This is a genomic window from Mesorhizobium sp. CO1-1-8 (assembly GCF_020164875.1).
Classification (GTDB): Bacteria; Pseudomonadota; Alphaproteobacteria; order Rhizobiales; family Rhizobiaceae; genus Mesorhizobium.
The window spans coordinates 389,836-504,148 of the sequence record NZ_JAIUGZ010000001.1 but is presented as its reverse complement, the minus strand read 5'-3'; the positions used below and the strand labels follow the sequence as shown (position 1 = coordinate 504,148).

The following is a 114,313-nucleotide window of genomic DNA, read 5'->3' as shown; positions in this document are numbered from 1 at the left end:
TGCCGGTCATCACGCCACCCGCTCCGTGGCCTCCGCAAGATGCACCGGCCGGCCGGCGGCCGCGAGCAACTCACGGGCAAGCGTTGGCGTCGTGGCTCTGCCGGTCGCCACCAGCCATTCGGCGACGACGCCGGCGCTGCGCTGGAAGCCGAGCGCGCAGCACACCAGCACGGTGCCGTCGCGGCGCGCACTCTCCAGCGCGCCGGCTGCCTGCTGCCGTATCGCCGCCGGCGGCGGCAACAGGTCGATCATCGGAAAGCTGATCCAGCGGCAATCGGCTGCCGCCGGTTTTTCAAGTTCGGCGGCGAGGTCGATGACCGTGCCGAAGCTGTTGGCCTCGCGTGCCGTGGGAAAGCATCCGAGAAAGACGCCGTCGGCAATCGCCACCTGGGGAGCAAGCTTGCGCGTCCACGCCCATAGGTTTGCCCGGGCGCCGAGGCGGTAAGGCAGGAGCAGGATACGGCTTGCCAGCGTGATGCCGCCATCGGCGGATTTCTGGAACACTTTTTCGCCTGCTCCTGCATAGGCGAGGGCGACGATGGCCAGCGCCAGCGCCGGCCAAAGCAGGAAGAGCGCGACAGCGCAAACGAATGCACCGAGCGCAGCACCCGCCAACGCGAGCACGGCGCCCAGCGCGTAGAACCGCGCCAGCCGCCGCGCTTTCGCATCATTGGTCAGCCGGAAGCCTGAAAACGGCAACGCGCCGCTGCGCGGAAACAGCCACAGCGCAAAGAACCCGAGCAGCGCGCCGGTCGGGATGTCGATGAAATGATGCTGCCAGGTCGTCAGCACCGAGGCGCCGATGAGGAAGCACCAGCCATGCCAGAGCGGCAGGAGCAACCCGCCGAGGCGGTGGCGCCAATGATCCCAGATGATCACCAAAAGGGCGATGTGCAGCGAGGGCGCCTGGTTGAACGGCTTGTCGAAACCGCCGAGCACGGCAAACAGGAAGCCTGGCAGGCCGGTCGTTGCCGGTCGTACGAATGTCGCGGTCAGCGGGAACAGGATGAAGCAGATAACGGCGACGATCTGCGCGGTGAGATAGCGTGCGGCCAGACGGTCGACCCCTTGCCTGTCGTTGTTGAGCAGCAGCGACAGGCCGTAGAACAGGTTGATCGACCAATAGGGCACGATGGTCCAGGCGACGAACGGAATGCTGTGTTCGAAGGAGAACACGATGCTGCCGACATCGTCGCGCTGCGACGCCAGCCAGTTGGCGAAGCCGTAGCTGAGATAGAAGAACGGCGCCAGGAATGCCAGCCAGAGGGCTGCCCTGACGACCACCCGTCCATAAGGCTCAGTGCGTGGGGTCGATGCAGGCGGTGAGACCATGCTGTTCAGCGGCGCCGCGCGACCGAGACGGTGAAGATGCCCCATTGGTCTATGCACTGGTCGAGCTTGTCGAAACCGGCGGCTTCGACGAGCTGGTCCATCTCGCCCTGCGTGCGCCGGCGCATCACCCAGGCTTCGCCGCCGCGATGCGAGGTCAGGCTGCGGGCGATCATTTCGAGCTGCGGGTGCCAGGGCTGGTTGGTGTAAAGCAGCAGGCTGCCCGGCTGCATGGCGCTGGCCAGTCCACCGAGCGAGCGGGCGATCATCGCATTGTCCGAGAACAGCTCGTAGAGGCCGGAAACGATGGCAAGGTCTGGTGCCGGATCGATCGAAGCGAGCATGTCGGCATCGAAGGCGTCTGCACGCTGGAACGAGACATCAGCCGGCAATTGCCGCTCAGCGATCAGCTTGCGGCCAAGCTGCACGTTGAGGTCGGAATAATCCTGCAGGCGCACGCTCGCCGGCTGGTCGGAGCTCTTCACGATGGCATCGAGAACATAGCGGCCGTGCCCGGCGGCGATGTCGAGAATGTGCGCCGGCCGCCCAGCGGCCTTGAGCGTCGCCAGGCAGGAGCCGATAAATTCTTCGAGATGCAGCTTGCGCTGGCGGATGCCGCGCCAGCCGATGGCCTCCAGGAAGACGCGGTCGACGACGCGGCCAACAGGTGTCAGACCCCGCGCGTCATTCTCGTAGACGTAATCCAGCGTCGAGCCGGAATCGAAGCCGGTGGCGATGCCGGTCTTCATCCCTCGCGAGACCCAGGCGCCCATGCGAATGGAGGCGCGGCTGAATGCCCAATAGAGGCCTTTGGGCGACAACAGAGCGAGCGGCGAGGCAAGCCTGTCGGCCTCGTCGCGGGTGTAGCCGGCAATGTCCGCCTGCTTCAGGTCGACAGGTACGTCTGGTGCTGCAAACTGCTTCGCCAGGAACCGCCGGATCAGGTCGAGGGCCTGCGCCCGATCGCGCTCGCCCAGCGTGTCGTGGAAGAAACCCGGTAACACATGGCGTTCCTTGGCGCGGCTGCCGAGATTGACGAAGAACGCATGCTGCGGGCCGTGGCGCACCACCCAGTCGCTGCCCGAGAGCAGAAGCTGCGTCGGCACGGTGATGGCGCGGGCATCAGTGACGATGCGGGCGGCATGCTGGTAGAGTTCGACCAGGATGTTGGAGGCGATCGGCCGCGTGATCAGCGGATCGCTCTCGAAGGAGGCGATGCGCACGGGGTCATGGGTCAGGAATTTCGCCTTGACGTAGGAGTTGACGAAGAAGCGGCCCTTGAGCTTCTGCCAGAGTGCGATGCCTTCCCTAGCGAAGGGCACGTAGAGTTTTACCGAGAAGGCCGGTGAGGCCAGCACCATGGCGCGCAACTTCGGCGCATAGTCATGCACCCAGGCGGCGGCCAGCACGGCGCCGAAGGACTGTGCGATCAGCGCGATATCCTGCGTGGCGAAGCCATCCCTGGCGGCAATCTCGCGCATGAAGCAGTCGATGTCGCGCACCAGCGCCGAGAAGGAAGGGGCATAGCCGCGCTCGCCGGACGAGCGGCCATTGCCACGCGCATCCCAGGCATAGAAGGCGTGGTCCGGCATCTGCAATTCATCGACGAGATGGGCCATGCGGCCGCCATGCTCGTGACCGCGATGGAAGAGCACCACCGCGCCCTTGGCACCGGTGGAAGCCGCCGGCCAGAAGCGATAGAAGATTTCCGTCCCGTCATGGCTGCGGAAGACCCGCTCCTGCGCTTGCCGCGCAAGGCTTTCCGTGGCCGCGGCGGCGGTCGGTTCGTGCATCATGGTCTTTCCCTCTGGCGGCCCCACTGGCGGCATGGCGAGCCTCGATGCTCAGCTGGCGCTGCCAATAACGCCGGCGCGTATCCGGTTTATGGCGGTCAGCAGCGAAAGCGTTGCCATGGCCGGAAACACACATGGCGCTATCGATGCCGGCCACAGCCCGGCGGCGCACAGCACGGCGACGACGCCGAGCGCCAGCGCCCTGTCGCTCTTGCCGAACGGCCCGGCATAGTTGCGTCCGACCTTGGCGGCGATGCCGAGCACGCCGGCAAACTCGGTCAGCACAGCCGATATCGCGAAGGCGACGACGCCCCATGCGCCAAATTCCGGAAAGACGGCAAAAGGGAGAATTAGCGCGAGGTCCGAAACGACGTCGCACAACTCGTTCAGATACATGCCGAGCGTCGAGGCCTGCCCGTGTTCGTGTGCCAGCATGCCGTCCACGGCATTCAACGCCATGCGCACGAACATCACCGCGGGGATGAGCAACAGCAGCCAGCGCCATTCGTGCCAGATCGCAATGGCCGCGCCGGCGGTTATCGACATCACGGCCGCCAGGATGGTCATGCTGTTTGCGGTGACCCCGATTGCCGCCAGCCGATTGACCAGCGGCCGCAGTCGACCCTGGAAGGCCGGCTTGAGAGCGTAAAGCGTCGGCATTTGCGTTGATCCCCCGATCCTGTTCAGCGGCTGTACATCAATATGCCGGACGCGGCCAGCGTAGAGGGCGCGCGGTCATCATGCGTTCGCAAATCGCTAACCATGATTGGTCCGGCAAAGCCGTCATGCAAATTTGCTGGCTTCTTGTGCAACGCGGCATCTTGAATAGTAAGCACGCTTATTATATATCCCGCTCATGGTTTCCGATGGCATCGACAGATTGGGCTTCTTGATCCACGACGTGCAGCGCCTGATGCGCAAGCGCTTCGAGGCGAGGGCCAGTGGCTTGGGACTTTCTTCGGCGCAATGGCGGCTTCTGGTCCGCGTTGCCAAGGAAGACGGTGTCGCGCAGGCGCGGCTGGCCGAACTTCTCGAAATCGAGCCGATCAGCGTTTCGCGCCTGGTCGACCGCATGGAGGAGGGAGGCTGGATCGAGCGTCGTTCCGACGCCGCCGATCGTCGCGTGCGCATGATCTTCCTGACGCCCAAGGCAAGCGATGCCTACGCCGTGATCAAGAGCATTGCCGGGGAAGTCTATGAGGAATCGCTGGTCGGCGTGAAGCCGGAAGCCCGTCGCGTCCTCGTCGAAGGGCTCGAGGCGATGGTCCGCAACCTGACCGACGACGAGACGCCGTCCGTTGAAAAAGTGAAGAATGCAGAGGGCGCAGCAGCATGAACGCGGTAGCCAAGATAGACGAGAAAGTGACCGAACTGGACATGGAAGCGCCGGCGCAGCCGGCCCCGGCGGTGGTTGCTCCCCCGGTGCAGCCGGCCCCGGCGCCCGTGAAGAAAAAGCGCCGGCTGGGCCGCTTCCTTCTGATGGTCGCTCTGCCTGCGGCATTGGCTGTCGGCGGCGGCTATGTCTGGGTCACCGGCGGCCGCTATCAGGAGACCGAGAATGCCAATCTGCAGCAGGCCAAGGTGTCGATCGCTTCCGACACGGCCGGCCGCATCGTTAGGGTCGACATCTTCGATAACCAGCTGGTCAAGCAGGGTGACGAGCTGTTTGCCATCGACCCCGAGCCATACCGGATCGCGCTGGCGCAGGCCGACGCCGCGGTGGCGGGAGCGCGTCTCAATGTCGAGCAGTTGCGCGCCGCCTATGGCCAGTCGATGGCTCAGCAAAAATCCGATGCCAGCCAGGTCGCCTTCGCCCAGTCGCAGTTCGACCGCGCCGCCGACCTTGCCCAGAAGGGCATCAACGCCAAATCGTCGCTCGACGAAGCCAAGAACGATCTCGACAAGGCCAAGCAGCAACTCGCCGTTGCCGAGCAAGGCATCATCAGCGCCAAGGCGGCCCTTGGCGGCAATCCCGATATCGAGACCGACAAGCACCCGACCGTGATGGCCGCGCTCGCCGCGCGCGACAAGGCGGCCTACGACTTGGCGCAGACCACGGTCAAGGCGCCGGCGGACGGCATCGTCAGCCAGGCCTCGTCGTTTAAGGTCGGTCAGTATGTCGGTTCCGGCACGCCGCTGTTTTCGCTGGTCGAGACCGGCGACACCTGGATCGATGCCAATTTCAAGGAAACGCAGCTCACCCACATGAAGCCCGGCCAGAAGGCCGAGATCGTGGTCGACACCTATCCAGGGCGTACCTTCGAGGCGACGGTCAAGGCGATCGGCGCCGGCACGGGAGCCGAGTTCTCGCTGCTGCCGGCCCAGAATGCCACCGGCAACTGGGTCAAGGTCACACAGCGCATTCCGGTTCGTCTCGAACTGACCGATGCGGACGCCAAGATGGCGTTGCGCACCGGCATGAGCGCCACCGTTACCGTCGACACCGGCGTGGCGCGTGGCCTGCCTTCGATCTTCGGTCACGCCACGGCTGGCGAGGCCGCGCAGTAACGTCAACAGAATGCCGCAGGACCAGCGGCGGAGGTGAATAGCAGGATTGGTCTGATGGGAGGAGCTGGAGGATCAGCGTTTGGGCGCGCCGCGTAGCGGCCTGGCCATAATCTGAAATCTCCGAGGCAGACCCGTCGGTCCTCATGTTTCCGGGCGGCAGGCATCCGCTCATCAGAGACTTTCAGTCGATGTAACCCCCACATCGACAATCGCGTCCCACCGCGACGAGGGTCTCTCAACGGAAGGCGTTGCCGCCCGGAAACCCCTTGTACACGTTTTTGTTACCTGCTGGAAGTTCCACGCCATGAGCACGCCCGAACCCTTCAAAGAAGTGCCGCATCGCGGCCTAATCACGGTCGCGCTCATGCTGGCGACGATCATGCAGGCGCTCGACACGACGATCGCCAATGTCGCGCTGCCGACCATGACCGGCGATCTCGGCGCCTCACCCGACAACATCAACTGGGTGCTGACCTCCTACATCGTCGCCGCCGCCATCATGACGCCCGTCACCGGCTGGCTGGCCGACCGCTTCGGCCGCAAGGAACTGTTCCTTGGGGCGGTTGTCGGTTTCACCGTGTTCTCGATGCTGTGCGGTATCGCCTGGAGCCTGGAGAGCATAGTGTTCTTCCGGCTGATGCAAGGCGTGTTCGGCGCCGCCATCGTGCCACTGTCGCAAACCTTCCTGCTCGACATCAACCCCAGGGAACGCCACGGCCAGGCAATGGCCATCTGGGGTGCCGGCATCATGCTGGGGCCCATCCTGGGTCCGACGCTCGGCGGCTGGCTGACCGAGAATTTCAACTGGCGCTGGGTGTTCTTCATCAACCTGCCGGTCGGCATCATCGCCTTCCTCGGCATGGCCGCCTATCTGCCGGCGGTTGCCCGGCGGGTGCGCAGCTTCGATTTCTTCGGCTTCGCCATGTTATCGCTCGGTGTCGGCGCGCTGCAGTTGCTGCTCGACCGCGGCGGCGAAGTCGACTGGTTTTCTTCGGTCGAAATCTGGATCGAGCTTGCTCTTTCGATCACCGGATTCTGGGTGTTCATCATCCACACACTGACGGCGGAACGTCCTTTCATCGACCCCAAGATCTTCCTCGACCGCAATTTCGTGACCGGGCTGGCATTCATCTTCGTCATGGGCGTGCTGATCCTGGCCTCGATGTCGCTGCTGCCGCCGATGCTGTCGACCATCTTCGGCTATCCGACCGTCACCATCGGTGTCGTGTTGGGGCCGCGCGGTGTCGGCACCATGATTTCGATGCTTGTCGTGGGGCGGCTCATGAGCAGGATCGACGCCAGGATTCTTGTCGTCATCGGCTTTCTGCTCACGGCGCAATCGCTCTACACCATGTCCAGCTTCACGCCGCAGATGGACAATTGGCTGATCCTCAGCTCCGGCGTCATCCAGGGCCTGGGGATGGGAATGGTGTTCGTGCCGCTGTCGACCGTCGCCTTCGCCACGCTTGACGTGCGCTTCCGCACCGATGCCACGGCCCTGTTCAGCCTGGTGCGCAATCTTGGCTCGTCCATCGGCGTGTCGGTCGTGACGGTTCTGATGGTGCGCAACACGCAGGTCAACCACGCCGAGCTTTCGGCCTTCATCAACCCGTTCAATCCGAATCTGTGGGCGGTCTCTCCAGCCGCCGCGAGCGGCGATCCGACGGCGCTTTCGCAGGTCGATCGCATGGTCAATCTCCAGGCGATGATGATCTCCTACGTCAATGACTTCAAATTACTCATGGTGATGACGCTGCTTGCCATTCCGTTTGTTTTCCTGCTGCGCAAGCCGAAGCAGGCGCCTGCCGGCGGCGCGCCAGCCGCGCATATGGACTAGCTTTTATTGTCTTCGCGATGGCGCACGCAACCGCGAAGACGCCTATTTCCCGAGCACGAGGCTCCAGTAACGGAGCTTGCTGTCGCCGCCGTCGCGCACATAGGCAAGGCCGAAGCGTGTGAAGCGCGGGTCGAGCATATTGCGGCGATGGCCTGGTGAATGCACCCAGATGTCGAACAGCTTCTGCTGGTCGAAGCGGCCTTCGGCGATGTTCTCCGCGGCGGCGCCGGCAATGCGGTTGTCCTTGACGCGCGAGGCGAAATCCTTGCCCCAGCCGGTGGTGTGGCTCATGCGGCGGCGCTGCGCCATGTAGCCTGCCTGCTGCAGGGCGGCCTGTTCGAGCTGCCGGTCGGGGACCAGCGGCGCCAGCCCGGCCGAGGCGCGGATGCTGGCTAGCGTGCCGGTGGCGGAGGAGGAGACCCCGGCGCCTTCGCCGGTCGGCAGAGAAACGGTGCTGCAGGCGGCGAGGCCCGCCAGGGCCGCGAGGCCGGTCAGCACCATGCGCCTGTTCAGGTTCGGGATCGGGTGGTTTTGGATTTTCGCAATGGTCATGCCCCCTGAGATAACGGCGATCATGGCTTTTGCCGGGCAGGGCGACGAAAATTCTGGTCTAACCGACGTTCTAGGCGGCTGTATCGAGATTTACGTCCGAAGCCGGCGAGCGGCCGGTCCGGTCGTCTTCGGTCCGTTCCCACCACGAGCCCAGCGCATCGATCAGCGGTACAAGCTTGCGACCAGGCGCGGTAAGGTCGTAGTCAACCCGCAGCGGATAACCCGGACGCACCGTGCGCCGCACGATGCCGGCTTCCTCCAGCTTGCGCAGTTCCAGCGTCAGGATGCGATGCGACACCGTCGGGTTGTCGCGTCTCAGGTCGCTGAACCGTTTGGTACCGTCCTTCAGATAATAGAGCAGCAGTGTGGGCCAGCGACCGCTGAGCACGCGCATGGTCTCTTCGATCGGGCAGCGTGAGACGAGGTCTTTCATGGGCGGGTCCTGGTTACAGAATTGTGCGTAATTTACATGGGGCGACCAGCGTTTAGGGTCAAGTTTCGCTGCGCGGCGTGATCCCCTCAATCACGGAAGAAAACAAATGGAACCTATCCTGCTTTATGGCTTCCCGGCGGGAAGCTCGATGGGGCTCGTCGCTGCCTTCGAACGCGTCGGGCAACCCTATCGCCTGTGCCGCGTCGACATGCTCACCGAGATGAAAAATGATGCCTATGCCAGCATCAACGACCGTCAGGAAACGCCGGTGCTGATCACCGACGAAGGCCGGGTGCTCACCGAGACAATGGCCATCGCCGCATGGCTCGAAGCCCGTGACACGCAGCGCCGCATCAGCTTCGAACCGCGCACGCCGCAAGCCGACCGCATGCACCAGCTGATGGCCTTCGTGAACACCGGTTTCACCGCGGCCTTCAGCCCGCTCTGGGTGGCATTGGAAATGGCGGCGGATGAACCGGCGCTGAAGGCGACCTTGCGGAAGTTCGGCCGCAAGGCCGTTGCGGAACGTCATGATCGGCTCGAGGCGATGATCGCCGATACGGATTTCCTGGTCGGCGACGGGCTGACTCTGGCCGATACCACGCTGATCGGCGTGGCACGCTGGGCGGAATTTCACCAGGCGATCGACGGCGCTGCCTATCCCAAACTGGCCGGATTGCGCCTTCGCATCGAAGCCGATCCGGCCGTGCGATATGCCCTGGCTGTCGAGGATGGCGAACAGCCCGCCGGTTCTGGCGCCTGCCTTGGCCACGTCCCCCTGACCGAGGTGATCGATCGCTTCGCGGCACCGGCGCAATCGTAGCGATACTTCTATTTCAACCAGGATGTGCCTTTGTGAGAGGCACTGATCTGCCGGAGTGCGGTCGCCGCACTCCGGCATTGTTAAACGCGACCGCCATTTTTTTCTCAACGCTACCGCTTGCGCCGCTTGACGTCAGTCGTTTCTCATTTCACCAGAGTGATCATCCGATCGGCATACATTGTGCGATTACCAAGCGCCGCCGCGCAGTCCGACTTGACGGACGAGTTTCCGGTCATCTGTATCGTATTGCCGACAAGCCTGAGACAGTCGCCTTGGGCGCTCATATCAGAGTTGCCGGCATAGGAAATGGGCGCGTCCGGCGCGTAGATGAAACCGCTGAGCACGGAATTTGCGCCGCCATTCAATGTCAGGGCAGACGTGTTGCCGTGACCCTGGAAAATGGTGATGCCAGCATAAGGGCCGCTGGTGGGCGGGGACAGGTTCACCTTCTCATTGGCATTTATGTACATCTGAGCGCTTTCCATGAGGAATATGGTCACGCCCTGGCCAGCCAGGCTGCCGTTCCCCCCTGGCTTTATGGTGGTGCCGCGCATGATGTAGACGCCCGGATTAAGCGTGATGTCCCCCGACAATGTCTTGTCGCAATAAGTGCCGGGCGACAGCGTGTAGGTTTTGCCGTTCGGGACAGGCAAACACAATGTGTAAGGCGGAGGAATGACGTCGGCCAATGGATCAAAGGACGCGTACCTATGTTCGTGCGGCGTTCCGCAGGCGAGACTAGCGCTGGGTGGCAACAGCCCGCTGGTGCCGCCGACGGTTGAGACACAGCCGGCTGAAACCAGTGCGGAGCCACCCCTGTTGACGGAATCGGACGCGTCCGAGTTCGCTGCGATCACGCAATTGTCCATCGAGACGTTGGTCGAGCCCTGCAGGTTCACGGCGGCGGACGCATGCGGATCGAGCGCCAGCACGCAGGCCTGCGCGCCAGGTTTTATCTTGACCGAGGCCGAGCGATAGGCCTGCCAGGGGGCCGAGGCGCTGATGAAGCTTGGGCGGCTTATGCTGGACGACAGCGAGATAAAGTAGGCGCTTGGGCTGCCGCTTGCCGTTGCCGCGAAAGCGGAGACGCTGCCCAGATATTCCTGCTGGTCGGCCACGCTCATATTGGCGGCGAAGAATTGCAGCCCTAGCTGCTGGACATCGCCGGCCGCCATACCGGAAGAGAACTTCGTGCCGATGGCTAGCCCCGCCGCGTCCAGCGAGTTCTGTAGTTGCGATGCGTCATGACTCGTGCCGATCAGATCAACGGCGCCGGCCAAACCAATCATTATCGGCAGCATCGCGATGGCGGTGGTTATGGCAAAGTTGCCGCGCTCCGAAGACCAGAAGCCTTTCAATGCGAACATAGTCCCCCGCCGAACTTCGTAAAGCTCAGGTGATACGCCAAGGATCACTACGAGTAATTTAAGTAAATGCTAAAATACGTAAATGCTAAAATGCGGCACAATGTTTGGCCAAAACGAAGACTGCCAAGGCACGGCTATATGAGAGGCCATACGGAGAGTTGAGCGCAGCGAGGAGCTGGTCCCCAGGCCATTGACGCAGCGACAATCCCCGCCAACTCTGCTATCATGCCTTTCGTTCTTGAAGTGGCAGCTCTGGCGGCCATCCTGGCGGTGACCGCCCCGACACACGGGAGGAAGGTTATGGCCGGCTTTCATGTCATGGCGGACGCACGTGGGATGCATGTGCAGCCAACGGTGCGCCGCATCACCACGTCGGACCTTTGGGATGCGCTGCGCCTCGGCTTCGAGGATTTCTGGGCAAAACCATCGCACTATGTGTTCCTGTGCCTGATCTATCCCATCGTCGGCCTGATCCTGACGCAGTGGACGTCCGGCGCCAATGCCATCCAGCTCATCTATCCCCTGATGTCGGGTTTCGCGCTGGTCGGGCCATTTGCAGCGCTCGGCCTTTACGAGATCAGCCGCAGGCGCGAGCTCGGCATGAACACCTCCTGGCGGCACGCGTTTGACGTGCGGCACTCGTCCGCGGTTCCGTCGATCGCCGTCATCGGCATCATGCTGGTGGCGCTGTTCCTGTTGTGGCTCTACACCGCGCAATCGATCTACACTGGCCTGTTCGGCGACCAGCCGCCGGCCTCGATCGGTGGCTTCATCCGCGACGTGCTGACCACCAGCAAGGGCTGGACGCTGATCCTTGCCGGCAATGCCGCGGGCTTTGTCTTCGCCGTAATCGTGCTGGCCACCACCGTGGTTGCCTTCCCACTGCTGCTCGACCGTGATGTCGGCGCCGTTTCGGCCATCGAGACCTCGGCACGGGCGGTGATGGCCAACCCGCTGCAGATGGCGCTGTGGGGCTTGCTGGTCGCCGTGCTTCTGGTGATCGGCTCGATCCCGCTGTTTGCCGGGCTCGCCGTGGTCATGCCGGTGCTCGGCCATGCCACCTGGCATCTCTACCGCAAGGTGGTCGAGCCGGAGCGGGCGCAGCAGATCCGGCGGCCGATGTAAGGTCTGCGCTCTCAGCGCTGCGCGTCGGTCGCCATCTTCAGCGCCAGTGCCGCCAGCACCGTGCCCATCATCCAGCGCTGGATAACCAGCCACAGTGGCCGCCCGGCCAGAAAGGTGGCGATCGAACCGGCGGTCACCGCGATGACGGCATTGACGCTGAGGCTGATCGTGATCTGTGTGGCGCCCAGCACCAGAAGCTGCGACAGGACATGGCCCTTGCCGGGGCTGATGAACTGCGGCAACAGCGACAGGTAGAGCACGGCCACCTTCGGATTGAGCAGATTGGTCATCAGGCCCATGGCGAAAAGCTTGCGCGGCCGGTCCCTCGGCAATTCGCGCACTTCGAACGGCGAGCGTCCGCCCGGCTTCACCGCCTGCCAGGCCAGCCACAGGAGATAGAGCACGCCGGCAAAGCGCAGCGCGTCATAGGCGTAGGGCACGGCGAGCAGCAGCGCGGTGATGCCGAATGCCGCCGCCAGCACATAGAAGACAAAGCCGAGTGCCACGCCGCCAAGCGAGATGAGCCCCGCCTTCGGCCCCTGCGACAGGGAACGCGAGATCAAATAGATCATGTTGGGGCCAGGCGTCAGCACCATGCCGAGGCAGACCAGCGCGAAGGCGAGATGATTGGCTGTTTCGGGCATCTGTTCTTCCCCAGCGCGCCGCGAATGGATGCACGATCCGGCAGGCGGCCAACATGTGCCTGTCCCTGCAGGCGCGCACAAGTGCATGGCGGCGCCAGCCGTTGTTCCAGCTAGCCGCCGATGTCTACGGATCAGCCGACGATGCGCAGGTTCGACAATTCGTTGCCGATTTCCTTGAAATCGTTCGACAAGCTGGCGCCGGTGGCGTTCCAGAACAGTTTTGCCGGCTTGCTCGCGTCCGTCGGATCCTTGCGGAAGCGCGAGTTCGACGAGCAGGATTTCAGCGCCTCGATCGCCTGCTGATCGGCGGTTTTGGTCGTGGACAGGTCGAGCGCCACCGTCATCACCATGATGTTGGCTGCCTTGGCGTTGTTGCAAAGCGTCGCCATCTGCTCGTTGAGCGCGTTGGTGTAATTGCCGTTCGAATAATCGAATTGGCCAATGGTGCTCGATGTGCCCATGAACAGGCGGCCCACCGACGTGCCGTTGTAGCCGGGTTTGAGATAGCCGTAGGACGCATAGGTCGACTTCGAATCGGCGGGGTCGGAATAGCCGAGCGAGGAAGGCGTGTAGTAGGTGTTGGCGCCGTCGGTCAGCACGATGACGACCTTGTCGTTGCCTCTCTCGGTTTCCGGGCGGCCTTGCGTGAACGGCTCGCCGCTCGAAACCACCCGCCAGCCCCAGGCCATGCCTTCTGGAACATTGGTGCCGCCATCGGGCTTCATCAGGTCGATCGCGGCCTTGATCGCGGTAAGCCCAGTCGCAACGCTGACATCGGTCAGCGGCGTGATCGGGTTGGTGGAGCAGCTGTAGTTCGGCCCGTTGCCGGCGGCCAGCGCCGGCGCATTGATCGGTCGCGGCTGGAAATATTTGGCCATGTTGCGCAGCCGGGATTGGCCGGTGCTGCTCGTCGGGTCGTCATTCCACCAGCTGTTGATAGCGCCATAGGCCGTCGGCGCGGCCTCATCCGGATCCTGAGTGATCTTCCAATGGTTGCCGGGTTCGTCGGGGGCGAACATCGGCACGAACATCGTCGCCGGATCGCCAACCCCTATGCCGGTGTTCGCAGAGCCGCCGGAAGGCGCCGCGTCGTTGATATTGTAGGGATAGGGCCTGGCCTCGACGCAACCCTGCCAACTGGCGAACGGGCCATACGAATCGATGTAGTCGTATTCGTCGTGGTCGCGTTTGCAGGTGTTGTTCGAGTTGTATTCGTCGCACACCACGCGCTTGCTGTTGACGACACGCTCATGGTTGGTGACGACCTTCATGTCGCGGTAGAGCGAAAACCGGGTCAGCATCTGGCCTTCATCGGTACCCCATCCGGTGCCGCGCTTGTACCAGATGCCGTTGGTCTGCTGGGCGTATTTGTCGGCTGCGCTCAGCGTCGACCAGTCGAAATTCTCGTTCGATACCGGCGACAGTCCTTCGGTGTCCATCCAGGACGCGTTACCGTTGCCGGGTCCGACATTGACCGAGGCGGCAAACGGCACGAGGCCGAACTGCACCGGCCTGTCGACCTGCTTGATCATCGCCGCCTGCTGGGCCAGCGTGTCGACCAGCTGTTTGGCCGCGGTCTTGAGAAGGTCGATGCGCGTTTGCCCCGAGCCCGTTCCGGTCTTGGTCATCGACCCGGAATTGTCGAGCACCAGGGCGACTTCAAGAGTATTCTTCAGCCGCACTTCCGAGGTGACGTTGAAGCTGATCCTCTGGTTGGCGTCGGTTTCGGATTTGCCGACGAGCTGGCCGAAGACCGGATAGAAATAGGGCTTGTAGTCAAGCCGCGCGCTCATCTTGAGCAAGCCGCCCCCTGTGGTATTGCTTGGCAGGGTGACGGTGAGCGTCGTGCTGGCGGGGTTGATCTTGTTGAGGTTGGCATTGAAGAAGTCGAGCGCATAGGCCCTCAACTGGTCGTCGGTAGCACCCTCCGTCAGCCGGCGCGCCGTGGCGAAGTTCGCGGCATCGAGCGCATTCGAAACCGCCTGTTTTTCGCGGCTCATCTCGGTGAAGTCGACGGCCATCGCCAGGGCGCCCATGAGCGGAACCATCGCGACGACAGTCATAAGTGCATAGTTGCCGCGTTGGTCGCGGCAGAACTGACGCCAAAGTCCATGCATGTCTTGCAGCGGCCCCCGCCGGCGGATTCTCGATCGATGCCAGCTTTCCACAAAACGCTGAAGGCCGCGTTTGGGAAATCGCTCCATTGCCGGGGCAGCGCTTCACCAACTGCTAACCAATCGTGCCTGGCGAAAGCTGATGACAGGCCGGGGCGGTTCGGCTAATCCGAACCGGCTGCGGCGAACCGTCGGTCGCAGCGATCGCAACGATCATGATTGAAGGAAACGGCATGGCGGATTCGCCTGAAATCATCGGCTCGCTCGAGGACGTGTCGAAGGCCTATTTGGCAATCCTGTGCGACGTCTGGGGCGTGGTGCACAATGGCGAAACGCACTTCCCGGCGGCGGCCTCGGCATTGGCAAGGGCTCGAGAGGCGAAAATCCCCGTCGTCCTGATCACCAATTCGCCGCGCAGAAGTGCCGATGTCGTGGCGCAGATGAACGCAATCGGTGTTCCACCGTCAGCCTATGACCGGGTGGTTACCTCAGGCGACGTGACCCGGGATCTGATCGCCGAAGGGCCGCGCCAGATTTTCCATATCGGCGCCGACCGCGACTTCACCCTCTATGAAGGTCTCGACGTCGAGCTTGTCGAGGAGTTCGAGGCGTCCGGCGTCGTCTGCACCGGCCTGTTCGACGACGAGGTCGAGAAGCCCGAGGATTACACGGAGCTCCTGCGGCGGCTGCGCGCCCGGAACCTGCCTTTCATCTGCGCAAATCCCGACGTCGTGGTCGAGCGTGGCGAACGCATCATCTGGTGTGCCGGCGCGCTGGCGCGTGACTATGCCCAGCTCGGCGGCCGCACATTGATCGCTGGAAAACCTTACGCGCCGATCTACGATCTCGCGATGAAGGAGGTTGCCGAGATTCTTGGCCGGCCGGTCGAGCGCGGCCAGGTGCTGGCCATCGGCGACGGCATGATGACCGATGTGAAGGGCGCCGCCGACAATGGCTTCGATGTTCTCTATGTCTCCGGCGGTATCCATGCCCGCGACTATGGCGATGCCCTGCAACCGGATCCGGCAAGATTGGCGGCGTTCCTGGAAAAGCATGGCTATGGTCCGGTGGCCGTCATTCCCAGGCTTCGGTAGGTGACGATGGCAGCCTTCCAGCGCATCCTGGCAACCGCGCCGCTTCCCGCCGACCTGCGCGGCGGCGTGGTGGCGATCGGCAATTTCGATGGCGTCCATCGCGGCCATCAGGCCGTGCTTGAGCGCGCCTCGGCCGAGGCCGGACGGCGCGGCGCACCCGCCCTTGTGCTGACATTCGAACCGCATCCGCGCAAGATCTTCAGGCCTGATATCCCGTTGTTCGTGCTGACGCCGCCGCCGATGAAGGCGCGGCTCCTGTCGCTGCTGGGCTTTGCCGCGCTGGTCGAGCAGCCGTTCACGCGCGATTTCGCCTCGCTGTCGGCGGAAGCGTTCGTGACGGATGTGCTGGAGAGGAATCTTGGCATTACCCATGCCGTGACCGGGTTCGATTTCCATTTCGGCAAGGATCGTCAAGGCGGTCCGGCCTACCTGATGGCGGCGGGCGAGCGTCACGGCTTCGGCGTCACGCTCGTCGACGCCTTCCGGGACGAGGGCGCCGAGGTGGTGTCGTCCAGCCGCATCCGCGGATTGCTGGGCGAGGGCGAAGTGGCTGAAGCCGCCGGTCTGCTCGGCTACCGCTTCACCGTCGAAAGCGAGGTGGTCGGTGGACAGAAGCTCGGCCGCACCCTTGGCTTTCCAACCGCGAATATGAGGCTTTCAGCTGAAGCCGCACTCAAGGAGGGCATCTATGCCGTCCGCTTCCGCCGCGCCGACGGCACGCTTCACGACGGCGTCGCCAGCTTCGGCCGTCGCCCGACCGTCGATGACAATGGCGCGCCGCTGCTGGAAACCTTTGTTTTCGACTTCTCCGGTGACCTCTATGGCGAGGTCTGTCAGGTTTCCTTCTTCGGTTTCCTGCGCCCGGAGGTGAAGTTCGATGGGCTGGACGCGCTGGTCGCGCAGATGAAGCGCGATGAGGCCGAGGCACGCGCGCTGCTTGCCGGCGTCAAGCCGCTCTCAGACCTCGACGCGGCCATGGCTTTCTGAGCCCAGGCGTGATCCCGGCTACTTTTTCAGCGCCAGGCCGACGGCGACGAAGGTCCAGCCCTGGAAGATCAGATCGATCGCAAGGAACAGACCGAGCACCCACAGGCTGTTGACCGGCCAGCCCATGGCGATGATCAGGCCGGCAAGCGCGCTGATGACACCGGCAGCGACGATCCAGCCCCAGCCCCGTTCCGGCCGATGGCTGTAGCCGACCCAGGCCCTGAGCACCCCTGACGCGACCAGCGCGATCGCCAGCAGGAACGTCAGCACCGCCGAGGCAAGCAACGGATTGCCGAAGGCGAAGAAGCCGGCAACGGCGTACAGCAGTCCGCTGAGCAGCCAGTAGAAGAAGCGGCTCCAAGTCTTGACGCCGAACGCATGCACGATCTCGATGATGCCCGCCATCAGCATCAGCCATCCCACGACGTAGACGGAAGCCACTGTGGCGACGAACAGATTGGCAAAGGCAATGCCGCCGAAGATGAGCAGCAGCACACCGAGCGCGACAAACCATCCCCATTTTGTCCGTGTCTGTTCGATCGCGATTTTCAAGGCGTCGCCATGCAGGGTCATTGTCGCGGTCTCCATCGAGGGCTGCGGAATACTGCGGATGGAAGGTAATCCGGGCGCGGGCCAACGTCCAGTCGATGACCGGCAGCCGGATTGCGGCAAAGCGCGAGCGTATGTCTCGGGTTTAAATCAAATTTTACCAAACGACCGTCAAAGCTGTCATCGGTAATCATATGCGTTGTGTTAGTGGAGTGGCCATGAGTCCGGTCGGTAGAATCTCTCTGGTGTTGGCCGCCGCGATGCTGGGTGGGGCGGGTGCCGCCAATGCGGGCGAGGGCAATTGGCTGTCCGGCGACTGGTATCTGACCGTTGGCGCCACCGGCATGGTGGCGCCGAATTTCGAGGGCGGCAAGAAGTACCTGCTCAGCGCCTCGCCGATCATTTCGTTGGGCAAGGCTGGACCGGCGGCCCGCTTTGTCTCGCGCAACGACAACATTTCGCTGGCGCTGGTCGATGATGGCGGTGTCCGCGCCGGCCTGACCGGCAAGTTCCTGTTTTCCCGTGACGATGACAACGCCGATGAGCTGAAGGGCCTCGATCCGGTGCGCTGGGGCGGCGAAGTCGGCGGCTTCTTCGAATTTTATCCAACGGACTGGCTGCGCGCCCGCGCCGAGCTGCGCCACGGCATTCGCGCTCACAACGGCTTTGTCGCCGACATTGCCGCCGACGCCTTCTACGATGTGACGCCAACCGTCAGGATTTCGGGAGGACCGCGTGTTTCCTTCGCCTCGGGCAACTATTTCGACGCCTATTATGGCGTCAACGCGCAGGAAGCCGTGGCCTCGGGCTTGAGCGAATACCATCCCGGTGGCGGGCTGAAATCGACCGGCATCGGCGGCGCCATAACCTGGAAGGTGACCGAGCCGATGACCGCCAGCCTGTTTGGCGAATATTCGCGCCTGATGGGACCGGCGGCCGATTCCAGCCTGGTCAAGGAGCGTGGCGACCGCAACCAGTTCACGGTCGGCGTCTCGACCACCTACCGCTTCGATTTCACGATGTAGGTGAATCGAACGAGAGACGCTTTATTCCTGCGTCTATCTCCGCTAAAAGCCCACCAATGATGAGCTTTTCGCGCCTTCGCGTGCTGACGATACGAATTACCGGCCCGGTGTTCCGGGCGGCCTGAGGGTCGCCGGAGCCGCCGGGAATTCTGCGCGCGGCCTCTCGCGCTTTTTCCAGATCATCAGGCATGTCGCCCAAAAGTGGCCCCGGTTTTGGGAAAACGACATGCGCAAAAGTATAGTTCAACGCCCGAGCTCTTTGCCGCCGGGCAATGCACATGGCAGACCAATGACCGATACAACTGAAACGATCGACTATTCCAAGACGCTTTACCTGCCGCAGACGGATTTCCCGATGCGCGCCGGTTTGCCCGAGAAAGAGCCGCTGCTGGTCAAGCGCTGGCAGGACATGGATCTCTACCGAAAGCTGCGCGAGAGTGCTGCCGGCCGCACGAAATATGTGCTGCATGACGGCCCGCCCTACGCCAACGGCAACATCCATATCGGCCATGCACTGAACAAGATCCTCAAGGACGTCATCACCCGCTCCTTCCAGATGCGCGGTTACGACTCGAACTATGTGCCCGGCTGGGACTGTCACGGCCTGCCGATCGAATGGAAGATCGAGGAGCAGTACCGCGCCAAGGGCAAGAACAAGGACGAGGTGCCGGTCAACGAATTCCGCAAGGAATGCCGTGAGTTCGCCGCGGGTTGGATCACGGTGCAGGGCGCCGAGTTCCAGCGCCTCGGCGTCATCGGCGACTTCAAGAATCCCTATACGACGATGGCTTTCCATGCCGAGTCGCGCATCGCCGGCGAGTTGTTGAAGTTCGCCATGTCGGGTCAGCTCTATCGCGGCTCCAAGCCGGTGATGTGGAGCGTGGTCGAGCGCACGGCGCTGGCCGAGGCCGAGATCGAGTACCACGACTATGAGAGCGACACGATCTGGGTGAAGTTTCCGGTCGCCAGCCTGGTGCGTCCCATCGACGATGGCGAGACCAAGCTGACGGAGGGCGCGCTCGATCTGCTCCAGGCTCACGTCGTCATCTGGACGACGACGCCGTGGACGATCCCCGGCAACCGCGCTGTCAACTATTCGCCGCGTATCAACTATGGGCTCTATGAGGTCACGGCAGCCGAGAACGCATTCGGCCCCCAGCCGGGTGAAAAACTGATCTTTGCCGACGCACTGGCCGAAGATGCCTCGGCCAAGGCCAAGGTCACCTTGAATCGTCTTCGCAGCGTTTCGGCGCAAGAGCTTGGAAGCCTTACGCTTTCACATCCGTTCAAGGGCCTGGGCGGCGGCTACGAATTTGCCGTTCCGATGCTCGCCGGCGACCATGTCACCGACGATGCCGGCACCGGCTTCGTCCACACCGCGCCCGGTCACGGCCGCGAGGACTTTGACGCCTGGATGGACGCGGCGGTGGATCTGCGCGCACGCGGCATCGATCCCGCCATCCCGTTCACCGTCGACGATGGCGGCTTCTTCACCAAGGATGCGCCGGGTTTCGGCCCCGACCGCGAGGGTAGGCCGGCGCGCGTCATCGACGACAACGGCAAGAAGGGCAACGCCAACCAGGCCGTCATCGACGAGCTGATCAAGCGCGACGCACTGTTCGCGCGTGGCCGGCTGAAGCACAGCTATCCTCACTCCTGGCGCTCCAAAAAACCGATCATCTTCCGCAACACGCCGCAATGGTTCGTCTATATGGACAAGGATCTCGGCGATGGCTCGACGTTGCGCAGCCGGGCGCTCAAGGCCATCGACGAAACCCGTTTCGTGCCCGCCGCCGGCCAGAACCGCATCCGCGCCATGATCGAGGAGCGCCCGGACTGGGTGCTGTCGCGTCAGCGCGCCTGGGGCGTGCCGATCGCCGTCTTCGCCGATGCCGACGGTAATGTGCTGAAGGACGAAGCGGTCAACCAGCGGATCATGGACGCCTTCGAGCAGGAGGGCGCCGACGCCTGGTTCGCCGCTGGCGCCAAGGAGCGTTTCCTCGGCAATCACGATGGCTCGAAATGGAAGCAGGTGATGGACATCCTCGACGTCTGGTTCGATTCGGGCTCGACGCATGTCTTCACGCTGGAGGATCGCCCTGACCTGAAATGGCCGGCCGACGTCTATCTCGAAGGCTCCGACCAGCATCGCGGCTGGTTCCATTCCTCGCTGCTGGAAAGCTGCGGCACCAGGGGCAGGGCACCCTACGATACTGTCGTCACCCATGGTTTCACCATGGATGAGGATGGCCGCAAGATGTCGAAGTCGCTCGGCAACACCGTGGTGCCGCAGGACGTCATCAAGCAGTCGGGCGCCGACATCCTGCGTCTGTGGGTGGTAACGACGGACTACTGGGAGGACCAGCGGCTCGGCAAGAACGTGCTGCAGACCAACATCGACGCCTACCGCAAGCTGCGCAACACCATCCGCTGGATGCTGGGCACGCTCGCCCATGACGATGGCGAAGAGGTGCCGCTGGAGAAGATGCCGGAGCTGGAGCGGCTGATGCTGCACCGGCTCTCCGAACTCGATGAGGTCGTGCGCTCGGGCTACGACGCCTTTGAATTCAAGCGCATCACCCGCATGCTGCTCGATTTCATGGTGGTCGAGCTGTCGGCGTTCTATTTCGACATCCGCAAGGACGCGCTCTATTGCGACGCGCCGTCGAGCCTGAAGCGCAAGGCTTCGGTGCAAGTGGTGCGCCATCTCTTCGATTGCCTGGTGAAATGGCTGGCGCCGATGCTGCCCTTCACCATGGAGGAAGCCTGGCTCGATCGTCATTCCGAGGCCGTCTCGGTGCATCTCGACCAGTTCCCGCAAATCCCGGCGGACTGGAAGAACGAGGCGCTGGCGGAAAAGTGGCGCCAGGTGCGGCAGGTGCGGCGCGTCGTCACCGGCGCGCTGGAGATCGCGCGTGCCCAGAAGGTGATCGGGTCGTCGCTGGAAGCGGTGCCGGTCGTCACAATCAACGACGCAGCGCTGGAAGCGGCGATTTCAGATGTCGATATGGCCGAGATGGCGATCACCAGCGATCTGGTCATCGCTCATGGGCAACCACCTGCGGGTGCTTTCACACTTGACGACGTCAGGGGTGTCGCCGTGGTGGTCGAGAAGGCTTGGGATCGCGGCCTGGTGAAATGCGCACGCTCCTGGCGTTACACCGCCGATGTCGGTCAGGATCCGGAATTCCCGGACGTTTCGGCTAGGGATGCGGCGGTGCTGCATGAATTGAAGGCGCTTGGCCGGCTTTGACGGCCGGATCGGTGCACAAATGCCGCGCCGGGCGGGCGAAACCGCCCGCGCGTTGCCCTTAACGAGTGGTTGAGGTAAACACGCGAAACTCCGGAAGACAAATTGTCGCCGGATTTCCGTCGCAAGTGCTTGGACGATGGGGACCGGCCATAAGGCCGGCGGCAATCGAGAGGCTGTCTAGAGTGGGACTTTTTGGCATGACCGAGAGATATAATGCGCGCCTGGCGCTGCTGGCGCCGCTTGTCGCGTCGGGCCTCGCTTTGTCCGGCTGCATGGGCTCTCCGACCTACGGCACCGACAAGACCGCCGGCGAACAGCTGGCCGGCGACATTTCGGGCGCCTTTTCATTCGCGCCGAAGCGCAAGGAACAGATCGACTACAAGCCGCGTCCGACGCTTGTGAAGCCTGCGCCAGGCCAGAAGGAAGCGCTGCCGGCCCCGCAGGACAGCATCGAGACGGCGAGCGCCGAATGGCCCGAATCGCCCGAGCAGCGCCGCGCCCGCTTGCGGGCCGACGCCACTGCCCATCAGAACGACCCGGCCTATCAGTCTGAGATCGTCGACGACGTGCAGACGGACCCGGCTTCGGTGAAGAAGGCGATGGCGGAGTCAGGCTCGAGCCACCCGCCGGCATGGACACCGGCCGATTCCGACAAGGGCCGTGCCGCCGAGATCCAGCGCCGCCTCGCCGACAGCAAGCAGGGCGATCCGAACACCCGCAAATATCTGAGCGAGCCTCCAGTGCAGTATCGTGCCGCAGCCGGCACCGCACCGCAGAACGAGCTTGGCGAGGACGAATACAAGAAGGAACGCCGCCTCAAGAAAGAGGCGGAAGGCAAGAAGGGCAGCGGCTGGTTCGATTGGCTGTGAAAACGCCGAATTGCGTCGCCGGGCGTTGCGCCCGGTTCAGCCGCGCCGCTCCCGAAAAAAATCTTTGAGCAGCAGGGCTGCTTCGGTCTCGCCCATGCCCGGATAGATGTCGGGTACGTGGTGGCAGGTAGGCGAGGCGAAAAAACGTACGCCATTGACCACAGCGCCACCCTTGTCGTCGGCGGCGCCGAAATAAAGCCGGCGCAGCCGGGCGAAGGAAATCGCGCCGGCGCACATGGCGCACGGCTCCAGCGTCACATAGAGATCATGCCCGGTCAGCCGCTCGGCCGACAGTTTGCGGCAAGCTTCGCGGATGACCAGCATCTCGGCATGCGCCGTCGGGTCGGCAAGTTCGCGTGTGCGGTTGCCGGCGCTGGCGACAACACCAGCGCCATTGGCGATGACGGCGCCGACCGGCACTTCGCCTCGCAAAGCGGCAGCTTCGGCCTCCTTCAGCGCCAGCGCCATGAAATCGGGCCGCTTCACGCGATTTCCACTCCGATTATCTCCTCGCCACCTGACGGCGATCCTGTTATTGAGCGCAGGACCTCGAAAATCGGGACTCGGTTTTCGAAAATGATCATGCGCCACATCAAAAGTGCTACAGCGTTCGTTGCGCGCCCGAAAGGATGCGCCACGCTGTAGCAGCGCAAACGGATAAAGGCCACATGGACGACAACGACAAGAAATTCCGACCCAGGAACGGTCCGGCCAAGAGTGGGCCGAAAGCCGCGGGACCGCGCAGCCGTGATGGCGCCGCGGGCAAGGGCGGCAAGCCGTCCTTTGGCGCCAAGAAGCCTTACGCACCGCGTGGCGATCGGCCGATGGCTGCCGATGGCGAGCGGCCGAAGCGCGATTTCAAGGGCGGCGACAAGCCTTTCAGCAAAGGCCCGCGACCCGAAGGCAAGCCTTTTGAGAAGCGCGAGGGGCCGCGCAAGCCCTACGCACCGCGCGGCGACCGCCCGGTGGCCGCTGAGGGCGAGCGCAAGCCCTATGAGAAGCGTGAAGGCCCACGCAAGCCCTATGCGCCACGTGGCGACCGGCCAATGGCGGCCGAAGGCGAGCGCAAGCCCTATGAGAAGCGCGAAGGCCCACGCAAGCCCTACGCACCGCGCGGCGACCGCCCGGTGGCCGCTGAAGGCGAACGCAAACCGTATGAGAAGCGCGAAGGGCCGCGCAAACCCTATGCACCGCGGGGCGATCGGCCGGCTGCGGCGGCAGCGGGCGGCGAAAAGCGTTTCGACCGTCCTAAGCGTGATTTCAGTGACCGCGCGCCGCGCGACGCCGGCGATCGACCGAAGCGTGACTTCGCCGACCGCCCCAAGCGTGACTTCAGCGATCGCCCGAAGCGGGATTTCAATGATCGGCCGCAAGGCGCGTCAGGCGGCAGCATCAAGCCACGCCCGCGTCCCGCCGAGGCTGCGGAAGAGGCAGGCGAGCGCATCGCCAAGCGGCTGGCCCGCGCCGGCCTGGCCTCGCGCCGCGATGCCGAGGAGCTGATCGCTGCCGGCCGCGTCAAGGTCAATGGCCGCGCCCTGACTTCACCCGCCTTCAACGTGATGCCTGATGACATCATCCATCTCGACGGCATGGAAATCCCGCCGATCGAGCGCACCCGGCTGTTCCTGTTCCACAAGCCGGCCGGCGTCGTCACCACCAACCGCGATCCCGAGGGCCGCAAGACCGTCTTCGACGTGCTGCCGGCTGAATTGCCACGGCTGATGACCATCGGCCGGCTCGACATCAACACCGAAGGCCTGCTGCTGCTCACCAATGATGGCGGCCTGTCGCGCGTGCTCGAACTGCCGGCCACCGGCTGGCTGCGCCGCTACCGCGTGCGCGTCCACGGCAAGGTCGAGGAAAGCGCGCTTGCGGGCCTGCGTGAGGGCATTGCCGTCGACGGCGTGTTTTACGGTGCCATCGAAGCGACGCTCGACCGCGAGCAAGGCACCAATGCCTGGCTGACGATCGGCCTGCGCGAGGGCAAGAACCGCGAAGTCAGGAACATCCTGGGTTCGCTCGGCCTCGACGTGACGCGGCTGATCCGTATCTCTTATGGGCCGTTCCAGCTCGATGACCTCGCCGAGGGCCATGTGCTGGAGATCAAGGGCAGGGTGTTGCGGGATCAGCTTGGCGAGCGCCTGGTCGAGGAATCCGGCGCCAATTTCGACGCCGAGGTCACCAAACCGTTTTCCAACAAGCCGGTGCGGCGTACCGAAGTTCGCGAGCCCGAGCCCGAACGACCAAAGTTCACCCGTGACGGCGAGCGCCGTCCGATCGGCGAGGGCGGGTTGATCAAAAACCGCAAGCGCCGCGAAGGCAGCCGCGACGAGGCTCTGGGCAAGCTGTCGACAAGTCCCGACAGAAGCGCGGAGAAGAGCTTTGGCGAACGCGGCCCGCGTCCCGAACGCAGCTTTGGCGACAAGCCCCGTGGCAATTTTGGCGACAAACCGCGCGGTGGCTTCGGTGACAAGCCGCGCGGCAGTTTCGGCGGCAAGCCCGGCGGCAAGAAGTCCGAGCGCGAGCAGCGGCCGATCGAGCCGCCCGGCCAGCGCAAGGCCAATGTCTGGATGGCGCCGGGCGCACGGCCGATCGGCAAGGGCAGGGCGGAAGCCGACGCAGCCAAGGCGGCTGACGCCAAGGCGCGCAAGGCATCGTTCAAGCCGACCTATGGCAAACCTGCCGGTGCAAAACCATTCGGCAAGCCGCGCGGCGAGCGTCCGGGTGGGGCGGGCGGCGGTGAGCGTCCGCGCAGTGGTCCCCGAGGCCCCAAAGCGAGATGAGAATCGTCGGCGGTGAGTTTCGTGGGCGTCCGTTGGCGACGCCGCGCTCGAGCGCCATTCGTCCGACGACCGATCGCACCCGCGAGGCGGTCTTCAATGTGCTGGCGCATCGCTTCGCCGAGCAGTTGGACGGCGCACGCGTGCTCGACCTGTTCGCCGGCACCGGTGCGCTGGGGCTCGAAGCGCTATCGCGCGGTGCCTCCTACGGCGTCTTCATCGAGGAATCGGCCGAAGGCCGTGGCCTGATCCGCGACAATGTCGAGGCTTTCGGGCTGACCGGCCGCACCAAGATATTCCGCCGCGACGCCACGGGCCTCGGCGAGGCTGGCACGCTGGCGCCGTTCGGCCTCGTCTTTGCCGACCCTCCCTATGGCAAGGGCCTTGGCGAGCGCGCCCTGCAGTCGGCGAAAGCAGGCGGCTGGCTTCGCCCCGGCGCGCTGTGCGTGGTCGAGGAGGCGGCGGTGGCACCCTTCGAGCCTGGTCCCGGATTTTCGGTGCTGGACGAGCGCAACTATGGCGAGACCGTTATCCGCTTTGTCGAGGCGGTCTGATAACCTGCATCCTTGGCCGGGCATCCATGGGCCGGCCTCTTTGCCGCCGCCTTTGCCGGCAACATGACCAACAATTCACTTTGCTTGTCGCCAGCACCTTGCCTATCGTCCGCCAAGAAAACCGGAGCCATCGATGACATTTCAGGCCGAATGGCTGCGGGGGACGCTGTTGGCGACCTCTTTGGCTTTTGCGATAACCGGTCCGGTGCTGGCCGAGAGCCCGGTCTTGCCCAACACGGTTCCGGCCGAGTTCAAGGTCACGGATTTCCTGCTCGACAACGGCATGGAGGTGGTCGTCATTCCCGACCACCGTGCGCCGATCGTCACCCACATGGTTTGGTACAAGATCGGCAGCGCCGACGAGCCGCCCGGCAAATCGGGCATCGCGCATTTCTTCGAGCATCTGATGTTCAAGGCGACGACCCACCATGCGGCGGGCGAGTTCGACCGCGCCATCTCCGACATCGGCGGCTCCAACAACGCCTTCACCTCCTACGACTACACCGCCTTCCACGAGACGGTGGCGCCGTCGGCACTCGAACTGATGATGAGCTTCGAGGCCGACCGCATGCGCAACCTCATCCTCACCGACGATGTCATCAAGACCGAGCGCGATGTCATCCTCGAGGAGCGCCGCTCGCGCATCGACAACAATCCGCAAGCCGTGCTGGACGAGGAAGTCGACGCCACGCTGTGGCAGAACCAGCCCTATCGCATTCCGGTCATCGGCTGGATGCAGGAGATGCAGCAACTCAACCGCACCGACGCCACCGCCTTCTACGACAAATACTACCGGCCCAACAATGCGGTGCTGATCGTCGCCGGCGATGTCGAGCCGGATACGGTACGGGCATTGGCCGAAAAGACCTATGGCAAGGTGGCGCGCGGCCCCGATCTGCCGCCCCGCATCCGCCCGGTCGAGCCGGAGCAGAACACCAAGCGCACGGTCACGCTCTCCGACGCCCGCGTCAGCGTGCCGAGCTTTTCCACACAATGGGTGGTGCCGTCCTATCATTCGGGCAAGCCGGGCGAGGCGGAAGCGCTCGACCTCTTGGCGGAGATCCTCGGTGGCGGCAATCGCAGCCGGCTCTACCAGGCGCTCGTCGTCCAGCAAGGTATCGCATCCAGCGCCGGTGCCTTTTTCCAGGGCACCATGCTCGACGACACCAACTTCACCGTCTACGGCGCGCCGCGCGGCGATGCCAAGATTTCCGACGTCGAAGCGGCGGTCGATGCCGAGGTGGTGCGCATCGTCAAGGATGGTGTCACGCCATCGGAACTGGAAAAGGCCAAGGATCGCTATGTCAGGTCGATGATCTTTGCCCGCGACAAGCAGGATTCCATGGCCAACATCTACGGCTCGACGCTGACCACCGGCGGCAATGTGCAGGACGTCCAGCAATGGACGGACCGCATCCGCAAGGTCACGGCAGACGAGGTCAAGGCCGTCGCCGCGCGCTATCTGGTGCTCGCCCGGTCGACCACCGGCTATCTCTTGCCGCAGCAACAGGCGGGGAATTGATGATGAAGAGCACGAACGCGGTACGCGCACCCCTTGCCACCCTTGTCCTCTCCGTCCTCTTCCTCATCCTGCCGGCACTCACCGCGCGGGCCATGGACATCCAGTCCGTCACTTCGCCAAAGGGCATCACCGCCTGGCTCGTCGAAGACTATTCCGTGCCGGTCGTCGCCATCCGTTTTGTCTTCGGCGGCGGCTCGACGCAGGATCCGCCGGGCAAGGAGGGCCTGGCCAACCTGATGACCGGCCTGTTCGATGAAGGCGCCGGCCCGCTCGACAGTGAAGACTTCCAGATCAAGCTCGACGATGCCGGCGCCGAGATGAGCTTCGATGAGAGCCGCGACGGCATCTACGGCTCCATGCGCATGCTGGCCGAGCAGCGTGACCAGGCATTCGACCTGTTGCGGCTGGCGGTCAACGAGCCGCGCTTCGACCAGCTGCCGATCGACCGCATCCGCTCCCAGATCCTGTCCGGCATCATCGCCGGCGAGAACGATCCCGACACGGTGGCGCAGAACAAATGGGCGCGCGCCCTCTATGGCGATCATCCCTATTCCCGCTCCGACCAGGGCACCAAGGAAAGCATCGCCGCCATCACGCCCGATGATCTCAAAGCATTGCACAAAGCGGTGTTCGCCCGCGGCGGCCTGCGTGTCGCCGTCGTCGGCGCCATCGACGCGGAGACGCTGAAGAAGAAGCTCGACATGGTGTTCGGCGACCTGCCGCAAAACCAGGCGCTGAGGCCGGTGGCCGATATCGACCCGAAGCTGGCGCAGCACATCGAGGTCGACTACGACCTGCCGCAGACCTCGCTGCAGCTCGCTTTTCCCGGCGTGAAGCGCAAGGCGGCGGATTTCTTTCCCGCCGTGCTGATGAACGAGATCCTCGGCGGCGGCACCTTCACCTCGCGCCTGTTCCAGGAGGTGCGCGAGAAGCGCGGGCTGGCCTACAGCGTCAACTCCTCGCTGATCAACCAGGACCACGCCAGCGCGCTGATCGTCAGCACCGGAACCCGCTCGGACCGTGCGGCCGAGACGCTGGGCATCGTGCGCGACGTGGTCAAGCGACTGGCCGAGGAAGGCCCGACCGAAGCGGAACTGGCGGCGACCAAGAAATACATGATCGGCGCCTACGCCATCAACAATCTGGACTCGTCCAGCGCCATCGCCGCGACATTGGTCGAACTGCAGCTCGACGATCTCGGCATCGACTACATGCAGCGCCGCGCCGGCTACATCAGCGCGGTGACGCTCGACCAGGTCAAGGCGGCGGCGAAAAAGCTGCTGACCGCCGAGCCGACCATCATGGTGATCGGGCCGAAACTGGCCGGAGCCGGCAAGGGATGAGCCCCACCTTCGGCATCGCCTTCGGCGGCGGCGGCGCGCGCGGGCTGGCGCATATCCATGTCATCGAGGCGCTGGACGAGCTGGGCATCAAGCCCGTGGCCATAGCCGGCTCGTCGATCGGCGCCATCATGGGCGCCGGCATGGCATCGGGCATGACCGGCAAGGACATAAACGACTATGCCCGCTCGATCCTCGGCCGCCGCGCCGAGGTGGCGAGCCGCATGTGGCGGGCGCGGCCGGGCACCATCGCCGAAGCCATGCAGAACGGCATCCGCGTCAGCCAGTTCAACGTCGAGCGGATCCTGAAGGCCTTTTTGCCCGAGGCCATTCCCGAAACCTTCGCCGAGCTGAAAATCCCGCTCAAGGTGACGGCGACCGACTATTTCGGCCACGCGCTCGCCGTCTTCGAGGATGGTGACCTGCATTCCGCGCTGGCAGCGTCAGCGGCTATTCCAGCCGTGTTCCGGCCGGTGATGCGCGACGGCAGGCTGCTGATCGACGGCGGCATCTACAACCCCGTGCCGTTTGACCTGATCGAAAACGATGCCGACATCATCATCGGCGTCGACGTGGTCGGCGCGCCTGAAGAGGCTGACCGCAAGCAGCCGACCTCCGTCGACCTGATGTTCGGCGCCACGCAATTGATGATGCAGTCGATCATCGCCAACAAGCTGAAGCAATGCCGCCCCGACATCCTGGTCCGCCCGGCAGTGTCGAGATACCGCGTCCTCGATTTCCTGAAGATCGAGGCGCTGATGAACGAGACGGTGGATATCAAGGACGAGCTGAAGCGGCAGGTGGCGAAGGTGGTGGAGGCGCGGAATAGCGCCGCCATCAGGGGGAGGCGGGGCAAGCAGGTCGGGTGAGGATGCATCTTCCCCATTCGATCTGAAAGGCTCCAACCGATTTACGACTTTGCCACCACCGGCGCATACTCCAGCGCCACAACGCCGTTGCTGAACGGCGTGGCCGAAATCAATTCGAGCGGCAGCGGCTCGCCGGCTGGGAACAGCGGCTTGCCCCGGCCGACGGTGCCTGGATAGCTGAGCAGCCTGACGCGGTCGACCAGGCCATTGCGCAGCAATTCCTGCGCGACGCTCAGGCTGCCATGCACATAGATGTTGCCCCCGCTCCCTTGCTTCAGCGTCTTGACCGCTTCCGGCAGGGATCCCTTCAGCAATTCAGCCGGCTTCCAGTCGAGCGCCTTCAGGCTGCTCGAAGCGACATATTTCGGCAGCGCGTTGAACCGCTGGGCAAAATCTCCGGTTTCCTTGGGCCATGAGCCGGCAAAGATCTCATAGGTCGTGCGCCCCAAAAGCATGGCGCCGCTGTCGGCAAGCTCATCCTCCTTGAATCTGTTCATCTCGTCGTTCCAGGTCACGCTAGGCAGCTTCTCGACCTCGGCGATGCCGTCGACGCTGATGAATTCGGTGACGATAAGTTTTCTCATGGCGCTCTCCTTCTTCGCTCAAAGGACGAACTGCGCAGGCCCATTGCGACACGCTTCATGAAATATATCGCTGCGCTTCGTTGCAGGGTGGAGCTTTCAGCGCGAGCCTGCGAAAGATCGATACCATGGGGAAGTGACACCGGCCTGGACTAAACCCCAAAGTTCGGATTTTGATGCCACATCTGAAGAAGTTATTCCCAACAACGCATTGCAGGAAGATCCATGGGATTCGGGGTTTTCATTCATCGCTCGGATTCGCGATACAACGACCGCCCCGCAGAGCAATACCAGTTTCCTCGCCCGTATCTGCGCCGCGTTGAAGCGTGTGTCGGCAAGTGGATCATTTACTACGAGCCAAGCAAGGTAAACGATACGCGGGGCTATTACGCTGTAGCGAAAGTCCAGCAGATCATTCCCGATCCTGTGACATCAGACATGTACCTCGCTCTGATTGAGCCCGGAACCTACCTCGATTTCGTCAATCCTGTGCCATTTAGCGGATCTGATGGTCTCGTCGAGCGAGGCCTGCTCAACGATGAGGGACGGATTTCCGGCCGTGCCCAATCTGCCGTCCGCGCCCTTAGCTCAAGTGACTTCAACCGCATCATCGATCTGGGCCTGGACACGAATGAGTTGTTGCTGCCGCGCGTTGATCAGGTCGGCATATCTGCCGGCTTTCAGGATGAACAGGCGCCATTCGAATTCGAGCAGAGTCGTGATCGCGTAAGCTATATCGGATCGCGAATCGTGCGGGACCGCATTTTCCGTCGCGTCGTCTTACGCGCCTATGACGAACGCTGCGCGATCACAGGTCTCAAGCTGATAAATGGCGGCGGCCGGGCAGAGGTTTCTGCCGCACATATTCGACCGGTTGAAGCGAACGGGCCGGATGTCATCAACAATGGGATCGCACTGTCCGGTACCGCGCATTGGATGTTCGATCGCGGGTTGATCAGCCTATCGGACGATTTGGAAATCCTGATCTCGAGACAGGTCAATGACTTCGACAGCGTGCATGGCTTCATAAACAAGACGCGCCGCGCGCTTCCGCCCCGCCGACAGCTCGAACACCCGCATCCTCATTTCTTGCAATGGCACCGCGAGCACTGTTTCAAGCAATAAAGCGGTGTCTCGAAGCTGCCCCTGTTTATGGAAAGGCTTTGCTTGCAGGCCTTTGGTGGGGAAGCCCCCTCAGTCCTTAGCCCGCTCCACATATGCCCCATCGGCGGTCATCACCACCACGCGGGTGCCCGGCGCAATGTGCGGCGGCACCAGGGTGCGCACGCCGTTGGACAGCACGGCCGGCTTGTAGGACGACGAGGCCGTTTGTCCCTTGGTCGTGGGCTCGGTTTCCACCACTTCGAAGGTGGCGCGCTGCGGCAGCACAAGGGAAATAGCGATGCCGTTGAACTGCGACACCTGCACGGCCATGCCTTCCAGCAGGTAAGGCGCCATGTCGCCGACCACGGCTTCCGACACCGCGACCTGGTCGTAGCTTTCCGGGTTCATGAAATGAAAGCCTTCGCCGTCGCGATAGAGGAACGTGTGCTCGCGCTCTTCCACATAGGCGCGCTCCACCTGCTCGGTGGTGCGGTAGCGCTCCGAAACCTTCACCCCGTCGCCGATGCGGCGCATGTCGAGCTGCGTTACCGGCGTGCCCTTGCCTGGGTGGATGTTTTCGGCAAAGAGGATCACATAAAGCTTGCCGTCCTTGTCGACGACATTGCCTTTGCGGAGCGAACTGGCGATGACTTTCACCACGGTTTTAAATCCTGCAAGAAGAGTTGACTGGCGTTTGCCGGCTTGTTCGGCGCTGGATGGGGGCCTACCGCATCTTGGCCGCCGCCGCCAGCCCCCTGTGCGAACTGACTTGTCCGCAATCTGGTCCGCAATCCGGTCATGACCGAAGCTTCGCCCTGGTGGACGCCGCATGTCCATGCCGACCGCCGCCCCCGGCTGATGCTGCGCAACGGCATCGCCGCCAGCCTGCGCGACTGGTTCGCCAGCCATGATTTCGTCGAGGTGGAAACGGCGGCCCTGCAGGTCTCGCCCGGCAACGAGGCGCATCTGGCGGCTTTCGCCACCGAAGCGGTCGGGCCGGACGGCGCGCGATCGCCGCTCTATCTCCACACCTCGCCGGAATTCGCCTGCAAGAAGCTGCTTGCCGCCGGTGAAGTCAGGATTTTCAGCTTCGGTCCGGTCTATCGCAACCGCGAGCGCGGCCCCTTGCACCATCCCGAATTCACCATGCTCGAATGGTATCGGGTGGGCGAGGCCTATGAGAGCCTGATGCTGGATTGCGCCGCCTTTCTGGCGCTGACCGCGAGAAGGGCAGGGGCGACGCGCTTTTCCTTTCGGGGCCGCGACTGCGATCCGTTCGCCGAGCCCGAACGGCTGACGGTGGCGGACGCTTTCACCCACTATTCCGGCATCGATCTGCTGGCCACGGTCGCCGCCGACGGCAGCACCGACCGCGATGCGCTGCACGCCGCCTTGACCCATGCTGGCCTGCGCACCGCGCCCGACGACAGCTGGGCCGATCTGTTCAGCCGGGTGATGGTGGAAAAGATCGAGCCATTCCTCGGGCAGGGCCGCGCGACCATCCTGTGCGAATATCCTGTGGCCGAGGCGGCACTGGCCCGGCCGAGTCCGAATGACCCACGCGTGGCGGACCGCTTCGAGCTCTATTGCTGCGGGGTCGAACTCGCCAACGGCTTTGGCGAACTGACCGATGCCGACGAGCAGCGCCGGCGCTTCACCATCGAGATGGACGAGAAACAGCGCATCTATGGCGAGCGCTATCCGCTGGACGAGGATTTTCTTGCCGCCCTCGCCATCATGCCGCCGGCCAGCGGCATCGCACTCGGCTTCGACCGGCTGGTCATGCTGGCCACCGGAGCGCAGAAGATCGAGGACGTGATCTGGACGCCGGTCGCCTGACGCGCGGGAAGATCTGGCCCATTCGATTTCAGCGATGAAGGCTGGACCCTGACCCCGAACCAAGAGACCACATGATCGGTACGGGATTTCAAGGTCAATCGGGAAGATCCAGCAGTGGCAGCACAGGAAACCGTTGAAATCGCCATTATCGGGGCCGGAGTTGTCGGGCTGGCGACGGCACTTCGCCTTGTCGCGGACGGCCGCGAAGTTCTGCTCATCGATCCGAACGAGCCGGGCTCCGGCGCGTCATCAGGCAATGCCGGAACGATCGCCGAATATGCCTGCATGCCGGTCGGCACTCCTGCCGTGATGCGGGCGTTGCCAAAGCTGCTGCTTGATCCCGACAGCCCGTTTTCGCTGCGCTGGCCGGCACTGCTGCAGCTGGCGCCATGGCTGGTCCGGTTCATGCGGCAATCGCTGCCGGCGGCGACCCGGGCCAATGCGCTGGCGCTCGCAGGACTGCTGGCCGACGCCCTCCCGGCCTGGGAAGACATGGTCGGGGAGGCCGGGCTGGAGGACCTGCTGCGCCGCAATGGCTGTCTTTACCTCTATCGCCGCGAGAGCGATTTTGCCGCTGGCGCCGGCGGCCGGGCGATGCGCGCTGGATTTGGCATCCACCAAGAGGTGCTGACTCCAGAAGAGGTGGCGGCACTTGAGCCGGGCCTGCCGGCGACAGCAGCGCATGGCGTTTATTTTCCCGACTCGATCAATGTCACCGATCCGGCAATGGTGATGCGGCGGTTGCTGGACGCGGTGAGCGCCCGTGGCGCATCGGTGAAGCAGGCTGAGATCACCGGGCTGCAGGTCGAGGCTGGCGGTGTCCAGCTCAGCGGTCCCGGCGTTCGCATTAAGGCTGGCACGGTGGTGATCGCCGCCGGTGCACGGTCACGCGCACTGGCCGCGCAGGCCGGCGACAGGATTCCGCTCGAGACCGAGCGAGGCTACCATCTGGAATTCCGGACCGACGCGCCGCTGCTCAACCGGCCTGTCTGTCCCGTCGATCTTGGTTTCTACCTGACGCCGATGACTGGCCGCTTGCGGGTCGCCGGTACCGTCGAACTCGGCGGACTGGTCGCGCCGCCAAATCCGCGCCGGCTGGCGCTGCTTGACCGCGGCGCCAGGCAAATTTTTCCCAGGCTCGGCTCGCCTGCCTCGCAATGGCTCGGCTTCCGGCCGTCCCTGCCGGATTCCAGGCCTGTCATCGGCGCTTCGCGCGGCAGCTCCCGCGTAATCCATGCTTTCGGGCACGGCCATCTCGGCCTGACGCTGGCTCCGATCACCGCGCGGTTGGTCGCCGACTTGATCGGCGGACGCGACGATCCAGCGCGGCTCGCACCTTTCGCGGCGGGCCGTTTCGGCCGTTGATCGACCGATGCCCTCGATCTGGGCTAATGGGCGAAAACCTGCTCCAGCGAGCGAAAGCCCTTGAATTCCAGGGCATTGCCCGAGGGGTCGCGGATGAACAGCGTTGCCTGTTCGCCGGGCTCGCCCTTGAAACGGACCATCGGCCGTTCCAGCCAGTCGATGTCGTCGCGCGCCTCCAGCCGTGTCGCCAGGCGCTGCCAGTCGTCCATCAGTAGCACGGCGCCGAAATGCGGGATCGGCACGACCATGCCGTCGACCTGGCCGTCGCTGGGTGCCTGTGCGGCCTGCGGCCGCAGATGCGCCGACATCTGGTGGCCGTAGAGGTCGAAGTCGACCCAGGTCGCTGACGAGCGGCCGATCGCACAGCCCAGCACCTCGCCATAGAAAACGCGGGTTTCATCGAGATCACGGACCGGGAAGGCGAGATGGAAGGGCGTCATTGAAAATGCTCCGTGCAGGCTGCGAACCGATTTTGCATGCCAGGGTTCGCGATTTGAACCGTCCACCCCGCATCTTGATTGAACCCTATGCCATTGCACAAGCCGGACCGGAACAATAGATGGGGTGGGCGACGGTCGCACACCGGCCGCACCAGCAGGATTTCAGGCATGACCGATATATCAGACGCAGCAAAATTGACCGACCGCGTCGCGGCCCTGGTCGAGGCTGCCAAAAAGGCCGGCGCCGATGCCGCCGACGCGGTGGCCGTGCGCGGCCGCTCGACCGGGGTGTCGGTGCGTCTCGGCAAGGTCGAGGCTACCGAAGCCTCCGAGAGCGAGGATGTGGCGCTTCGCGTTTTCGTCGGCGGCCGCGTGGCAAGTGTCTCCGCGACGGCAGCGTCCGACCCCAAAACACTGGCCGAGCGCGCCGTGGCGATGGCGAAAGTGTCGCCGCAGGATCCTTATCAGGGGCTCGCCGACCCGGCATTGCTCGCCAAACAGACGCGCGATCTCGACTTGTTCGACGCCACAGAAGTGTCGGCCGACCAGTTGAAAGAGGCGGCACTCGCGGCGGAATCGGCCGCCCTTGCCGTCAAGGGCGTCACCAATTCGGCCGGCGCCAGCGCCGGTGCCGGTCTTGGCGGCCTGGTGTTGGCCACCTCGCATGGCTTCCTCGGCCACTATGTCGGCTCACGTTTTTCGCGCTCGGCCAGCGTCATCGCCGGCGAGGGCACCGGCATGGAGCGCGACTATGAATTCTCCTCGCGCCAGCATTTCGCCGATCTCGATGCGCCCGAGGACATCGGCCGCAAGGCCGGCGAACGCGCCGTGCGCCGCATTGGCGCGCGCAAGGCGGCGACCGGGCCGGTCGACGTGGTGTTCGACCCGCGTGTCGCGCGCGGCATCGCCGGCCATCTGGCCGGTGCCATCAACGGTGCCTCGGTGGCGCGCAAGACGTCCTTCCTGCGTGACATGATGGGCAAGCAGGTGGCCGCATCCGCCATCACCGTCACCGACGAGCCGCTCCGGTTGCGTGGCCAGGCCTCGCGGCCGTTCGACGGTGAAGGCGTCGAGGGCGAAAAGCTGTTGATGGTCGAGAAGGGCGTGCTCAACCACTGGTTCCTGTCGACCTCGGCCGCGCGCGAGCTCGGCCTCGTCACCAACGGACGCGGCGCCCGCGGCGGCTCTTCCGTGACGCCGTCCTCCACCAATCTCGCCATCGAGCCTGGCGAGCGGTCGCCGGAAGAGCTGATCAAATCGCTCAAGACCGGCTTCTACGTCACCGAGGTGTTCGGCCAGGGTGTCGACATGGTCACCGGCGAATACAGCCGTGGCGCCTCGGGCTTCTGGATCGAGAATGGCGACCTGGCCTATCCGGTCGCCGAGGTCACCATCGCCTCGAACCTGAAGACCATGTTCCTCAACATGGTGCCGGCCAGCGACCTCGACCGCAATTTCGGCACTGCGGCCCCGACGCTCCTGATCGAAGGCATGACCCTTGCCGGAGCATGACCTGACCATAGCCGGGGCCACCGAAGACTTGCCGCTGCTGCGCGATGCCGCCCGCGAGGCGGGGGTCATCGCCATGCGCTACTTCGGCAACAGCCCGCAAGTCTGGATGAAGGGCGGCACATCGCCGGTGAGCGAGGCCGATCATGCCGCCGACGCCTATCTGCGCGAAACGCTGCTGGCGGCGCGGCCCGACTATGGCTGGCTGTCGGAAGAGACGGTCGACGATCCAATCCGGCTTTCGGCACGCCGCACCTTCGTCGTCGACCCGATCGACGGCACGCGCGGTTTCCTGGAAGGCCAGCGCACCTGGTGCGTCAGCGTCGCCGTCGTCGAGCATGGCCGCACGCTTGCCGGCGTGCTGGAATGCCCGGCGATGGAGGAGACCTACTGGGCGCTGCCCGGCCAGGGCGCCTTCCGCAACGGCAAGCGCATTGCGGTGCGCAAGCTGGCGGACACGGCCGAGATTTCCGGACTGAAGCAGTTGACCGACCTGATGCCGGCCGAATGGCAGGCGCGGCTGAAGCGGGCGCCCTACAGCCCTTCGCTCGCCTATCGGCTGGCCATGATTGCCAATGGCGCGCTGGACGCCACTTTCGTCAAGCCGAACGCGCATGACTGGGACATCGCGGCGGCCGACCTCATCTTGCGCGAGGCCGGCGGCCAGTTGCTCGACCAGCATGGTCGCGCTCCGCTCTATGCCGGCGAGGTGACCCGTCACGGCGCCCTTGCTGCCGGCAGCGGTGAATTGCTGGCCGTGCTCGCCGGTGTCATCGCCGGTCTGGACGCGTGAAAGCGTTTTCCCGGGCGAGATGAATTCATCTCGCCCTAAAGGTTCCAAAGTCGGCGGCTTTGGTCTAGACCTGTCACAAACTCACGATATGTGAAGGACCGACATGGCCGCGGAAGACGGAAAGAAACAGCTTTTGCATCTGGTGTTCGGTGGCGAACTGAAGAAGCTTGGCGGCACCGAATTCCGTGATCTCGAGGGGCTCGACATCGTCGGCATCTATCCCGACTATCAATCCGCGCACACGGCGTGGAAAGCCAAGGCGCAAGCCAGCGTGGACAACGCCCACATGCGTTACTTCGTCGTTCATCTGCATCGGCTGCTGGACCCTGACAACAAGGCTGCCGGTTGACTTCGATGGAGCATGACCTGGCGAAAGGGCCAGCAAGCGATGCCGCGCCCACGGGCAGGGGACGCAGCCGCACGACCAAGGCCTTCTGGCGCAAGATTCGCCAACCGCTGGCGCAGTCGCGATTCGTCAAGAACGCCATCGCCAGCCTGTTCGCCCAGTTCGTCCGCTTCGTGCGCCTCACCAATCGTGTCGTCGAGGGATCGGCACGGTTTTCGGGTGGGGCCTATACCGAGTTCGAGCCTGGCATCATCGCCTTGTGGCACGGCCAGCATCTGCTGACGCCGGCGTACTACCCCAAGCGCAAGCCGCTGGTCGCCATGGTCTCACGCAGCGCCGATGCCGAGCTCAACGCGCTGATGCTGGAGAAATTCGGCATCGAGGCGGTGCGCGGCTCGGGCGGGCGGGAAAATGCCAGGCACCTCGACAAGGGCGGGGCAAAAGCGCTTATCGCCCTGAAAAAGTCGCTCAGTGCCGGCAAGAACGTCGCCATGATCGCAGACATTCCGCACGGTACGCCGCGAGACGCAGGGCTTGGCATCGTTCTCCTGGCGCGACTCTCGGGCCGTCCGCTTGTGCCCGTCGCCATCACCACCAGCCGCCGCAAGGTGCTGGAGAAGAGCTGGGACAAGACCACCATCAACCTGCCGTTCGGCCGCTCGTCGATCGTCATCGGCCAGCCGATCTTCGTGGCTGCCGGCGCCGATGACGCCGAAATGGAGCGCAAGCGCCAGGAAGTGACGACCGCGCTCAATGCCGCGACCGCCGAGGCCTACCGTCTCGTGGATGCTCCTCGATGAGCGGCCGCTGGGCACGGACCATGCTGTCGGCATACCGGTTCGCGGGTGCGGCAGCCTATCCGCTGGTCGGACCCTACGTTGCCTGGCGCACCTCGCGCGGCAAGGAGGACCGCTACCGCCGCCGCGAGCGCTATGGCGTCGCCGGCCGCGCGCGTCCCGACGGGCCGGTGATCTGGATCCATGCCGCGAGCGTCGGTGAGACCATAGCCGTCGTGCCGCTGGTCGAAAGCATTCTCGACTATGGCGTCAACATCGTGCTGACGACCGGCACGGTCACCTCGGCGCAGGTCGCCGACGAGCGGCTCGGTGATCGGATCATCCATCAATACGTGCCGCTCGATCTCAAGCCGGCGGTCAGCCGGTTCCTCGATCACTGGCGGCCGGATCTGGCGATCATCGCCGAATCCGAGATCTGGCCGATGACCATCCTCGAGCTTGGCGCGCGCCGCGTGCCGCAGGTGCTGGTCAATGGCAGGCTGTCCGACCGCTCGTTCAAGTCGTGGAAGAAACGGGCCAACATCGCCGAGGCGTTGTTCGAGAACCTGGCTCACGTCGTGGCGCAGTCGGATGTCGATGGCGAGAGGTTTCTTGCGCTCGGCGCCCGGCCGGTCACCGTGTCGGGCAATCTCAAGGTCGATACCTCGCCGCCGCCCGTCGACGAACGGACGCTGGCGACGCTGCGGCGGCAGATAGGCACGCGCCCGACCTGGGCGGCGATCTCGACCCATGACGGCGAGGAAGTGGTCGCGGCGGAAGTTCACGCGACACTGCACAGGCGCCACCATGGTCTTCTGACCATCGTCGTTCCGCGTCATCCCGATCGCGGCGAGGCGCTTGCGGCGCAGATTTCCGGCATGGGCCTGAAGGTCGCGCGGCGCAGCAAGGGCGACAGGATCGCTGCCGACACGGACATATTGCTCGGCGACACGATCGGCGAGATGGGGCTCTATCTCAGGCTGACAGAAATCGCCTTCGTCGGCCGCTCGCTGACCTCCGAGGGTGGCCAGAACCCGCTGGAGCCGGCCATGCTCGACACGGCGGTTCTCGCTGGGCGCAATGTGCAGAATTTTCGCGAGGCCTACCAGCGTCTCCTGGACAGCGGCGGCGCCAAGCTGGTGCGCGATCGCGACATGCTGGCCGGCGCGGTCAATTTCCTCCTGACCAATGAAGTGGCGCGCCACGAGATGATGGCGGCGGGCGTAGCTACCGTCGACGAGATGCGCGGCGCGCTGGCGCGCACGCTGAAATCACTTGAGCCCTACATCCAGCCGCTGGTCGTCAAGTCGCGCCTGAAGGGCGCGAACGGACGCTAGCGTGGCCTCCGAAGCACCACCATTCTGGTGGGAAGAGCCGGACTGGCGGGTCCTGGCGCTATCACCGCTGTCGGCCATCTATGCCGCCGCCGCCGGCCGCGGCATGCGGCGGGCCAGGCGTGAGAAGATCGAGGCACCCGTTCTGTGCATCGGCAATTTCACGGTTGGCGGTACCGGCAAGACACCGGTGGCCATCGCGCTCGCCGAACAGGCCAAGCGCATGCACCTGAAACCTGGCTTCCTGTCGCGAGGCCATGGCGGCTCTTTCGCCGAGCCGCATGTCGTCGATATCGATCACGACAGCGCCCGGCATGTCGGTGACGAACCGCTGCTGCTGGCCGAACACGCGCCGGTGGCGGTGACGCCGAACCGCGCCGCCGGCGCCCGGCTGCTGCTGGAACGGCATGGCTGCGATTTCCTGATCATGGACGATGGCTTCCAGAGCGCCCGCATCCACATCGACTATGCGCTGGTCGTCGTCGATGCGCGCTATGGTATCGGCAACGGCCGCGTCATTCCGGGGGGGCCGCTCAGGGCCAAAATCGTCGACCAGCTGGTCTTCACCAGCGGGCTGTTGAAAATGGGCGAGGGCACCGCCGCCGACAGCGTGGTCCGCCAGGCGGCACGCGCCGGCCGGCCGATCTTCGAGGCCCATACAGAGCCGAGCGGCAAGGCAGGGCTTGCCGGCAAGCGGTTCCTCGCCTTCGCCGGTATCGGCCATCCCGAGAAATTCTTCGACACGGTGCGCGAAGCCGGCGGCGAGCTGGCATTGACGAGGCCGTTTCCGGACCATCATTTCTATGCCGAGGACGAGCTTGCCGAGCTGGCGGTGACCGCGCACGCCGAAGGGCTGGTGCTCATCACCACCGCCAAGGACGCCGCCCGGCTGCGCCACGGCGCCTCACAGGACTTCCTCGACCGGCTCGAGGTGCTGGAGATCGACACGGTCTTCGGACTCGACCACGTTCCCGAGCGCATCATCAACGAGACGCTCGATGCCTGGCGCCAGCGCAAGCTGAAGGGTTAACCGCGCTTACGCAGCTCCGGATGCATCTCGATTTCGCGGCGCAGCGAGGCGGTGGCGCTGATGTAGGGCTCTTGCCTGGCGACGCTCCAGTATTTCAACTCGTCGAGCGGAATGCTTTCGCCTGTCACCGCGCAGCGCACGAACGCGCCGGGACTGGTAACCTGGAAGTCGCCATCCAAATAGCGGATGCGGGCTTCCTTGCCGCCGGGGCCTTCGAAACGGTTCATCATGCGGGGACGCCAGGGTTCATGAGGATTTCATCGCCATAAATTCCCGGCGAGGTCAAGCATGCGACAAGCCTGAGACAATGCTGAACGCTTATTGTGGAGCGGAAAAATGGTGTTGGTGGGCCGCAATGGACATTTCGTCCACTCGTCTTCCCGTCTTGCTCAGGGAAGTGATGACGCCGCAGGCCGTGCCTTCGGGGCAGGCTGATCCAGTCATGACGGCACTGGTCAAGGCGCTGGTCCAACCGGCGGCGCCGTCTCGGCTTGCGCAACAGACAGCGCCAGCGCTGTTGACTTTGCCGGCGGCCCCGATGGCCGTGAAATCGCGCAGATCGCATCGGCTGGCATCGTCGATGCCTATCTTGCCCAGCTTGAGACGGGTGAAGAGGCGGCGTTGGCAACGGGCTTGGCGAGAAAGGCAAAACTCGAAGCCGAAACGCTGCGAGCCTTCTTGCCGCTTTCGGCAACGGCCAATGACAATGCCCCCGCCAGGGTTGCGGGGCTGTCATTGCTGTCGCTTATCCCGCCGCAGGCTCCAATCCCGCGCAACGCTGCCGCCCCGGGTACATTGGCGGGCAGGCACAGGCCGGCCAATCAATCCCATGCTGCGGCGCCGAGCCCTGAGCAGTTGCTGGTGAAAATTGGCTTCGTTCGATAATGGCCGGTTTGCTGGGAACCGTGATCCTTGGGTTCGTTCTGTTGTTGCTTCGCTGAGCGTCGAATCTGCTGGTTCTCGATATATGTCCGGAAGACTTATCGCTCGGCCTCGATAAACGCCTCGATCTTTTCCGGCGCCAGCCCGGCCTCTGCCGCGATGCGGCGGGCGAGGTCGGCCGCGGCGGCACGCGGCCGCCCCATCGGCCGGTCGAGCCAGTAGGACACCGGGTTGAGAGCCGTGCGCTCATCAACGGGCGTGATGCGGCCCGACTTTAATTGATGCCCGGTCAGGGGTGGGCGTGCCAGCGCGATGCCGAGCCCATAGGCGGCGGCGTCGAGCACCAGATTGTAGTCCTCGAAGCGGCGGTCCTGCGGGCGCGGGCGGTAGTCCATGCCTTGCGCGGCAAACCAGGCGCGCCAGGCAGACGCGTCGGAATCGTTGATCAGCGGATATTTGAGCAGCCGGGCAGGGTCGCCGCGGCCGATCTCGCGGGCAAGCTCGGGCGAGGCAACGGGAAAGACATGTTCCTCGAAAAGCTGCACCGAGACCCGGCCCGGAATGCCGCCTCGGCCACAGCGGATGGAGAGATCTATGCCCTCATCGGCAAGATCGGCCTGGCGGATGTCGACATCGAGCACGATGCGCAGCTTGGAGGGATTGTTCTCCAGCGCCGCCATGCGCGGCATCAGCCACAGCCCACTGACCGAGGGGATCGAGGTCAGCCGCACCACGGCCGTGCCACGCGGCTCGACCCAGCGGTCGGAATGGGTCGATATCAGCGCAAAGGCTTCTGCCGTGCGCAGATGCAGCCGGTTCCCCTCGATCGTCAGCGAGACGCCGCGCGCACCACGGTCGAAGACTTTCAATCCCAGCCAGTCCTCGAGCTTGGCGATCTGCCGGCTGACGGCGCCATGGGTGATGTTGAGCTTTTCGGCGGCCGCCGAAAAGCTGCCTGTCCGCGCCGCCGCATCGAAGGCGCGCAGCGTTTCGAGCGGCACCATTGTGTCCGAGCTGTGATCCATAGTCACAGGTGATCCTCGATTTGGTCGTTTGTCAACCAGGATGAAAAGGCGTTTTCTGCCTCTCAGGACCGAAGAATACGAGGGCAGTGAGATGAGCGCGATGACGGGCACGTTGAATTCGACACAGCGGATGGACACCACGGCAGCCATCGCGGTGGCGCTGACGGTGGTTGGTTGGGCCTCCGCCTTTCCGGCCATCCGCGCCGGTCTCGCCGCCTTCGGACCGCTGGAACTCGGCGCGTTGCGCTTTGCCATCGCCGCGGTGCCGGCGGCGATCTTCCTGGCCGTCAAGCGCCCCGCGCTGCCCAGGCTGGACGAAGTGTGGCGCCTGGTCTTTGGCGGCGCCATCTTCGTCGCGCTCTACACCGTCATGCTCAATTTCGGCGAACTGACCGTCTCTGCCGGTGCCGCCGGCTTCATCATCAACGTCAGCCCGATTTTCACCGCCATCATGGCGATGGCGCTGCTCGGAGAACGTTTTTCGGGCATGGCCTGGGCCGGCACGGTGATTTCCTTCGCCGGCATTGGCGTCATCGCCATGGCCGACGGGCATGGCCTCTCATTCAACACCGGTGCTCTTCTGGTGCTTGGTTCGGCCTTGTGCTCGGCCGTCAACACAATCGTCCAGAAGCCGCTGTTTGCCCGCCATCATCCGTTGACCATTTCGGCTTCGAACATGGTGCTCGGCGCACTATGCTTGGCGCCCTTCCTGCCGTCGGCCTTTTCGCGGGCGGCGGTCGCCGATACGGCAGGCCTTGGCGCCGTCATCTTTCTCGGTATCGTGCCCAGCCTCATCGCCTATGCCGCCTGGGCGACCGCGCTGTCGCGTCTGCCGGCGGCACGCGCCTCCAACTTCCTCTATCTGGTCTCGCCGATGTCCGCGCTGATCGGCTTCTTCTGGCTGGGCGAAGTCCCCACGCTGCTCGGCATAATCGGCGGCGCGCTGGCGCTGGGCGGTGTCATCGTGGTGAATTTGAAGAGATGAATTGTTAAGTCGGAGCCCATTCCCCAGTGGGAGTTGCGCCTTGGCCCGCCTTGCTGGTCATCCGGAGACCGGGCTGATCCATATCGCCGGCCGTCCGCTTCCCTCATTCGGAACGATCCCTCGGTCAAAGGCGTTTAGCCGGTGTTTATTCGACGGAGGTCCGAATGCCGGGTGCAACGACGCACCGACGCATGCAACTGGATGATCTATCCATTTTTTATCGCGAGGCAGGGCCGCCAGAAGCACCTGTCTTGCTCTTGCCGCACAGCTATCCCTGTTCTTCGTTCCAATTCCGCCGACTGATGCCGGCGCTCGCCGACCGTTGGCGAACGATTGCATTCGACTGGCCCGGCTTCGGATACAGTGGCACACCCGATCCGGCCGCCTTTGGCTATGATTTCGACGCCTATTGCGACGTGCTTTCCAAGCTTGCCGATGAATTCGGTCTCGAACGCTACGCCTTGTGGCTGCATGATTATGGCTCGCAGATAGGACTCCGGCATGCGATCTCGCACCCGGAGCGGATCAGCGCCCTGATCATCCAGAACGGCGACATCTACGAGGACGTGCTTGGTCCCAAATACGCCGCGATCAAAGCTTGGTGGATCGACAAGACGTCCGACAAGCACCGTCCGCTCGAGGCTGCGGTGAGTGAGGACGGGTTCCGGGCCGAGTTCATCGGGGAAGTGGCTGACGACGTCGCCACGCGCGTGCCGCCCGATCTCTGGAATCTTCACTGGCCACTGATGAACACGCCGGTTCGCCGGCAGATCGCCGTCGGCCTGATGGAGAAGCTGGAAGCCAATCTCACCTGGTTTCCGCGCTACCAGGCTTATTTGCGTGAACACCACCCGCCCACGCTGATCCTTTGGGGGCCAGAGGATGGCTATATGCCCGCGGCGTCGGCACGGGCCTATCATCGCGATCTGCCCGATGCGGAACTGCATCTGATCGAGAGTGCGGGTCATTGGCTGCTCGAGACACATTTCGACGACGCGCTGCCGCTGGTCCGCGATTTCCTGGCTCGTGTTCACGCCTGATCCCAACCGGCGTCCGCTATGTTCAGTTGCTGGCCGCTTGACTGAAGGAGAACCTCATGCCGACCAAACCGACCATCGCGCGCATCTGGCGCGGTCGCACCCGCCGCGACATCGCCGACGCCTATGAGCCATACCTGCGTGCCGAGGGTATTCCGCCCCTCGAGAAGACGGCGCTTGGCGTCCAATTGCTGCGCGAAGACCGAGGTGACGAGACGTGGTTCACAACCATCTCGTATTGGGCCGACATGCAAGCGATGACCGCCTTTACCAAAGGCGAACCGACCAAAGTCCATCATCTGGACCGCGATGCCGAGTTCCTGATCGAACTGCCGGAGCGGATCGACATCCACCGGATACTTGTCGATCGTCAGGGACTGCGCTGAGCGGCGAATCTGGTGGTTCGCAACCTCGCCTTCTTCGCGGTGATGTCGCTGATCTGGGGGCTGACCTGGGCGGCGATCAAGCTCGGTCTTAATGACGTGCCTCCGCTCCTGCTGGCCGCGGCGCGCTATTTGCTGACCACCGCGCTTCTGGCAACAGCGGTGCGTGGAGCCGGCGCGGCATTCGCCCACGGGCGAACGGGGCGGACGGTGGTCTCGGCATTGCTGGTCAACACCGGCACCTACGGACTGCTTTTCTGGGGAATGCAGCACGTGCCCTCGGGATTGTCGGGGCTGGTCAACCTGGCGCTGATCCCGATCCTGCTGTTCGCGATTGCCGCACTCACCGGCGAGGAGCGACCGACCTGGCGCCACGCTTGCGCGCTCGCTATCGGCAGCATCGGGCTGGTTGGGCTATTCTGGACGCGGCTTGGCGCGGGAAGCGGTTCGAGCGGCATCGGACTCGCCGCGATCGTCGTTGCGACCGCCTGTTACTGCGTCGGCAGCGTGGTTTCGCGCCCGCTGGTGGGCGCGGTCAAACCGCTGGCGCTGACAATGGTCCAGGCTGCGATCGGCGGTGTGGCACTGCTTGCGCTGTCGCTTGTGCTGGAGCCGATCTCGGATGAGACACTCGAGGCGCTGCTCACGCCGGCCGCCATCGGCAGTCTGCTGTTCCTGTCGCTGTTTGGCACGATCGTCGCCTATACGCTCTATCTCGTGTTGATGCGTGACTGGGGTACGGTGCGTGCCGGGCTCTACGCCTTCGTTTCGCCGATTGTCGCTTTAGCGGCAGGAGCCTGGCTCTTCGGCGAGGCGGTCGGCTGGGCTGAAATCGCCGGGGCGATCCTCCTGCTGGCGGCGGCTGCGATCGCGCTGCTCAGGCCGCGAGGCGAAAATCGCGGGTGACCACATTGTCGGCCGGCCTGGGACCTGCTGGCCTCGAGCGGGAAGCGATAGGCGAGCAATCCGTGCGCAGCTATCGCCGCCCGAAAAGCCGCTCGATATCCGCCAGCTTGAGTTCGATGTAGGTCGGACGACCGTGGTTGCAGGTGCCCGAACCGGGCGTCGCCTCCATCTGTCGCAGCAGCGCGTTCATCTCCTCGGCCTTGAGCAGGCGGCCGGAGCGCACAGAGCCGTGGCACGCCATGGTCGCGGCTATTCTGTCCAGCCGCTCCTTCAGCGTGTCGACCGTATCGTTGTCGGCGATCTCGTCGGTGAGGTCGCGCACCAATTGCTGGACATTGGTTTCGCCGAGCATCGACGGCGTCTCGCGCACCGCGACGGCGCCGGGGCCGAAGCGCTCGATGCCGAGACCGAAGCGGGCCAGAGTTTCCGAATGCAGCGCAAGCCGCTCGGCATCCTCCTCCGGCAGGTCGATGATCTCGGGCAGAAGCAGCATCTGCGAGGGCACCGGGCGCGAGTGCAGCGCATTCTTCAGCGCCTCGTAGACCAGCCGTTCATGCGCCGCATGCTGGTCGACGATGATGAGCGAATCCCTGGTCTGGGCGACGATGTAGTTCTCATGCACCTGGGCGCGCGCTGCCCCCAGAACCGCGCCGAGCAGGGTCTCGGCCGCTTCATCCTGCCCTGGGCGTGCATCGGCGCTGGCAAGCGGACCGGCATCGAAAGCCGCTTGCTGGTTTTCACGCAAGCCGCGCTGCTCGAAGCCCGCACCCTCGAAACCCGTATCGAGCGGCCGCTGCGACGACCGGGCGGGATCGAAGCCGGACGGACCCGACGCGCGGTAGGCCGCGTCGTAGCTGCGGTGGCCGTTTGCCGGTCCGCCGTGGCCGTAGGATGCGGCCCCTGGCCGGAACGCCGCCATCATGCCGGCGGCCCCCGTGGTGGCGGCGCGGACGCCGGCATCGGTCAGTGCCTGTCGGATCCCCCCGACGATCAGTCCGCGCACAAGGCCGGGATCGCGGAAGCGCACATCGGCCTTGGCTGGATGGACATTGACGTCGACGATGGCCGGGTCGAGCGTCAGGAACAGCACCGTCACCGCATGCCGGTCGCGCGGCAGGACGTCGGCATAGGCACCGCGTATGGCGCCGGCGATCAGTTTGTCGCGCACCGGACGGCCGTTCACATAGGCATATTGCTGCAGCGCGTTGGCGCGGGTGAAGGACGGGATCGACACGTGGCCGGTCAGATGCACGCCTTCGCGCATCGCGTCGAGGGCAATCGAATTGTCGGGAAAGTCGGTGCCCATCACCTGGGCGACACGGCGCAGGCTGCCTTCCGCGCTGCCACCCGCTGCCGGCAATTCCAGCGTCGAGCGGTCCGAGCCGGCCAGCGTGAAGCGCACGGCGGGGAAGGCGATGGCGATGCGCTTGACCACATCGCTGGTGGCCGAGCTTTCGGCGCGCTCGCCCTTCATGAACTTTAATCGGGCCGGCGTTGCGAAGAACAGGTCGCGCACCTCGACCGTGGTGCCGCGATTGGCCGCCGCCGGCCTGACAGGCAGGACGCGGCCACCCTCGATGCCGATCTCGGCCGCGCTGTCACTTGCTGCCGTGCGCGAGCGGATCGAAAGTCGCGACACCGAGCCGATCGACGGCAACGCTTCGCCGCGGAAGCCGAGTGAGCGGATGTCGTTGATATCCTCGGTGAGCTTGGAGGTGCAATGACGTGCGATCGCCAGCGCCATCTCCCGTTCGGGAATGCCGGAGCCGTCATCGGTGACGCGGATCAGGTTCAGCCCGCCGCCGGCTGTGACGATCTCGACGCGCGAAGCACCGGCATCGAGCGCATTCTCGACCAGTTCCTTGACCACGCTCGCCGGACGCTCGATGACTTCGCCGGCGGCGATCTGGTTGATCATCGTTTCGGAAAGCTGGCGGATGGGCATGGGAGCACTATAGGCGGATTCGGGTCGTGCGGGAGGGGCAGAAATTGTGGATCAGTGGAAAACGAACTATGCTTGCGCGGCCAACCAGTCGCGCACCTTGCGGGCGTTGTCGCTGAGTTCCCGGTTCTTCGGCCAGACGACATAGAACGCCTTGCCGGTCTTCAGCACATGATCCGTCACCGGCACCAGCAGGCCAGATGCCAGCAGCCGCTCGGCGAGATGCCGCCAGCCGAGAGCGATGCCTTGGCCTTCCATGACGCCCTGGATCACCAGGCCATAGTCGTTGATGCGCAGGCCGCGCGCGGTATCGCTGAAATTGGCGCCGGCCGACTGGAACCATTCGTCCCAACTGGCCGCCTCGCGATACGGCTCTTCCAGATGGATGAGGCGGTGCGTGGCCAGTTCGGCAGCGGATTTGGGCAGGCCGAACTTTGCCGCGTAGCTGGTGCCGGCGACGGGAAATATCTCCTCGTCCGCCAGCGGCAATGAGTGATAGTCCGGCCAGTCCCGCGGCGCGCCGCCGCGCACGCCGAGCGGAATGCCTTCCGCGATGATGTCGAGGTCGCGGTCGGCGGTCTGGATACGCAGGTCGATGCCCGGCAGTTCGTCGCGGAACTGCTGCAGGCGCGGCATCATCCAGAACGAACCGAAGGCCGTCGACGCGGCCAGCGTCACATGGCCGCCGCTTGCCTGCAGGCGCAGATCCTCAGCCGACTTGCGGATATGCGAAAGGCCGAGCGAAACGTCGGCGTGGAAGCGCTCGCCGGCCTCGGTCAGGATGACCTGGCGGTGGCGGCGCTGGAACAGCTTGGCGCCAAGCTGTTCTTCCAGCCCTCGCACTGCATAGGAGACGGCGGCCTGCGTCATACCGAGCTCTCGCCCGGCGGCGGTGAAGCTCGACAGGCGCCCGGCCGCCTCGAAGACGATCAGGCTGCCGGCCGAGGGCAAGAGGTGGCGCAGGCTTCGCATAAGCTGAGCTTATACAAGAGATCAGGATTTTCCAGCGTCACATCACCATTTTGTCGCGCTAGGCTCCCTCTAGAGTGGAGTGGAGTTGCCATGAACGCACCGGCCCCTGAAGTGACCGAACATGCCAACCGCCGCAGTGGCGGCCGCCTGGGGCGCAAGGCCCTGCGCGGAGCTCCCGTAACCTCGTTCCCGACCCTGGTCCGCCAGATCCCCGTCTACCAGATGGTTCCCGATGAGGCGGTCGAGCTGATCCACGAGGAGTCGCTCTTGATCCTCGAAGAGGTGGGATGCGAGTTCCGCGACGACGAGGCTATCGCACTGTGGAAGGCGGCGGGTGCGGATGTCTCGGAAACTCGTGTGCGGATCGACCGGGCCCTCCTGATGGAACTGGTATCGAAGGTCCCGTCGGAGTTCACGCTCAATGCGAGGAATCCGCAGCGTACGGTGCGGGTGGGCGGCAACAATACCATCTTCGTGCCGATGTATGGCGCGCCTTATGTTCGCGATCTCGACAACAACAGGCGCTACGGCACGCTGGCCGACCTCAACAATTTCCATAAGCTCGCCTACATGGCGCCGGCGCTGCATTCATCGAGTTCGGTCATTTGCGAGCCGATGGAAATCGCGGTGCCGAAGCGTCACCTCCACATCATCCATTCCGCGCTTAAGCATTCCGACAAGCCGTTCATGGGCATCGTCACGTCCAAGGAGCGGGCGGAAGACACGATGGCGATGGCAGGCATCGTGTTCGGCGAGGATTATGTCCGCGACAATCCGGTCCTGGTATCGATCACCAACTGCAATTCGCCGCTGGTGTGGGACGCCACCATGCTGGACGCGATGAAGGTCTATGCGCGAAGCAACCAGCCGCTGATCCTCGCACCCTTCGCACTGTGCGGCGCCTCGACTTCGGCGTCGGCCGTCGGGGCAGTCGCGCAGGTCAATGCGGAAGCGCTGGCGGGCGTCGCCTTCACGCAGCTGCTGCGCCCGGGTTCGCCGCAGATCTACGGACAGTTCATGGTCACCGTGGACATGAAGACCGGCGCTCCGATGGGCGGCACGCCCGAGGCGGCGCAGATGATGTATCTGATGGGAGCGCTGGCGCGCAAATACCGGCTGCCGTGGCGCACGTCCGGCTTCCATGTCGGATCGAAGCTCAACGACGCCCAGGCGGGTTACGAGGCGAACATGCTGATGCATGCCGCCATCCTCGCCGGCGCCAACTACATCTGGCACTCCGCCGGATGGCTCGAGGCCGGCCTGACCTGCGGCTATTCGAAATTCGCCACCGACTGCGAACAGCTCATCGGCTGGTACAAATATGCCGGCGGTCTGCCGTTCGACGATTTCAAGGAAGCCATGGCGGCCATCCGCGAGGTCGGGCCGCAGGGCCATTTCCTCGGCACCCAGCATACGCTGGAACATTTCGAGTCCGCCTTCTTCATGCCCTCGATCATGGACTTCAATTCGTTCGAACAGTGGAAGGCAGAAGGGGCGAAGGACCACGACACGCGCGGCCGCGAGAAGGCGCGCAACATGCTGGCGGATTACGAGGAGCCGAAGCTCGACGAAGGCATCGCCGATGGCCTGATGGATTTCATCGCGCGGCGCGAGGAGAAGCTGCCGGACAGCGTCAGTTGAGACGAAGACCCAAGATCAAAGGGAACCAGACGGGAGGAAAAAATGGCATTCTTCAGAAGCAGTGGCGATCGCGTGCCGAGCGCTATCGAGGCAATGGCGGTCGAAGCACGCGCGGGTCGTGTCGACCGGCGCGAGTTCCTGGCGCTGGCAAGCGCCTTCGGCGCATCGACGGCGCTTGCCTATGGCATGATCGGCCTTGCCGTGCCGGATCGGGCCTTGGCCGAAGAGCCGAAGAAAGGCGGAACGCTGCGCGTCTCGATGTCGGTGAAGGGACAGAAGGATCCGCGCACCTACGACTGGGTGGAACTGGCGAACATTTCGCGCTGCTGGCTGGAGCCGCTTGTCCGCTACACCAGGCAGTTCACCTTCGAGCCGGTCCTTCTCGAAAGCTGGGATATCAATGACGACGCCACCGAATACGTGCTGCATGTGCGCAAGGGCATCACATGGAACAATGGAGATGCCTTCAACGCCGATGACGTCGCTCACAATCTGACGCGCTGGTGCGAGAAGAATGTCGCCGGCAATTCCATGGCCGCCCGGGTCGGCGCGCTGATCGACGCAAAGACCGGCAAGGCCAGGGATGGCGCGATCACCAAGGTCGACGACAACACTGTCAAGCTGAAGCTAAGCGAACCCGACATTTCACTGATCCCGAATTTCACCGACTATCCGGCGCTCGTCGTCCATCGCAGCTTCGATGCCGACGGTGCCGATCCGATCAAGAAACCGATCGGCACGGGCCCGTTCGAACTTGTCTCCTACGATGTCGGCCAGAAGGCGGTCGTCAAGCGTCGTGAGAATGGCAAATGGTGGGGTGGTGAGGCGCCGCTCGACAGCGTCGAGTTCATCGACTACGGCACCGATTTCAACGCCACCGTGAACGCGTTCGAATCCGGTGAGATCGACCTCAATTTCGAGTCGCCCGCCGATTTCATCGACATTCTCGACAAGATGGATCTGGTGAAATCGGAGGTGGCGACGGCGACGACGCTGGTTGCCCGCACCAACATCACCCACAAGCCCTACGACGACAAGCGGGTGCGCAACGCCCTGCAAATGGCCGTCGACAACAATGCGGTTCTCCAACTTGGGTATGCCGGGCGAGGCACCCCTGGCGAGAACCACCACGTTGCCCCCATCCATCCGGAATACTACCCGCTGCCCAAGAAGACACGCGACGCCGCCGGCGCCAAGAAGCTGATGGCGGAAGCCGGACAGGCTGACTTCGAGCATGAGTTGATCACCATCGAGGACGATTGGCAGAAGAATACCGGCGACGCCATTGCCGGCCAGTTGCGCGATGCCGGGATCAAGGTGAAGCGCACGGTGCTGCCGGGTTCGACCTTCTGGAACGACTGGACGAAATATCCCTATTCGATGACGATCTGGTACATGCGCCCGCTTGGCGTCCAGGTGCTGGCGCTCGGCTATCGCACCGGCGAGGCCTGGAACGAATCGGCATATTCCAACCCCGATTTCGACGCCAAGCTCAAGCAGGCTCTATCGCTGATCGACGTGGCCAAGCGCAAGGAGGTCATGGAGGATGTCGAGCAGATCCTGCAGGATTCGGGCGTCATTATTCAGCCGTTCTGGCAGAAGCTCTACAGCCACCAGAACAAGCGGGTGAAGAACTATGGTGTCCATCAGACATTCGAGATGGACCTTCAGAACGTCTGGCTGGACGGCTGAAACAAGGCGCCGCAGGACTTCATGAGCCGCAAAAAAGCCGAGATGCAGGATACGTGGTATTGATAGGCTCAAGCCATCAAAAGCCGGAGATTCTGCATGAGACTGACAGTGCTCGCTGCCGCCCTTTCGATAGCCTTGCCGGCGGCCGCCGTCGCCGGACCGGCGTCCAACGCCGTGAAGTTCTTCTATGTGCCGGCAGTCAAGTTCGAGGCCGACGAACAATATCGGGATCGGTTCACCGAGCCGGTGACGAAACTGTTCGACCTGAACGACCAGGCAACGAAAAGGAACCCGGACCAGGTTGCCTGCATCGATTTCGATCCTGGTCTGGACGCCCAGGATTTCGATCAGAAGACCGTCTCGAAAACGCTGAAACTGTCTGAGAAGCTGGATGGCGACAACGCAGAGGTTACCGCGACGTTCAGCCTTTTTTCGGAAGGTGATGATTCCAAACGTGAAATGCTCTGGTCGCTCAAGAAGCTCGACGGCAAGTGGAAGATATCGGACATCGCCTCCAAGACCAGCGACTGGACGCTCAGCGCGCTGGAATGCATGGCCGGCCAGACGCCGGAGTGAAGCGATGGCCCATCGCCGGAGTGAAGCGATGGCCCATCGCCGGTTCCTGGCACTGTCGACCATGTGCCTGCTGGCGGTGGGTCTGAGCGGTGCCGACGCCCAAGGTTTGTTGGGTCCGGCGCCGGCAAGCGCCCCGGCTGACGCCGCGCCGGGCGACAGCGGGGCGCCGCCCGCAAATGCGCCCGGAACCGGGGTGGAACCAAAAACGCCGCCGGTCGGATGGGCGCCAGCCGAGGCAGCGCCGGCAGCACCCGTCCAGCCGGGATCCCCGACAGCGGTGGTGCGGCCGTTTTACGATCAGGTCGGACTGGAGATCGATCCGGCCGAGCGCAGCCATTTCATCGATCCGGCCAAAACCGTGCTCGACAAGAGCGACGCCTTGCGCAAATCCGGGCAGGGCGAGTGCCTCGACCCCAACATGGCGCTCGACAATGCCGATTATGACAAGGCCGAGATCGACAAGAGCCTGAAGACGCTCGAGGCGATCAACGGCGACCAGGCCAAGGTCATCGTCGCCTTCGTGACATCGGGCAACCCGCACAGGCTGGAATGGAAATTCAAGAAGGTCGAGGGCGACTGGAAGATATCGGACCTGCTGTCGGTGACCGGCGAATGGGCACTCAGTCAATATCAGTGCGAATGAGCGGGAGACTAACCCCGCCCGCGATAGGGCGCCACCCCGGTGTCGGGCAGCCAGGCGCCTTCGGGCGGAGCGCCGGTTTGCCAGAACACATCGATCGGAATGCCGCCGCGTGGATACCAATAGCCGCCTATGCGCAACCACAGCGGCTTGGTTGCCGCCACGATGCGGCGGCCGATCATGACGGTGCAGTCTTCATGGAAGGCGCCATGGTTGCGAAACGAGGTCATGAACAGCTTGAGCGACTTCGATTCCACCAGAGCCGCATCGGGTGCGTAGTCGATGACGATATGGGCGAAGTCCGGCTGGCCGGTGACGGGGCACAGCGAGGTGAATTCCGGGCAGGTGAAGCGCACGATCGCCGGCGGTCCGTCACCGCGCGAAAACGGTACAGTCTCCAGGACCGCTGCTTCGGGGCTTCGTGGCGTCTCGACGTGCGCGCCGAGCTGGGTGAGGGTTTTGGTGTCGATCATGGGCCCAATCCTTGTCGCATGCACCCGGAGTGCCTGCGGGACGACATGCTTGAAAACGAATTTTGCCGCTCATAGCACAATTTGAAACCGCAGGAAGACGATGACCAGCAACGATCCGCTTCTCCAGCCCTACCAGCTCAAACACCTGACGCTGAAGAACCGGGTCATGTCGACCAGCCATGAGCCGGCCTATTCCGAGGACGGCATGCCCAAACAGCGCTACCGGCTCTACCATGCAGAGAAGGCCAAGGGCGGCATGGCGCTGACAATGACCGCCGGCTCGGCGATCGTCTCGCGCGACAGCCCGGCCGCTTTCGGCAATCTGCATGTCTATGACGACAGGATCGTGCCGTGGCTGGCCGAGCTCGCTGACGCCTGCCACGAGCATGACTGCAAGGTGATGATCCAGATCACCCATCTCGGCCGCCGTACCGGCTGGAACAAGGCCGACTGGCTGCCGGTGCTCTCGGCCTCGCCGGTGCGTGAGCCGGCGCATCGCGCATTCCCGAAGACGATCGAGGACTGGGACATCGAGCGCATCGTGGCCGACTATGCTTCAGCCGCCCAGCGTTGCGAAGCCGCCGGCCTCGACGGCATCGAGTTCGAATCCTACGGCCATCTGATGGACGGCTTCTGGTCGCCGGCCACCAACCATCGCGACGACGAGTTCGGCGGCTCGCTGGACAACCGCCTGCGCTTCACCAACATGGTGCTTGATGCTGTGCGGGCAGCCGTCGGGGACAAATTTGTCGTCGGCATCCGCATGGTCGCCGACGAAGATTTCGAGAAAGGCCTGTCGAAGGCGGAGGGGATCGAGATCGCCAGGCGGCTGGCCGGCTCCGGCAAGGTCGATTTCCTCAACATCATTCGGGGCTCGATCGAGAGCGATGCGGCGCTGACCAAGGTCATCCCGGTCGCCGGCATGCGCTCTTCGCCGCATCTCGATTTCGCCGGAGAGGTGAGGGCGGCGACGAAATTCCCGACCTTCCATGCGGCGCGCATATCCGACGTCGCCACAGCACGCCACGCCATCGCCACCGGCAAGCTCGACATGGTCGGCATGACCCGCGCCCATATCGCCGATCCACACATCATCAAAAAGGTTATGGAGGGGCGCGAGCATGAGATCCGCCCGTGCGTGGGCGCCACCTATTGTCTCGACCGCATCTATGAGGGCGGCGAAGCGCTCTGCGTCCACAATGCCGCGACCGGCCGCGAGGCCGAAATCCCGCATATCATCGTCAAGGCCGAAGGACCGAAGCAGAAAATCGTGGTCGTCGGAGCCGGCGCTGGCGGGCTGGAGGTTGCGCGGGTCGCGGCTGAGCGCGGCCACAAGGTGATGGTGCTTGAAGCATCGAGCCAGGCCGGCGGCCAGGTGCGATTGGCGACGCAGAACCCGCGCCGCAAGGAACTGATCGGTATCATCGACTGGCGGCTGGCTGAACTCGACCGGCTCGGCGTCGAGATCCGCTACGACACCTGGGCGGAAAAAGATGATGTCCTGGCGCTGTCGCCCGATGTGGTGGTGGTCGCGACCGGCGGCCTGCCGCAGAATCCGCCGCTGACGGCCGGCGACAATCTTGTCACCTCCAGCTGGGACATCATGGCCGGCAGCGTCAAGCCGGCCGAAAATGTGCTGCTCTATGACGACAATGGCGGCCATCAGGGCATGGGCGCCGCCGAACTGATCGCCAATGCCGGCTCGAAACTCGAGCTCGTATCGCCGGAGCGTTTCTTTGCCCCGGAAATGGGCGGCATGAACCATGTGCCCTACATGCGCGCCTTTCAGGAAAAGGGCGTCACCATCACCATCAACACGCGGCTGCGTTCGGTGCGGCGCGAGGGCAATCAACTGATCGCAGAGCTGGCTTCGGATTTCGCCGATGGCTGGCGCGGCGAGCGCAGGGTCGACCAGGTGGTGGTCGAGCACGGCACGCTGCCGCTCGATGATCTTTACCTCTCGCTGAAGCCCCTGTCGAAGAATGGCGGCGCGGTGGACTACGAGCGTCTGGTGAGTGGTGGCGACATCTTTCCGGCCCGTAATCCGCAAGGCGGTTTCGTGCTGTTCCGCATCGGCGACGCGGTCGCATCGCGCAACATCCATGCCGCCATCTATGACGGCATCAGGTTCGGCTTGCGGATCTGATGCGCGGCTCACTCAGACCGGCATGTTGAACGGCGTGATGATCTGGACATTGGACGCACCCGGTGCGACCGATTTCGGCAAAGCCCCCTGTGCCCGCATGATGTAGATACAGGCCGTCCGCATATCCTGCCGGAGATCGTGATACAAGACGGCCGAGATGCGTCGGTTTCGCAGCAATTCGAGATTGTCGACGTCGAGATCATGGCCGATGAAGACACGGCAAGGCCGCTTCAATTCGGCGAATGCCTGCACGATGGACGCGTTTCCACCGCCGATTGAATACACGGCCGCAATGTCGGGATGATTGGTCAGTGCGGTGCGGACCAATTCGCCCGTCGCGCGATCGATGCCGTGCCCTTCGCTGATGTCGACGATCCCAAGGTCGGGAAAGTGTTCGCGCAGGGCCCGGCGAAAGCCGATCTCGCGCTCCTCCTCGCCCCGGAACCGGTTGCTGCTCAAGGTGACAAGGACATTGGCGCGTCGTTCACCAAGCCATACGCCGATCAGATAGGCGGCCGTCTCGCCGGCGGCACGGTTGTCGACGCCGACATAGGCCAGCCGGCGGCTGTTCGGCAGATCGGTAACCAGCGTCACCACCGGTACTCCTGACTGAACGAGCCGGTCCACCGCAGCCGCTATCTCGGGCACATCAGGAGCCTTGAGGAATATACCGTTGCTGCCGCGACGGGCGATCGCCTCAAGCAATGAGACGGTGTTGGCCGCCGCGCGCATTTCGGCAAGGTGATAGCGCGAACGGAATACGGCGGGGTGGAGCCCAGGCATCTCGGCTTCCAGCGCCATGCGCACCACTTCGGTAAAGCGCAGCGGAGCCTCCATGACGAGATCGAGAATGAACTTGCGCCCTGACAAGCCAAGTTGGGAGCGTTGCGTTTCCAGTTCGCGGATCGCTTGCTCGATCCGGCGGATTGTGTGCTGACGCACGCCGTCGCGCCGATGCAGAACGCGGTCGACCGTGGCGATGCTGACGCCGGCTTGCAGGGCGATGTCCTTCACCAGAAATGGATGCGACATCAGTCGACCCGATCAACTATGAGGTGTTTTTGAGGTGTTTCAGCCGTATGTCTCATGTCAGGCAAAGCTATACTTCCGGCATTCAGTCGAAGCCAGAGGGAGGATGCCATGAAGGCCGATAATTCCGCCGAGCTCAGATCCGATCGCGTTTGGCTCACAGCTGATACGTGCAGCATCGACGACTTCGCGGCGTCCACGCAGCGAACGACAAATCCGGCAGATTATCCATTTGCGTCCGAGGTCCAGAAAAACGTGTTGATCTACGACGGTGCTTTGGTGCGCGCCGCAGCACGTGATCCGGACAGGCGCAAAGCTCTTCTCGCCGAGTGGGTCGAGGCGATGACCGACGGCCCAGGTGTGGTCGTCTTCCGTGGCGCCTTCGAGAATGTTGCGCCGATCGATGCCGCGACGGAAGCGTTCAACGCCATCATTGCCGAAGAGCGCGCGGCCGGAGCAGGCGGTGGCGACCATTTTGCCAAGCCCGGCGCCAACGACCGGATCTGGAATGCGCTGGAGAAGCTTTGCCTGCGTGATCCCGGGACTTTTGCCGCCTATTACCGCAACGAGATTGTCGCCCTGATATCGGAAGCATGGCTCGGGCCGGCCTACCAGCTGACGTCTCAGGTGAACAATGTCAGGCCGGGCGGCGCGTCGCAGTCGGCGCACCGGGATTATCATCTCGGCTTCCAGACCGCGTCGATCATCGAACGTTATCCGGTGCACGTCCATCGGATTTCGCCGGTGTTGACGCTGCAAGGCGCGGTCGCCCATTGCGACATGCCGGTGGAAAGCGGGCCTACGCTCTATTTGCCCTATTCGCAGACCTATCTTCCCGGATACCTTGCGATGAACCGCCCCGAGTTTCAGGCCTATTTCGCCGAGCATCACGTTCAACTGCCTCTGAGGAAAGGCGATGCGGCTTTCTTCAATCCGGCTCTGTTCCATGCCGCCGGTACCAACCGATCCGCCGATATCCAGCGTATGGCGAATCTGTTGCAGGTGTCGTCGGCCTATGGTCGCGCCATGGAGAGTGTGGATCGGACCCGCATCAGCGCGGTTCTCTATCCCGTTCTGCTACGCATGCTGGGCGATGCCAGCCTGACCAGGGCGGCGGCTGACAATGCCATAGCGTCTTCGGCGGAAGGATACTCCTTCCCCACCAATTTGGATCGTGACCCGCCGCTCGGCGGCCTCGCACCCGAAACACAGCAGGCGCTTTTCCACCGCGCTCTCGATGCGAGATGGGAACCTGCCGCCTTCCTGAAGGCACTCGAAGACCAGGCGCGCAAGAAGCTGACCTGAGAAAGTCTGCTGTCGCAATAGGCGGCGCTGATGGCGCGCGGTCGGACCTGCGTACGAGAGCCCGTGTACCTCGGTCTGGCCGCGCGCCCGCACGTCATAGGCTCGTCGCCAGACAACGTACGATTCTGTGGATGTGCTGCGTGGCGGCGCTCAAAACATTCTGGCGGTGGCCATGCACAGCACGGTCAGCACCAGCAGCCCCCCGGCGATGCGCTCGCCTCTTGTCATCTTCGCGCGCAACTGGCTTTCCGTTGCCGCATCAGCACCGGCAAGTTGCCTGCTGGCTGAGCCCACCAGCGCGCCTTGCACGCCCGCGGCGATCAGGGCGGTCACGATGCCCAGCGCCAGCACCTTCTCCATCGAGCCGAAAACGCCCTCGTGAAAGAAATACCAGAGCAGTATGCCGGTCAGGAAAACCAGACCGGCAGCGCCCATTTGCGGCCGGAAGAACCGTTCCGCCCGGATGTCCGGGTCACGGCCGACCGCGATGGTCGTGCCCGCCCAGAATACGCCTGCCATGACATGAAGACCGATAACGACGATGTAGACATATTGCATGACCGGATTTCCTCTTTAGCCCGCATTCCTGGATAATTAGATGTCGAACGGTTAGATGTCAATATATGAGTCGGGCCAGTTCCATCCGTGCATGACACCGTCTAGTGTTCTGGCAATGACACCCTTCGAACGTCCGCCAGTCGGCATGAATCTCGGACGAACCGCCAAGCTGGTTGCCCAAGCCTTCGACGCTGCCCTGGTCGAGGCTGGCGGCACGCTGCCGGTCTGGCTCACTCTGCTGTCGGTCAAGTCGAGCAAGCTTGCCAATCAGCGTGAACTCGCCGGCATGATCGGCATCCAGGGCGCGACGTTGACCCACCATCTCAACGCGATGGAGGCGCAGGGCCTGCTGACGCGCCGCCGTGATCCCGTCAACCGCCGCGTTCATCTGGTCGAATTGACCGAGGCCGGAGAAGCGATGTTCGAGACACTACGCAAGGCCGCGCTTTCCTTCGACAAGCGGCTGCGGGTGGGATTGTCCGACGATAGGCTGGCGGAGTTCGCGCAGGTGCTGGCCGTGTTGCGGGCCAATGTGGGAGGGTAGGCGCGCGCCGATCATCGGCTCAGTCGTCGTAGCCTTGGATTGCCCCGAACGTGTAATTGCGCAATTTCAGCGCGGTGATCAAATCGGTCAGCTTCGTCTTGCCGTCGAAACCGTCCTGGAACATCTCGTCATGCATCAGCAGGATCAGCTTGCCGGGCTTGACGAAGCGGCCGTAGCCGAACAGGTGATCGATCTCGCTGACCAGATGGTCGACGCTCTGCACCGGCTCGCCGTTGTCCTTGTGCACCCATTCATGATCCCAGCCGTAGAGATAGAAGCCTGAGGCCGCGACAAATTCGTAGTCGGGCTCTTCATGCCCCTCCTGGGCGAGGCCAAGCGAAGTGTCGTTTTTCGACATGGAGGGCAGCCTGAACACGTCGCGCCCCGGCAGCCTCGCATGCACCACGGGCTTCAACCCGAGCACCGCGTTTGCCCGCACCATGTCGGCGACGACACCCTCGGTGTCGCCGTAGAAATGCCGGTAGTGATTGTAGGCATGGCTGTAGCTGTGGTTGCCGAGCGTCACCAGGGGAAGCTGCTTGGCGCGCTTGACGAGCGCTCTGTTGGCGGCGCTAGCCTGTGCGTGCATGCCGACCATGAACAGGGTTGCGGGAACCTGCTCGGCTTCCAGCACATCGAGGATGTTGCTTGTGCCGTTCAGCGGCCCATCGTCGAAGGTAAGATAGATTGTGCGATCGGCCCCTAGGGCGGGGACCGTAAAAATCAAAACTGCCGCCAGGACAAACCGAAACGGTGTCATCAGCCCCGATATCCGGTTGCGATCACGAGGCCGCCATCTTCACACGCGGTTGTCAAGGCAGCCCGGCCGTACCTATGCCAGGCTTCCTTGCAGCACCGTCAGCTTGGCCTTCTTGGGCATGCGGGCGGTCAGCCATTCCAGCGCCTTGTCGTGCGGCATCGGGAAGGCGATGGAGTAGCCCTGCACCTGGTCGCAGCCGATCGCCATCAGAGAATCGAGCTCGGCCTCGGTTTCGGCGCCCTCTGCGACGATCGAGATGCCAAGGCCACGCGCCAGCTCGGCGATGGCGCGCACGATCTTCGAGTTGTCGCCATTCTCATGGATGTTCTGGACGAAGCGGCGATCGATCTTCAGCCGGTCGATCTCGTTCGGGTTGACATGGCTGAGCGAAGCATAGCCGGTGCCGAAATCATCGAGTTCGAGATGCACACCGGCTGCCCTGATGTGGCGCAGCTTGGCCGCGATGCCCGTCTTCTCGTCGTCGAGGATGACGGATTCGACGATTTCCAGCGACAGTTTCTGCGGCGGCAGCCCGGCCTTTTCAAGCGTCTCGAACAAGAACGCATCGAAATCGTGCTCGCGCAGCTCGGTGCCGGAAACATTGACGGCAAGCCGGCCGAAGGCAATGCCGGCGCGATTCCATTCGGCCGCCTCGTTGATCGCCTTGGTGATAACGATGCGGCCGATCTCGGGCATGAAGCCGCATTTCTCGGCGACCGGAATGAACTCGCCGGGTGGGATCATGCCGCGCTCGGCATGGTTCCAGCGCACCAGCGCCTCGATGCCGCTGATCGTGCCGTGGGTCAGAGAAACCTGTGGCTGGAAATAGACCTGGAAGGCCCGTTCCGCGATGGCGACCTTGATGTCGTGCTCGAGCTGCTTGCGATAGTCGAGCTCACGGCGCAGCTCCTCGGAGAAGAAGGAGAAGTTGCCGCCGCCCAGCTTCTTGGCGGAGTAAAGCGCCAGATCGGCGTGGACCAGCAGATCCTGCGCATTGTCGGCGTCGATCGGATAGACTGCGATGCCGGCGCTGGCACCTGGGAGAATGGTCGTGCCCTGGAAGACGATCGGCTCGTTGATGTGTGCCAGGATGCGCCGCGCCAGCATATTGATGTCTTCGGTGCCGCCGGCGCCGCCGAGGATCATGACGAACTCGTCGCCGCCCAGGCGCACGCACAGATCCGACGCCCGGCAGGAATCGCGCATGCGCTGTGCCGTGACGACCAGCACATAGTCGCCGGCGGCGTGGCCGAGCGTATCGTTGATCTGCTTGAATCGGTCGAGGTCGAGCTGGACGACCGCAAGGCGTTCGCGACGCCGGTGCGTGCCCTTGATCAGCGTGTCGAAATGATCGGTCAGGAACGTGCGGTTGTGCAGGCCGGTGAGGCCGTCATGCACCGCGATGAAGGCCATGGAATTACGGGCATCGATCAGCTCATGCGTCTTGCGCAGGATGGCGTTCGACATCGGCCTGAAGATGAACAGCGCCACCAGTATGATGACGCCGATTGTGGCGTAGAACAGCGTGCGATGGAGAGCGAGCAGCTTCTCGGAACGTTCGTCGGCGTCGGCAGTGATGCGCTGGCCAAGCGCGGCATAGCCCGACAAGGTCGCATTGGCGACAGAAGCGTCGAGATTGACGCGCTCGTCGCCGCCTTTGTAGCCGCCATTGCCTGTGAATTGCGATTCATAGGCCGAGATCAGGCGGTCGCCATTGGCGATCAGCCCGACCGAGAAATAGTCGAGGTGGAAAGGCTTGGCGAAAAGGACGCTTTCGATCGACTTCGGGTCAAGCTTGGCCGGCGATTGCGGATCGGCTCCCGTCTGATCGAGCAGCAGGTCGTAGTTCGTCTCGAACTCCGCCGTTGCCTGCTTTAGCGCGCTGACCAGCGCCGGTTGCTTGTCGCGTGAACCGGCACCCGTTGCACTGGCAAGGAAGACGATGCGCTGCGACAGCGTCTTTTGTGTACTGACGATGTCGAGCAAGGTGTGATTATGCTGTTGGGTGGCCATCATCTGCTGCAGCAGGATGAAGGAGGCAATCACCATGGCCGCAATGATCAGCAGGGCCAGCCAATAGCCAGCTTTGATCAGCAGTATGAGCTTGCCTGAAACGGTTTGCACCGGCTGCTGCGACATTTTCGGGGGCGGCCCTCTCGCCTACGGATTCTTGTATGAGCACCATTGAACTGCAAACGTTAACAGGACTGGAAATCGACGGCTGCCCGGCGAGGGGCAGCCGTGGAAAGATCGCGAAATGGTTATCGGCTCGTTTAGCGCCGTACCGGCATTTGAGCGGTCATCGACCAGAACCTTTGTCGTGGCGTCGTTTCTGCGGCCGCATGATGATCGACATCGGGGCCGCATCGTGCTGCTTGCCACCGGTCCGGTCGTTTTTGCGATGGATTTTTCGCGCGGACGAGACGACAGTCAGCCCACATCAAACGAGGCCGACCATGACCGCAGCATTCCTCTGCCACATCGACAGCGAGCTCGCGGGGCTCAAATCGGCAGGCCTCTACAAGTCGGAGCGGGTGATCACTTCGACACAGTCGGCCGAGATCGAGGTCGGCGGCGACAAGGTGTTGAATTTCTGCGCCAACAACTATCTCGGCCTCGCCGATAGCGCCGGTTTGCGCGATGCTGCCAAGCAGGCGCTCGACCGCTATGGCTACGGCATGGCATCGGTGCGCTTTATCTGCGGCACGCAGGAAGAGCACAAGCAGCTCGAATCCACGATTTCCTCTTTCCTCGGCATGGAAGACACCATCCTCTACGGCTCCTGCTTCGATGCCAATGGCGGCCTGTTCGAAACGCTGCTGGGCGAGGAAGACGCCATTATCTCGGATGCCTTGAATCATGCCTCGATCATCGATGGCGTGCGGCTATCGAAGGCCAAACGTTTCCGCTACGCCAACAACGACATGGCCGATCTCGAGGCGCGCCTGAAGGAGGCACGGGACTGCCGCTTCCGGTTGATCGCCACCGACGGCGTGTTTTCGATGGATGGCATCATCGCCAATCTCAGGGGTGTCTGCGACCTCGCAGAGAAATACGACGCCATGGTGATGGTTGACGACAGCCATGCCGTCGGCTTCGTCGGCGAGAACGGCCGCGGCTCGGCCGAGTATTGCGGCGTCGAGGGCAGGGTCGACATCATCACCGGCACGCTCGGCAAGGCGCTCGGCGGCGCGTCCGGCGGTTACACTTCGGGCAAGACGCAGGTGGTCGACTGGCTGCGCCAGCGCTCGCGGCCCTATCTCTTCTCCAACACGCTGATGCCGGCGATCGCCGGCGCTTCGATCAAGGTGTTCGAACTGATCAAGGACGGCGATAGGCTGCGCAGCAAACTCTACGACAATGCGGCGCGCTTTCGGTCGCAGATGGGCAAACTCGGCTTCACGCTGGCCGGAGCCGATCATCCGATCATCCCGGTGATGCTGGGCGATGCCAGCCTGGCGCAGGAGATGGCGGCACGCATGCTGAAACGCGGCATCTATGTCATCGGCTTCTCCTTCCCGGTGGTGCCGAAGGGCCAGGCGCGTATCCGCACGCAGATGTCGGCTGCGCATTCCAGCGCCGACATCGACCGCGCGGTGGAAGCGTTTGCCGCCGTCGGGCGCGAACTCGGGGTCATTTCCTGAAAGGCCGGAATCGAAAAGCGATTCCGGATCAAGAGATTCAAGGGACAAAAGCATGTCGAACATGATGAAGGCGCTGGTGAAGGCCAAGGCCGAACCGGGCATCTGGATGGAAGAGGTGCCCGTGCCGGAAATCGGCCCCAACGACGTCTTGATCAAGATCAAGAAGACGGCGATCTGCGGCACCGACGTGCATATCTACAATTGGGACCAGTGGGCGCAAAAGACGGTGCCGGTGCCGATGGTCACCGGCCATGAATTTGTCGGCACGGTCGCCGATTTCGGCGCCGCGGTGACGGAATACAAGGTCGGCCAGCGCGTGTCGGGCGAGGGCCACATCGTCTGCGGTCATTGCCGCAACTGTCGCGCCGGGCGAGGGCATCTGTGCCGCAACACGCTCGGCGTCGGCGTCAACCGTCCCGGCGCTTTCGGTGAATATCTGGCGATCCCGCAGCACAATGTCGTGCCGATCCCCGATGACGTGCCGGACGAGATTGCCGCGATCTTCGATCCGCTCGGTAATGCCGTGCACACGGCACTCTCCTTTGATCTGGTCGGCGAAGATGTGCTGGTCACCGGCGCCGGGCCGATCGGCATCATGGGCGCGCTCGTCGCGCAATGCGTCGGCGCGCGAAAAGTCGTCATCACCGACATCAACCCGGTGCGGCTGGCGCTGGCGAAAAAGCTCGGCGTCCAGCATGTCGTCGACGCCTCGAAGGAAAAGCTGCGCGACGTCATGCCGGTGCTCGGCATGACCGAGGGTTTCGACGTCGGGCTCGAAATGTCGGGCGCGGCCCCCGCCTTCCGCGACATGATCGACACGATGAACAATGGCGGCAAGATCGCCATTCTGGGCATCGCGCCGACCGGCTTCGAGATCGACTGGAACAAGGTCATCTTCAAGATGCTGCATCTCAAAGGCATCTATGGCCGCGAGATGTTCGAAACCTGGTACAAGATGATCGCGCTTGTGCAAGGCCCGCTGGATGTCTCTGGCCTGATCACGCACCGCATCGGCATCGACGACTTCCAGGCCGGCTTCGATGCAATGCGCAGCGGCAGTTCCGGCAAGGTGGTGATGGACTGGTAGATGCCGCCCTACCGCAGAATTCTGTTTTTCATCAGCCATTTCACGGAGCGGGGCCACGCGTAGTTCGCACCCATGCGAAGATCCGTAAACCCCTCCGAAACATGTCTCCCGGTTTCGGCGTCAAGGATGCGAATGAACATAGTATGTTCTGTTCGGTTGACGCGGGTTACGACGCCAAGCAAGGCAAGCGACGCGCCGTGCTCCTTGGCAATCGGGCCTTCACAAGCAGCGCAGTTGCGCAATCCGTGCGGCGCAGCAGCCTTTGTATCGCTCGCCGGCACATCAATTACTGTAAAACGCCCGGACTGGGAGAGCATGTCCCTCGCAACTTGTGCCGATTCGGACAGATAGCGCCTGTCATATTCATCCGGGGGAATTATTCCCGCCCCGGCGCTCTTGTCCTCCAATTCGAAAGGGAACACTTCGATCGACATCGGCTTTGCCTGCTGCGCCTGCGCAAATGTGCAGGTGCCTACAAGCAGCGTCATCAGGACACTTAATGTGCGAATGCTCATCGTAGTCCTCCCGTCGGTGTGATGGGCATTATACGCGGCCTGACAACGCAAATCACGATCAAATCGAAACCAATGCTATGCTTTGCTGTGGTGGGAACTCCCACGCAATCTCGCTCGAACTCCGTCGTTCAGAGTGATTGGCTTGATCTTGGGCTAACCCTTGCTCGGGACCAGACTGGTCTCCAATGCAGCCAGTCCGCTGGTGATCGCCGTGCGCTCTTCAGCGCTGAGCCTTGCCAGCAAATCCCGTTCGAACGCCTTCGCCAGCGGCACCATCTCGCGATAGGCGGCAAGCCCCGTTCCGGTCAGCGTCAGATGTTCGATACGGCGGTCTTTTTCGTCCGGTTTTCGCGTCAGCCAGCGACGCCGTTCGAGCTCGGCGACAGCGCGCGAAACCTTTGTCTTGTGCATGGCCGATTGTTCGCCCAGCGCCGTCGCCGTCATCGTGCCGTGCTGTCCGAGCCCGGCCAGCGTGCGCCATTCGGGACGCGTGAGGCCGTGACGATCCTTGTATATCCTCGAGAATTCCCGGCTGACCGCATCGGCAAGACGATAGAGCCGGTAGGGCAGGAAGGTTTCCAGTTCAAGGATTTCCATGGTTCCGTACCGGCTAGGCGTCAGAGAATTGATAGTTACATTTTAGATGGTTACAAATGAAACCAGTTTGGTCAATATCAGAGCGCGCTAGGACGCGCTGATTGGATCAGGGAGGAAGCGATGGCCTTTTCCTACATGCCGGGTTTCGGCAACGACTTTGAAACCGAGACGCTGCTCGGCTCGCTTCCGCAAGGACGGAACTCGCCGCAACGACCGGCCTACGGTCTCTACGCCGAACAGCTTTCGGGCTCGCCCTTCACCGCCCCGCGCGGTACCAATGAACGCTCCTGGCTCTACCGCATCCGGCCGAGCGTCAAGCACACCGGCCGCTTCAAGCCAGCGAATTATCCCTTGTGGAAGAGCGCGCCCAATGTCGGCGATCATGAATTGGCGCTTGGCCAGTATCGCTGGAATCCAGTGCCGATGCCGAAGGAGCCGACCGATTTCATCGCCGGCATGCGCAGCATCACCACCTCAGGCGACGTGCTCGGGCAGACGGGCATGGCCGCCCATGTCTATGTCGCCAACGCCTCGATGGTCGACGATCATTTCTTCAACGCCGACGGTGAGTTGCTCATCGTGCCGCAGGTCGGCGCTCTGCGCTTCGTCACCGAGATGGGCGTCATCGAGCTTCGGCCCGGCGAGATCGCCGTGCTGCCGCGCGGTCTGGTCTTCAAGGTCGAGTTGGTCGACAAGGAAGTCCGCGGCTATGTCTGCGAGAACTACGGCGCCAAGCTGACGCTGCCCGACCGTGGCCCGATCGGCGCCAATTGCCTGGCCAATCCGCGCGATTTCAAGACGCCTTGCGCCTGGTTCGAGGAGAAGGAAACGCCGTGCCGGCTGACGGTGAAATGGTGCGGCAATTTCCATGTCACCGAGATCGGCCATTCGCCGCTCGATGTCGTTGCCTGGCACGGCAACTACGCGCCCTACAAATATGATCTGGCGACGTTTTCGCCGGTCGGCGCGCTGCTGTTCGACCATCCCGACCCGTCGATCTTCACGGTGCTGACCGCGCCGAGCGGCGAGGAGGGCACGGCCAACATCGACTTCGTCATCTTCCCGCCGCGTTGGCTGGTGGCCGAAAATACGTTCCGGCCGCCCTGGTATCACCGCAACATCATGAGCGAGTTCATGGGCCTGATCCACGGGCAGTATGACGCCAAGGAAGAAGGCTTTGTGCCCGGCGGCATCAGCCTGCACAATTTGATGCTGGCCCATGGACCGGATGCGCCCGGCTTCGAAAAGGCCTCGCGCGCGGACCTGAAACCGGTCAAGCTCGACAACACCATGGCGTTCATGTTCGAGACCCGATTTCCGCAGATGCTGACCCGCTACGGAGCTGAATTGGAAACCCGGCAGGACAACTACATCGACTGCTGGGCCGACCTCAAGAAGCGTTTCAATGGCACGCCCGAGGGCGACTGGTCTTGAGCACCGAGCCAATGCCGGATCGGCTGGTGCTTCTTGGCTCGAAGGGTGGCCCTGCGCTGCGGCCGGGTGGCCCGTGGCCGAGCTCGTCGCTGCTGCAGATCGGCGGCCGCAGCATCGTCGTCGACTGCGGACTTGGCGTGACGCGCGGCCTGGTCGATGCCGGCATCAGCCTGAAGACGCTCGATCTGATCTTCATCACGCATCTGCATTCCGACCACGTGCTGGAACTGGGGCCGCTGATCCACACCGCCTGGACGGCGGGCCTGGCGACGCCGGTCCACGTGTTCGGTCCGCCCGGCACGGATCATTATTGGCAGCGCTTTTGCCAGGCGATGGACTTCGACATCGCAATCCGCATCGTCGACGAGGGCCGGCCGGATGTTCGCGAGCTGGTTTCGATCGTCGAATTCGGCGAAGGCCAGGTGGTCGAGCAGGGTGGCTTGACGGTTTCGGCGTTGCGCGTCGAGCATCCGCCGGTGACAGACTGCTTTGCCCTGCGCTTCGAACACGCTGGCAAAAGCGTGGTGTTCTCCGCCGATACGGCCTTTTATCCGCCGCTCGCCGATTTTGCCCGGAGCGCGGATATCCTGGTTCACGAGGCCATGCTGGAAGAAGGCATCGAGCGGCTGGTGGCCAGGACCGGCAATGGCGCACGGCTGAAAGAGCATCTGCTCGCCAGCCACAGCTTTGCCGAAGAAGCCGGACGCATCGCCAGCGATGCCGGCGTCGGGCGACTGGTGCTCAATCATCTCATTCCGGCCGACGATCCCGGGATCGCCGATGCCGACTGGATAGCCGCTGTCAGGAAAACATGGGCCGGCGACTTGACGATCGCTCGCGACGGCCTTGTTGTGGGGTTAAGCAGCGCCAAAGCTGCAGCAGGAGAGGAAACCGCATGAAGCTTGCCACATTGAAGGACGGGACGCGCGACGGAAGACTCGTCGTCGTCTCGCGCGACCTGACACGCTTCACCGACGCCTCGTTCCTGGTACGCACGCTGCAGGCGGCGCTCGACGACTGGCGGCGCATCGCCCCGCATCTCGCGACAATAGCGGAATCGCTTGAGAACAATGCGGTGCCGGCGGAGCGCTTCCACGAGCATGACGCTCATTCGCCGCTGCCGCGCGCCTACCAATGGGCTGACGGATCGGCCTATGTGAATCATGTCGAGCTGGTGCGCAAAGCGCGCGGCGCCGAGATGCCGGCGAGCTTCTGGACCGACCCGCTGATCTACCAGGGCGGTGGGGACTCCTTCATTCCGCCCCGTGATCCGATCCGTATGGCTGACGAAGCTTTCGGCATCGACATGGAAGGGGAAGTTGCTGTCATTGTCGACGACGTGCCGATGGGCGCCAAACTCGAAGAAGCAAAGGCAGCGATTCGAATGGTCATGCTGGTCAACGACGTCACGTTGCGCGCGCTGACCGGGCCGGAGCTGGCGAAGGGATTTGGGTTTTTCCAGTCGAAGCCCTCCTCGGCGTTTTCGCCGGTCGCGGTGACGCCGGACGAACTGGGTGACGCATGGGACGGCGGCAAGGTCAGCCTGCCGCTGCTCGCCGATCTCAACGGCAAGCCGTTCGGCCGGGCCAATGCCGGCATCGACATGACCTTCGACTTTCCGGCGCTGATAGTTCACGCCGCGAAAACGCGGCCGCTGGCCGCCGGCACGATCATCGGTTCCGGCACCGTCTCCAACAAGCTCGACGGCGGGCCGGGCAAGCCTGTTTCGGCCGGTGGCGCCGGCTATTCCTGCATCGCCGAACTGCGCATGATCGAGACCATTGTGTCAGGCGAATCCAAAACGCCGTTCCTGCGTTTCGGCGACACGGTGCGCATCGAGATGAAGGACAAAGCTGGGCATTCGATCTTCGGCGCCATCGAGCAGAAGGTCGAGAAATACGAGAGGTGAGGGCATGACGGGGGTCTATCTGCTGGCTGGTGTCTGGGCGCTCGCCATACTGGCGGTCTTCATCCAGGCGATCCGGCTGAGTTACCATCGAGGAGCGTTCGCCTGGCCTGACCAACCGCAGCGGCTTTCCGCGCAAGGCAATGATGTTCCACACCGTCACCAACATGAAAGTCGCGCGGGACGCGGAAACGCAGGGCATGCGGCGACGCATGAACGGGCTGCTGTTGATCGTTCTTGCCGGATTCGCGATCGTGGGGGCAGGCTTGCATCTGGTGCGGGCAGGGTGATGATCTCGTGAACCTGCTTGACCATCTGCGGCGCATGGCGCGCAACAATCTCTGGTCGAACGACCGGCTCTATCGGGCGGTGCTGGCGCTCCAACCGGGGGAGTTCGAGGCCGAACGCACCAGCTTCTTTCCGTCGATCAAGGCGACGCTTAACCACATATTGGCGGTCGACTATCTCTATCTCGATTTTCTCGAGGAGGGTGGTCTCGGCGCGGCCGCCCATGACGACTACGTGCCGTTCGACGAGCTGCAGGCGCTCTTTGCCGCGCAGGCCGCAGCCGACCGGCGACTGATCGCCTTTTGCGAAAGGCTGTCGGCCGACGACCTCGACCGCCGCGTCATCACCGACCGGCGCGAGGACGGCATGATCCCCGAGCGCATCGGCGACATCCTCGCCCATGTCTTCCTGCACGACATCCACCATCGCGGCCAGGTGCACGCGATGCTGTCGGGCACCTCGGTCAAGCCGCCGCAGTTGGACGAGTTCCTGCTCGATTATGATGTGAAATTGAGGGAGGCAGAGCTGGAGCGGCTGGGGTTATAACCGCCGGGAAGTTCGTCTTCTGTTCCCGACGCGGGAAAAGGCCGAGCGGCTGCGATTGGATCGTCAGACCAACGCAACGTCATAGGTCGAAAATTGCCGATCCGCGGTGACCAACGTCAGCCCTTCAATTTGCGCCTGTGCAATGAGCAGGCGGTCGAATGGATCACGATGATAAAGCGGCAAATGCTCAAGCCTCGCTGCGTGTACTTCATTCACGCTGAGGATCGGAATCCCGTTCGATCGCAGGATGTCTACGATGTCCAGTAAGCGTGACTTTGCCGAGCGATTTCTTGATAGCGATTTCGGCTACGGAGATGGCGCTGACGATCACGTCCTCGCCAGCGAGAAAGATGTCGCGATGATGATCCGAAAGACGTGAATCGGCGTTGAGTACCCAAAGCAGAATAGGGGTGTCGACCAGATATTTGCGGCTCATTTAATATACTCGTCCCATTCGGGACCGAGTTCATCAAAATCATCCGACATTCAAATTTGGCCTTTCAGGGCCCCCAACAGGCGCTTGCTGCCGCCGGGTCGGGCCGGCGCATTCAAGGTCGCGACAATTTCCCCATGCCGGGTCAGATTGATTTCTTCGCCAGCCTGGGCACGCTTCACCAACTCAGAGAGCTGGGCCTTCGCTTTCGCCATCGGAACGTTCATCGTCAAACCTCTTATGACCAGAATTTAGGTCATAATCAGCCGAGCCCCAAGAACTCCGGTGTTATGTCGGCCTACTCCGCAGCCTGCACCTTGATCACACCGCGCTTGATCTGGTCCTGCTCGATCGATTCGAACAGCGCGCGGAAATTGCCCTCGCCAAAGCCTTCGTCGCCCTTGCGCTGGATGAACTCGAAGAAGATCGGCCCGATCACGGTTTTCGAAAAGATCTGCAAAAGGATCTTGGTCATGCCGCCATCGACGACGCCTTCGCCATCGATCAGGATGCCGTGCTTCTTCATCCGCTCGATCGGTTCGTCATGGCCGTTCACGCGGTCATACGACATGTCGTAGTAGGTCTCCGGCGGGCCCGGCATGAACTTCAGCCCGTTTTCGGCCAGCCTGTCGGTGGCGGCGTAGATCTCGTCGGTGCCGACAGCGATATGCTGAATGCCCTCGCCGTTGTACTTCTTCAGATACTCGGCGATCTGGCTGGTCTCGTCCTTGGACTCGTTCAGCGGAATGCGGATCTTGCCGCAGGGCGAGGTGATGGCGCGGCTCACCAGGCCGGTGATCTTGCCGTCGATGTCGAAGAAATGGATCTGCTTGAAGCCGAACAGGTTGCGGTAGAAATCCCACCATTTGTCCATCTGGCCGCGATAGACATTGTGGGTGAGATGATCGAGGTAATAGAAGCCGACTCCCTTTGGCCGCGGGTCGCGCACACCCAGCCACTCGAACTCGGCATCATAGGCCGAACCCTTCTTGCCGTAGGTCTCGACGAAATAGAGCAGCGAACCGCCAATGCCGACGATTGCCGGCACGTCGAGCGCCTTGTCGGCGCCTTCGTAAGGCGTTGCACCCTTGGCAACGGCATGATCGAAAGCATGCTTGGCATCGACCACCCGCCAGGCCATCGACGCGGCGCAGGGGCCATGCTTGTCGACGAACTTCATCGCATGTGAGCCGGGCTCGGCATTGACGACATAGTTGATGTCGCCCTGCCGCCAGACAGCGATGTCTTTCGTGCGGTGCCTTGCCACCGCGACATAACCCATGCGGGTGAACAGTTCAGCCAGTTTTTCCGGCTCCGGATGCGCGAATTCGACGAACTCGAAACCATCGGTGCCGGCCGGGTTGTCCTTGCTGATCGTGGCGGGCGGTGCGTCGTGCGGGAAGGGACCCATGATATTCCTCCGAAGCTGGCCTAGCCTGAAAAGGCCATCTGACGTCCATCATAGCGCGGACGAGGTGCATGGTGCTTGCATTCAAACGCTTGAAATGATCATCTCATGCGTGAAGCGTGCATGATGAGAGATAAAACCATGGATGATACGCGCGTTGATAAGTTCGACCGCAAGATTATGGCGCTGTTGCAGGGAGATGCGCGGCTGACCAACAACGATCTTTCGGAGCGGGTGAACCTGTCGGCGTCGCAATGCTCGCGCCGCCGCCAGCGGCTCGAGGAGGACGGCTTCATCAGGGGTTATCGGGCCGTTCTCGACCGCGACAAGCTCGGTTTTCCCCTGGTCAACGTCATCTCGGTGACTTTAGCCACGCACAACCGCGACAATGCACGGCGCTTCGGCGAACTGGTGGCGCGGCTGCCTGAGGTGCAGGAAGCGCACGCGCTGACCGGCGAGATGGATTACATCCTGAAAGTGGTGACGCCGGATCTCAAATCATTGTCGGAATTCGTCAACGGCGTGCTCTTGCCGCACGAATCCGTGCAGCATGTGAAGACGGCGATCGTGCTTGAGACACTCAAGGAAACCGGCGCGCTGCCGATCTAAATCTTGGGCGAATCAACCCTTTGACTGTTGGATCAGCCCATAGAGATTGGTGCAGCGGGCGCCGGAGCGGCAATAGGCGAAGACCGGGCCATCGAGTTCGTCGAGCGCTTCGGCCTGATCCTCGACATTCCCGGCGGTGATCTGGCCGCTGATCACCGGAATGTAGCGGAAAGCGAGCCCTGCGGCTTCGACCGCTGCCTTGACGGTATCGGCAGACGGCTGGCCGGGCTGTTCGTCATCGGGCCGGTTGCAGATGACGCTCTTGAAGCCGGCTTCCTTGATGGCGGCGACATCCTCAGGCTGAATCTGGCCCGAAACCGAATAGTCCTCGCTGATTTCGCGGTATTCCATGGCAGCATCCTCGCAAACTGGTCAGGTGTCAGTCTTGCCACTCCCCGACATGGGCGGCAATCCGTACCGAAGGAATTCTCTGCCAAATAGACATTGCGTGCCAGAAAATCCAACCGGGCCGAGGCGGCCCGGCTGGACAATCCTTCAAACTCAGCTGCCGAGAATGGCGCCTTTGATCTGACGGATGTTGTTGTGCATCATGTCGATATAGGTCGCGGCCGGGCCGTCGGGCTGCGACAGCGCGTCCGAATAGAGTGTGCCGCCGACCTTAATGCCGGTTTCGCTGGCGATCTGCTCGATCAGGCGCGGGTTGGTGATGTTCTCGACGAAGATCGCAGCCGCCTTGTCCAGCTTCACCTGAGTAACCAGCTTGGCGACATCGGCGGCGGATGGTTCAGAGTCGGTCGAGATGCCTTGCGGGGCGAGGAAGGTCAGGCCGTATGCGTGTTCGAAATAGCCGAAGGCGTCATGCGAGGTGATGACGACGCGCTTGCTCTCCGGGATCGAGGCGATCGCCGCTTTCACTTCACCTTCGACCGCGTCGAGCTTCTTCGTGTAGGCGGCGGCATTGGTCTGGTAGCTGACGCAGCCTTCCGCATCGGCCGCGCAGAAGGCATCGGCGATGTTCTTCACATAGATCCTGGCATTGGCGATCGACTGGAATGCGTGCGGATCGGTGACTGTCTTGCCGCCGCCGGTACCGGCGCCTTCGGCTGCATCGGCGTCGGCGAATTCAGGCTTGAAATCGATCGGCGTCACGCCTTTGGTCAAGGTGATAATCGAGGCCTTGGTGGCGCTGGCATCGACCAGCCGCTGCAGGAAACCTTCGAAATGCAGGCCGTTGACCAGCACGATGTCGGCCTTGGCCATGGCCACCGCATCGGCCGGGCTTGGCTCATAAACGTGGGCGTCGCCGTCCGGCCCGACAATGGTGGTGACGTCGATGCGGTCGCCACCGACATTCTTGGCGAAATCGGCAATGACGGTGAAGCTGGCGACCACTTTCAGCGGTGCCGCGAAGGCCGACGATGCACCCAAGGCAGTTAATGTTATAACGCTCATCGCCAGGGCGGCGTGGATCGATTTCAGCATAGGCGGGTCTCCTTCTTGGGGGCGGGGATCAGGCTGTTCTGTGACGGTGGTGGATGATGCGCGCGCGCAAAATGCCGCGTGTGCCAAACAGGATCGAGGCGAAATAGACGACGCCGGCCGACAGGATGATTGCCGGGCCGGACGGCAGCGACGCGTGATAGGACAACAGCAGCCCAGCGACGCAGGAGGCAAAGCCGATCAGCACGGCCAGCACACACATCGGCTCGACGCGCACCGTCCAGAAACGGGCGGCCGCCGCCGGCAGCATCATAAGCCCGACCGACAGAAGCGTGCCGAGCGCCTGGAAGCCGCCGACGAGGTTGAGCACGACAAGGCCGAGGAATATGAAGTGCACCGGACTGCCGAGCCGGCTGACCGAGCGCAGGAACAGCGGGTCGAGGCATTCGGCGACCAGCGCCCGCCAGAAGATGGCAAGGCTGACCAGCGTCACCGCAACGATGCCGCCGATCAGCGTCAGCGCTTCATTGTCGAGCGCCAGCACGGTGCCGAACAGCACATGCATGAGATCGACGCTGGAACCGCGGATCGACACCATCAGCACGCCGATGGCGAGCGAAATCAGATAGAACGCCGCCATCGAGGCGTCCTCGCGCTGGATGGTGAAGCGCGAGACAGCACCGGCGCCGAGCGCGACGATGACGCCGGCGATCAGGCCGCCGATGGTCATCGGCAGGATCTCCAGCCCATAGAACAGGAAGCCGGCGGCGGCACCCGGCAGGATGGCATGCGCCATGGCGTCGCCCGACAGGCTCATGCGCCGCAGCATCAGGAAGACGCCGATCGGGCAGGCGCCGAGCGACAGCATCAGCGAACCGATCAGGGCCCGCTGCATGAAGCCGAAATCAGCGAAGGGCGCGATGAAAAGACCGTAAAGCGTATCCATCAGGCAGCCCTCGGTCCGATGCCATGCTGATGGTCCCGGTGGTCGTGATCATGCCCATGGCCGTGATCGTGTTCGTCTGGCTCGCACCAGGGCGCATTCTCTTCCCAGGCTTCGTGGAAGCGGCGGGCGCGCAACAGGTTTTCCGGCTTTAGCGTTTCCCTGGTTTCGCCCCAGGCAATCGGCTGGCGGGCAAGCAACAGTGTTTCGGGGAAATTCTGCCGCACCAGCTCGAGATCGTGGACGACCACCATGATGGTGCGTTCCTCGCCGTGCCAGCGCTTGATCAGGGCAATGAGGTCGCCGACCGTCTTGGCGTCGACGGCGTTGAACGGCTCGTCGAGCAGGATGAGGTCGGCGTCCTGCAAAAGCACACGCGCAAACAGCGTGCGCTGCAACTGGCCGCCCGACAGCGTGTCGATCGGCCGCTTCTCGAAGCCGCCGAGGCCAACCGCCATCAGCGCCTTGCTGACGTCATCGCGATCTTCCCTGGTGTAACGGCCAAGCAGGCCGCGCCGTGGCCACAGGCCGAGCGAAACCAGATCCACCACCCGCGCCGGAAAGGAGCGGTCGAGTTCCGATTGCTGCGGCAGATAGGCGGCACGAACGCCAGGCGCGCGGATGACCTCGCCGGCCATCGGCTTCAGGACGCCGACAATACCTTTCATCAGCGTCGATTTGCCGGAACCGTTGGCGCCGACGACAGCGGTCAGCGAGCCCTTGCGGATGGTGCCGTCGAGATGATGGATTGCCGGATGGCTGCCGTAGCCAAGCGTCAGGTCGCGGAATGTCAGGCAGGTGTTTGTCATTCTGCGATCCGTGGGGCGGCGAAATCCGGCTGCTGGCAGCGGCCGATTGGATATGTGATGTTATTACATTAGTCAACAAGCCAATCCGGCGTAATTGCGGCCGCAGGGTCAACTTGCCGTGTGTGCATGTCATATGCGTTGGCCCAAGGAGATTCGACCTGGCGAGCTTGCCCCAAGCCGGCCGCGACTCTAAAGAAGCGCAACCGCCACAGGAAGGAACCATCCAATGAGCATTCGTCGCATCGATGTCGGCCCGCGCATGAGCCAGATCGTCATTCACGGAGATACCGTTTATCTGGCCGGCCAGGTCGGTCAGCCGACCGGCAATGTCGCTTCGCAGACCAGGGATATCCTGGCGGCCGTCGACGAACTGCTGGCCAAGGCCGGTTCCGACAAGACCAAGATCCTGCAGGCGATCATCTGGCTGGCCGACATGAGCACCTTTGCCGAGATGAACGCTGAGTGGGACAAGTGGGTGCCGCAAGGCAACACGCCGGCCCGCGCCACCGGCGAAGCAAAGCTCGCCACGCCGGAATATCTGGTCGAGATCATTATTACCGCTGCGATTTGAGGCTAGCGCGTTCTACCTCCCCCTTGTGGGGAGGTAGAACCGCAGGTCCGGGTGGGGGGCGGCGCCGCAACCTACCCAGTCTCGCCAGCTTACTTCGCAATGCGGCGAACAACCTCATCGCGCCGTTGAGCGGCTTCCTCAGCCGAGAAATCTTCCAACGGTTGCCTGCTCATATTAGGCTTGCTCTCTCACTATTGCATCGAGGATGGACTGGCCGGCCGTTCGCGCCTGCTGAACTGCCCCCCTTGGACTTCTCGTCCTCATGATCCGTAACGATCGCGTTGCCGTGCAACAGGCCGCCACACAATGCGCATCTATGGGCGGCGGGTAGAGCCGATTCAATGAAGCCGCCGGACTTCGCTGCTCTTGAGAACCCCGCACCCGCTTTCCCTGTTCCGCGGCGTTCTTTGTGCTCCAAGTCCTCGCTCGCAAGAAACGCAAAGTCAGGTTCGCCTATAATAACTCTCCACGCCTCATCGGGCGGCGTTCCCGTACCCAGGATGTACAACATCCTGTCATAGAGAAGCATCATTCGCCGCCGCGTTCTACCGCCGCTGCCGAGGCGATGTGTTGCGGGCTTTCCGAGAACCGGATGGTCCATGATCATTTGTTCAAATTTGTTACGGACCTTGAGAAAATTTACGATTTCGCCCTTCTCCTCCAACTGGACCAGCCATGTCAGGACATTGAAAAGCGCTGCCGACTGAAATGCGCCCGCCGATGTGTAGAAATACAAAGCAGGGTGAAGTCCCAGAGATTGAGCTTCTGTAGAAAGTAGGAATTCAACCAACCGCTTTGCAGATTTTAGATAGTCGATCGTCGCGTCGCCATCTGGATCTTCAGGAAGTTCGTCAACAAGACCTTTTCTCTTCGTAGAAGAATCTGGAATGCGCAGACCCTTGGCGAGAGTGATGAGGTCGAAACAGAACGGTAAAACAGATGCACCGTAGCCAAAGCCGGCCAACGGCACCTCCAGCGTTTTGATTGGAAGATGCAATGGAGGCTGAAACAGTAACCTGTTTACCGCGGCTCCAAGCTCCTCAACCTGCTCTCGGCGCGGTTGATCGAATTTCTTCCAATAATTGTGTCCGGTTCCTGCTCGCGTAATGGCCCGCGATCCAATCGCAAGAGCGGAGTTACCTGCGCGCAGTATTCTGGTTTCAGTCGCATCGATGGGTGTGCCACCCTCATTAATGCGAAAGAACGCGCTCTTAGCCTGCTGCACCCCTGCGTTTTTTATCCACTGAGTATCAATGGATTTGAACCCGATTAGGGAAGCGCGCTTTAGCAACTCCGGGTCGTCTGCCTTCTGATACTGTGCCGCAAACTCATGGTCTTCATAGGACCTAACCCTTGCTTTTACCATTTTCCGCGTCAGATCGTGCATAACGCGCTGATGTTCAGGAATTGCATTGCCGTAGTGCTTCGCGGATATTGTACCCGCGCCATAGTCGTCATTAGCCCAAGCAACAAGCGCGCTCAGCCTGTGAGCCCCATCAACGACAAAAACGCGCTGTCCGTTCTGCCAAAGAATGATTGCCGGTATGATATTGCCATTCGCGAAAGTCTCAATCAGCCCAACAACCTGTTCCGGTGTCCAATTGGCAGTTTCTCGCTGAAAGTCTGGCTTGCGCAGCCAGCTATAAACAAGGCCAGGTTTTAGATCGCTAATCTTGAGACCCGGAATATCACCACCGGATTCAGCCGGGGCTGACAAATCTTCCCGTGGGATAAGAGCATCTAGGTTCACCACGTTGCGTGTCATTAAAAGGTCCCCCCATCTTCAACTGCGTCGAGCATAGGGATTGGGATATGTTCAGTCGAGGTGAGAACTCCCCTTGTGGGGAGGGTCGCTGCAAAACAGCGGGGTGGGGGTCGGCGCGGCTGCCCTCCGCTATGGCTCCGGGCGTTCGGCGTTCGAAAAGCCAAATCGTTGGCTTTTCGCCAGCCTCCGGCTGGACACGCCTCACCCCTGCGGCCTGAACCTTGCCACCAGCGTGTGGCTCTCGGCCGCGTAGGTGAAGCGCACATGGGTGACCGGGTGATCGGCACTCCATGTTCGCCGCTCGACCACCAGGCACGGCGCGCCGGCTGCGATATCCAGCGCTGCCGCGATATGCCTGTCGGCGGCGATAGCGCGAATCCGGTGCTCGGCTTCGCTCCACGGCACGCGGCCGATCAGCCATGGTCCTGGCGCGATGGCCACAAATTCCTCGTCCGCTGCCTCGGGCACGGCGGTGAGGTTGATCAGCCGCTGTTCATGCGCGAACGGCCGCTCGCCGGCGAAATGCCCACACTCCAGCGCCAGCACCGGTCCGGCCACGCCCAGCTCCAGCAGCGCGCGATCCCCGGCGCTGCTGCGCCTTTTGTGTCGCGCCACGCGCTCGTAGCGGTAGGGCAGGCCGAGCGCTTCGACCTCGATGCGGATATCGTGGATTTCCAGCACCGCCGCTTGCGACTGCGGCCGGCGCACAAAGCTGCCTGAGCGGCGGCGGCGCTCGATCAGTCCGGCCTTGGCAAGCTGTGACAGCGCCTTGTTCACCGTCATGCGCGAGCAATTGTATTGCACGCTCAATTCGTGCTCGAACGGGATGCGATGGCCGGGCGCCCAGGCACCGGACAGGATTTTTTCGCTGATGTCGGAGAGGATGCGCTGGTGCAGCGAGCCGCCGCCTTCCGCTTCCACTGTGCCGGCCATGCTCATGCCGAAAGCGACCTCATGACGTTGCGAAAACGCTCAGCAATGGCCTCGCGCTTCACATGCCTGCCGCCGCTGACCTGTTTGAGCCCATGCACCCAGACGCAGTCGACCTTGCTGCCATTGGCGAAGATCCAGGCGTCGAGAATTGCGTCACCGGTCTTACCGGCCAGCGAGGGATTGCCGGCGTCGAGCGAGACGAGATCGGCCGACGCGCCAGCAGCGATGGTGGAGGCGCCAGCGCCAAGGGCGACGCTGCCACCGTCGAGTGCGGCATCGAACAACGCCCGGCCGGTCGAGCCGCCTGCCACCGCCAGCACATTGCGGGCGCGGTGGGCGAGGCGCTGCGAATATTCGAGCTGGCGCAACTCGTCTGGCAGGCCGATGAGCACGTTGGAATCGGAGCCGACGCCGTAGCGGCCGCCATGTTCCCCGAACAGCGGCGCGGCAAAAGTGCCGTCACCGAGATTGGCTTCGGTGATCGGGCATAGGCCGGCGATGGCGCCGCTTTTGGCCATGGCAAGGGTTTCAGCATCGGTCATGTGGGTGGCGTGGATCAGGCACCAGCGCTTGTCGACCTTGGCATGCCCAAGCAGAAATTCGACCGGCCGCGCGCCAGACCAGGCAAGGCAATCCTCGACCTCTTTCACCTGCTCGGCAATGTGGATGTGGATCGGCCCATCCGGCGCTAAGGCAGTCACCTCAATCAGTTCTTCCGGCGTCGCGGCACGCAAACTGTGCGGAGCGACGCCGACGACAGCCTGATTCAACGCGCGAACCGATTCGCGGCATTTCTCAACAAGCCGCGAGAACCGATTCACATCGTTGATGAATCGCCGCTGGCCTTCGTTTGGCGCGGCACCGCCGAAAGACGAGTGCGCATAAAACACCGGCAACAGCGTCAGGCCGATGCCCGTCTCGCCGGCCGCGGCCGCAATGCGTTCGGCCATCTCGGCGAGGTTGGCGTAGGGGTTTCCATCACGGTCGTGATGCAGATAGTGAAATTCGCCGACACGCGAAAACCCGGCCTCCAGCATCTCGACATAGAGTTGTGCTGCAACCGCCTCGACCTGATCGGGCGTCATCGACAGGGCGAAGCGGTACATCACCTCGCGCCAGCTCCAGAAACTGTCGGCGGAGGCGCCGCGAAGCTCGGCAAGGCCGGCCATGCCGCGCTGGAAGGCGTGGCTGTGCAAATTGGGCATGCCGGGCAACAGGATCGCGTGGCGTTCGTCGCCGGCTGCCGCAGCGGCACCAGGCTGAACGGCTGCAATGCGTCCCTCGGCCAAGGTGATCCGCACATTATCGCGCCAGCCATTGGGAAGGAGCGCCTGTTCCGCAAAGATCGTTGCCACTTTTCTCTCCGGTTCTCTGTCACTCATGGGATGATGGCACTTGCAGTGCGTTTCAATATGTATATACATAATTGTCATCGATTGAAACGGAAAAGATGATGGCTGGACAGAGCAAAAGCCGGGCAGGGGATCTTCGTCTGTGGCGCAATGCGCAGCTCGCGACCATGGCCGAAGGGTCTGCCGGACTTGGCGTCGTCGAACATGGCGCGGTCGCTGCGCGTGACGGCCGCATTGTCTATGCCGGCCCCGAATCGGAGCTGCCCCCGACACTTGCCCAGGGCGCCGAGACGGTCGATTGCGAGGGCCGCTGGATCACACCCGGCCTGATCGACTGCCACACCCATATGGTCCATGCCGGCAACCGCGCCAACGAATTCGAGATGCGGCTGGCCGGTGCTACCTATGAAGAGGTCGCCCGGGCTGGTGGCGGCATTGTCTCCTCGGTCAAATCCTTGCGGGCTGCCAGTGAAGACGATCTGGTCGCGCAATCGCTGCCGCGCCTCGATGCGCTGATCGCCGAGGGCGCAACCACGGTCGAGATTAAATCGGGCTACGGCCTCGACCTCGAAAACGAGAAAAAGTCGCTGCGTGCCGCGCGGCAGTTGGGCAACCAGCGGCCGGTGACAATCCGCACCACCTTTCTCGGGGCTCACGCGTTGCCGCCGGAAGCCAAAGGTGACAAGGACGCTTTCATCGATCTGGTCGCCAAGGAAATTCTCCCATCGGTTGCCGCCGAGGGACTGGCCGATGCCGTCGACGGGTTTTGCGAGGGCATCGCCTTTTCGCCGGACCAGATGGCGCGCGTCTTCGATGCCGCCAAGGCCGCCCGCCTGCCGGTCAAGCTCCACGCCGACCAGCTGTCCAACCTGCATGGCGCCGAACTCGCCGCCCGTTACGGTGCGCTGTCGGCCGACCATCTCGAATACACCGATGAGGCAGGTGCAGCGGCGATGGCCAGGGCAGGGACCGTGGCGACGATCCTGCCCGGCGCCTACTATTTCATTCGTGAAACCAAGAAGCCGCCGATCGGCCTGTTTCGCCAGCACGGCGTCAGGATGGCTGTCGCCACCGACAACAATCCCGGCACTTCGCCGCTGACCTCACTGCTTCTGACCATGAACATGGCCGCGACCTTGTTCGGCCTGACCGTCGACGAATGCCTTGCCGGCGTCACCCGCGAGGCGGCCCGCGCCCTTGGTTTGCTTGAAGAAACCGGCACGCTTGAGGTCGGAAAATCCGCCGACCTGGCGATCTGGGACATCGAGCGCCCCGCCGAACTCGTCTACCGCATGGGCTTCAACCCGCTGCATGCCCGCATCTGGAGAGGACAATGACCGAACTGACCCTGAAGCCCGGCAATGCGACGCTGGCGGACTGGCGCGCCATCTATCGTGGCGCCGTGCCCAAGCTGGACGATGCCTGCCGGCCGAAAATCAAGGCGAGCGCCGAGGCTGTCGCCAGGATCGTTGCCAAGGGCGAGCCGGTCTATGGCATCAACACCGGTTTCGGCAAACTGGCCAGCGTCCGCATCCCGGCCGAGGATCTCGAGACCTTGCAGCGCAACATCGTGCTGTCGCACGCCGCCGGCGTCGGCGAGCCGATGCCGGTTGCCGTCTGCAGGCTGATGATGGCGCTGAAGCTCGCCAGCCTGGCGCAGGGAGCCTCCGGCGTGCGGCCGCAGACCATTGAATTGCTCGAAGCAATGCTGGCCAACGACGTCATCCCGGTGGTGCCCGCGCAGGGTTCGGTCGGCGCCTCCGGTGATCTTGCCCCGTTGTCGCACATGACGGCGGTGATGATCGGCGTCGGCGAATGCTTTACCCCGCATGGCCGTTTCCCGGCCAAGGTCGCCTTCGTCTCGCATGGGCTGGAGCCGGTGACATTGGGCGCCAAGGAAGGCTTGGCGCTGCTCAACGGCACCCAGTTTTCGACCGCCTATGCGCTGGCCGCCTTGTTCGAGGCCGAAGTGCTCTACCAATCGGCGCTAGTCGCCGGCGCCCTGTCGACCGACGCGGCAAAAGGGTCCGACGCCCCCTTCGATCCCCGCATCCATGTGCTGAGAAAGCATCCCGGCCAGATCGAGACGGCCGACGCGTTGCGCAATCTGATGGCCGGCAGCGCCATCCGTGAATCACATCGGGTTGGCGACGAACGTGTGCAGGATCCGTACTGCTTGCGCTGCCAGCCGCAGGTGATGGGCGCGGCACTCACCGTGCTGCGCCAGGCGGCCGACACGCTGGGCACCGAAGCCAACGGCGTCACCGACAATCCGCTGATCTTCGCCGAGGATGATACCGCACTTTCCGGCGGCAATTTCCACGCCGAGCCGGTGGCCTTCGCCGCCGACATGATCGCGCTCGCCGTCTGCGAGATCGGCTCGCTGTCGGAACGCCGCATCGCCATGCTGGTCGATCCAGCATTGTCGGGCATGCCGGCCTTCCTGACCCCTAAGCCCGGCCTGAACTCCGGTTTCATGATCCCGCAGGTGACGGCAGCGGCCCTTGTCTCGGAGAACAAGCAGAAAGCCTATCCGGCCAGCGTCGATTCGATCCCGACTTCGGCCAACCAGGAAGACCACGTGTCGATGGCCGCGCACGGCGCGCGCCGGCTGATCGGAATGGTCGAGAATGCCACCGCGGTGATCGGCATCGAATTACTTGCCGCCGCGCAAGGCTGCGATTTCCATGCGCCGCTGGCCTCAAGCGACGCCCTGGAGGCGGTGCGCAAGCTCGTCCGGGCCGAAGTGCCGCATCTCGACAATGACCGCCATTTCCACCCCGATATGGAAAAAGCCATCGCCATGGTGCGCAGCGGAGCCACCATCAAGGCCGCCGGCGCGATAGCGCTGCCGTCGATTTCTGGAGCGGCATGATGGCAAGCACGCCCTGGCTCACCGTCACGCCCGGTACCGCCCCGCTGCTGGTGTCGATCCCGCACACCGGCATCGATCTCGCCGGCCTGGAGAACCGGCTGGTGTCGCCCTGGCTTGGCCGCCGCGACTGCGACTGGTGGATCGACAAGCTTTATGATTTCGCAGGCGGTCTCGGTGCGACTGTCGTGCATACGGCGATCTCTCGCACCGTCATCGACGTCAATCGTGATCCATCCGGCGCCTCGCTCTACCCCGGCCAGGCGACGACCGGGCTGTGCCCCACCGAGACTTTCGATGGCGATCCGCTCTACCGCGAAGGTGAGGAGCCAGGACCTTCAGAAGTTGATGAGCGTCGCGAGAAATTCTTCGTGCCCTACCATGCCGCCTTGCAGGCCGAGATCGACCGCTTGCGCGGGCTGCACGAGAAGATCGTCCTCTATGACTGCCACTCGATCCGCTCGGTGCTGCCGCGCCTGTTCGAGGGCACGCTGCCGGTGTTCAATCTCGGCACCAATGACGGCAAAAGCGCCGATCCGGCGCTGCAGGCGATGATCGCTCAGATCATGGCCGAAACCGGTGAAACTTCTGTCATCAACGGCCGCTTCAAGGGCGGCTGGATCACACGCCATTTCGGCCAGCCGCAACAAGGCGTGCATGCGCTGCAGATGGAACTCTCCAACCGCGGCTATATGCGCGAGCCGGAGGGCAAGGGTACGCCCGACAATTGGCCGGTGCCCTATGACGCCGCGTTCGCAGCACCGATCCGCGCCACGCTGCGGAAAATCCTCGAGACCGCGACATCCTGGGCGCGCGTCTGACATCAGGTCCTTTATGGAGTGACGCCATGAACAATCCTCGCCACAACATCCGCGAAGTCCGCAGTCCGCGCGGCACCGAAATCAGCGCCCGCTCCTGGCTGACGGAAGCGCCGCTGCGCATGCTGATGAACAATCTCGACCCGGACGTCGCCGAAAATCCCAACGAACTGGTCGTCTATGGCGGCATCGGCCGGGCGGCGCGGACCTGGAACGATTTCGACCGCATCGTCGCCTCCTTGAGGACGCTGGCCGATGACGAGACTTTGCTGGTGCAGTCGGGCAAGCCGGTCGGCGTGTTCCGCACCCATTCCGACGCACCGCGCGTGCTGATCGCCAATTCCAATTTGGTGCCGCACTGGGCGAATTGGGAAAAGTTCAACGAGCTCGATAAGAAGGGCCTGATGATGTACGGCCAGATGACGGCCGGCTCGTGGATCTACATCGGTACGCAAGGCATCGTGCAGGGCACCTACGAGACCTTCGTCGAAGCCGGCCGCCAGCACTACGGCGGCAATCTCAAGGGAAAATGGATACTGACCGGCGGTCTAGGCGGCATGGGCGGCGCCCAGCCGCTCGCCGCCGTCATGGCCGGCGCCTGCTGCCTGGCCATCGAATGCAACCCGGACTCGATCGATTTTCGCCTGCGCACCCGTTACGTCGACGAGCGCGCCGACACGCTCGACGAGGCGCTGGAAAAGATCGAACGCTGGACCAAGGCCGGCGAGGCGAAATCGGTCGGCCTGCTTGGCAATACGGCCGAGATCGTCCCGGAGATGTTCAGGCGTGGCATTCGCCCCGATATGGTCACCGACCAGACCTCGGCGCATGATCCCATCAATGGCTATCTGCCGAAAGGCTGGACGATGGCTGAGTGGCGCGAGAAGCGGGTCAGCGACCCGAAGGCCGTCGAGAAGGCTGCACGGGCCTCGATGCGCGAACATGTCGAAGCGATGGTGGCGTTCTGGAACGCCGGCGTGCCGACGCTCGACTATGGCAACAACATCCGCCAGGTGGCCAAGGAGGAGGGGTTCGAGAACGCCTTTGCCTTCCCCGGTTTCGTACCGGCCTACATCCGTCCGCTGTTCTGCCGCGGCATCGGCCCATTTCGATGGGCGGCCCTGTCGGGCGATCCGGAAGATATCTACAAGACCGACGCCAAGGTACGCGAACTGACGCCCGGCAACACCCATCTGCACAATTGGCTCGGCATGGCGCGCGAGCGCATTGCCTTCCAGGGTCTGCCGGCGCGCATCTGCTGGGTCGGCCTCGGCGACCGCCACAGGCTCGGCCTCGCCTTCAACGAAATGGTGGCCAAGGGTGAGTTGAAGGCGCCTGTCGTCATCGGCCGCGATCACCTCGATTCCGGCTCGGTCGCCTCGCCGAACCGCGAAACGGAATCCATGAAGGACGGTTCGGACGCGGTGTCCGACTGGCCGCTGCTCAACGCGTTGCTCAACACGGCGTCCGGCGCCACCTGGGTGTCGCTGCATCATGGCGGCGGCGTCGGCATGGGCTTTTCCCAGCACGCCGGCATGGTCATCGTCGCCGACGGCACGCGCGAAGCCGCCAGACGCCTGGAGCGGGTGTTGTGGAACGACCCCGCGACGGGTGTCATGCGCCACGCCGATGCCGGCTACGAGATCGCTGTCGAATGCGCCAAGGAGCACCAGCTCAACCTGCCCGGCATTCTCGGCTGATTGGCTGAACCGATGCGCATCCTGCGGGCAGCCGAATACCGGTCGATGCCGTGGAAGAACGGCGGCGGGGTGACGACCGAGATCGCCGTCTCGCCCACGGGTGTCGGGCTCGACGACTTCGACTGGCGCGTCTCGATGGCGCGTGTCGAATTGAGCGGGCCGTTCTCGCAATTTGCCGGAATCGATCGCACCCTTGCCGTGCTTGAAGGCGAGGGCATCGTCCTCGAGATTGCCGGCTGGCCGCCGACGTCCATAAACAGGACGACCGCCCTGTTTTCCTTCCCGGCCGACGTGCAGACCTCGGCCGCGCTGATCGGCGGACCGATCACCGATCTCAATGTCATGACCCGCCGAAGCCGGATGACGCATTCGGTCGAACGCCTGGTGATTTCGGGCCCCGTGGAAATCCGCACTGAAGCCGGCACAACGCTCGTCCTGTGCTTGGGCGGCGACGTCAGTGTGCCCGCCGCCGAACCGGTTCGCCTCGGGCCGCTCGACACGCTGCTGTCCGGTCCGGTCAGCGCCGGTCTGCTTGTCCAGCCCGCCCATGAGGCAACGCTGTTTGTGATCCGGATCCGCGCCATCGCTGGCAACGATTAACGCTTGTTTCCAAACATGATCGCGGTGCCGGTGAAATATAGCGTAAGCTGCTGGCGGCATCACGAAAAAGCCTGAATCCTCTCCGCCGATCTGGCTTGGCGGGAAGTGGGGTGCTTGTCTTTGAGTTTTGCTGAGAGACGACGCCCTGTCGTGGTGCGGAAACAAACTTTCGGCAAGTTGGGTTTATGCAACCAATTGCATTTGAACCGGTTTTAGGGCCATTGCCGTGGCGGTGACGCCGCTCAGTGCCCGCTTACGGAATTTTCAATGAATATTCAGACGAATCCTGCCCAAATCGAGAAGACAAGCGCGAGCTTCCCGGCCATCACGGAAGAGCCGATCCGCTCCAATTACCTGCCCGAAGAGCGCCTTCGGCTGCTCGGTGAAAGCCTGGCAAAAGGCGACCTCACCGATCTGTTCGGCCTGACGCCCTTCGATTTTCAGGCGCGTGTTCGCGACAGTGCCAAGAAGATCCTGGAAGTCTACCGGTCGACCAATGCGGCGCAGGCGAGGGGCGAGACGATCACGCCGGCGGCACAATGGCTGCTCGACAACAATTATCTGGTCGAAGAGACCATTTTCCAGGTCAAGCGCGACCTGCCGCGCCGCTTCTATCGCCAGTTGCCGACCCTGAAACTGCCTGACGGCGGCAGCGTGCCGCGCGCGCTGGCGCTCGCCTGGACCTATGTCGCGCATTCGGACAGTTCCGTTTCGGCGACGATGTTCAAGTCCATCGTCCAGGGTTTTCAGTCGGTCGAGCCGCTGAAGATCGGCGAACTCTGGGCGCTGCCTTCGCTGTTGCGCTTTGTCCTGATCGAAAATCTGCGCCGGCTGGCTGTCCGGGTCAACCGAACCCGTCAGATGCGTCAGATTGCCAACGATGTGGCCGACAAGGTCCTGGCCACCGACGACAGCGCCGACCGGCAGTCGATCCTGTCCAATTTCAGCGCCCACGCGCAGGACACCACCTTCGCCACCCAGCTTCTCTATCGCCTGCGCGATGGCTCGCAGAATGCCGGCAAGGCTTTGGAATGGCTGGAAGGCGAGCTCGAAAAGACCGGCTCCGATGCCGAGGAAATCATCATTTCCGAACATCACACGCTGTCCAGCGGCAATGTGACGACGGGCAACATCATCCGCGGCCTGCGCCTCATCAACGACGTCGATTGGACGGTGTGGTTCGAAGGCGTCAGCCGCATCGACACCGTGCTGCGCGAGCGCACCGATTTCGCCGCGCTCGACTTTTTTTCGCGCGATCAGTACCGGACCGCGATCGAGGAATTGGCGCGCCGCTCGAACCTTTCGGAATATCGCGTCGCCGAGAAGGCTATCGAGTTGGCCGGCCACGCCAGCGACGGCGACGGCGACGTCGTTTTAACCGGGTCCGCCCACACCGATGTCGGCTTCTTTCTCGTCGGCCCACGCCGGCTCGAGCTGGAGAAGGCGATCGGCTATCGACCCACCATCAGCCAGACAGTCAAGCGTGCCTTCCGCAAGACCGGGTGGCTCGGCATCGTCGTACCCGTGTTTGCGCTGACGGCCCTGCTTCTCGTTCTCTCCGGCAACGCCCTTGCCAATCTCGGCCTGTCGGTGCCCTCGATCGTCCTGATGCTGGCGCTTTTTGCCGTGCCGGCCAGCGAGGGCGCGCTCGCCTTCTTCAACACTGTCGTATCGCTGTTCCTGAAACCGACGCGCCTCGTCGGCTACGATTACCGGCACGGCGTGCCGCCCGAGGCGCGCACGCTGGTGGTGGTCCCATCACTGATCGGCTCGCGCGACGACGTCGAGGAAAACATCCGCAATATCGAGGTGCATCATCTCGCCAACACGGCCGATGAAATCCATTTCGCGCTGCTGTCGGACTGGCCAGACTCGAAGACCGAGATTGATGCGGCCGACACCGAAATCCTCGAATTCGCGCGTGCCGAGATCGCCCGTCTCAACGCCCGCTATCCCTCCGAAGGCGCGCCGCGTTTCTACATCCTGCACCGGCGCCGGCTCTTCAATGCGGCGCAAGGGTCGTGGATGGGCTGGGAGCGCAAGCGCGGCAAGCTGCATGAACTCGATCTTCTGTTGCGCGGCGATAGCGACACCACGTTCCTGCCGCTCGACGTGCCGCTGCCGGAGAACGTCGTCCACGTGATGACGCTCGATGCCGACACGCGCACCACCCGTGACGCGGTCGCCACCCTCGTCGGCAAGCTCTGCCACCCGCTCAACCGCCCGCATTTCGATGCCAGCAAGCGCGTCGTCACCGCCGGCTACGCGATCCTGCAGCCGCGCATCACCGCGTCGTTGACATCAGGCGACGATGCGTCGTTCTTCCAGCGGGTCTTTTCGGCCAATCGCGGCCTCGACCCTTATGTCTTTGCCGTGTCCGATCTCTATCAGGACGTCTTCGGCGACGGGTCCTTCACCGGCAAGGGCCTCTATCATGTCGACGCCTTCGAGGCCGCCCTGCAGGGCCGCATCGAGGAAAACACCATCCTCAGCCACGATCTGCTGGAGGGCGCGCTGGCGCGCGCGGCACTGGTCACCGACGTCGAACTGGTGGAGGACTATCCGACCCGCTACTCGGTCGACGCCTCGCGCCATCATCGCTGGGCGCGCGGCGACTGGCAGTTGCTCGGCTTCATGCTCAATCCGCGCTCCGGCGTGCCGGCCCTGTCGCGCTGGAAGATGATCGACAATCTGCGCCGCTCGCTGACGCCGATCTTCTGGGTGATGGCGGCGATTGCCGGCTGGACGCTGCTACCCTTCACGCAGGCCGCGCAATGGCAGGCCCTGCTTATCCTCAGCCTGTTCATGGCGCCGACATTCGACATCGTCAACGCCATCCTGCCCAAGAGCGGCGACCAGACGCCACGCGGCCATTTCTCGGCCCTGGCGCGCGACGTCGCCTTCGGCACCGCCATGGTGGCGCTGAAGATCGTGCTGATGGCGCACAACGCCTGGATGATGGGCGATGCCATCGTGCGCACCCTCTACCGGCTGTTCGTCAGCCGCCAGAACCTTTTGGAATGGCGCACCGCCTCGCAGGCGCACAAGGCGGGCGACAACGATGTCGGATCGTATTACGGCATGATGTATGGCGCCGTGATCGTCGGCTTCGTCGGCCTTGCCATTCCGGTGCTGGCCGATTCGACTGGCGCCTTCGTTGCTTTCTTCTTCGCCCTGTTCTGGATTGGCTCGCCGGCTATCGCCAGCTGGATCAGCCGTTCGGCTGAAACCGAGGATCGGCTGCGCATATCGCAGGCTGATATCCATACTTTGCGCACGGTGGCGCGGCGCACATGGCATTATTTCGAAAGCTTCGTGACGGCAGAGCATCACCATCTGCCGCCCGATAATTTCCAGGAAAGCCCGGCACCAGTGGTGGCGCCACGCACTTCGCCGACCAATATCGGCGTGTACCTGCTGTCCGTCGTTTCCGCCCGTGACTTCGGCTGGATCAGCCTGTCCGACGCCATCACCCGCATCGACGCCACCATGGCCACGATCGAGGGCATGCCGCGCGATCGCGGCCATCTCTTCAACTGGTACGACACGACGACGCTGAAGCCGCTTTATCCACTCTACATCTCGGCGGTCGACAGCGGCAACCTCGCCGGTCATCTGGTGGCGGTGGCGGCAGCTTGCGCCGAATGGGCCGAAGCGCCTTCAGTCCATCTCCAGGGCGATTTCGAAGGCATTCTCGACACCGTCACCATCCTCAGCGAAAGCCTCGATGATTTGCCCGATGATCGTCGCCAGTTGCGCCCCTTGCGCCAGCGCCTCGCCGACCGCCTCGACGGCATGCGTCGCGCTGTCGACACCATCAAGGCGCAGCCCGAAATGGCGTCGATCCGCACCATCAACCTGGCTGTGCTGGCCGGCGAAATCCGCAAATTGGCCACCGCCATCCATACCGAGGCGGTGTCGCCCCAGAGCGACGTCATCGTCGACTGGGCGGCAAGGCTGGAAGCCACCTGCGAAGCGCACGTCCATGACGCGCACAGCGACGATAATGCCGTCGAGGCGCTGCGTGCCAAGCTGCTCACCTTGCGCGAGCGCACGCGCCGCTATGCCTTCGAGATGGATTTCTCCTTCCTGATGCGGCCGGAGCGCAAGCTGCTGTCGATCGGCTACCGGGTCGAGGAACACCAGCTCGACGAGAGCTGCTACGACCTTCTGGCTTCCGAAGCGCGGCTGACCAGCCTGTTCGCCATCGCCAAGGGCGACCTGCCGACCGAGCACTGGTTCCGGCTTGGCCGGCCGATCGTCGAAATCGGTTTCCAGGGCGCCCTGATGTCCTGGTCCGGCTCGATGTTCGAATATCTGATGCCGCCGCTGGTGATGAAGGAGCCGCAGGGCTCGATCCTCAACCAGACCAGCAAGCTGATCATCAAGCGCCAGATCCAGTATGGCCGCCAGAAGAACGTGCCGTGGGGCATTTCGGAGGCCGCCTACAATGCGCGCGACCGCGAATTGACCTACCAATACACCAATTTCGGCGTTCCAGGCCTCGGGCTGAAGCGTGGCCTTGGCCAGAACACGGTGATCGCGCCTTACGCCACCATACTGGCGGCCCAGTTCAATCCGCGCGAAGCCGTGCTGAATCTCGCCCGATTGCGGGAGATCGGGGCGCTCGGCCGCCACGGCTATTACGATGCCGTCGACTTCACGCCGCAGCGCGTGCCGGAAGGCACGGATCATGTCGTTGTCCAAAACTACATGGCCCACCATTCGGGCATGTCGATCGCGGCGGTTGCCGACGCCATCTTCGAAGGTCGCATGCGCGACCGCTTCCACAGCGATCCGGTCATCGAATCGGCCGAACTCTTGCTGCAGGAGAGGGCGCCGCGCGACATTCCGACCGCGACCGTCAGGACCGAGGCCGACGAACGCTCCAAGGACGAGACCGAAGTCGACAGCCCCGACACCCGCATCGTGCTCAATCCGCTGCAGTCGCTGCGGTCGACCAACGTCATGTCGAACGGCCGCTATTCGGTAATGGTCACCGCGACCGGCTCGGGCTACAGCCGCTGGGGCGATCTCTCCGTCACACGCTGGCAGCCGGATCCGACTGAGGACCGGCTCGGCTCCTACATCTTCCTGCGTGACGCAGGCTCCGGCGACTGGTGGTCGGCTACAGCCGAACCGAAGCGCGCCGCCGAGGAAAAGGCGCAGACCTTGTTCTCCGACGACAAGGCGAGCTTCGTCAAATCGGTGGGCACGTTGCGCTCCGAGGTCGAATGCATCGTCATCTCGGAAGGCAATGGCGAGGGCCGCCGGGTCACGCTCTACAATGACGGTCCGTCCGACCGTCACATCGAAGTGACCTCCTTTGCCGAGCTGGTGCTCGGCCTGGAGGCGTCCGACAACGCGCATCCGGCCTTCTCGAAGATGTTCGTGGAAACCGAAATCTCTGCGAACAACGCGGCCATCTTCGCCACGCGGCGCAAGCGCGAGACCAGCGAGCCCGATATCGCCATGGTGCATTTCGTCACCGATCCGTCCGGATCGGCGCGCGATGCCGAGGCCGAGACCGACAGGCGCGCCTTCATCGGCCGTGGCCGTACCATCGTCGACGCAGCCGCTTTCGACCCGGACGCCAGGCTAGGCGGCCACTCAGGCTTTACGCTTGATCCCGTCGCCTCGCTGCGCCGCCAGGTGCGCGTGCCGGCCAACAAGAAGATATCGCTGACCTTCTGGACAGTCGTCGGCGGCGGCCGTGCCGAACTGGACGAAGCCATCGCCCGCCTCGACCATCCGGAGAGCTTTGCCCGCCAGGCCATGCTTGCCTGGACGCGCAGCCAGGTGCAGACCCGCCATATGGGCCTCAGCCTGACCGATGCCGCCAATGTGCAGAAGCTGGCGCGCTATCTGATCTATCCGGATCCGTTCCTGCGTCTTCCCGCTGAATCCATCGCCTCGGGGCTGGGCAAGCAGTCGAGCCTGTGGCCGACAAGCATTTCCGGCGATTTCCCGATCTTCCTGGTCCGGATCGGCGACGTCGCCGATCTCGAAATCGTCGCCCAGGCGCTGCGTTTCCAGGAATATATGCGCACCCGCGGCATGATGATCGACTTCGTCGTCGTCAACGAGCAGGCGTCCTCCTATGTCCAGGACCTGCAGCGGGCGGTCGAGACGCTGTGCGAAAACAGCCGCCTGCGCGGCAAGGAGCTCGGACCGCGCCAGCACATATTCGCGGTGCGCCGCGATCTCATGGACGAAACCACCTACAAGACGCTGCTCGCCGTCGCCCGGGTGGTCCTGCACACGCGCAACGGCACCATCTTCGACCAGATCGAGCGGGCCGAGGCGGCGGCACTGCAGGCGCGGGACGCCCTGGCAGCATTGCCAGTTCCACGTGAATTGCCGTCGCCGACATCCACGACGCATACTCCTGCCTCGCAGGCGGTGGCTGTCAGCGCCGATGGAAGCGGGCTCAGCCAGTGGAACGGCTTTGGCGGCTTCGACGGCGACGGGCGGCACTATGTCGTGCGCCTGGCCGGCCGGCGCACGACGCCGCAGCCTTGGATCAACGTCGTCTCCAACGCCTCGTTCGGCTTCCACACTTCCGCCGAGGGCGCTGCCTTCACCTGGAGCCGAAACAGCCGCGATTATCAGTTGACGCCGTGGTCGAATGATCCGGTCTCGAACCGGCCGGGCGAGGGCCTCTATATCTACGATCAGGCCAGCGGCAAGGCATTCTCGCCGCTCGCCGCCATGGTGCGCGATCCCTCGATGACCTACGAGGCCTGGCATGGCCAGGGTTTCTCGACCTTCCGCTCGAAGCGCGGGCCGTTGTCGATGGACCTTACCCATGTCGTCGATCCGATCGATCCCGTGAAGATTTCGCGGCTGCGCATCCAGAATTCCGGCTCGGTGCCGTCGCGGCTGCGTGTCTATGCCTATGCCGAATGGGTGCTCGGCGGGCACCGGTCGCGCACTGCGGCAACCATCGTCCCGTCGCGGGACGCCGCCACCGGTGCGTTGCTGGCACAAAATCCTTACGGGCTCGATTTCAGCGAGCGGGTGGCCTTCCTCGCCGCCGACGGCGGCGTCCATTCGGTGACGACCGACCGCTCGGAGTTCCTCGGCCGGCATGGCTCCAGCGAGCTTCCGCAGGCGGTGCTGAGTGGTGCTGCGCTATCGGGCCGCGTCGAGGCCGGTGACGATCCGTGCGCGGCGATTGCCCGCGACGTCGAGATCCCGGCTGGCGGGGACGTGACGCTGCTCTGGCTGCTCGGCGATGCCGAGTCGGTCGAGGAGGCGAGCGCGCTGGTGCAAGAGCATCGGGTCAAGGATTTTGACCAGCGATTGGCCGACAATGAGCACGAATGGCGCGGCTTCCTCGACACAATCCAGGTCGAGACGCCGGACAAAGCGCTCGACGCCATGGTCAATCACTGGCTGCCCTATCAGAGCCTGGCCTGCCGCATCCGTGCCCGCTCCGCCTTCTATCAGGCCAGCGGCGCCTTCGGCTTCCGCGACCAGTTGCAGGATACGCTGTCATTGCTGGCGCATGACCCGCAGCTGGCGCGCGACCAGATCCTCAACGCGGCGCGGCGGCAATTCCCCGAAGGCGACGTGCAGCACTGGTGGCTGCCGCGCACAGGCGCTGGCGTACGCACGTTGATCTCCGACGACGTGGTCTGGCTTGCCCACGCCACGGCGCGCTATTTGCTGGTCACCGGCGATGCCACCATCCTCAAGGAGCAACTGGCCTTCATCGACGGACAGCCGCTGGGCGAGGGCGAGCACGATGCCTTCTTCACCCCGGAAATCTCGAAGAAGACGGCGTCGCTCTACGACCATTGCGCGCGTGCGCTCGATCTCGCCATCAAGCGCAGCAGCCCCGCGGGCCTGCCGCTGATCCTCGGCGGCGACTGGAACGATGGCATGAACCGCGTTGGCGAGCACGGCAAGGGCGAGAGCGTCTGGCTCGGCTGGTTCCTGTTGAAGACGCTGGGCGATTTCGCCCCCGTCGCCAAGGCCGAGGGCGACGCCAAGCGAGCACAGGCCTGGGCAAAGCACGCCGATGTTCTGAAGCGGGCGCTTGAGAGCACCGCATGGGACGGCGAATGGTACCGGCGCGGCAGTTTCGACGACGGCACCGCTTTGGGGTCTCGCAACTCGCAGGAGTGCAAGATCGACTCGATCGCCCAGTCCTGGAGCGTGCTTTCGGGAGAGGGCGACCCGGCACGATCGACAACCGCTATGGAGCAGGCCACGAAGCTGCTCGTCGACGACAAGCTGAAGATCGTCAAGCTGTTCACGCCGCCCTTCTCGAAGACGGAGAAGGACCCGGGTTACATCAAGAGCTATCCGCCCGGCGTGCGCGAGAATGGCGGCCAGTACACCCATGCGGCCACATGGTTTGTCATCGCGCTCGCCGAGATGGGACAGGTCGACGAGGCCTATCGCTGTTTCTCGATGCTGAACCCGGTCAACCATGCGACCGACGAGGCCTCGGCCGAGCATTATCGTGTCGAGCCCTATGTCGTGGCGGCCGATATCTATGCCGGGGACGGCAATGCCGCCAACGGCAAGGGCGGCCGTGGCGGCTGGACCTGGTACACCGGCTCTGCCGGCTGGCTCTACAGGGCGGCTGTCGAAGGCATTCTGGGCATCGAGCGGCGCGGCAAGCGTGTCCAGTTCAAACCGAAACTGCCCAGCCACTGGGACGGCTACTCGGCAACCCTCAAGATGCTGGGAGCGGAACTCAGGGTTCGCGTCATCCGCGACAATAAGGCCAAGGCGGTTTCGCTGGAGCTGAATGGGGCAAAGACCAAGGCTTCGGCAGTCGAACTGAAGGATGGCGACGTTGGCGAGGTGGTCATCAGGATCCCGGCCTGATGCGTGGCGCTCAAAAAGCGTGCTCTCGGGGCTGGACCGGGAGGCGCGGTTTTAGGGCCACGACAGGAGGAGGGGCGCCATCGCTCCCGACGTTGCCATCGGCCCGACCGAAGGGTGTGCTGCTGAAACGCGCATAAAATCAAAAGTTTGAGGCTCGCCATATGGGCCGTCCCGGGGCAGCGGGACGTGGCCTTCCGTCGCCGGAAGGGACGCAAGGCCACTTAGTTTTGCTCTATACTGTGCAGAAGGCGATTTCGCCCATAGTCATCCGCCCGACATTGTTGCTGATTAAAATTGTGGCACCACATGCCAACTGCCATGATTTCGCCGCATGCCTGACATTTTACCTGTCTTCTCAAACCGTTAGGTGATCACGGCAGATTTCGGAACGTCGCCATCTTTTGTTCGCTCTGAGGGAACTGAAGGGGTACACGGCCATTGTTTTGCGACGTATCAACCGGTACGAGTCAAATGATGCGGTGCACAATAAACAGCGTGGCGGAGTAACTGGGGTGACCCTTCTGCAAATCTACTGGCGAGCTCTCGGTTATCTGGCCGCGGACAGGAAACGCGTCGCGTTGATCTGTTCGGCAAACGTGGCTCTCGCCATCGTAGCGCTTCTCGAGCCGATCATGTTCGGTCGCGTCATCGGCGCCATCTCCGAGCGCGGCTCTGTCTTCACCACGCTGGTCATGTGGGCCGGTCTCGGCGCCTTCAACATCGTTGCTTTCGTCATGGTGGCGCGCGGCGCCGATCGCTTTGCCCATAAGCGGCGCAGCGAGGTGCTTTGCGAGTCGTTCGAGCGCGTTATCACCATGCCGCTCGCCTGGCACCATCAGCACGGCACTTCCAATGCGCTGCACACGATGCTTCGCGCCGTCGAAACCCTGTTCAGCCTTTGGCTTGAATTCATGCGCCAGCATCTGTCCACGGCTGTCGCCCTCGTGCTGTTGGTCCCGACCGCGATCAGCATGGACCTGCGCATGTCGCTGGTGCTGCTTGGCCTCGGTCTGCTGTATGTCGGCATCGGCAGGATGGTCATGCGCCGCACCAAGGCGGGCCAGGCTGCGGTCGAGCGCCATTACCACAAGGTGTTCGCGCATGTGACCGACTCGGTCAGCAACGTTGCGGTGCTGCAGAGCTACAATCGCCTCGGCCACGAGGCCGATACGCTGCGCCGCTACGTCAAGAACCTGCTCGACGCGCAGAACCCTGTCCTCGACTGGTGGGCGCTGGCCAATGCCTTGCACCGTCTGTCATCGGCAATCTCGATGCTGATCGTGTTGTCGATCGGCTCCTATCTTGTCACTCACGGTCAGTTGGGCGTCGGCGACGTCATTGCCTTCACCGGTTTTGCCACGATGTTGATCGCGCGCCTCGACCAGATGTCGGCTTTCGCCAATCAGATTTCCGAGGCCCGTGCCAAGCTCGAGGATTTCTATCATCTCGAGGACTCCGCGGCTGATGCCGCCGAGCCGGACGGGTTGCGCGATCTTGCCAACGTCACCGGCCATGTCCGCTTCGAAAATGTCGGCTTCGAATTCGCCAATTCCGGCCAAGGCATCGACGACGTGTCCTTCGAGGTGCAGGCGGGCCAAACCGTCGCCATCGTGGGTCCGACGGGCGCCGGCAAGACCACGCTCATCAACCTGCTGCAGCGTGTCTTCTCGCCGTCCCATGGCCGTATCCTGATCGACGGCATCGACACCCGCACCGTGACCCGCAAGTCGGTGCGCCATTCGATCGCCACTGTGTTCCAGGATGCCGGCCTGCTCAACCGCTCGATCGAGGACAACATCCGTGTTGGCCGCGCCGATGCAAGCAATGACGAGATCCATGCCGCCGCCAATGCGGCTGCCGCACAGGACTTCATCCTGTCCAAGAGCAATGGCTACGACACGGTGGTTGGCGAACGTGGCGGCCAGCTGTCGGGCGGCGAAAGGCAGCGCATCGCCATTGCCCGCGCCGTGTTGAAGGACGCACCGATCCTGGTGCTGGACGAGGCGACCAGCGCGCTCGACGTCGAGACCGAGGACCGCGTCAAGGAAGCGATCGACGAACTGCGCCGCGACCGCACCACCTTCATCATCGCCCACCGCCTGACCACCGTTCGCGACGCCGATCTGGTCGTGTTCATGGACAAGGGCAGGGTGGTCGAGATGGGCGGCTTCACCGAGCTGTCCCTGCGCAATGGCCGCTTTGCCAGCCTGCTGCGCGCCGGTGGCCTGCTCAATGACGAGGAGGTTCGCCGCCTCAGCCGCACCGTGCAGCAACAGCAGGAAGCGGCTGCCTGATCTTCTTTCTTTACCTTCCCCTTGTGGGAGGTTGGACCATAGGTCCGGGTGGGGATACAGGCGCCACCGCCGCTCCCCCACCCCGCTGCTTCGCAGCGACCCTCGCCACAAGAGGAGGGTGAGAAGACCTGCGACACCACCGCTCGATTGCCCCGAACGCACTGGCGGTCTATGTAGAACCGCATGAGCGACACGACTTCACGTCTGACCGGCTGGATGGATCTTGCCAATCCGACGCGCTTCGTCGGGCTGGCGGACAAGGTCGTGCCCTGGCTGGCCACGATCGCCACACTGACCCTCGCCGTCGGGCTCTATATGAGCTTCGCCGCGCCTGAGGATTTCCAGCAAGGCATCACCGTCCGTATCATGTACATCCACGTGCCTTTCGCCTGGCTGGCCATGATGTGCTACACGCTGATGGCGGTCTCGGCGCTCGGCACGCTGGTCTGGCGTCATCCGCTGGCCGATGTCGCACTGAAATCCGCAGCTCCCATCGGCGCCGTCTTCACCGCGCTGGCGCTGATCACCGGCTCGATCTGGGGCAAGCCGATGTGGGGCACCTGGTGGGTCTGGGATGCGCGTCTGACCTCGGTGTTCGTGCTGTTCCTGATGTATCTCGGCATCATCGCGCTGACCCGCGCGCTCGACGATGCCAGCCGCGCCGCCTGGGCCGCCGCCATCATCACGCTGGTCGGCTTCATCAACATCCCGATCATCAAATTCTCGGTCGACTGGTGGAACACGCTGCATCAGCCGGCCTCGGTGTTCCGCATGGGCGGCTCGACCATCGACCCCAGCCTGCTATGGCCGCTCCTGGTGATGGCGCTGGGCTTCACCGTGCTGTTCTTCGCGCTGCACCTGATGGCGATGCGCACCGAAATCCGCCGCCGCCGGGTGATTGCCATGCGCAGGGTCGCGGCTCGGCAGGCGGAGAGACGCGACTAGGTTTTTCGCCACTCGAATTGCCACAAGCAGCAACCAAACAATGCTGGCAGTGTTGCTGTATAGCAACGAGGTGTCCCAAAAGGTCGCCTCGACTTTGTCCGTCCGTTGACATCTTCCCCTGAACCGAGCCAATTGCCAGTCACTGTTATTGAGCGGGGAATCGACGATGAAACTGCGTTTGCTGGCTGGCGTATCGATACTCGCATCGGGGCTTGGCTGGAGTTCGGCGCACGCCGCCGATGCTATCGTCGACGCCCCGAGGGCCGAGGATCTCTGGTATGTCACGCTGTTTGGCGGTGCCAGCTTCCCCAATGATGTGAAGACGGACTATGATGGTTCTCGGTATTCAGTCGATCTTAATACCGGGTTCGTGATCGGCGGCGCTGTCGGTCGGCGCATCAACGATGTGTTTCGTGTCGAAGGCGAATTGTCCTACGCGCGCTACAAAGCAAGTTCGTTTAGCGGCAGTTACGACGGTGTTGTCTTCAGCTCAGGCGATGCGGCCGGCAATTTGTCAGCGACCTATCTGCTCGCCAATGTCTGGGCCGACGTCGCGCATTTTGGCGATGCCAAGCTCTATGTCGGCGGCGGTATCGGCGCCGCCTACGTTACCGCAGACACGACTTTCGACGGTAACGACTATGGCTATGGGTCTGGTGGCTGGGGCTTCGCCGGCCAGCTGGGCGCCGGTGTGACCTACGCCATAACGCAGAATGTCGACCTCGACTTCGGCTACCGGTTCAAGGCGGTGACAAGCGTGGATCTAGACGACAATGATGGCGGCGGCACATACGAGAATGCCAAGCTGTATTCCCACAATCTCCAGCTAGGCGTCACCCTCAAGTTCTGATTTGATCAGGCTGTCGCGGGCGACCGGGATTTGACGGATGCCGCTCTTGCCCCGCCGGCAGCCCCTGGTCTGCCGGCAATGATCCCAGACTCTCTTCCGGCCGCCGGTGAACCGGTGGAAAAGACCTTGCAGCGCGGCATCGACCTGCAACGGCGCGTCTAAGTATTATTAGCAGCTTCTGTTATGTTGCTGCATTGCAACACGGGTTTCCAAAGGGCGGGACTTTGGCTGTTGTCCTTGACGTTGTCCGCCCCTCAAGCCAAGGTTTCTTGGGTTTACGTATTGCGAGGGGATTCTGTCGTGAAATCACGTCTTTTGGCCGGTGCGTCGGTGATTGCCTTGGGTCTCGGCTGGAGTTCCGCACACGCGGCCGACGCGGTCGTCGATGTTCCGAGGGCCGAGGATCTCTGGTATGTCACGCTGTTTGGCGGTGCCAGCTTTCCCAATCATGTGAAGACGGATTTCTACGCCTACGGTTATTCGGTTGATCTTAAGACCGGGTTCGTGATCGGCGGTGCTGTCGGTCGGCGGATCAATGATACGTTCCGTGTCGAAGGCGAACTGTCCTACGCGCGCTACAAGGCAAGTGGGTATAGCTACAGCGGCCCCTTTGACGCGGGTTCCGGCCCGGCTTCCGGCGATTTGTCGGCCACCTATCTTCTCGCCAATGTCTGGGCCGACGTCGCGCATTTCGGCGATGCCAAGCTCTATGTCGGCGGCGGCATCGGCGCCGCCTATGTTACCGCCGATACTCACTTTGATGGCGCTCCGTATGGCTACGGATCCGGCGGCTGGGGTTTCGCGGGCCAGGTGGGTGCCGGCGTCACCTACGCGCTGACACAGAATGTCGACATTGATTTCGGCTACCGCTTCAAGGCGGTGACCGGCGTCGATCTGGACGACAATGACGGTAGCGGCACGTATGAGAAGGCCAAGCTGTATTCGCACAATGTTCAGGTTGGCGTGACGCTCAAGTTCTGATTTGTTCGGCGTGTCGCAAGCCGCGACCGAGATTTGATCGATGCCGCTCTTGCCGCGCCGGCAGCCCTTGGGTTTGTCGGCACTGTCCCCGATATCGCTTCCGTCCGCCGGCGAGCCGGCGGAGCGGACATTGCAGCGTGGCATTGACCTGCAGCGGGGGAAACGTTTTCGCGAGGCTGAATACTGCTACCAGACGGTGCTTCGCACGCAGCCCAAAAATGCCATGGCGCTGAATCTGATGGGCACTCTGGCCATCGAGGCCGAGCACCATGACGCCGCCATTGCCTATATGGAAAAGGCGGTCAAGCTCGAGCCGGACAATGCCATCTTCCGCAACAATCTCGGCAACGCCTACAATGTCACCGGCGACATCGAGCGCGCCCGCAAACATCTAAAGAAGGCGATTGCGCTTGACGGACGGCTCATCGAAGCCTTGTGCAATCTCGGCCGGTCCTACCGCAGCCAGCTCGAGGGCGACATTGCCGAAGGGTTCTATCGCCGGGCGCTGGCGATCGACAGCCAGTCGCTGACGGCGCTTGCCGGCATGGGCGACCTGCTCACCGACATCGGCCGGCAGGCGGAGGCGGTCGAATGCTTCAGCCGCGTCCTTGCCATCGACCCGGGCCATGTCGAGGCGCTGGCCGGAATGGCGCTGGCGCGCCGGGCGGTCAAGGACGATCCCGCGCTGCCTTTAATACGGGCTCGCCTGGAATTGCCGATGACCACCGATCGCGAGCGGGTGGTTTTGCACCACGCCGCCGGCAAGATGCTCAACGATCAGCGCGAGTATCGCCCGGCTATCCGCCATTTCGCGCAGGCCAAGGCGATTTCCGGCAATGATTTCGACATTGACCGGCACACCCAGCTTTACGACAGCTTCATCGACACTTTCGATGCCGGCTTCTTCGCGGCGCGGCCGAAATTGGGAAATCCGTCGAGACGCCCGGTCTTCATCGTCGGTATGCCACGGTCGGGAACGACGCTGACCGAGCAGATATGCGCCAGCCATCGCGATATCTATGGCGCCGGCGAGTTGGCGACGATTCGTTCATTGGCCGGCGAACTTGGCTTCAACAAGCTCGATCCGGCTGTCTTCACCAAGGCCATGGCAGCGCTCACTCCGGCCAAGGCGAAAGAGCTTGGCTCGAAATATCTCGACGATCTCAAAAAGCGCAACAGCAAGGCGCGGCTTGTCGTCGACAAGATGCCGCATAATTTCGAACTGCTGGCGTTCATCAGCCTCATCTTGCCAAATGCCCGCATCATCCATTGCCGGCGTGACCCGATGGACAATTGCGCCTCCTGTTTCATGCATAATTTTTCCGAGGCGCACGGCTACAATGCCGACCTGACCAAGCTTGGGCAGTATTACCGGCAATATGACCGCCTGATGCACCATTGGGCCAAGGTCATCCCGCTTGATATTCACGACATGCCTTACGAAGAAACGGTGGCCGATTTTGAAAACCGTGCGCGTGGATTGATCGGATTCCTCGGCGTTGAGTGGGACGATGCCTGCCTGCGTTTCAACGAAACCGAGCGCACGGTGCGGACGCCGAGCCGCTGGCAGGTGCGCCAGCCGATCTATTCGTCCTCGGTCGAACGCTGGAAACTGTACGGCGATGCGCTTGATCCGTTGAAGGCCGCGCTGGGTCCGGTTCTTCAACGCTGAGTGCATCTGGCGTTCAGTTCGGGCGCGTCGGTCTCACCCCATCCTTCCGCGCGCCGCCACCGGCAGCGTTTCCAGCACCTTGTCGCCGTCGACCAGATTGACCTCGTTGAACAGGTTTGTGACGACGCAGCAATGGTCGGGCACCACACGCACGCGCTCGCCGATGCGCAGCTTGCCGTCGCCCGAAAGCGTGACGGTGCCGTGCTCCTCGCTCAGGCCCGTCACCCGCGCTCCCGACACGCCGATCAACTCGCCGAAATCGGCGAGACCCAGCGTGTCGCTGGACAGCGCCTTGCTGCCGGCATCAAGGATAGCGCGCGTCGCTGTGGGATGGCTGACCACCGTCGACAGCACCGTCAGCGCGCAGTCGTCGAGGCCGCCGACCCCTTTGGCGACCTGATAGCGGTCGAGATAGATGTAGGTGCCTGGACGATACTCGGTGACAACAGATGCATCGCTTGAGCGCCACATGTCCGGCGTGCCGCCGCTGGAGATGCGTTCGCAGGCGAGCCCTGACGCGGCCAGCGCCTGCTTGGCCCTGGCGAGCCAGGCTTCGGCCTCGGCGGCGCGACCGGCGGCCGGATAGGTCATCAGCCCGCCAAAGGCGAGGCCACCCGCTCTGTCGATCTGTCTTGCCAGCGCAACCGCTTCATCAGCCGACTGCACGCCGCAGCGTCCCATGCCGGTGTCGCATTCGACAAGCACCTGCAAACGATGGCCGGCATCGGTGAAGGTGGTTGCCAGCCCTTCGAGCGTCTCCATGCTGTCCGCTGTCACCGACAGGGTGACGCGCCCGTGCAGCGCCAGAAGCCGTTCCAGCTTGGCGCGCCCGAGGATGTTGTAGGGAAGAAAAATATCGGCCAGCCCGGCGTCGGCCATCACCTCGGCCTCGCCGATCTTCTGGCAGGTGATGCCGACGGCGCCGGCCGCGACCTGCTTCTTCGCCCAGTAAGGGAGTTTGTGCGTCTTGATATGCGGCCTGAGCTTCAGCCCGTTCTTGTCGGCATGCGCCTGGGCGCGGGCAATGTTGACTTCCGCGCGCGCGGCGTCGATCAGGATCGATGGCGTATCGAGGTCGTGGACGGTCGGCATCATCTGTTATCCTGTGAAAATACGCAGGGGTTATGGCCTCGAACGGGCGCGATGTCACGCGGCCAGCGGACCCGATCTGTGGTCCATGCCAAGGCACAAGGCGGCAAATGGATCGACACCGGAACGGCGTTCGGCTATGCGATTTGCCAATGCATGTCGCCCAAAAGTGTGCAGCGGTTTTGGGATCACGACATGCACGCTAACAATCCCAAAGCCGACACGAAGGGACCAGGATCATGAAACGCTCCGCCATCAACGACATCATCCGCGAAGCCGACGCTTTCATCCGCTCTTTCGGCTACATCATGCCGCCCTTCGCCTATTGGTCGCCGCAGGAGGCGAAGGCCCGCCAAGTCGACTCGTCGGCGGTGTTTACCTCGCGGCTCGGCTGGGACATCACCGATTACGGACAGGAGAAGTTCAGGGAACTCGGCCTGTTCCTGTTCACCGTTCGCAACGGCCGCTACGAGGACATGAAGAGGGGCATGGGCATGCTCTATGCCGAGAAGATCATGATCTCGCGCAAGGATCAGCTGTCGCCGATGCACCGCCACAACATCAAGGCCGAGGACATCATCAACCGTGGCGGCGGCAAGCTGGTGCTGGAACTGTTCATGCATGACCGCGACGGTGGCATCGATCCCAAGGCGGAGGTTTCGGTGCCGGTCGACGGAACCATCCACAGGCTGCCTGCGGGCGGACTCCTGAAGCTCGACCCGGGCCAGAGCGTCACGCTGCTGCCCGGCGTCTGGCATGCCTTCTGGGCCGAGGGCAAGGACGTGCTGATCGGCGAGGTCTCGACCGTCAATGACGATCTCACCGACAATGTGTTTCGCGAACCGATCGGGCGTTTTTCCAACATCGACGAGGACGTCGCCCCGGTGCACCTGCTGGTGTCCGACTACGAGAAGTGGCTGGGGTAGGGGGCGCCGCCCACGCCCACGCCAGTCAGACGGCCGAAAGCGGATTAGCTCGTAGCGCCTACCTACTGCGATCCTTGTTCGGCCGATCCTGCCGCTTCGTCCTTGAAGACGACCTTTGTGCCTTTTTGCACTTCGGAGGCGAGGTCTTCGGCATCCCAGTTGGTCAGCCTGATGCAACCATGCGAGAAGGTCTTTCCGATCTTGCCTGGGTCCGGCGTCCCGTGAATGCCATAGCTATCGATGGACAAGTCGATCCAGACCGATCCCACCGGATTGTTTGGTCCGGCAGCGATCGTGAAGGGGCGCTTGGTCTTCACCCCCTTGAAGGCAAACTCGGGATCGTAGTGATAGGTTGGGTGGTGCACCACCCGTTTGACCTCCGCCTGGCCACTCGGCGCGGGCTTCTCCTGGCTCCCGATCGAGGCGGGGTACGTCGCAAGCACTTTGCCGGCAGGGTCGAGCACGCGAACCTGGCGAGCGCTCTTGTCGACCTCGACGTTCGCGATGTCTTGCGGCGGATCACCTCGGGTTACAGCTGGCACCAGCAGCTTTTGCCCCGCCCTCTTGAAGCCGATGCCGGGGTTGAGCCGTTCCAGCAGTTGCTCGCTGATGTGGAAGCGCTCCGCCGTCTTTTCCAAGGCATTGTGATAGGCCAGCCTGGGCAGGCGGGCCATCCTCTCCATGCGCGCCGGAATTCGCTTGGTGAACGGTCCATGCACATCCTTGCGCGTCAACTCGTAAATCTCAAGCGCGGGGCGCGAGGAGGTTGCGACCAGCTTGTCCCATGTCTCGCGGGTGAGCTTGCCGTCGGCAGGCAATCCGTTGGCCGCTTGAAACGCACTGACTGCCCGGGTGAAGTTCTCTGCTTGGCGGCCGTCGATCAGGCCTGGCGAGAAGCGTGCACGATCCAGGAGGATTTGCGCCTTCAGCACGGTCGCACTGACGCCTTTTGCTTCGCTATCGTCAAATTGGGCGTTGTTGACGGTGGCCGCGTCCAGTTTTGCCGCCGCCATTGCATCGCATGCCATGACGAGCATGGCGGCCGCGGCAAGAACGAGCCTGATCATGGGAGGTCACACTCCTGTATGAGCACCTGCTTCTATGACGCCGCACGACCGATCTGGTTCCATTCCCTGCAACTGAGTCCGACTATCGAGTGCCGATGCGCCGCAGCGAACCGGACCAGGAGCACCCGGCGCGGTGCATTGTTGATAAGGGTCCGCCATCATCAAGATGGATGGCGACTCTCGTCAGCGCATGTGTTGGCTTCAAGCCGAAGCGCGGAGACCGGAGCGACAATGGGCCAGGGTCCCATTGAGCGTCTGCTCCATAGGCTCGGTGATCGAGGAGAGCCAGGATGCAATTTCCTGCCCAGAAGAACAAAAGACCGGCTCAACCGGCCGAGGATGAGCGCCAGGCACGGCTTGAGAAAACAGCCAGGCTCAAGCAGCTTCGGTCCTATGCTTCCTGGCTTTCGTCTGACCCAAACGCCCAACTTCACGATGAGATAGACTGCTCCGTGCTGATCGAGGAAGGCGTGGAACGACGCGGCATGGAGCCTTGGCTGATCGGCAGGTGACAACCGGCGGCGAGGATTTCCACCGCCAACGACGATCTGGCCGACAATTTGTTTGGCGAGCCGATCGGCCGCAACAGTAGCGACAGGCTGACTTCGCGTCCGTGCAATGCCCAGACATTGTTCGGATGCCGGGCGCAGCGCTGCACCTTACCGCTCAGGCCCAGGTCGTCGCGATAGACCTGTTCTGCTTCCAGCACGTGGCCTTGGTCGAGAAGCAGCGTGGCCAGCGCATGGCGCGGCGGGTGCCCCAGGGACCATCGGGCAAGTGAGGATCCGTCCGTAGCACCAGTTGAGGCCAATATCGAACCAACGCTGGGTTTCTGTGGAGCGAGTGGAGATGGGGCGGCGGTAGGTGCCGAGGTCGGAGCGGTCCATGTGGTCTCACTCAAATCTTGTGGGACGCGACCCAAGCTGTTGCAGAGCCCTCGCCATCAATGTGTGCCGAAATCCGCAGGCGTGGCAAACGCAACGAGTGCCATTGCTGCTTTGCATTTAGATATTTCCGCCACCTCTGGCTGGCCGTTTGGCCTGCGTTTCGTTTTGCCAGCCGGCGAGCTCAGGCAGGTCGTCCAGCCAACTTTTTTCCGTCATCAGGGCATCGCCGGCCTGCGGAGCAGCCTCGGTGGCGTTTTGAATGAGCCAGTCCATCCACTTCCGATAGGCAACCGGGTCCAACTGGGGCGGCAACACCTTGGCCTTGGCCAACATGCGTTTGCGGAAACTGACCTGCCTGCGGAGTTTGGTCGTCGTGAATTTGATGGCCTTGCCCTGGTATTCGACCGTCCAGCGCTCATCCCCATGGCTGGTCAGCCTGTCGATGGCGAAGCCGACGTCCACCGGCCTATCCCGCCACGGAAGCTCGACCGCATTCTTCCTCAGATCGAGTGCCCATCGCCTGTAGTCGGTCCCGGCACGCTGGGGCGGCAGCACCCCAGCCTGTTCGAGTATCTTCCTGCGGAAGGTCGGCTGCTTCTTGAGCTGGCCTGTCGTCAATTCGATGCGATGCCCACGGAATTCGACATGCCAGCGGATCCTCCCATTGCCGAAATACTTGACCAGCCTGTCGATGACGAACTCGTCTTCGGAGAGCGTCACGCAGCCTTGGCTGATGCGTTCGAGAATGTACTGGCTATCAGTGAGCATGACGCGGCCTCGTGCAGGAGCCTCTCATGAAGCTTCACTAAGGCGCACGCAACGACCAGGCAATCTCGCCTTCCATAATTCCGTCGCACACTGATGACGCCCCGTATCGCTCGCGCTCGCGCGCTCATCCTGATCAGCGGCTTAGGAGCAGCGGCCCGGCGTCGGGGGGGTAGGGGGACTGGCGCCGAGCCTAACCGGCTTGGAGGGGGCAGTGCCGGCTGTCCGAATTATAAGCCTTTTTATGCGTCTCTGCTAATTTAATTGAAGGACCATGTTCCGCTCCCAGGCGCCAGATCGAAGAGGCCAGGAATCCGGTAGGCCTGCATGAAGCATCTGGGCGGCCACCGCGGCAAGGGAGAGCTGCGCCCTGAAACACTGCTGGTCGTTTTCGAGAAATGCTTGGCTGGGGAACCTGGATTCGAACCAGGACTAACGGAGTCAGAGTCCGTGGGTCTACCGTTAACCTATTCCCCAGCAGGCGCGGTCATGAACCGTGCGGGCCGAGCGGGCAAGCCGCTGTGAGCGCTGCCTTGTAGCCGCCAGCGGAAAATAGTCAAGCCTGCTCTGCGGTTCAATGGCACGTTTCGTCAGGTGATTTCTGACGCCACACTTCAGATGCCGGCGTGCGACCGCCAGGTCCAATCCCACGCCTCAAGGTTCGCTCCGGCTGAATTGCGAGCGTTCGAAGAACAGCACCAACCCCAAGCCCAGAATCAGCGGGATGATCAGGTAGAACAGCCGGAACACCAGCAGTGCCGCCAGCACGCCGACCGGATCCATGTCCGACAGGCCAGCGAGAAACACCACCTCGAACACGCCGAGCCCGCCCGGCGCGTGCGATATTTGCGCGATCGAGAAGGAGACGAGGAAGACGCCCAGTATGACGAAGTAGCCGGGATTGTGGGCTTCGGGCAGGGCAAAGAAGATGATCGCGGCGGCGGCCAGCAACTCGATCGGGCCGATCAGCAACTGCCCGGCGACGATCGGCAGCGCCGGATAGTGGAGCTGAAAGCTGGCGATCTTCAGCGGGCGCAGATGCAGCCAGCTGCCGAAGACATAGGCGGCGACGAGCAGCAGCATCGCGATACCGGCCGCTTCCGACAGGCCGTGATGGGCGATGCCGGAAAACCGGTCGAGTACCTCTGGCTCGAACACCAGAACGAGGCCGGAGGCGAGAATCGTAGATAGCACGAAGGTGATCCAGCAGACCGCCACCAGCACGCCGACATCCTGTCCGGTCAGGCCCCTGGTGCCGTAGGCGCGGTAGCGGATGACGGCGCCCGAAAACACCGAACCGCCGATGTTATGCGACAGCGCATAGGTGGTGAAGGAGCAGAGCGTGACGAACAGCCACGACACGCGCTTGCCGATATGCAGGAGCGCGATGTGGTCGTAACCGGCGAGCGAGGCATAGGCGATGATCGAACTCAGCGCGGCAAGAACCCAGCCGCGGGTCGGAATGGCCGTGATGCCGTCCCAGACGTCGTCGAGTGAAACGCCGCGCAATTCGTGCCAGAGCAGCAGCAGCGAGAAGATCACGGCGGCAATGCCGACGACCGGCCAGAAATAGCGCCTCCAGTTCATTGCCTGACTGCCATGCGTTGCGGGTCCGCTTCCTTTTCCGTGGCTGGTGGGAGGCCGGCTGTGCCGGATTCTTCCGCTCATTTCAGAAATGCCTCATCGAAGCCGGCTATTCAACCGCGAACCCTTGTCGCAGCGGCGGCCGGCAAGATTTGTCCGTCGTGAGCGGCCGAAGAGATGCCGGCAGGCGTTGCGCCGGCAACTGCGGCGTGCGGATACATCACGCGGCCGCGCCGGAACGGCGGTCAGCGGCCTGCCGGCAAAATTCGGCATGCGGCTCTTGGTGATCGGGCGCGGCGCTGTTAGTCTGGCGGCAACTTAAAACACTGAAGCGCCTGCTGCGTCCATCATAGGCTCGCGCGGCGCCGGAAGGAACGACAGTGGAAGACCACGACACCGGCGCCGGCGCGCCGGAGGTGGGCGTGTCCAGCGCTTCCCAGGGGTCGGCTGGCCCGGGGAACGCAAGCTGGCAGCAACGCCGCCCGACGGAGTTCCGCTCCGCAGACGGGCAGGCGGGCGACGCACCCCACAAAGGCAAGCCCAAGAAGCGGCGCAAGCGAAGGCGCGGGCGCAAGGTTTTTGCGCGCGACGAAGCGCGTCCTGCGGAGAATCGATCTCCGGCGCCAGGCAAGACCGGTGCCCCGGCGGCGGAGGCCCACAGGCCGGCGGAATCGGCGGTCTCGCCCGCCGCTGTTGTGCCGCGGCCTGAACAAGGCGTCCGTCGGACGCCGGTCCAGGAGCTTCCGGTGTTTGCGGCGCTTGACCTCGGCACCAACAATTGCCGGCTGTTGGTCGCCGTGCCGACACGGCATGGCCAGTTCCGCGTCATCGACGCCTTCTCTCGCATCGTCCGGCTGGGCGAGGGGCTCACCGCCAATGGCCGGCTCGGCCAGCCGGCGATGGACCGCGCGGTCGAGGCGCTGAAAATCTGCGGCGACAAATTGCGCAACCGCAAGATCAGAAAAGCCCGGCTGATCGCCACCGAGGCCTGCCGCACGGCCGAAAACGGCGTCGAGTTCATCGACCGCGTCGAACGCGAGGCTGGCCTGAAGCTCGAGATCATCGACCGCCAGACCGAAGCGCGGCTGGCGGTGTCCGGCTGCGGCTCGCTGGTCGAGCGCGACACCCAAGGCGTCGTCCTGTTCGATATTGGCGGTGGCTCGTCCGAAATCGCGCTCATCGATCTCGCAGGCCGCCGTTCGCCAAGGTTGGCCAATCATATCGTGTCGTGGACGTCGCTGCCGGTCGGCGTCGTCTCGCTGGCCGAGCGCTTTGGCGGCCGCACGGTGACGCGCGAGATCTTCGCCGCCATGGTCGACGATGTCGCCGGCCGGCTGGCCAGCTTCGACGGTCGCGATCGGCTGAGCCATCTCAAGGCCAGCCCGAATTTCCATCTGCTGGGCACGTCCGGAACGGTGACGACGCTCGCCGGTGTCCACCTTGAGCTCGAGCGCTACGATCGCCGCCGTGTCGATGGGCTGTGGATGGACCGCGACAGCGTCGATCGCATGGTCGAAAGACTGGTTGGCTGGGATTTCCAGCAGCGCTGCGCCAACCCTTGCATCGGTGCCGATCGCGCCGATCTGGTACTGGCCGGCTGTGCTATCCTCGAAGCGATCCGCGCCGTATGGCCGTCCGAGCGGCTGCGAGTCGCCGATCGTGGCTTGCGCGAAGGCATTTTGAGCGAATTGATGGCCGATGATGGCGTCTGGCGCAATGATGGGCGTGGCAGAGCGTGAACAGTGGGGGAAGCCGTTCACCAAACGCGCAGACGAAAAACGACCAAAACTCGGCGAGTTAGAAAACTCAGACCAGAAATCAGGCAATGACCAAGAAACCGGAAAAACCAGGATCAGCCAGCATTCGTGTGCTGAAGACGCGGATCAAGAAGAAGAGCGGGCTGAAGGAATCGTCGCGCCGCTGGCTGCAGCGCCACATCAACGATCCTTATGTCCAGCGTTCCAAGGCTGATGGCTATCGGTCGCGCGCGGCCTACAAGCTGATCGAGATCGACGACAAGCATCATCTGCTGAAACCCGGCATGAAGGTGATCGATCTCGGCGCCGCCCCCGGCGGCTGGTGCCAGGTTGCCGCCGCGCGGACGAAATCGACGGCCGACAAGCCGCATGTCATCGGCATCGACTATCTCGAAATGGACGCCGTGCCCGGCGCACCGGTGCTGCTGATGGATTTCCTCGATCCGGCAGCGCCGCAGAAGCTGGCCGAGGCGCTGGGTGGGGATCCCGATATCGTGCTGTCAGACATGGCGGCACCGACCACCGGCCACAAGCGGACCGACCATATCCGCACCATGCATCTGTGCGAGGTGGCCGCCGATTTCGCGCTGTCGGTGCTGAAGCCGGGCGGGCATTTCCTTGCCAAGACCTTCCAGGGCGGCGCCGAAAACGAGCTGCTCTCCATGCTCAAGAAGAACTTCCGCTCCGTCCATCACGTCAAGCCGCCGGCGTCGCGGGATGAATCGGTCGAACTCTATTTGTTGGCCAAGGATTTTAAGGGGCGGGAGCCGCCGTCAGGCGAATCGGGCCGCCCAGAAGGCGAGCCCGAAGCGTAGGCTGCCATCAGTTGCCGGGTGGGCTCACCGTTTCCAGCGTCTTGGGTGTTGTCAGCCGGCCGTGACCGGAGATAGCGTTGCCAGCATCGGGCGCCAGCCGGACGAAGGACAGCGATGCCGCCGCCGAGACCGCTGCAACGATGAAGAAGGCAATGTGGAAGTCGTCCAGCGACAGCGGGCCGGCATGGATTGACGTCGATACTTCCAGGATTCCGCCGGCCAGCGCCACGCCGAGCGCGACCGACAACTGCTGGAACACTGCTGTAATCGGCGTCGCCTTGCTGGTGTCTTCAGCCGAAACCTCGGCATAGGCGAGCGCATTGACGCCAGTGAAGAACATCGAGCGGATGAAGCCGCCGACGAGCAGCATGGCCAGCATCAAGAGATAGGGTGTGTCGGGTGTGAACAGGCCGTTGATGGCGATCGAGGCCGCGGCGACCAGCGAACCGACAACCAGAACGCGGCGGAAGCCGGCGACGCGGAAGATCAGCGCGGTGACGAATTTCATGCCGATGGCGCCGATTGCAGAGACGAAGGTGATCATGCCGGACTGGAACGGCGTCAGCCCAAAGCCGATTTGGAACATCAGCGGCAGCAGGAACGGCACAGCACCAATGCCGATGCGGAACAGCCCGCCGCCAAGCACCGAGGAGCGGAACACCTGGTTGCGGAACAATTCGAGCGCCAGAAGCGGGTTTTTGGCGCGGCGTGCGTGCAAGAGGTAAAGCCCACCCGACAGCAGGCCAACCGCTACGGTGATGAGCCCGATGATTGGCGGCAGATAGGGCAAGCTGACCACCGACAGGCCGAACACCACGCCGGATGCCGCCAGCCCGCTCAGCACGAAGCCGATGAAATCAAGTGGCGGGGTCTGCGCGGGTTCGGTCTCCGGCAGGAAACGGGTCGCCAGCCAGATGCCGACCACGCCGATCGGCACATTGATCAGGAAGATCCAGTGCCAGGTGAAGTAGGTGGTGATGAAGCCGCCGACGGGCGGCCCGACCAGTGGCCCGACCAGTGCCGGAATGGTCAGCCAGGACATTGCCGCGACGAGTTCGCTTTTCGGTGTCGCGCGCACCAGCACCAGCCGCCCGACCGGTGTCATCATGGCGCCGCCAATGCCTTGCAGGAATCGCGAGACCACGAAAGCCGGCAGCGAACCGGAGAGCGCGCAGGCGATCGAGCCGACGATGAAGACGGCGATTGCGGCGCGAAACACGTGCTTGGCGCCGAACCGATCGGCCATCCAGCCGCTGACCGGAATGAAGATCGCCAGCGAGACCAGATAGGCGGTCAGCGCCAGCTTGAGCGCGATCGGGCTGGTGTGGATATCGACGGCAATCGCCGGCAGCGATGTGGCGATAACAGTCGAATCCATGTTTTCCATGAAAAGGGCGACCGCCAGAATGAGCGGGATGGTGCGGTTCAAGGAACGCGTCCAGACTTGAATGTTGTGTTGCCGGTTGCATGTCGGCCTTGAGGCGGGCGGTTACCATGCCTTCGCCGGGATGTCGCATTAATTTGCTGTCACTTTTGTGCGACCGGCAACCACAGGTGGCATCCCTTCGCCGAAAAGTCACCTTTCCGGGAGCGTGAAATCATCGGCTTTTCATCGGCGCTTGGACGTGGTACCAGCCAGCGCCAATCCTGAAAGGGAAGAAACGAGTCGGCGCTGTCCATTCCGGTCCAGCGCTTTTTTGTATTCCCCCACCGCGTTTTATAGGGCTGGCCATGGCAAAAATCATCGAAACGTCCACCGGCGCATTGGCGCTGACCTTTGACGACGTGCTGCTGCAGCCGGGTCATTCCGAGGTCATGCCTGGCGAGACCGATGTGCGCACGCGGATCGCCGGCGACATCGACCTCAACGTGCCGATCCTCTCGGCGGCGATGGACACCGTCACCGAGGCGCGGCTTGCCATCGCCATGGCCCAGGCCGGCGGCATTGGCGTCATCCACCGCAATTTCTCGCCGGCCGAACAGGCCGAGCAGGTGCGGCAGGTCAAGAAATTCGAATCCGGCATGGTGGTCAATCCCGTCACCATCGGCCCCGACGCGACGCTCGCCGACGCGCTGGGCCTGATGCGCAGCTATTCGATCTCCGGCATTCCGGTGGTCGAGAACGGCGGCAGCGGCGGCCACAAGATCGGCCGGCTGATCGGCATCCTGACCAATCGCGACGTGCGCTTTGCGTCCGATCCGGCGCAGAAGGTCCATGAACTGATGACCCGTGACAACCTGATCACCGTCAAGGAGAACGTCGACCAGGACGAAGCCAAGCGGCTTCTGCATCAGCACCGCATCGAAAAGCTGGTGGTTGTCGACAGGCAGGGCAATTGCGTCGGGCTGATCACCGTCAAGGACATCGAGAAGTCGCAGCTCAACCCGAACGCCTCCAAGGACTCGCAGGGCCGCTTGCGCGCCGCCGCCGCCACCAGCGTCGGCGATGACGGTTTCGAGCGCGCCGAACGCCTCATCGATGCTGGCGTCGACCTTCTGGTGATCGACACCGCGCATGGTCACTCACAACGCGTGCTCGACGCCGTCACGCGGGCGAAAAAACTATCTAACTCGGTCCGCATCCTGGCCGGCAACGTCGCCACCGCCGCGGGCACGCAGGCGCTGATCGACGCCGGTGCGGACGCCGTCAAGGTCGGCATCGGCCCGGGTTCCATCTGCACCACCCGTATCGTTGCCGGCGTCGGCGTGCCGCAGCTCTCGGCCATAATGTCGGCGGTCGAAACGGCGCACAAATCAGGCGTCTCGGTGATCGCCGATGGCGGCATCAAATATTCCGGTGATCTGGCCAAGGCGCTTGCCGCCGGCGCCAGTGCCGCCATGATCGGCTCGCTGCTGGCCGGCACCGACGAAAGCCCGGGCGAGGTCTATCTGCACCAGGGCCGCTCCTTCAAGGCCTATCGCGGCATGGGCTCGGTCGGCGCCATGGCCCGCGGCTCCGCCGATCGCTACTTCCAGGCCGAGGTGCGCGACACGCTGAAACTGGTCCCGGAAGGCATCGAAGGACAGGTTCCCTACAAAGGACCTGTGTCTGGCGTGCTGCACCAGCTTGCGGGCGGCCTGAAAGCGGCTATGGGTTATGTTGGTGGCCGCGACCTTGCCGATTTCCGCGAGCGCGCCACCTTTGTGCGCATATCCAATGCCGGACTTCGTGAAAGCCACGCCCATGACGTCACGATTACCCGCGAAAGCCCGAACTATCCCGGCGGAGCCTGACCAGTACGGGCTCGGGCGGAGCCTGACAGCGACGATCCTGCGGCTGTCGCGCCACGCGGGCGCACTCTGTTTCCTGTCGGCGGTGGTTTTCATCGCCATGACGGCGCTGGAATTCTTCTATTTCCGCCAGTTGAGCGGCGGCTTGCCGTCACTCGACATGCGTGTTTTCGGTTTCACGCCCGACGAAGGCATGGCCTGGCTGACGGCGCTCGGCCGGCGCGGCGGCGAGATCATTCTCGTCTGGCACTATCTGACCTTCGATCTGTTGTTCCCGGCGCTGCTGTCGGTGACGCTGGTCAGCCTGATCCTGGCCACCGGCCGGCGATTGAGGGCTTTCCGCGTGCTGCCGGCGCAGCTGCAGTCGATCTTCGCGCTGGTCCTGGTGCTGCCCT

At 63.2% G+C, this 114,313-nt stretch carries 102 protein-coding genes, 1 tRNA gene and 1 pseudogene (2 of these 104 running past the window's edge); 60 read left to right on the top strand and 44 right to left on the bottom strand.

Going from position 1 to position 114,313, the window contains the following annotated elements; translation table 11 throughout:
- The 4 genes in view from LB558_RS02520 to LB558_RS02505 are tightly spaced (at most 51 nt apart) and all read right to left on the bottom strand, a layout consistent with a single transcriptional unit that may run on beyond the window.
- On the bottom strand, positions 1-10 hold the start of the coding sequence (locus tag LB558_RS02520; protein ID WP_224696224.1) for a hypothetical protein. It extends 434 nt beyond the left edge of the window; the window shows 10 of its 444 coding nt (coding positions 1-10); the start codon lies at positions 8-10; its stop codon lies beyond the left edge, outside the window.
- Positions 10-1,332: a phosphatase PAP2/dual specificity phosphatase family protein gene (locus tag LB558_RS02515; RefSeq protein WP_224696055.1), complete on the bottom strand. Its 1,323-nt coding sequence runs from the start codon at positions 1,330-1,332 to the stop codon at positions 10-12. Before LB558_RS02515 ends, LB558_RS02520 begins: the two co-directional genes overlap by 1 nt.
- 5 nt (positions 1,333-1,337) lie before the next feature.
- A complete protein-coding gene (locus LB558_RS02510; RefSeq protein WP_412033430.1) occupies positions 1,338-3,122 on the bottom strand; it encodes a bifunctional alpha/beta hydrolase/class I SAM-dependent methyltransferase in 1,785 nt (594 codons plus the stop codon).
- A 51-nt stretch (positions 3,123-3,173) separates the two neighbouring features.
- Positions 3,174-3,782, bottom strand: a complete 609-nt coding sequence (locus LB558_RS02505; RefSeq protein WP_224696053.1) for a CDP-alcohol phosphatidyltransferase family protein — start codon at positions 3,780-3,782, stop codon at positions 3,174-3,176.
- Positions 3,783-3,978: 196 nt separating this feature from the next.
- Between LB558_RS02505 and LB558_RS02500 the strand changes: the two genes are divergently transcribed.
- The 3 genes from LB558_RS02500 (at position 3,979) to LB558_RS02490 (ending at position 7,467) form a co-directional block, all read left to right on the top strand.
- Positions 3,979-4,458 (top strand): MarR family winged helix-turn-helix transcriptional regulator, encoded by a 480-nt coding sequence (locus LB558_RS02500; RefSeq protein WP_224696052.1) that lies wholly within the window; start codon positions 3,979-3,981, stop codon positions 4,456-4,458.
- Positions 4,455-5,630, top strand: a complete 1,176-nt coding sequence (locus LB558_RS02495) for an HlyD family secretion protein (RefSeq protein WP_224696051.1) — start codon at positions 4,455-4,457, stop codon at positions 5,628-5,630. The genes LB558_RS02500 and LB558_RS02495 overlap by 4 nt, the downstream gene beginning before the upstream one ends.
- Before the next feature lie 304 nt (positions 5,631-5,934).
- The gene (locus LB558_RS02490; RefSeq protein WP_224696050.1) at positions 5,935-7,467 is read left to right on the top strand and encodes a DHA2 family efflux MFS transporter permease subunit; all 1,533 of its coding nucleotides are present in this window, start codon (positions 5,935-5,937) and stop codon (positions 7,465-7,467) included.
- 42 nt (positions 7,468-7,509) lie between these two features.
- Here LB558_RS02490 and LB558_RS02485 read toward each other — a convergent pair whose 3' ends face one another.
- Positions 7,510-8,019 (bottom strand): CAP domain-containing protein, encoded by a 510-nt coding sequence (locus LB558_RS02485; protein WP_224696223.1) that lies wholly within the window; start codon positions 8,017-8,019, stop codon positions 7,510-7,512.
- Between the two features lie 70 nt (positions 8,020-8,089).
- The gene (locus LB558_RS02480) at positions 8,090-8,452 is read right to left on the bottom strand and encodes a winged helix-turn-helix transcriptional regulator (RefSeq protein ID WP_224696049.1); all 363 of its coding nucleotides are present in this window, start codon (positions 8,450-8,452) and stop codon (positions 8,090-8,092) included.
- 106 nt (positions 8,453-8,558) lie between these two features.
- Between LB558_RS02480 and LB558_RS02475 the strand changes: the two genes are divergently transcribed.
- Positions 8,559-9,275: a glutathione S-transferase family protein gene (locus LB558_RS02475; RefSeq protein WP_224696048.1), complete on the top strand. Its 717-nt coding sequence runs from the start codon at positions 8,559-8,561 to the stop codon at positions 9,273-9,275.
- Between the two features lie 143 nt (positions 9,276-9,418).
- Here LB558_RS02475 and LB558_RS02470 read toward each other — a convergent pair whose 3' ends face one another.
- The gene (locus LB558_RS02470; protein WP_224696047.1) at positions 9,419-10,642 is read right to left on the bottom strand and encodes a TadE/TadG family type IV pilus assembly protein; all 1,224 of its coding nucleotides are present in this window, start codon (positions 10,640-10,642) and stop codon (positions 9,419-9,421) included.
- 300 nt (positions 10,643-10,942) lie between these two features.
- Between LB558_RS02470 and LB558_RS02465 the strand changes: the two genes are divergently transcribed.
- Positions 10,943-11,767 (top strand): DUF2189 domain-containing protein, encoded by an 825-nt coding sequence (locus LB558_RS02465; RefSeq protein ID WP_224696046.1) that lies wholly within the window; start codon positions 10,943-10,945, stop codon positions 11,765-11,767.
- 11 nt (positions 11,768-11,778) lie between these two features.
- On the opposite strand, the gene LB558_RS02460 is transcribed toward LB558_RS02465, so the two are convergent.
- Both LB558_RS02460 and LB558_RS02455 read right to left on the bottom strand, forming a co-directional pair.
- On the bottom strand, positions 11,779-12,411 hold the full coding sequence (locus LB558_RS02460) for a LysE family translocator (protein ID WP_224696045.1): 633 nt from the start codon (positions 12,409-12,411) through the stop codon (positions 11,779-11,781).
- Positions 12,412-12,542: 131 nt separating this feature from the next.
- Positions 12,543-14,528: a TadE/TadG family type IV pilus assembly protein gene (locus tag LB558_RS02455; protein WP_224696044.1), complete on the bottom strand. Its 1,986-nt coding sequence runs from the start codon at positions 14,526-14,528 to the stop codon at positions 12,543-12,545.
- Between the two features lie 230 nt (positions 14,529-14,758).
- Between LB558_RS02455 and LB558_RS02450 the strand changes: the two genes are divergently transcribed.
- Entirely contained in the window at positions 14,759-15,619 is an 861-nt protein-coding gene (locus LB558_RS02450) for a TIGR01459 family HAD-type hydrolase (protein WP_224696043.1), read from the top strand.
- A 6-nt stretch (positions 15,620-15,625) separates the two neighbouring features.
- On the top strand, positions 15,626-16,606 hold the full coding sequence (locus LB558_RS02445; RefSeq protein ID WP_224696222.1) for a bifunctional riboflavin kinase/FAD synthetase: 981 nt from the start codon (positions 15,626-15,628) through the stop codon (positions 16,604-16,606).
- A gap of 18 nt (positions 16,607-16,624) precedes the next feature.
- Here the strand turns inward: LB558_RS02445 and LB558_RS02440 are convergent, their stop codons facing one another.
- Complete coding sequence (locus LB558_RS02440) at positions 16,625-17,179, bottom strand: HdeD family acid-resistance protein (RefSeq protein WP_127289022.1); 555 nt, start codon at positions 17,177-17,179, stop codon at positions 16,625-16,627.
- Positions 17,180-17,373: 194 nt separating this feature from the next.
- Here LB558_RS02440 and LB558_RS02435 point away from each other — a divergent pair, with 194 nt between their 5' ends.
- Positions 17,374-18,180, top strand: a complete 807-nt coding sequence (locus LB558_RS02435; protein ID WP_224696042.1) for a MipA/OmpV family protein — start codon at positions 17,374-17,376, stop codon at positions 18,178-18,180.
- On the opposite strand, the gene LB558_RS02430 is transcribed toward LB558_RS02435, so the two are convergent.
- Entirely contained in the window at positions 18,170-18,427 is a 258-nt protein-coding gene (locus LB558_RS02430; protein ID WP_224696041.1) for a hypothetical protein, read from the bottom strand. The two genes, LB558_RS02435 and LB558_RS02430, sit on opposite strands and share 11 nt — an antisense overlap.
- A 42-nt stretch (positions 18,428-18,469) precedes the next feature.
- Here LB558_RS02430 and ileS point away from each other — a divergent pair, with 42 nt between their 5' ends.
- Both ileS and LB558_RS02420 read left to right on the top strand, forming a co-directional pair.
- Entirely contained in the window at positions 18,470-21,433 is a 2,964-nt protein-coding gene (gene ileS / locus LB558_RS02425) for an isoleucine--tRNA ligase (protein ID WP_224696040.1), read from the top strand.
- Positions 21,434-21,630: 197 nt separating this feature from the next.
- The gene (locus LB558_RS02420; protein ID WP_224696039.1) at positions 21,631-22,302 is read left to right on the top strand and encodes a hypothetical protein; all 672 of its coding nucleotides are present in this window, start codon (positions 21,631-21,633) and stop codon (positions 22,300-22,302) included.
- Between the two features lie 36 nt (positions 22,303-22,338).
- Here the strand turns inward: LB558_RS02420 and LB558_RS02415 are convergent, their stop codons facing one another.
- Entirely contained in the window at positions 22,339-22,788 is a 450-nt protein-coding gene (locus tag LB558_RS02415) for a nucleoside deaminase (protein ID WP_224696038.1), read from the bottom strand.
- A gap of 182 nt (positions 22,789-22,970) precedes the next feature.
- On the opposite strand from LB558_RS02415, the gene LB558_RS02410 reads away from it, so the two are divergent.
- The 5 genes from LB558_RS02410 (at position 22,971) to LB558_RS02390 (ending at position 29,367) form a co-directional block, all read left to right on the top strand.
- The gene (locus LB558_RS02410) at positions 22,971-25,085 is read left to right on the top strand and encodes a pseudouridine synthase (RefSeq protein WP_224696037.1); all 2,115 of its coding nucleotides are present in this window, start codon (positions 22,971-22,973) and stop codon (positions 25,083-25,085) included.
- Entirely contained in the window at positions 25,082-25,636 is a 555-nt protein-coding gene (gene rsmD, locus LB558_RS02405; RefSeq protein ID WP_127257966.1) for a 16S rRNA (guanine(966)-N(2))-methyltransferase RsmD, read from the top strand. The genes LB558_RS02410 and rsmD overlap by 4 nt, the downstream gene beginning before the upstream one ends.
- Positions 25,637-25,769: 133 nt before the next feature.
- A complete protein-coding gene (locus tag LB558_RS02400) occupies positions 25,770-27,158 on the top strand; it encodes a M16 family metallopeptidase (RefSeq protein ID WP_224696036.1) in 1,389 nt (462 codons plus the stop codon).
- Between the two features lie 2 nt (positions 27,159-27,160).
- The gene (locus tag LB558_RS02395) at positions 27,161-28,501 is read left to right on the top strand and encodes a M16 family metallopeptidase (RefSeq protein ID WP_412033427.1); all 1,341 of its coding nucleotides are present in this window, start codon (positions 27,161-27,163) and stop codon (positions 28,499-28,501) included.
- Positions 28,498-29,367 carry a patatin-like phospholipase family protein gene (locus LB558_RS02390; protein WP_224696034.1) on the top strand — a complete coding sequence of 290 codons (870 nt, stop codon included), beginning with the start codon at positions 28,498-28,500 and terminating at the stop codon, positions 29,365-29,367. The genes LB558_RS02395 and LB558_RS02390 overlap by 4 nt, the downstream gene beginning before the upstream one ends.
- Positions 29,368-29,408: 41 nt before the next feature.
- On the opposite strand, the gene LB558_RS02385 is transcribed toward LB558_RS02390, so the two are convergent.
- Positions 29,409-29,951 (bottom strand): dihydrofolate reductase family protein, encoded by a 543-nt coding sequence (locus LB558_RS02385; RefSeq protein ID WP_224696033.1) that lies wholly within the window; start codon positions 29,949-29,951, stop codon positions 29,409-29,411.
- Positions 29,952-30,173: 222 nt separating this feature from the next.
- Here LB558_RS02385 and LB558_RS02380 point away from each other — a divergent pair, with 222 nt between their 5' ends.
- Positions 30,174-31,073 carry an HNH endonuclease gene (locus LB558_RS02380; protein ID WP_224696032.1) on the top strand — a complete coding sequence of 300 codons (900 nt, stop codon included), beginning with the start codon at positions 30,174-30,176 and terminating at the stop codon, positions 31,071-31,073.
- A gap of 69 nt (positions 31,074-31,142) precedes the next feature.
- On the opposite strand, the gene efp is transcribed toward LB558_RS02380, so the two are convergent.
- A complete protein-coding gene (efp, locus tag LB558_RS02375; RefSeq protein WP_027038615.1) occupies positions 31,143-31,712 on the bottom strand; it encodes an elongation factor P in 570 nt (189 codons plus the stop codon).
- 138 nt (positions 31,713-31,850) lie between these two features.
- Between efp and epmA the strand changes: the two genes are divergently transcribed.
- Both epmA and LB558_RS02365 read left to right on the top strand, forming a co-directional pair.
- A complete protein-coding gene (gene epmA, locus LB558_RS02370) occupies positions 31,851-32,891 on the top strand; it encodes an EF-P lysine aminoacylase EpmA (RefSeq protein ID WP_224696031.1) in 1,041 nt (346 codons plus the stop codon).
- Positions 32,892-33,005: 114 nt separating this feature from the next.
- The gene (locus LB558_RS02365) at positions 33,006-34,256 is read left to right on the top strand and encodes an NAD(P)/FAD-dependent oxidoreductase (protein ID WP_224696030.1); all 1,251 of its coding nucleotides are present in this window, start codon (positions 33,006-33,008) and stop codon (positions 34,254-34,256) included.
- A gap of 23 nt (positions 34,257-34,279) precedes the next feature.
- On the opposite strand, the gene LB558_RS02360 is transcribed toward LB558_RS02365, so the two are convergent.
- The gene (locus LB558_RS02360) at positions 34,280-34,696 is read right to left on the bottom strand and encodes a VOC family protein (RefSeq protein ID WP_224696029.1); all 417 of its coding nucleotides are present in this window, start codon (positions 34,694-34,696) and stop codon (positions 34,280-34,282) included.
- A 168-nt stretch (positions 34,697-34,864) separates the two neighbouring features.
- Here LB558_RS02360 and LB558_RS02355 point away from each other — a divergent pair, with 168 nt between their 5' ends.
- From LB558_RS02355 to lpxK, 6 genes are all read left to right on the top strand, one after another.
- Complete coding sequence (locus tag LB558_RS02355; protein ID WP_224696028.1) at positions 34,865-36,208, top strand: TldD/PmbA family protein; 1,344 nt, start codon at positions 34,865-34,867, stop codon at positions 36,206-36,208.
- Complete coding sequence (locus LB558_RS02350) at positions 36,195-36,998, top strand: 3'(2'),5'-bisphosphate nucleotidase CysQ (RefSeq protein WP_224696027.1); 804 nt, start codon at positions 36,195-36,197, stop codon at positions 36,996-36,998. The genes LB558_RS02355 and LB558_RS02350 overlap by 14 nt, the downstream gene beginning before the upstream one ends.
- A gap of 103 nt (positions 36,999-37,101) precedes the next feature.
- A complete protein-coding gene (locus tag LB558_RS02345; protein WP_127257990.1) occupies positions 37,102-37,347 on the top strand; it encodes a DUF4170 domain-containing protein in 246 nt (81 codons plus the stop codon).
- Between the two features lie 5 nt (positions 37,348-37,352).
- On the top strand, positions 37,353-38,144 hold the full coding sequence (locus tag LB558_RS02340; protein ID WP_224696026.1) for a lysophospholipid acyltransferase family protein: 792 nt from the start codon (positions 37,353-37,355) through the stop codon (positions 38,142-38,144).
- Positions 38,141-39,457 (top strand): lipid IV(A) 3-deoxy-D-manno-octulosonic acid transferase, encoded by a 1,317-nt coding sequence (waaA, locus tag LB558_RS02335; protein WP_224696025.1) that lies wholly within the window; start codon positions 38,141-38,143, stop codon positions 39,455-39,457. Before LB558_RS02340 ends, waaA begins: the two co-directional genes overlap by 4 nt.
- 1 nt (position 39,458) lies before the next feature.
- Complete coding sequence (gene lpxK, locus LB558_RS02330) at positions 39,459-40,484, top strand: tetraacyldisaccharide 4'-kinase (protein WP_224696024.1); 1,026 nt, start codon at positions 39,459-39,461, stop codon at positions 40,482-40,484.
- On the opposite strand, the gene LB558_RS02325 is transcribed toward lpxK, so the two are convergent.
- Both LB558_RS02325 and LB558_RS02320 read right to left on the bottom strand, forming a co-directional pair.
- Positions 40,481-40,714, bottom strand: coding sequence for a DUF2093 domain-containing protein (locus tag LB558_RS02325; protein ID WP_031213688.1), 234 nt, complete (start codon positions 40,712-40,714; stop codon positions 40,481-40,483). The genes lpxK and LB558_RS02325 overlap by 4 nt on opposite strands.
- A 750-nt stretch (positions 40,715-41,464) precedes the next feature.
- Positions 41,465-42,391 (bottom strand): LysR family transcriptional regulator, encoded by a 927-nt coding sequence (locus tag LB558_RS02320; protein ID WP_224696023.1) that lies wholly within the window; start codon positions 42,389-42,391, stop codon positions 41,465-41,467.
- Between the two features lie 91 nt (positions 42,392-42,482).
- On the opposite strand from LB558_RS02320, the gene LB558_RS02315 reads away from it, so the two are divergent.
- The 4 genes from LB558_RS02315 to LB558_RS02300 all read left to right on the top strand — a co-directional run bounded on the left by LB558_RS02315 (position 42,483) and on the right by LB558_RS02300 (position 45,702).
- Positions 42,483-43,376, top strand: coding sequence for a DMT family transporter (locus tag LB558_RS02315; RefSeq protein WP_224696022.1), 894 nt, complete (start codon positions 42,483-42,485; stop codon positions 43,374-43,376).
- A gap of 164 nt (positions 43,377-43,540) precedes the next feature.
- A complete protein-coding gene (locus LB558_RS02310; protein ID WP_224696021.1) occupies positions 43,541-44,416 on the top strand; it encodes an alpha/beta fold hydrolase in 876 nt (291 codons plus the stop codon).
- A gap of 56 nt (positions 44,417-44,472) precedes the next feature.
- Positions 44,473-44,799: an antibiotic biosynthesis monooxygenase family protein gene (locus tag LB558_RS02305; protein ID WP_127258004.1), complete on the top strand. Its 327-nt coding sequence runs from the start codon at positions 44,473-44,475 to the stop codon at positions 44,797-44,799.
- 12 nt (positions 44,800-44,811) lie between these two features.
- A complete protein-coding gene (locus LB558_RS02300) occupies positions 44,812-45,702 on the top strand; it encodes a DMT family transporter (RefSeq protein WP_224696020.1) in 891 nt (296 codons plus the stop codon).
- Positions 45,703-45,772: 70 nt separating this feature from the next.
- On the opposite strand, the gene mutL is transcribed toward LB558_RS02300, so the two are convergent.
- Positions 45,773-47,647, bottom strand: a complete 1,875-nt coding sequence (gene mutL / locus LB558_RS02295) for a DNA mismatch repair endonuclease MutL (RefSeq protein ID WP_224696019.1) — start codon at positions 47,645-47,647, stop codon at positions 45,773-45,775.
- Positions 47,648-47,713: 66 nt separating this feature from the next.
- On the bottom strand, positions 47,714-48,616 hold the full coding sequence (locus LB558_RS02290) for a LysR substrate-binding domain-containing protein (RefSeq protein WP_224696018.1): 903 nt from the start codon (positions 48,614-48,616) through the stop codon (positions 47,714-47,716).
- A 90-nt stretch (positions 48,617-48,706) separates the two neighbouring features.
- Here LB558_RS02290 and LB558_RS02285 point away from each other — a divergent pair, with 90 nt between their 5' ends.
- The 4 genes from LB558_RS02285 to LB558_RS02270 all read left to right on the top strand — a co-directional run bounded on the left by LB558_RS02285 (position 48,707) and on the right by LB558_RS02270 (position 53,168).
- Positions 48,707-50,257 (top strand): trimethylamine methyltransferase family protein, encoded by a 1,551-nt coding sequence (locus LB558_RS02285; protein WP_224696017.1) that lies wholly within the window; start codon positions 48,707-48,709, stop codon positions 50,255-50,257.
- 42 nt (positions 50,258-50,299) lie between these two features.
- Positions 50,300-51,949 (top strand): ABC transporter substrate-binding protein, encoded by a 1,650-nt coding sequence (locus tag LB558_RS02280; RefSeq protein WP_224696016.1) that lies wholly within the window; start codon positions 50,300-50,302, stop codon positions 51,947-51,949.
- A gap of 96 nt (positions 51,950-52,045) precedes the next feature.
- A complete protein-coding gene (locus LB558_RS02275) occupies positions 52,046-52,525 on the top strand; it encodes a DUF3828 domain-containing protein (RefSeq protein WP_224696015.1) in 480 nt (159 codons plus the stop codon).
- A gap of 28 nt (positions 52,526-52,553) precedes the next feature.
- Positions 52,554-53,168 (top strand): hypothetical protein, encoded by a 615-nt coding sequence (locus tag LB558_RS02270; protein WP_224696014.1) that lies wholly within the window; start codon positions 52,554-52,556, stop codon positions 53,166-53,168.
- An 8-nt stretch (positions 53,169-53,176) separates the two neighbouring features.
- On the opposite strand, the gene queF is transcribed toward LB558_RS02270, so the two are convergent.
- Positions 53,177-53,638, bottom strand: a complete 462-nt coding sequence (queF, locus tag LB558_RS02265) for a preQ(1) synthase (protein WP_027042220.1) — start codon at positions 53,636-53,638, stop codon at positions 53,177-53,179.
- A gap of 100 nt (positions 53,639-53,738) precedes the next feature.
- Between queF and LB558_RS02260 the strand changes: the two genes are divergently transcribed.
- Positions 53,739-55,784 carry an NADH:flavin oxidoreductase gene (locus LB558_RS02260; protein ID WP_224696013.1) on the top strand — a complete coding sequence of 682 codons (2,046 nt, stop codon included), beginning with the start codon at positions 53,739-53,741 and terminating at the stop codon, positions 55,782-55,784.
- 12 nt (positions 55,785-55,796) lie between these two features.
- Here the strand turns inward: LB558_RS02260 and LB558_RS02255 are convergent, their stop codons facing one another.
- Positions 55,797-56,816, bottom strand: a complete 1,020-nt coding sequence (locus LB558_RS02255) for a LacI family DNA-binding transcriptional regulator (protein WP_224696012.1) — start codon at positions 56,814-56,816, stop codon at positions 55,797-55,799.
- 108 nt (positions 56,817-56,924) lie between these two features.
- On the opposite strand from LB558_RS02255, the gene LB558_RS02250 reads away from it, so the two are divergent.
- Positions 56,925-58,118 carry a phytanoyl-CoA dioxygenase family protein gene (locus LB558_RS02250; protein ID WP_224696011.1) on the top strand — a complete coding sequence of 398 codons (1,194 nt, stop codon included), beginning with the start codon at positions 56,925-56,927 and terminating at the stop codon, positions 58,116-58,118.
- 150 nt (positions 58,119-58,268) lie between these two features.
- On the opposite strand, the gene LB558_RS02245 is transcribed toward LB558_RS02250, so the two are convergent.
- Entirely contained in the window at positions 58,269-58,676 is a 408-nt protein-coding gene (locus tag LB558_RS02245; protein WP_127258021.1) for a hypothetical protein, read from the bottom strand.
- 115 nt (positions 58,677-58,791) lie between these two features.
- On the opposite strand from LB558_RS02245, the gene LB558_RS02240 reads away from it, so the two are divergent.
- Complete coding sequence (locus tag LB558_RS02240; RefSeq protein ID WP_224696010.1) at positions 58,792-59,220, top strand: MarR family winged helix-turn-helix transcriptional regulator; 429 nt, start codon at positions 58,792-58,794, stop codon at positions 59,218-59,220.
- A 19-nt stretch (positions 59,221-59,239) separates the two neighbouring features.
- On the opposite strand, the gene LB558_RS02235 is transcribed toward LB558_RS02240, so the two are convergent.
- Together LB558_RS02235 and LB558_RS02230 are read right to left on the bottom strand one after the other, a co-directional pair.
- Positions 59,240-59,947, bottom strand: coding sequence for a polysaccharide deacetylase family protein (locus LB558_RS02235; protein ID WP_224696009.1), 708 nt, complete (start codon positions 59,945-59,947; stop codon positions 59,240-59,242).
- A gap of 105 nt (positions 59,948-60,052) precedes the next feature.
- A complete protein-coding gene (locus LB558_RS02230; protein WP_224696008.1) occupies positions 60,053-62,119 on the bottom strand; it encodes a putative bifunctional diguanylate cyclase/phosphodiesterase in 2,067 nt (688 codons plus the stop codon).
- A gap of 317 nt (positions 62,120-62,436) precedes the next feature.
- Here LB558_RS02230 and LB558_RS02225 point away from each other — a divergent pair, with 317 nt between their 5' ends.
- The gene (locus tag LB558_RS02225; protein WP_224696007.1) at positions 62,437-63,624 is read left to right on the top strand and encodes a glycine C-acetyltransferase; all 1,188 of its coding nucleotides are present in this window, start codon (positions 62,437-62,439) and stop codon (positions 63,622-63,624) included.
- A 52-nt stretch (positions 63,625-63,676) separates the two neighbouring features.
- Positions 63,677-64,711: an L-threonine 3-dehydrogenase gene (tdh, locus tag LB558_RS02220; RefSeq protein ID WP_013533376.1), complete on the top strand. Its 1,035-nt coding sequence runs from the start codon at positions 63,677-63,679 to the stop codon at positions 64,709-64,711.
- Positions 64,712-64,719: 8 nt separating this feature from the next.
- On the opposite strand, the gene LB558_RS02215 is transcribed toward tdh, so the two are convergent.
- A complete protein-coding gene (locus tag LB558_RS02215) occupies positions 64,720-65,226 on the bottom strand; it encodes a DUF2380 domain-containing protein (protein WP_224696006.1) in 507 nt (168 codons plus the stop codon).
- 153 nt (positions 65,227-65,379) lie between these two features.
- The gene (locus LB558_RS02210; protein WP_224696005.1) at positions 65,380-65,823 is read right to left on the bottom strand and encodes a MarR family winged helix-turn-helix transcriptional regulator; all 444 of its coding nucleotides are present in this window, start codon (positions 65,821-65,823) and stop codon (positions 65,380-65,382) included.
- A 120-nt stretch (positions 65,824-65,943) separates the two neighbouring features.
- Between LB558_RS02210 and hmgA the strand changes: the two genes are divergently transcribed.
- The 5 genes from hmgA to LB558_RS02185 all read left to right on the top strand — a co-directional run bounded on the left by hmgA (position 65,944) and on the right by LB558_RS02185 (position 69,997).
- A complete protein-coding gene (hmgA, locus tag LB558_RS02205) occupies positions 65,944-67,257 on the top strand; it encodes a homogentisate 1,2-dioxygenase (RefSeq protein WP_224696004.1) in 1,314 nt (437 codons plus the stop codon).
- 11 nt (positions 67,258-67,268) lie between these two features.
- Positions 67,269-68,156 carry an MBL fold metallo-hydrolase gene (locus tag LB558_RS02200; RefSeq protein WP_224696221.1) on the top strand — a complete coding sequence of 296 codons (888 nt, stop codon included), beginning with the start codon at positions 67,269-67,271 and terminating at the stop codon, positions 68,154-68,156.
- Complete coding sequence (locus tag LB558_RS02195; RefSeq protein ID WP_224696002.1) at positions 68,153-69,166, top strand: fumarylacetoacetate hydrolase family protein; 1,014 nt, start codon at positions 68,153-68,155, stop codon at positions 69,164-69,166. The genes LB558_RS02200 and LB558_RS02195 overlap by 4 nt, the downstream gene beginning before the upstream one ends.
- Positions 69,167-69,309: 143 nt before the next feature.
- Positions 69,310-69,453 (top strand): hypothetical protein, encoded by a 144-nt coding sequence (locus LB558_RS02190; RefSeq protein ID WP_224696000.1) that lies wholly within the window; start codon positions 69,310-69,312, stop codon positions 69,451-69,453.
- Positions 69,454-69,460: 7 nt separating this feature from the next.
- Positions 69,461-69,997 (top strand): DinB family protein, encoded by a 537-nt coding sequence (locus LB558_RS02185; protein ID WP_224695998.1) that lies wholly within the window; start codon positions 69,461-69,463, stop codon positions 69,995-69,997.
- Between the two features lie 63 nt (positions 69,998-70,060).
- Here LB558_RS02185 and LB558_RS02180 read toward each other — a convergent pair whose 3' ends face one another.
- From LB558_RS02180 to hppD, 4 genes are all read right to left on the bottom strand, one after another.
- The gene (locus tag LB558_RS02180) at positions 70,061-70,222 is read right to left on the bottom strand and encodes a type II toxin-antitoxin system VapC family toxin (RefSeq protein ID WP_318011604.1); all 162 of its coding nucleotides are present in this window, start codon (positions 70,220-70,222) and stop codon (positions 70,061-70,063) included.
- A complete protein-coding gene (locus LB558_RS02175) occupies positions 70,206-70,433 on the bottom strand; it encodes a type II toxin-antitoxin system VapC family toxin (protein WP_224695996.1) in 228 nt (75 codons plus the stop codon). The genes LB558_RS02180 and LB558_RS02175 overlap by 17 nt, the downstream gene beginning before the upstream one ends.
- A 50-nt stretch (positions 70,434-70,483) precedes the next feature.
- Entirely contained in the window at positions 70,484-70,657 is a 174-nt protein-coding gene (locus tag LB558_RS02170; protein WP_224695994.1) for a type II toxin-antitoxin system Phd/YefM family antitoxin, read from the bottom strand.
- 71 nt (positions 70,658-70,728) lie between these two features.
- Positions 70,729-71,841, bottom strand: a complete 1,113-nt coding sequence (gene hppD, locus LB558_RS02165; RefSeq protein WP_224695992.1) for a 4-hydroxyphenylpyruvate dioxygenase — start codon at positions 71,839-71,841, stop codon at positions 70,729-70,731.
- 138 nt (positions 71,842-71,979) lie between these two features.
- On the opposite strand from hppD, the gene LB558_RS02160 reads away from it, so the two are divergent.
- A complete protein-coding gene (locus LB558_RS02160; protein ID WP_224695991.1) occupies positions 71,980-72,447 on the top strand; it encodes an Lrp/AsnC family transcriptional regulator in 468 nt (155 codons plus the stop codon).
- A gap of 12 nt (positions 72,448-72,459) precedes the next feature.
- Here LB558_RS02160 and LB558_RS02155 read toward each other — a convergent pair whose 3' ends face one another.
- The 4 genes from LB558_RS02155 to aztA all read right to left on the bottom strand — a co-directional run bounded on the left by LB558_RS02155 (position 72,460) and on the right by aztA (position 75,600).
- Positions 72,460-72,798, bottom strand: a complete 339-nt coding sequence (locus LB558_RS02155) for a TIGR01244 family sulfur transferase (protein WP_127258061.1) — start codon at positions 72,796-72,798, stop codon at positions 72,460-72,462.
- A 150-nt stretch (positions 72,799-72,948) separates the two neighbouring features.
- A complete protein-coding gene (gene aztC / locus LB558_RS02150) occupies positions 72,949-73,890 on the bottom strand; it encodes a zinc ABC transporter substrate-binding protein AztC (protein WP_224695989.1) in 942 nt (313 codons plus the stop codon).
- A 28-nt stretch (positions 73,891-73,918) separates the two neighbouring features.
- Positions 73,919-74,794, bottom strand: a complete 876-nt coding sequence (aztB, locus tag LB558_RS02145; RefSeq protein ID WP_224695987.1) for a zinc ABC transporter permease AztB — start codon at positions 74,792-74,794, stop codon at positions 73,919-73,921.
- A complete protein-coding gene (aztA, locus tag LB558_RS02140; RefSeq protein WP_224695986.1) occupies positions 74,794-75,600 on the bottom strand; it encodes a zinc ABC transporter ATP-binding protein AztA in 807 nt (268 codons plus the stop codon). The genes aztB and aztA overlap by 1 nt, the downstream gene beginning before the upstream one ends.
- A gap of 226 nt (positions 75,601-75,826) precedes the next feature.
- On the opposite strand from aztA, the gene LB558_RS02135 reads away from it, so the two are divergent.
- Positions 75,827-76,171 (top strand): RidA family protein, encoded by a 345-nt coding sequence (locus tag LB558_RS02135; protein ID WP_224695984.1) that lies wholly within the window; start codon positions 75,827-75,829, stop codon positions 76,169-76,171.
- A 169-nt stretch (positions 76,172-76,340) separates the two neighbouring features.
- On the opposite strand, the gene LB558_RS02130 is transcribed toward LB558_RS02135, so the two are convergent.
- From LB558_RS02130 to LB558_RS02120, 3 genes are all read right to left on the bottom strand, one after another.
- The gene (locus LB558_RS02130; RefSeq protein ID WP_224695982.1) at positions 76,341-77,936 is read right to left on the bottom strand and encodes a DUF262 domain-containing protein; all 1,596 of its coding nucleotides are present in this window, start codon (positions 77,934-77,936) and stop codon (positions 76,341-76,343) included.
- Between the two features lie 201 nt (positions 77,937-78,137).
- Positions 78,138-78,875, bottom strand: coding sequence for a histidine utilization repressor (gene hutC / locus LB558_RS02125; protein ID WP_224695980.1), 738 nt, complete (start codon positions 78,873-78,875; stop codon positions 78,138-78,140).
- Positions 78,872-80,224 (bottom strand): formimidoylglutamate deiminase, encoded by a 1,353-nt coding sequence (locus tag LB558_RS02120; RefSeq protein WP_224695979.1) that lies wholly within the window; start codon positions 80,222-80,224, stop codon positions 78,872-78,874. The genes hutC and LB558_RS02120 overlap by 4 nt, the downstream gene beginning before the upstream one ends.
- Before the next feature lie 98 nt (positions 80,225-80,322).
- On the opposite strand from LB558_RS02120, the gene hutI reads away from it, so the two are divergent.
- The 11 genes from hutI (at position 80,323) to LB558_RS02065 (ending at position 101,797) form a co-directional block, all read left to right on the top strand.
- On the top strand, positions 80,323-81,558 hold the full coding sequence (gene hutI, locus LB558_RS02115; RefSeq protein WP_224695977.1) for an imidazolonepropionase: 1,236 nt from the start codon (positions 80,323-80,325) through the stop codon (positions 81,556-81,558).
- Positions 81,555-83,096 carry a histidine ammonia-lyase gene (gene hutH / locus LB558_RS02110; protein ID WP_224695975.1) on the top strand — a complete coding sequence of 514 codons (1,542 nt, stop codon included), beginning with the start codon at positions 81,555-81,557 and terminating at the stop codon, positions 83,094-83,096. The genes hutI and hutH overlap by 4 nt, the downstream gene beginning before the upstream one ends.
- A complete protein-coding gene (hutG, locus tag LB558_RS02105; protein ID WP_224695973.1) occupies positions 83,096-83,914 on the top strand; it encodes an N-formylglutamate deformylase in 819 nt (272 codons plus the stop codon). The genes hutH and hutG overlap by 1 nt, the downstream gene beginning before the upstream one ends.
- A 26-nt stretch (positions 83,915-83,940) precedes the next feature.
- Positions 83,941-85,611, top strand: a complete 1,671-nt coding sequence (hutU, locus tag LB558_RS02100; RefSeq protein ID WP_224695971.1) for a urocanate hydratase — start codon at positions 83,941-83,943, stop codon at positions 85,609-85,611.
- A gap of 12 nt (positions 85,612-85,623) precedes the next feature.
- Complete coding sequence (locus tag LB558_RS02095; protein ID WP_224695969.1) at positions 85,624-86,211, top strand: HutD family protein; 588 nt, start codon at positions 85,624-85,626, stop codon at positions 86,209-86,211.
- Between the two features lie 267 nt (positions 86,212-86,478).
- A complete protein-coding gene (locus LB558_RS02090) occupies positions 86,479-95,055 on the top strand; it encodes a GH36-type glycosyl hydrolase domain-containing protein (RefSeq protein ID WP_224695967.1) in 8,577 nt (2,858 codons plus the stop codon).
- 512 nt (positions 95,056-95,567) lie between these two features.
- Positions 95,568-97,349, top strand: a complete 1,782-nt coding sequence (locus LB558_RS02085; RefSeq protein ID WP_127258082.1) for a glucan ABC transporter ATP-binding protein/ permease — start codon at positions 95,568-95,570, stop codon at positions 97,347-97,349.
- Positions 97,350-97,532: 183 nt separating this feature from the next.
- On the top strand, positions 97,533-98,294 hold the full coding sequence (locus LB558_RS02080; protein WP_224695965.1) for a heme ABC transporter permease: 762 nt from the start codon (positions 97,533-97,535) through the stop codon (positions 98,292-98,294).
- Positions 98,295-98,460: 166 nt separating this feature from the next.
- Positions 98,461-99,144: an outer membrane protein gene (locus tag LB558_RS02075; RefSeq protein ID WP_224695963.1), complete on the top strand. Its 684-nt coding sequence runs from the start codon at positions 98,461-98,463 to the stop codon at positions 99,142-99,144.
- Positions 99,145-99,444: 300 nt separating this feature from the next.
- Positions 99,445-100,125 (top strand): outer membrane protein, encoded by a 681-nt coding sequence (locus LB558_RS02070; protein ID WP_224695961.1) that lies wholly within the window; start codon positions 99,445-99,447, stop codon positions 100,123-100,125.
- A 130-nt stretch (positions 100,126-100,255) separates the two neighbouring features.
- Positions 100,256-101,797, top strand: a complete 1,542-nt coding sequence (locus LB558_RS02065) for a tetratricopeptide repeat-containing sulfotransferase family protein (RefSeq protein WP_224695960.1) — start codon at positions 100,256-100,258, stop codon at positions 101,795-101,797.
- 33 nt (positions 101,798-101,830) lie between these two features.
- Here LB558_RS02065 and LB558_RS02060 read toward each other — a convergent pair whose 3' ends face one another.
- On the bottom strand, positions 101,831-102,889 hold the full coding sequence (locus tag LB558_RS02060) for a D-TA family PLP-dependent enzyme (protein WP_224696219.1): 1,059 nt from the start codon (positions 102,887-102,889) through the stop codon (positions 101,831-101,833).
- Positions 102,890-103,125: 236 nt separating this feature from the next.
- Between LB558_RS02060 and LB558_RS02055 the strand changes: the two genes are divergently transcribed.
- Positions 103,126-103,812: a D-lyxose/D-mannose family sugar isomerase gene (locus tag LB558_RS02055; protein WP_224695959.1), complete on the top strand. Its 687-nt coding sequence runs from the start codon at positions 103,126-103,128 to the stop codon at positions 103,810-103,812.
- 62 nt (positions 103,813-103,874) lie between these two features.
- Here the strand turns inward: LB558_RS02055 and LB558_RS02050 are convergent, their stop codons facing one another.
- The 5 genes and pseudogenes from LB558_RS02050 to LB558_RS02030 all read right to left on the bottom strand — a co-directional run bounded on the left by LB558_RS02050 (position 103,875) and on the right by LB558_RS02030 (position 108,118).
- On the bottom strand, positions 103,875-104,879 hold the full coding sequence (locus tag LB558_RS02050; protein WP_224695958.1) for a L,D-transpeptidase family protein: 1,005 nt from the start codon (positions 104,877-104,879) through the stop codon (positions 103,875-103,877).
- Between the two features lie 430 nt (positions 104,880-105,309).
- Positions 105,310-105,648: pseudogene (locus LB558_RS02045) on the bottom strand (hypothetical protein); the annotation flags it as partial.
- Positions 105,649-105,883: 235 nt separating this feature from the next.
- Positions 105,884-106,534 carry a hypothetical protein gene (locus tag LB558_RS02040; protein ID WP_224695957.1) on the bottom strand — a complete coding sequence of 217 codons (651 nt, stop codon included), beginning with the start codon at positions 106,532-106,534 and terminating at the stop codon, positions 105,884-105,886.
- 400 nt (positions 106,535-106,934) lie between these two features.
- Positions 106,935-107,008 (bottom strand) — tRNA-Gln (locus LB558_RS02035).
- Between the two features lie 177 nt (positions 107,009-107,185).
- Complete coding sequence (locus LB558_RS02030) at positions 107,186-108,118, bottom strand: lysylphosphatidylglycerol synthase domain-containing protein (protein ID WP_224695956.1); 933 nt, start codon at positions 108,116-108,118, stop codon at positions 107,186-107,188.
- Between the two features lie 377 nt (positions 108,119-108,495).
- Between LB558_RS02030 and LB558_RS02025 the strand changes: the two genes are divergently transcribed.
- The gene (locus LB558_RS02025) at positions 108,496-109,854 is read left to right on the top strand and encodes a Ppx/GppA phosphatase family protein (protein ID WP_224695954.1); all 1,359 of its coding nucleotides are present in this window, start codon (positions 108,496-108,498) and stop codon (positions 109,852-109,854) included.
- Positions 109,855-109,940: 86 nt separating this feature from the next.
- A complete protein-coding gene (locus LB558_RS02020) occupies positions 109,941-110,687 on the top strand; it encodes an RlmE family RNA methyltransferase (protein WP_127258102.1) in 747 nt (248 codons plus the stop codon).
- Positions 110,688-110,694: 7 nt separating this feature from the next.
- Here LB558_RS02020 and LB558_RS02015 read toward each other — a convergent pair whose 3' ends face one another.
- Complete coding sequence (locus LB558_RS02015) at positions 110,695-112,116, bottom strand: MFS transporter (protein ID WP_224695952.1); 1,422 nt, start codon at positions 112,114-112,116, stop codon at positions 110,695-110,697.
- A 302-nt stretch (positions 112,117-112,418) separates the two neighbouring features.
- Here LB558_RS02015 and guaB point away from each other — a divergent pair, with 302 nt between their 5' ends.
- Entirely contained in the window at positions 112,419-113,921 is a 1,503-nt protein-coding gene (gene guaB / locus LB558_RS02010; RefSeq protein ID WP_224695951.1) for an IMP dehydrogenase, read from the top strand.
- A protein-coding gene (locus LB558_RS02005; protein WP_224695949.1) for a hypothetical protein crosses the window boundary here: on the top strand, positions 113,872-114,313 show its 5' portion. The gene runs 182 nt beyond the window's last position; 442 of the gene's 624 nt are visible here — the first part of the coding sequence; its start codon is at positions 113,872-113,874; its stop codon lies beyond the right edge, outside the window. Before guaB ends, LB558_RS02005 begins: the two co-directional genes overlap by 50 nt.

Excerpts from the sequence above, each read along its gene's own strand:
- LB558_RS02135 (WP_224695984.1), top strand. The coding sequence starts at position 75,827 with ATGAGCATTCGTCGCATCGATGTCGGCCCGCGCATGAGCCAGATCGTC.
- LB558_RS02230 (WP_224696008.1), bottom strand. The coding sequence starts at position 62,119 with ATGTCGCAGCAGCCGGTGCAAACCGTTTCAGGCAAGCTCATACTGCTG.
- tdh (WP_013533376.1), top strand. The coding sequence starts at position 63,677 with ATGTCGAACATGATGAAGGCGCTGGTGAAGGCCAAGGCCGAACCGGGC.
- LB558_RS02215 (WP_224696006.1), bottom strand. The coding sequence starts at position 65,226 with ATGAGCATTCGCACATTAAGTGTCCTGATGACGCTGCTTGTAGGCACC.
- LB558_RS02345 (WP_127257990.1), top strand. The coding sequence starts at position 37,102 with ATGGCCGCGGAAGACGGAAAGAAACAGCTTTTGCATCTGGTGTTCGGT.
- LB558_RS02450 (WP_224696043.1), top strand. The coding sequence starts at position 14,759 with ATGGCGGATTCGCCTGAAATCATCGGCTCGCTCGAGGACGTGTCGAAG.
- LB558_RS02395 (WP_412033427.1), top strand. The coding sequence starts at position 27,161 with ATGAAGAGCACGAACGCGGTACGCGCACCCCTTGCCACCCTTGTCCTC.
- LB558_RS02270 (WP_224696014.1), top strand. The coding sequence starts at position 52,554 with ATGGCCCATCGCCGGTTCCTGGCACTGTCGACCATGTGCCTGCTGGCG.
- LB558_RS02030 (WP_224695956.1), bottom strand. The coding sequence starts at position 108,118 with ATGAACTGGAGGCGCTATTTCTGGCCGGTCGTCGGCATTGCCGCCGTG.
- LB558_RS02060 (WP_224696219.1), bottom strand. The coding sequence starts at position 102,889 with ATGCCGACCGTCCACGACCTCGATACGCCATCGATCCTGATCGACGCC.
- mutL (WP_224696019.1), bottom strand. The coding sequence starts at position 47,647 with ATGCCCATCCGCCAGCTTTCCGAAACGATGATCAACCAGATCGCCGCC.
- LB558_RS02510 (WP_412033430.1), bottom strand. The coding sequence starts at position 3,122 with ATGCACGAACCGACCGCCGCCGCGGCCACGGAAAGCCTTGCGCGGCAA.
- LB558_RS02245 (WP_127258021.1), bottom strand. The coding sequence starts at position 58,676 with ATGCAATATGTCTACATCGTCGTTATCGGTCTTCATGTCATGGCAGGC.
- LB558_RS02250 (WP_224696011.1), top strand. The coding sequence starts at position 56,925 with ATGAAGGCCGATAATTCCGCCGAGCTCAGATCCGATCGCGTTTGGCTC.
- LB558_RS02225 (WP_224696007.1), top strand. The coding sequence starts at position 62,437 with ATGACCGCAGCATTCCTCTGCCACATCGACAGCGAGCTCGCGGGGCTC.
- LB558_RS02210 (WP_224696005.1), bottom strand. The coding sequence starts at position 65,823 with ATGGAAATCCTTGAACTGGAAACCTTCCTGCCCTACCGGCTCTATCGT.
- LB558_RS02055 (WP_224695959.1), top strand. The coding sequence starts at position 103,126 with ATGAAACGCTCCGCCATCAACGACATCATCCGCGAAGCCGACGCTTTC.
- LB558_RS02320 (WP_224696023.1), bottom strand. The coding sequence starts at position 42,391 with ATGGATCACAGCTCGGACACAATGGTGCCGCTCGAAACGCTGCGCGCC.
- LB558_RS02445 (WP_224696222.1), top strand. The coding sequence starts at position 15,626 with ATGGCAGCCTTCCAGCGCATCCTGGCAACCGCGCCGCTTCCCGCCGAC.
- LB558_RS02280 (WP_224696016.1), top strand. The coding sequence starts at position 50,300 with ATGGCATTCTTCAGAAGCAGTGGCGATCGCGTGCCGAGCGCTATCGAG.
- LB558_RS02380 (WP_224696032.1), top strand. The coding sequence starts at position 30,174 with ATGGGATTCGGGGTTTTCATTCATCGCTCGGATTCGCGATACAACGAC.
- LB558_RS02190 (WP_224696000.1), top strand. The coding sequence starts at position 69,310 with ATGTTCCACACCGTCACCAACATGAAAGTCGCGCGGGACGCGGAAACG.
- LB558_RS02160 (WP_224695991.1), top strand. The coding sequence starts at position 71,980 with ATGGATGATACGCGCGTTGATAAGTTCGACCGCAAGATTATGGCGCTG.
- hppD (WP_224695992.1), bottom strand. The coding sequence starts at position 71,841 with ATGGGTCCCTTCCCGCACGACGCACCGCCCGCCACGATCAGCAAGGAC.
- LB558_RS02490 (WP_224696050.1), top strand. The coding sequence starts at position 5,935 with ATGAGCACGCCCGAACCCTTCAAAGAAGTGCCGCATCGCGGCCTAATC.
- hutU (WP_224695971.1), top strand. The coding sequence starts at position 83,941 with ATGAACAATCCTCGCCACAACATCCGCGAAGTCCGCAGTCCGCGCGGC.
- LB558_RS02325 (WP_031213688.1), bottom strand. The coding sequence starts at position 40,714 with ATGATGAACCGTTTCGAAGGCCCCGGCGGCAAGGAAGCCCGCATCCGC.
- guaB (WP_224695951.1), top strand. The coding sequence starts at position 112,419 with ATGGCAAAAATCATCGAAACGTCCACCGGCGCATTGGCGCTGACCTTT.
- LB558_RS02480 (WP_224696049.1), bottom strand. The coding sequence starts at position 8,452 with ATGAAAGACCTCGTCTCACGCTGCCCGATCGAAGAGACCATGCGCGTG.
- LB558_RS02465 (WP_224696046.1), top strand. The coding sequence starts at position 10,943 with ATGGCCGGCTTTCATGTCATGGCGGACGCACGTGGGATGCATGTGCAG.
- hmgA (WP_224696004.1), top strand. The coding sequence starts at position 65,944 with ATGGCCTTTTCCTACATGCCGGGTTTCGGCAACGACTTTGAAACCGAG.
- LB558_RS02155 (WP_127258061.1), bottom strand. The coding sequence starts at position 72,798 with ATGGAATACCGCGAAATCAGCGAGGACTATTCGGTTTCGGGCCAGATT.
- LB558_RS02275 (WP_224696015.1), top strand. The coding sequence starts at position 52,046 with ATGAGACTGACAGTGCTCGCTGCCGCCCTTTCGATAGCCTTGCCGGCG.
- LB558_RS02170 (WP_224695994.1), bottom strand. The coding sequence starts at position 70,657 with ATGAACGTTCCGATGGCGAAAGCGAAGGCCCAGCTCTCTGAGTTGGTG.
- LB558_RS02095 (WP_224695969.1), top strand. The coding sequence starts at position 85,624 with ATGCGCATCCTGCGGGCAGCCGAATACCGGTCGATGCCGTGGAAGAAC.
- LB558_RS02505 (WP_224696053.1), bottom strand. The coding sequence starts at position 3,782 with ATGCCGACGCTTTACGCTCTCAAGCCGGCCTTCCAGGGTCGACTGCGG.
- LB558_RS02435 (WP_224696042.1), top strand. The coding sequence starts at position 17,374 with ATGAGTCCGGTCGGTAGAATCTCTCTGGTGTTGGCCGCCGCGATGCTG.
- rsmD (WP_127257966.1), top strand. The coding sequence starts at position 25,082 with ATGAGAATCGTCGGCGGTGAGTTTCGTGGGCGTCCGTTGGCGACGCCG.
- LB558_RS02195 (WP_224696002.1), top strand. The coding sequence starts at position 68,153 with ATGAAGCTTGCCACATTGAAGGACGGGACGCGCGACGGAAGACTCGTC.
- LB558_RS02355 (WP_224696028.1), top strand. The coding sequence starts at position 34,865 with ATGACCGATATATCAGACGCAGCAAAATTGACCGACCGCGTCGCGGCC.
- LB558_RS02310 (WP_224696021.1), top strand. The coding sequence starts at position 43,541 with ATGCCGGGTGCAACGACGCACCGACGCATGCAACTGGATGATCTATCC.
- LB558_RS02305 (WP_127258004.1), top strand. The coding sequence starts at position 44,473 with ATGCCGACCAAACCGACCATCGCGCGCATCTGGCGCGGTCGCACCCGC.
- LB558_RS02090 (WP_224695967.1), top strand. The coding sequence starts at position 86,479 with ATGAATATTCAGACGAATCCTGCCCAAATCGAGAAGACAAGCGCGAGC.
- hutC (WP_224695980.1), bottom strand. The coding sequence starts at position 78,875 with ATGAGCATGGCCGGCACAGTGGAAGCGGAAGGCGGCGGCTCGCTGCAC.
- LB558_RS02500 (WP_224696052.1), top strand. The coding sequence starts at position 3,979 with ATGGTTTCCGATGGCATCGACAGATTGGGCTTCTTGATCCACGACGTG.
- LB558_RS02485 (WP_224696223.1), bottom strand. The coding sequence starts at position 8,019 with ATGACCATTGCGAAAATCCAAAACCACCCGATCCCGAACCTGAACAGG.
- LB558_RS02040 (WP_224695957.1), bottom strand. The coding sequence starts at position 106,534 with ATGCTCACTGATAGCCAGTACATTCTCGAACGCATCAGCCAAGGCTGC.
- hutI (WP_224695977.1), top strand. The coding sequence starts at position 80,323 with ATGGCTGGACAGAGCAAAAGCCGGGCAGGGGATCTTCGTCTGTGGCGC.
- LB558_RS02290 (WP_224696018.1), bottom strand. The coding sequence starts at position 48,616 with ATGCGAAGCCTGCGCCACCTCTTGCCCTCGGCCGGCAGCCTGATCGTC.
- LB558_RS02260 (WP_224696013.1), top strand. The coding sequence starts at position 53,739 with ATGACCAGCAACGATCCGCTTCTCCAGCCCTACCAGCTCAAACACCTG.
- LB558_RS02420 (WP_224696039.1), top strand. The coding sequence starts at position 21,631 with ATGACCGAGAGATATAATGCGCGCCTGGCGCTGCTGGCGCCGCTTGTC.
- aztA (WP_224695986.1), bottom strand. The coding sequence starts at position 75,600 with ATGACAAACACCTGCCTGACATTCCGCGACCTGACGCTTGGCTACGGC.
- LB558_RS02515 (WP_224696055.1), bottom strand. The coding sequence starts at position 1,332 with ATGGTCTCACCGCCTGCATCGACCCCACGCACTGAGCCTTATGGACGG.
- aztC (WP_224695989.1), bottom strand. The coding sequence starts at position 73,890 with ATGCTGAAATCGATCCACGCCGCCCTGGCGATGAGCGTTATAACATTA.
- LB558_RS02400 (WP_224696036.1), top strand. The coding sequence starts at position 25,770 with ATGACATTTCAGGCCGAATGGCTGCGGGGGACGCTGTTGGCGACCTCT.
- LB558_RS02130 (WP_224695982.1), bottom strand. The coding sequence starts at position 77,936 with ATGACACGCAACGTGGTGAACCTAGATGCTCTTATCCCACGGGAAGAT.
- LB558_RS02360 (WP_224696029.1), bottom strand. The coding sequence starts at position 34,696 with ATGACGCCCTTCCATCTCGCCTTCCCGGTCCGTGATCTCGATGAAACC.
- LB558_RS02460 (WP_224696045.1), bottom strand. The coding sequence starts at position 12,411 with ATGCCCGAAACAGCCAATCATCTCGCCTTCGCGCTGGTCTGCCTCGGC.
- LB558_RS02175 (WP_224695996.1), bottom strand. The coding sequence starts at position 70,433 with ATGAGCCGCAAATATCTGGTCGACACCCCTATTCTGCTTTGGGTACTC.
- LB558_RS02340 (WP_224696026.1), top strand. The coding sequence starts at position 37,353 with ATGGAGCATGACCTGGCGAAAGGGCCAGCAAGCGATGCCGCGCCCACG.
- hutG (WP_224695973.1), top strand. The coding sequence starts at position 83,096 with ATGGCAAGCACGCCCTGGCTCACCGTCACGCCCGGTACCGCCCCGCTG.
- LB558_RS02495 (WP_224696051.1), top strand. The coding sequence starts at position 4,455 with ATGAACGCGGTAGCCAAGATAGACGAGAAAGTGACCGAACTGGACATG.
- waaA (WP_224696025.1), top strand. The coding sequence starts at position 38,141 with ATGAGCGGCCGCTGGGCACGGACCATGCTGTCGGCATACCGGTTCGCG.
- LB558_RS02050 (WP_224695958.1), bottom strand. The coding sequence starts at position 104,879 with ATGATCAGGCTCGTTCTTGCCGCGGCCGCCATGCTCGTCATGGCATGC.
- LB558_RS02385 (WP_224696033.1), bottom strand. The coding sequence starts at position 29,951 with ATGAGAAAACTTATCGTCACCGAATTCATCAGCGTCGACGGCATCGCC.
- LB558_RS02020 (WP_127258102.1), top strand. The coding sequence starts at position 109,941 with ATGACCAAGAAACCGGAAAAACCAGGATCAGCCAGCATTCGTGTGCTG.
- epmA (WP_224696031.1), top strand. The coding sequence starts at position 31,851 with ATGACCGAAGCTTCGCCCTGGTGGACGCCGCATGTCCATGCCGACCGC.
- LB558_RS02075 (WP_224695963.1), top strand. The coding sequence starts at position 98,461 with ATGAAACTGCGTTTGCTGGCTGGCGTATCGATACTCGCATCGGGGCTT.
- LB558_RS02285 (WP_224696017.1), top strand. The coding sequence starts at position 48,707 with ATGAACGCACCGGCCCCTGAAGTGACCGAACATGCCAACCGCCGCAGT.
- aztB (WP_224695987.1), bottom strand. The coding sequence starts at position 74,794 with ATGGATACGCTTTACGGTCTTTTCATCGCGCCCTTCGCTGATTTCGGC.
- LB558_RS02455 (WP_224696044.1), bottom strand. The coding sequence starts at position 14,528 with ATGCATGGACTTTGGCGTCAGTTCTGCCGCGACCAACGCGGCAACTAT.
- LB558_RS02240 (WP_224696010.1), top strand. The coding sequence starts at position 58,792 with ATGACACCCTTCGAACGTCCGCCAGTCGGCATGAATCTCGGACGAACC.
- LB558_RS02390 (WP_224696034.1), top strand. The coding sequence starts at position 28,498 with ATGAGCCCCACCTTCGGCATCGCCTTCGGCGGCGGCGGCGCGCGCGGG.
- LB558_RS02255 (WP_224696012.1), bottom strand. The coding sequence starts at position 56,816 with ATGTCGCATCCATTTCTGGTGAAGGACATCGCCCTGCAAGCCGGCGTC.
- LB558_RS02410 (WP_224696037.1), top strand. The coding sequence starts at position 22,971 with ATGGACGACAACGACAAGAAATTCCGACCCAGGAACGGTCCGGCCAAG.
- LB558_RS02080 (WP_224695965.1), top strand. The coding sequence starts at position 97,533 with ATGAGCGACACGACTTCACGTCTGACCGGCTGGATGGATCTTGCCAAT.
- LB558_RS02200 (WP_224696221.1), top strand. The coding sequence starts at position 67,269 with ATGCCGGATCGGCTGGTGCTTCTTGGCTCGAAGGGTGGCCCTGCGCTG.
- hutH (WP_224695975.1), top strand. The coding sequence starts at position 81,555 with ATGACCGAACTGACCCTGAAGCCCGGCAATGCGACGCTGGCGGACTGG.
- LB558_RS02315 (WP_224696022.1), top strand. The coding sequence starts at position 42,483 with ATGAGCGCGATGACGGGCACGTTGAATTCGACACAGCGGATGGACACC.
- LB558_RS02475 (WP_224696048.1), top strand. The coding sequence starts at position 8,559 with ATGGAACCTATCCTGCTTTATGGCTTCCCGGCGGGAAGCTCGATGGGG.
- ileS (WP_224696040.1), top strand. The coding sequence starts at position 18,470 with ATGACCGATACAACTGAAACGATCGACTATTCCAAGACGCTTTACCTG.
- queF (WP_027042220.1), bottom strand. The coding sequence starts at position 53,638 with ATGATCGACACCAAAACCCTCACCCAGCTCGGCGCGCACGTCGAGACG.
- LB558_RS02440 (WP_127289022.1), bottom strand. The coding sequence starts at position 17,179 with ATGACCCTGCATGGCGACGCCTTGAAAATCGCGATCGAACAGACACGG.
- LB558_RS02470 (WP_224696047.1), bottom strand. The coding sequence starts at position 10,642 with ATGTTCGCATTGAAAGGCTTCTGGTCTTCGGAGCGCGGCAACTTTGCC.